The 91912-nt window shown below is 38.8% G+C and carries 93 protein-coding genes and 1 pseudogene (1 of these 94 running past the window's edge); 26 read left to right on the top strand and 68 right to left on the bottom strand.

Annotated features, from left to right (window positions below):
- From B9T28_RS11680 to ndhC, 16 genes and pseudogenes are all read right to left on the bottom strand, one after another.
- Window positions 1-552 (bottom strand): annotated as a pseudogene (locus tag B9T28_RS11680) (hypothetical protein); the annotation flags it as partial.
- 492 nt (window positions 553-1044) lie between these two features.
- Window positions 1045-1338 (bottom strand): cold shock domain-containing protein, encoded by a 294-nt coding sequence (locus tag B9T28_RS11675; RefSeq protein WP_086204165.1) that lies wholly within the window; start codon window positions 1336-1338, stop codon window positions 1045-1047.
- 86 nt (window positions 1339-1424) lie between these two features.
- The gene (gene upp / locus B9T28_RS11670; protein WP_086204164.1) at window positions 1425-2060 is read right to left on the bottom strand and encodes a uracil phosphoribosyltransferase; all 636 of its coding nucleotides are present in this window, start codon (window positions 2058-2060) and stop codon (window positions 1425-1427) included.
- A 118-nt stretch (window positions 2061-2178) separates the two neighbouring features.
- The gene (gene nuoN / locus B9T28_RS11665) at window positions 2179-3675 is read right to left on the bottom strand and encodes an NADH-quinone oxidoreductase subunit NuoN (RefSeq protein ID WP_086204163.1); all 1497 of its coding nucleotides are present in this window, start codon (window positions 3673-3675) and stop codon (window positions 2179-2181) included.
- A 2-nt stretch (window positions 3676-3677) separates the two neighbouring features.
- Window positions 3678-5282, bottom strand: coding sequence for an NADH-quinone oxidoreductase subunit M (gene nuoM, locus B9T28_RS11660; protein WP_171263516.1), 1605 nt, complete (start codon window positions 5280-5282; stop codon window positions 3678-3680).
- Window positions 5283-5289: 7 nt separating this feature from the next.
- A complete protein-coding gene (nuoL, locus tag B9T28_RS11655; RefSeq protein WP_086204161.1) occupies window positions 5290-7179 on the bottom strand; it encodes an NADH-quinone oxidoreductase subunit L in 1890 nt (629 codons plus the stop codon).
- A complete protein-coding gene (gene nuoK / locus B9T28_RS11650; RefSeq protein ID WP_086204160.1) occupies window positions 7176-7484 on the bottom strand; it encodes an NADH-quinone oxidoreductase subunit NuoK in 309 nt (102 codons plus the stop codon). Before nuoK ends, nuoL begins: the two co-directional genes overlap by 4 nt.
- Complete coding sequence (gene nuoJ / locus B9T28_RS11645) at window positions 7484-8002, bottom strand: NADH-quinone oxidoreductase subunit J (RefSeq protein ID WP_171263515.1); 519 nt, start codon at window positions 8000-8002, stop codon at window positions 7484-7486. Before nuoJ ends, nuoK begins: the two co-directional genes overlap by 1 nt.
- On the bottom strand, window positions 8002-8544 hold the full coding sequence (gene nuoI / locus B9T28_RS11640; protein ID WP_086204158.1) for an NADH-quinone oxidoreductase subunit NuoI: 543 nt from the start codon (window positions 8542-8544) through the stop codon (window positions 8002-8004). Before nuoI ends, nuoJ begins: the two co-directional genes overlap by 1 nt.
- Before the next feature lie 18 nt (window positions 8545-8562).
- On the bottom strand, window positions 8563-9579 hold the full coding sequence (gene nuoH, locus B9T28_RS11635) for an NADH-quinone oxidoreductase subunit NuoH (protein WP_086204157.1): 1017 nt from the start codon (window positions 9577-9579) through the stop codon (window positions 8563-8565).
- A 2-nt stretch (window positions 9580-9581) separates the two neighbouring features.
- Window positions 9582-12266, bottom strand: a complete 2685-nt coding sequence (nuoG, locus tag B9T28_RS11630; protein WP_086204156.1) for an NADH-quinone oxidoreductase subunit NuoG — start codon at window positions 12264-12266, stop codon at window positions 9582-9584.
- Between the two features lie 11 nt (window positions 12267-12277).
- The gene (gene nuoF, locus B9T28_RS11625; RefSeq protein ID WP_086204155.1) at window positions 12278-13609 is read right to left on the bottom strand and encodes an NADH-quinone oxidoreductase subunit NuoF; all 1332 of its coding nucleotides are present in this window, start codon (window positions 13607-13609) and stop codon (window positions 12278-12280) included.
- Window positions 13606-14115: an NADH-quinone oxidoreductase subunit NuoE gene (gene nuoE / locus B9T28_RS11620; protein ID WP_086204154.1), complete on the bottom strand. Its 510-nt coding sequence runs from the start codon at window positions 14113-14115 to the stop codon at window positions 13606-13608. The genes nuoF and nuoE overlap by 4 nt, the downstream gene beginning before the upstream one ends.
- Window positions 14116-14128: 13 nt before the next feature.
- Window positions 14129-15916 (bottom strand): NADH-quinone oxidoreductase subunit C/D, encoded by a 1788-nt coding sequence (gene nuoC, locus B9T28_RS11615; protein WP_086204153.1) that lies wholly within the window; start codon window positions 15914-15916, stop codon window positions 14129-14131.
- A gap of 88 nt (window positions 15917-16004) precedes the next feature.
- Window positions 16005-16682 (bottom strand): NuoB/complex I 20 kDa subunit family protein, encoded by a 678-nt coding sequence (locus B9T28_RS11610; protein WP_086204152.1) that lies wholly within the window; start codon window positions 16680-16682, stop codon window positions 16005-16007.
- Window positions 16683-16689: 7 nt separating this feature from the next.
- Entirely contained in the window at window positions 16690-17238 is a 549-nt protein-coding gene (ndhC, locus tag B9T28_RS11605) for an NADH-quinone oxidoreductase subunit A (protein WP_086204151.1), read from the bottom strand.
- An 822-nt stretch (window positions 17239-18060) separates the two neighbouring features.
- Here ndhC and B9T28_RS11600 point away from each other — a divergent pair.
- Window positions 18061-18417 (top strand): hypothetical protein, encoded by a 357-nt coding sequence (locus tag B9T28_RS11600; RefSeq protein ID WP_086204150.1) that lies wholly within the window; start codon window positions 18061-18063, stop codon window positions 18415-18417.
- 73 nt (window positions 18418-18490) lie between these two features.
- Here the strand turns inward: B9T28_RS11600 and bfmS are convergent, their stop codons facing one another.
- Window positions 18491-20116, bottom strand: a complete 1626-nt coding sequence (gene bfmS, locus B9T28_RS11595; RefSeq protein WP_086204149.1) for a sensor histidine kinase BfmS — start codon at window positions 20114-20116, stop codon at window positions 18491-18493.
- Window positions 20117-20162: 46 nt separating this feature from the next.
- Complete coding sequence (gene bfmR / locus B9T28_RS11590; protein ID WP_086204148.1) at window positions 20163-20879, bottom strand: response regulator transcription factor BfmR; 717 nt, start codon at window positions 20877-20879, stop codon at window positions 20163-20165.
- A gap of 595 nt (window positions 20880-21474) precedes the next feature.
- Between bfmR and B9T28_RS11585 the strand changes: the two genes are divergently transcribed.
- From B9T28_RS11585 to B9T28_RS11560, 6 genes are all read left to right on the top strand, one after another.
- Window positions 21475-24306 (top strand): ribonucleoside-diphosphate reductase subunit alpha, encoded by a 2832-nt coding sequence (locus tag B9T28_RS11585; protein WP_086204147.1) that lies wholly within the window; start codon window positions 21475-21477, stop codon window positions 24304-24306.
- A 73-nt stretch (window positions 24307-24379) separates the two neighbouring features.
- Window positions 24380-24511 (top strand): preprotein translocase subunit YajC, encoded by a 132-nt coding sequence (locus B9T28_RS11580; protein WP_086204146.1) that lies wholly within the window; start codon window positions 24380-24382, stop codon window positions 24509-24511.
- A 141-nt stretch (window positions 24512-24652) separates the two neighbouring features.
- Window positions 24653-25936 (top strand): ribonucleotide-diphosphate reductase subunit beta, encoded by a 1284-nt coding sequence (locus tag B9T28_RS11575; protein ID WP_086204145.1) that lies wholly within the window; start codon window positions 24653-24655, stop codon window positions 25934-25936.
- 180 nt (window positions 25937-26116) lie between these two features.
- The gene (locus tag B9T28_RS11570; protein ID WP_086204144.1) at window positions 26117-28096 is read left to right on the top strand and encodes a LodA/GoxA family CTQ-dependent oxidase; all 1980 of its coding nucleotides are present in this window, start codon (window positions 26117-26119) and stop codon (window positions 28094-28096) included.
- Window positions 28086-29099, top strand: a complete 1014-nt coding sequence (locus tag B9T28_RS11565; protein ID WP_086204143.1) for an FAD-dependent monooxygenase — start codon at window positions 28086-28088, stop codon at window positions 29097-29099. The genes B9T28_RS11570 and B9T28_RS11565 overlap by 11 nt, the downstream gene beginning before the upstream one ends.
- Before the next feature lie 323 nt (window positions 29100-29422).
- On the top strand, window positions 29423-30031 hold the full coding sequence (locus tag B9T28_RS11560; protein ID WP_086204142.1) for a DUF805 domain-containing protein: 609 nt from the start codon (window positions 29423-29425) through the stop codon (window positions 30029-30031).
- 62 nt (window positions 30032-30093) lie between these two features.
- On the opposite strand, the gene B9T28_RS11555 is transcribed toward B9T28_RS11560, so the two are convergent.
- From B9T28_RS11555 to B9T28_RS11525, 7 genes are all read right to left on the bottom strand, one after another.
- Entirely contained in the window at window positions 30094-30507 is a 414-nt protein-coding gene (locus tag B9T28_RS11555) for a TM2 domain-containing protein (protein ID WP_086204141.1), read from the bottom strand.
- A gap of 137 nt (window positions 30508-30644) precedes the next feature.
- Window positions 30645-31118: a peptidoglycan-binding protein LysM gene (lysM, locus tag B9T28_RS11550; RefSeq protein ID WP_086204140.1), complete on the bottom strand. Its 474-nt coding sequence runs from the start codon at window positions 31116-31118 to the stop codon at window positions 30645-30647.
- A gap of 196 nt (window positions 31119-31314) precedes the next feature.
- Entirely contained in the window at window positions 31315-31551 is a 237-nt protein-coding gene (gene acpP, locus B9T28_RS11545; RefSeq protein ID WP_086204139.1) for an acyl carrier protein, read from the bottom strand.
- A gap of 84 nt (window positions 31552-31635) precedes the next feature.
- Window positions 31636-32370, bottom strand: a complete 735-nt coding sequence (fabG, locus tag B9T28_RS11540; protein ID WP_086204138.1) for a 3-oxoacyl-ACP reductase FabG — start codon at window positions 32368-32370, stop codon at window positions 31636-31638.
- A complete protein-coding gene (fabD, locus tag B9T28_RS11535) occupies window positions 32367-33353 on the bottom strand; it encodes an ACP S-malonyltransferase (protein ID WP_086204137.1) in 987 nt (328 codons plus the stop codon). Before fabD ends, fabG begins: the two co-directional genes overlap by 4 nt.
- A gap of 158 nt (window positions 33354-33511) precedes the next feature.
- Window positions 33512-33697 carry a 50S ribosomal protein L32 gene (gene rpmF / locus B9T28_RS11530; RefSeq protein ID WP_086204136.1) on the bottom strand — a complete coding sequence of 62 codons (186 nt, stop codon included), beginning with the start codon at window positions 33695-33697 and terminating at the stop codon, window positions 33512-33514.
- A gap of 77 nt (window positions 33698-33774) precedes the next feature.
- On the bottom strand, window positions 33775-34332 hold the full coding sequence (locus B9T28_RS11525) for a YceD family protein (RefSeq protein ID WP_086204135.1): 558 nt from the start codon (window positions 34330-34332) through the stop codon (window positions 33775-33777).
- 97 nt (window positions 34333-34429) lie between these two features.
- On the opposite strand from B9T28_RS11525, the gene B9T28_RS11520 reads away from it, so the two are divergent.
- The 6 genes from B9T28_RS11520 (at window position 34430) to rluB (ending at window position 39101) form a co-directional block, all read left to right on the top strand.
- On the top strand, window positions 34430-35092 hold the full coding sequence (locus B9T28_RS11520) for an elongation factor P hydroxylase (protein ID WP_086204134.1): 663 nt from the start codon (window positions 34430-34432) through the stop codon (window positions 35090-35092).
- Window positions 35093-35175: 83 nt separating this feature from the next.
- On the top strand, window positions 35176-35793 hold the full coding sequence (locus B9T28_RS11515; protein ID WP_086204133.1) for an L-threonylcarbamoyladenylate synthase: 618 nt from the start codon (window positions 35176-35178) through the stop codon (window positions 35791-35793).
- 27 nt (window positions 35794-35820) lie between these two features.
- Complete coding sequence (locus B9T28_RS11510; protein ID WP_086204132.1) at window positions 35821-36084, top strand: hypothetical protein; 264 nt, start codon at window positions 35821-35823, stop codon at window positions 36082-36084.
- A 472-nt stretch (window positions 36085-36556) separates the two neighbouring features.
- Window positions 36557-37348: a segregation and condensation protein A gene (locus B9T28_RS11505; protein WP_086204131.1), complete on the top strand. Its 792-nt coding sequence runs from the start codon at window positions 36557-36559 to the stop codon at window positions 37346-37348.
- A complete protein-coding gene (scpB, locus tag B9T28_RS11500) occupies window positions 37345-37935 on the top strand; it encodes an SMC-Scp complex subunit ScpB (RefSeq protein WP_086204130.1) in 591 nt (196 codons plus the stop codon). Before B9T28_RS11505 ends, scpB begins: the two co-directional genes overlap by 4 nt.
- A gap of 41 nt (window positions 37936-37976) precedes the next feature.
- On the top strand, window positions 37977-39101 hold the full coding sequence (rluB, locus tag B9T28_RS11495) for a 23S rRNA pseudouridine(2605) synthase RluB (protein WP_086204129.1): 1125 nt from the start codon (window positions 37977-37979) through the stop codon (window positions 39099-39101).
- A gap of 105 nt (window positions 39102-39206) precedes the next feature.
- Here the strand turns inward: rluB and bioD are convergent, their stop codons facing one another.
- The 6 genes from bioD to B9T28_RS11465 form a co-directional block, all read right to left on the bottom strand.
- The gene (gene bioD / locus B9T28_RS11490) at window positions 39207-39851 is read right to left on the bottom strand and encodes a dethiobiotin synthase (RefSeq protein ID WP_086204128.1); all 645 of its coding nucleotides are present in this window, start codon (window positions 39849-39851) and stop codon (window positions 39207-39209) included.
- A complete protein-coding gene (bioC, locus tag B9T28_RS11485; protein WP_086204127.1) occupies window positions 39848-40627 on the bottom strand; it encodes a malonyl-ACP O-methyltransferase BioC in 780 nt (259 codons plus the stop codon). The genes bioD and bioC overlap by 4 nt, the downstream gene beginning before the upstream one ends.
- A 24-nt stretch (window positions 40628-40651) precedes the next feature.
- Window positions 40652-41821: an 8-amino-7-oxononanoate synthase gene (locus B9T28_RS11480; protein ID WP_086204126.1), complete on the bottom strand. Its 1170-nt coding sequence runs from the start codon at window positions 41819-41821 to the stop codon at window positions 40652-40654.
- Window positions 41818-43110: an adenosylmethionine--8-amino-7-oxononanoate transaminase gene (gene bioA / locus B9T28_RS11475; protein WP_086204125.1), complete on the bottom strand. Its 1293-nt coding sequence runs from the start codon at window positions 43108-43110 to the stop codon at window positions 41818-41820. The genes B9T28_RS11480 and bioA overlap by 4 nt, the downstream gene beginning before the upstream one ends.
- A gap of 95 nt (window positions 43111-43205) precedes the next feature.
- Window positions 43206-43925, bottom strand: coding sequence for an alpha/beta hydrolase family protein (locus tag B9T28_RS11470; protein ID WP_086204124.1), 720 nt, complete (start codon window positions 43923-43925; stop codon window positions 43206-43208).
- 27 nt (window positions 43926-43952) lie between these two features.
- Window positions 43953-44276 (bottom strand): DUF6176 family protein, encoded by a 324-nt coding sequence (locus B9T28_RS11465; protein ID WP_086204123.1) that lies wholly within the window; start codon window positions 44274-44276, stop codon window positions 43953-43955.
- A gap of 135 nt (window positions 44277-44411) precedes the next feature.
- Between B9T28_RS11465 and B9T28_RS11460 the strand changes: the two genes are divergently transcribed.
- Both B9T28_RS11460 and B9T28_RS11455 read left to right on the top strand, forming a co-directional pair.
- Window positions 44412-44984, top strand: a complete 573-nt coding sequence (locus tag B9T28_RS11460) for a peroxiredoxin (protein WP_086204122.1) — start codon at window positions 44412-44414, stop codon at window positions 44982-44984.
- Between the two features lie 3 nt (window positions 44985-44987).
- Window positions 44988-45497 carry a hypothetical protein gene (locus tag B9T28_RS11455; RefSeq protein ID WP_086204121.1) on the top strand — a complete coding sequence of 170 codons (510 nt, stop codon included), beginning with the start codon at window positions 44988-44990 and terminating at the stop codon, window positions 45495-45497.
- A 72-nt stretch (window positions 45498-45569) separates the two neighbouring features.
- Here B9T28_RS11455 and ftn read toward each other — a convergent pair whose 3' ends face one another.
- From ftn to B9T28_RS11425, 6 genes are all read right to left on the bottom strand, one after another.
- Entirely contained in the window at window positions 45570-46034 is a 465-nt protein-coding gene (gene ftn, locus B9T28_RS11450) for a heteropolymeric bacterioferritin subunit Ftn (protein WP_086204120.1), read from the bottom strand.
- A 248-nt stretch (window positions 46035-46282) separates the two neighbouring features.
- Window positions 46283-48325, bottom strand: coding sequence for an NAD-dependent DNA ligase LigA (ligA, locus tag B9T28_RS11445; protein ID WP_086204119.1), 2043 nt, complete (start codon window positions 48323-48325; stop codon window positions 46283-46285).
- A gap of 79 nt (window positions 48326-48404) precedes the next feature.
- Window positions 48405-49409 (bottom strand): cell division protein ZipA C-terminal FtsZ-binding domain-containing protein, encoded by a 1005-nt coding sequence (locus tag B9T28_RS11440; RefSeq protein ID WP_086204118.1) that lies wholly within the window; start codon window positions 49407-49409, stop codon window positions 48405-48407.
- 1 nt (window position 49410) lies between these two features.
- Window positions 49411-52863: a chromosome segregation protein SMC gene (smc, locus tag B9T28_RS11435; protein ID WP_086204117.1), complete on the bottom strand. Its 3453-nt coding sequence runs from the start codon at window positions 52861-52863 to the stop codon at window positions 49411-49413.
- 10 nt (window positions 52864-52873) lie between these two features.
- Window positions 52874-53569, bottom strand: coding sequence for a GntR family transcriptional regulator (locus B9T28_RS11430; protein ID WP_086204116.1), 696 nt, complete (start codon window positions 53567-53569; stop codon window positions 52874-52876).
- Window positions 53570-53721: 152 nt separating this feature from the next.
- Window positions 53722-54525, bottom strand: coding sequence for a sulfite exporter TauE/SafE family protein (locus B9T28_RS11425; protein ID WP_086204115.1), 804 nt, complete (start codon window positions 54523-54525; stop codon window positions 53722-53724).
- A 28-nt stretch (window positions 54526-54553) separates the two neighbouring features.
- On the opposite strand from B9T28_RS11425, the gene B9T28_RS11420 reads away from it, so the two are divergent.
- Together B9T28_RS11420 and B9T28_RS11415 are read left to right on the top strand one after the other, a co-directional pair.
- Window positions 54554-55306 (top strand): biotin--[acetyl-CoA-carboxylase] ligase, encoded by a 753-nt coding sequence (locus B9T28_RS11420; RefSeq protein ID WP_086204114.1) that lies wholly within the window; start codon window positions 54554-54556, stop codon window positions 55304-55306.
- A 34-nt stretch (window positions 55307-55340) separates the two neighbouring features.
- Window positions 55341-56072, top strand: coding sequence for a type III pantothenate kinase (locus B9T28_RS11415; RefSeq protein WP_086204113.1), 732 nt, complete (start codon window positions 55341-55343; stop codon window positions 56070-56072).
- A 96-nt stretch (window positions 56073-56168) separates the two neighbouring features.
- Here B9T28_RS11415 and ffh read toward each other — a convergent pair whose 3' ends face one another.
- Complete coding sequence (gene ffh / locus B9T28_RS11410; protein WP_086204112.1) at window positions 56169-57575, bottom strand: signal recognition particle protein; 1407 nt, start codon at window positions 57573-57575, stop codon at window positions 56169-56171.
- A 143-nt stretch (window positions 57576-57718) separates the two neighbouring features.
- On the opposite strand from ffh, the gene B9T28_RS11405 reads away from it, so the two are divergent.
- A complete protein-coding gene (locus tag B9T28_RS11405; RefSeq protein WP_086204111.1) occupies window positions 57719-58528 on the top strand; it encodes a cytochrome C assembly family protein in 810 nt (269 codons plus the stop codon).
- 118 nt (window positions 58529-58646) lie between these two features.
- Window positions 58647-59582, top strand: coding sequence for a tRNA dihydrouridine synthase (locus B9T28_RS11400; protein ID WP_213032974.1), 936 nt, complete (start codon window positions 58647-58649; stop codon window positions 59580-59582).
- A 166-nt stretch (window positions 59583-59748) separates the two neighbouring features.
- Here the strand turns inward: B9T28_RS11400 and B9T28_RS11395 are convergent, their stop codons facing one another.
- From B9T28_RS11395 to acnD, 21 genes are all read right to left on the bottom strand, one after another.
- Window positions 59749-60153, bottom strand: coding sequence for an NUDIX hydrolase (locus B9T28_RS11395; RefSeq protein WP_086204109.1), 405 nt, complete (start codon window positions 60151-60153; stop codon window positions 59749-59751).
- A gap of 13 nt (window positions 60154-60166) precedes the next feature.
- A complete protein-coding gene (locus B9T28_RS11390) occupies window positions 60167-61336 on the bottom strand; it encodes a low temperature requirement protein A (protein ID WP_086204108.1) in 1170 nt (389 codons plus the stop codon).
- Between the two features lie 140 nt (window positions 61337-61476).
- The gene (locus B9T28_RS11385; protein WP_086204107.1) at window positions 61477-61941 is read right to left on the bottom strand and encodes a YybH family protein; all 465 of its coding nucleotides are present in this window, start codon (window positions 61939-61941) and stop codon (window positions 61477-61479) included.
- Between the two features lie 134 nt (window positions 61942-62075).
- Window positions 62076-62684, bottom strand: a complete 609-nt coding sequence (locus B9T28_RS11380) for a DUF2939 domain-containing protein (protein WP_086204106.1) — start codon at window positions 62682-62684, stop codon at window positions 62076-62078.
- A gap of 154 nt (window positions 62685-62838) precedes the next feature.
- Window positions 62839-63180, bottom strand: a complete 342-nt coding sequence (locus B9T28_RS11375; protein WP_086204105.1) for a YegP family protein — start codon at window positions 63178-63180, stop codon at window positions 62839-62841.
- Between the two features lie 215 nt (window positions 63181-63395).
- Window positions 63396-63737: a zinc ribbon domain-containing protein YjdM gene (locus B9T28_RS11370; RefSeq protein ID WP_086204104.1), complete on the bottom strand. Its 342-nt coding sequence runs from the start codon at window positions 63735-63737 to the stop codon at window positions 63396-63398.
- A 138-nt stretch (window positions 63738-63875) separates the two neighbouring features.
- The gene (locus tag B9T28_RS11365; RefSeq protein ID WP_086204103.1) at window positions 63876-64232 is read right to left on the bottom strand and encodes a DUF488 domain-containing protein; all 357 of its coding nucleotides are present in this window, start codon (window positions 64230-64232) and stop codon (window positions 63876-63878) included.
- Between the two features lie 24 nt (window positions 64233-64256).
- Entirely contained in the window at window positions 64257-64598 is a 342-nt protein-coding gene (locus tag B9T28_RS11360) for a DUF2004 domain-containing protein (protein ID WP_086204102.1), read from the bottom strand.
- Window positions 64599-64686: 88 nt separating this feature from the next.
- On the bottom strand, window positions 64687-65133 hold the full coding sequence (locus tag B9T28_RS11355; RefSeq protein WP_086204101.1) for an SRPBCC family protein: 447 nt from the start codon (window positions 65131-65133) through the stop codon (window positions 64687-64689).
- A gap of 154 nt (window positions 65134-65287) precedes the next feature.
- Window positions 65288-65659, bottom strand: coding sequence for a ribonuclease E inhibitor RraB (locus B9T28_RS11350; RefSeq protein WP_086204100.1), 372 nt, complete (start codon window positions 65657-65659; stop codon window positions 65288-65290).
- 93 nt (window positions 65660-65752) lie between these two features.
- Window positions 65753-66043 (bottom strand): hypothetical protein, encoded by a 291-nt coding sequence (locus B9T28_RS11345; RefSeq protein ID WP_086204099.1) that lies wholly within the window; start codon window positions 66041-66043, stop codon window positions 65753-65755.
- Between the two features lie 77 nt (window positions 66044-66120).
- Window positions 66121-66786 (bottom strand): RluA family pseudouridine synthase, encoded by a 666-nt coding sequence (locus tag B9T28_RS11340; protein WP_086204098.1) that lies wholly within the window; start codon window positions 66784-66786, stop codon window positions 66121-66123.
- 109 nt (window positions 66787-66895) lie between these two features.
- Window positions 66896-67597 (bottom strand): DUF1003 domain-containing protein, encoded by a 702-nt coding sequence (locus B9T28_RS11335; RefSeq protein ID WP_086204097.1) that lies wholly within the window; start codon window positions 67595-67597, stop codon window positions 66896-66898.
- A 55-nt stretch (window positions 67598-67652) separates the two neighbouring features.
- Complete coding sequence (locus B9T28_RS15205; RefSeq protein WP_434057139.1) at window positions 67653-67745, bottom strand: DUF6868 family protein; 93 nt, start codon at window positions 67743-67745, stop codon at window positions 67653-67655.
- Window positions 67746-67758: 13 nt separating this feature from the next.
- Window positions 67759-67890 (bottom strand): hypothetical protein, encoded by a 132-nt coding sequence (locus B9T28_RS15200; RefSeq protein WP_434057138.1) that lies wholly within the window; start codon window positions 67888-67890, stop codon window positions 67759-67761.
- Window positions 67891-68403: 513 nt separating this feature from the next.
- Window positions 68404-68856: a hypothetical protein gene (locus tag B9T28_RS11325; RefSeq protein WP_086204096.1), complete on the bottom strand. Its 453-nt coding sequence runs from the start codon at window positions 68854-68856 to the stop codon at window positions 68404-68406.
- A gap of 213 nt (window positions 68857-69069) precedes the next feature.
- Window positions 69070-69780 (bottom strand): hypothetical protein, encoded by a 711-nt coding sequence (locus B9T28_RS11320; RefSeq protein ID WP_171263510.1) that lies wholly within the window; start codon window positions 69778-69780, stop codon window positions 69070-69072.
- Window positions 69781-69929: 149 nt separating this feature from the next.
- Complete coding sequence (locus B9T28_RS11315; RefSeq protein WP_086204094.1) at window positions 69930-70508, bottom strand: DUF4126 domain-containing protein; 579 nt, start codon at window positions 70506-70508, stop codon at window positions 69930-69932.
- Window positions 70509-70664: 156 nt separating this feature from the next.
- Window positions 70665-70826: a zinc ribbon-containing protein gene (locus B9T28_RS11310; protein WP_281180999.1), complete on the bottom strand. Its 162-nt coding sequence runs from the start codon at window positions 70824-70826 to the stop codon at window positions 70665-70667.
- Window positions 70827-70917: 91 nt separating this feature from the next.
- The gene (locus B9T28_RS11305; RefSeq protein WP_086204093.1) at window positions 70918-72477 is read right to left on the bottom strand and encodes a DUF4365 domain-containing protein; all 1560 of its coding nucleotides are present in this window, start codon (window positions 72475-72477) and stop codon (window positions 70918-70920) included.
- An 83-nt stretch (window positions 72478-72560) separates the two neighbouring features.
- Window positions 72561-75179 carry a Fe/S-dependent 2-methylisocitrate dehydratase AcnD gene (gene acnD, locus B9T28_RS11300; RefSeq protein WP_086204092.1) on the bottom strand — a complete coding sequence of 873 codons (2619 nt, stop codon included), beginning with the start codon at window positions 75177-75179 and terminating at the stop codon, window positions 72561-72563.
- 260 nt (window positions 75180-75439) lie between these two features.
- On the opposite strand from acnD, the gene ygfZ reads away from it, so the two are divergent.
- Entirely contained in the window at window positions 75440-76162 is a 723-nt protein-coding gene (gene ygfZ, locus B9T28_RS11295) for a CAF17-like 4Fe-4S cluster assembly/insertion protein YgfZ (RefSeq protein WP_086204091.1), read from the top strand.
- Between the two features lie 11 nt (window positions 76163-76173).
- On the opposite strand, the gene B9T28_RS11290 is transcribed toward ygfZ, so the two are convergent.
- Complete coding sequence (locus B9T28_RS11290; protein ID WP_086204090.1) at window positions 76174-77358, bottom strand: PQQ-dependent sugar dehydrogenase; 1185 nt, start codon at window positions 77356-77358, stop codon at window positions 76174-76176.
- Window positions 77359-77498: 140 nt separating this feature from the next.
- Here B9T28_RS11290 and B9T28_RS15055 point away from each other — a divergent pair, with 140 nt between their 5' ends.
- The gene (locus B9T28_RS15055; protein ID WP_086204089.1) at window positions 77499-77819 is read left to right on the top strand and encodes a low molecular weight protein tyrosine phosphatase family protein; all 321 of its coding nucleotides are present in this window, start codon (window positions 77499-77501) and stop codon (window positions 77817-77819) included.
- A 28-nt stretch (window positions 77820-77847) separates the two neighbouring features.
- On the opposite strand, the gene B9T28_RS11280 is transcribed toward B9T28_RS15055, so the two are convergent.
- Complete coding sequence (locus tag B9T28_RS11280) at window positions 77848-78093, bottom strand: hypothetical protein (protein WP_086204088.1); 246 nt, start codon at window positions 78091-78093, stop codon at window positions 77848-77850.
- A gap of 217 nt (window positions 78094-78310) precedes the next feature.
- On the opposite strand from B9T28_RS11280, the gene B9T28_RS11275 reads away from it, so the two are divergent.
- A complete protein-coding gene (locus tag B9T28_RS11275) occupies window positions 78311-79018 on the top strand; it encodes a DsbC family protein (RefSeq protein ID WP_086204087.1) in 708 nt (235 codons plus the stop codon).
- A gap of 237 nt (window positions 79019-79255) precedes the next feature.
- Window positions 79256-80047, top strand: a complete 792-nt coding sequence (locus tag B9T28_RS11270) for a tetratricopeptide repeat protein (protein WP_086204086.1) — start codon at window positions 79256-79258, stop codon at window positions 80045-80047.
- Window positions 80048-80088: 41 nt separating this feature from the next.
- Here the strand turns inward: B9T28_RS11270 and B9T28_RS11265 are convergent, their stop codons facing one another.
- From B9T28_RS11265 to B9T28_RS11250, 4 genes are all read right to left on the bottom strand, one after another.
- Entirely contained in the window at window positions 80089-81012 is a 924-nt protein-coding gene (locus B9T28_RS11265) for an AEC family transporter (protein WP_086204085.1), read from the bottom strand.
- 92 nt (window positions 81013-81104) lie between these two features.
- Window positions 81105-82217, bottom strand: coding sequence for an NADH:flavin oxidoreductase/NADH oxidase (locus B9T28_RS11260; protein ID WP_086204084.1), 1113 nt, complete (start codon window positions 82215-82217; stop codon window positions 81105-81107).
- Between the two features lie 12 nt (window positions 82218-82229).
- Window positions 82230-84377, bottom strand: coding sequence for a TonB-dependent receptor (locus tag B9T28_RS11255; RefSeq protein ID WP_086204083.1), 2148 nt, complete (start codon window positions 84375-84377; stop codon window positions 82230-82232).
- 19 nt (window positions 84378-84396) lie between these two features.
- On the bottom strand, window positions 84397-85668 hold the full coding sequence (locus tag B9T28_RS11250) for a carbohydrate porin (RefSeq protein WP_086204082.1): 1272 nt from the start codon (window positions 85666-85668) through the stop codon (window positions 84397-84399).
- A gap of 426 nt (window positions 85669-86094) precedes the next feature.
- Between B9T28_RS11250 and mutM the strand changes: the two genes are divergently transcribed.
- Both mutM and B9T28_RS11240 read left to right on the top strand, forming a co-directional pair.
- Window positions 86095-86955 carry a bifunctional DNA-formamidopyrimidine glycosylase/DNA-(apurinic or apyrimidinic site) lyase gene (mutM, locus tag B9T28_RS11245; protein WP_086204081.1) on the top strand — a complete coding sequence of 287 codons (861 nt, stop codon included), beginning with the start codon at window positions 86095-86097 and terminating at the stop codon, window positions 86953-86955.
- Window positions 86952-87236, top strand: a complete 285-nt coding sequence (locus tag B9T28_RS11240) for a peptidylprolyl isomerase (RefSeq protein ID WP_086204080.1) — start codon at window positions 86952-86954, stop codon at window positions 87234-87236. The genes mutM and B9T28_RS11240 overlap by 4 nt, the downstream gene beginning before the upstream one ends.
- Window positions 87237-87255: 19 nt before the next feature.
- Here the strand turns inward: B9T28_RS11240 and B9T28_RS11235 are convergent, their stop codons facing one another.
- The 3 genes from B9T28_RS11235 to typA all read right to left on the bottom strand — a co-directional run bounded on the left by B9T28_RS11235 (window position 87256) and on the right by typA (window position 90423).
- Window positions 87256-87873 (bottom strand): hypothetical protein, encoded by a 618-nt coding sequence (locus B9T28_RS11235; RefSeq protein WP_143222615.1) that lies wholly within the window; start codon window positions 87871-87873, stop codon window positions 87256-87258.
- A gap of 97 nt (window positions 87874-87970) precedes the next feature.
- Window positions 87971-88399, bottom strand: coding sequence for a large conductance mechanosensitive channel protein MscL (mscL, locus tag B9T28_RS11230; RefSeq protein WP_086204078.1), 429 nt, complete (start codon window positions 88397-88399; stop codon window positions 87971-87973).
- Between the two features lie 188 nt (window positions 88400-88587).
- Window positions 88588-90423: a translational GTPase TypA gene (gene typA / locus B9T28_RS11225; protein WP_086204077.1), complete on the bottom strand. Its 1836-nt coding sequence runs from the start codon at window positions 90421-90423 to the stop codon at window positions 88588-88590.
- Between the two features lie 173 nt (window positions 90424-90596).
- On the opposite strand from typA, the gene B9T28_RS11220 reads away from it, so the two are divergent.
- Window positions 90597-91912, top strand: partial view of a uracil-xanthine permease family protein gene (locus B9T28_RS11220; RefSeq protein WP_086204076.1) — the 5' portion only. Its footprint extends 55 nt past the window's final position; the window shows 1316 of its 1371 coding nt (coding positions 1-1316); it begins with the start codon at window positions 90597-90599; its stop codon lies off the right edge, out of view.

The following is a 91912-nucleotide window of genomic DNA, read 5'->3' as shown; positions in this document are numbered from 1 at the left end:
TTCCACAGATTCCACAGATTCCACAGATTCCACAGATTCCACAGATTCCACAGATTCCACAGATTCCACAGATTCCACAGATTCCACAGATTCCACAGATTCCACAGATTCCACAGATTCCACAGATTCCACAGATTCCACAGATTCCACAGATTCCACAGATTCCACAGATTCCACAGATGGTTTTATTTCATTAAGAGGGGGTGTTTCAAGCAATTCTTTTACAATATTGATCTGTTCTAAATGATTTGACTCATGATTTTGCTGAGGTGCATTTTCCGACATCAAAAGTAATCTTTGCTGAATGCTCATTCGAATATTTTTCGTTTCTTCTTTTGCATTTTTATAATCTAAACGAACAATACATTTTACTCGAACCTGACCATGATCATCGACGGTGATACATTTAATCCGCTCTCCAACTTGCGGTTCAAGCGTATTATTTGGAAAATCATCAAGTACGAAAACCAAATCACTCTTTGGTTTAGTCAGCGCAATAATCCCCGATTTATGCGCTGAGTCATAAACCTTGACCACCCCTTTTTTAAACATTTTAAATCTCATTACTTAAACATAAAAAAGAGGCTCAAAACCTCCACTAAATCATAATCAATTTTAACCTTTTTGAACACTAGTAAAGCTTTTATCACTAGGACCACTTGCTCAATATGCTTATTCGGCAGATTCTGAGTATGAGAGAACACCCCCACCACCAGCCTTTATATTCAATAAAATCAAAAATATACTTAATATAAAAGTGTCAAATTTATTGAGAACAGAACATTTTCCCCATAAAAAAAGCGCCTAGATGGCACTTTTTTTATTCGGTCTCGACAAAATTGAGCTTCACATAGAATTCCATCAGCATTTCCATCCATTTTAGTATTGGAAGAGTTTCTGATAAAGAGCTCAGCTGCTTCATAAAGCCACTTCTAATGGCAAGACTCTCAGTCATCCATGGAGCTTCAATTGCTTTTGCTATTGATCATCTTAACCCTTGAAATAAGCTTACGCCTAACAATTCAACCATAATGATCAGAGCAATCAGCGTCGAAAATTTGACAGCAATGATGTCGTAATTGATTTATTGTGCGTAGATATTTGTGTTTTCTTGGCTTTGGCAGGATTGGCTTCTAATAGTTCAATACTGGTTGCTTTAAACTTACCTTCATTTTCTTCCATCACAAATTTAACTTTTTGATTATATTTAGGCTCACCTTCAGATGCAGGGAAAGCTGAAATATGGAAAAAAACATCTTGTTCGCGTGTAGATATAAAACCATAGCCTTTTTCAGGATTATATTGCTTAATTTTTCCGATTTGAAATTCTAGTTTCATGAACTTTACCCTATTCTGTAAATGCTATAGTCGCAGTATATTAAAAAAGAGGCAATATCGCCTCTTTTATTGAGTCAGTCTAAAACTTAATCTTTTTGCACTGAACCAAAAATCTTATCACCCGCATCACCCAGACCCGGAACAATATAACCTTGTTCATTTAAGCCTTGGTCAACTGATGCAGTGAAAATCGTCACATCTGGATGTGCAATTTCAACACGTTTAATTCCTTCAGGTGCAGCCACTAACACCATAACGCGTATATCTTTACAACCGCTTGCTTTCAATACATCAATCGCAGCAACTAAAGAGCTTCCAGTCGCCAACATTGGATCAATAATCATGGCAATACGGTTTTGTACATCTGGTACTAATTTTTTATAGTAAGTTCGTGCTTCTAGGGTTTCTTCATCACGCTCTAAACCCAACACTGAAACTTTTGCACTCGGAATCAGATTCAGAAAACCTTCTAACATGCCAATTCCTGCACGTAAAATGGGTACAACAGTAATTTTTTTACCTGCAATACGTTGTGTCACTGCTTTGCCAGCCCAACCATCAACCTCATGATCGCACATCGGTAAATCTTTCGTCGCTTCATAAGTCAACAGCATCGTAACTTCTTGAGCAAGCTCGCGGAAGTTCTTAGTACTTATATCTGAACGACGCAACAAACCAAGTTTATGACGAATGAGTGGATGACGAATTTCTTGAATCGGCATGGGAGAACACCTAAAATATAAAAGTAATTTTTTAACATTATAAATGTTTTCATATAATAAGTCAGAAAAGCCCTCAATCAATGAGGGCTTTTTTGTTACATACCAGCGATTTTATCGATTAGTGCTGTTGACTCATCAACATATGCAGCGGTGATAAAATCTCAGATTTTAATGCAAGGTTAATAATCGGATCTGGATATACACCAATCAGAAGTACCAACAATGCAGCACCGAGCACCATAATACCGCCCACTTTCTGTCCCCAATGATCAACTGCATCAATACGTGGAACGTCAGGTGGTGTCATATACATCACAATCATCACGCGTAAGTAGTAATATAAACCAATACCACTTCCGACCACGATCATTGCTGCAAGGAACCAATGTTGAGTGGTTACTGCTGCTAGCACCACCATAAACTTACCGATGAAACCGGCAGTCAATGGAATACCCGCAAGAGATAACATCATCACAGTTAAAGTAGCCGTCAAGATCGGACGGCGCCAGAATAAACCGCGATAGTCAGCAAGTGACTCAGCTTCATCTACGTTGTTATAAGGACTAGACATTAACGCAACAGCACCAAAAGCACCAATGGTGGTTAATGTATATGTCACCACATAAACGCTCACGCTACCTAAACTTGCATAAGTCATACTCACCAATGCAATTAATAAATAACCAAAGTGAGCAATAGATGAATAACCTAGAATACGTTTCAAATTCACTTGACGTACGGCAAGCAGATTACCGACCAGAATCGAAAGTACCGCAATCACGGTAATAATCGTAACCACTGAAGGGATTAAGATTGCACCAGAACTGAGTACGAAACGTACCATTAAGCCAATGGTTGCCACTTTTGCAACAGTCGCGAGGAAAGTTGCAATCGGTGCAGGTGCACCTTGATAAACATCAGGTGTCCATTTATGGAATGGAGCCAATGAAAGTTTAAAACCAATCGCAAAAATGATTAGTCCTAAACCAACAATCACCATCGGTTGCTTAATTACAGCAAACAAGGCTTGGAAAGAGTCATAGAAAGATAATGAACCCGTATATGCATATAAATATGCCATACCCATCAATAGCATTGCCGATGCAGTCGCAGAAAGTACCAAGTACTTGATTCCCGCTTCCAACGATTTTGAACGCTGATGTGTATATGCCAATAGACCATATACTGGAATTGACATTAACTCTAAACTAATAAAGAACGATGCATAATGCGAGCTCGTCACCATTAACATTGCCCCTGCAACAGAGATCAACATTAAGATATACAGCTCTTCACGATTATCTTGATATTTTTCAATATAAGCGTGAGAAAGTGTACAGCAAGCCAGTGCAGCAACCAGTACGATCAATTGATAAAGCAACGTAAATGGATCAACCATAAACATGCCCATCACATTTGCTGGTGCATACGCACCACCAAACATCATGAGTAAAACATCAATTACTGCAAGGTTTAAACCAACCACTGAAGCTGTTGCAATTAAATTATGATTACGTTTAATTGCCGTTAAGATCATCACAATAACCGCAGTCAACGCTACGATCATTACAGGTGCCAAAGGCATGAGATCCGAAAATGACATGGTGAAATTCATGACTATTGGATCTCCACATTTTGTTGCGACACAACGTGTTGAGCCGCATCGACAACTTCTTGAACTGGAATAGAGCTATGCGCTAACCACTCCATACTTGAATGTGAAATATCCAGGAATGTTTGTGGATAAACACCTAACCATAGCAAAGCAAAAGCACAAATCAGTAAAATCACAGTTTCACGTACATTCAAGTCTTTTAACGGGTTGGTATAATGCTGTTTCTGTTCTTCATTTGGCGTACCAAATAAAGCTTTATGAATCAGAATCAAACCATAAATTCCAGCAAAGACTAAGCTGATTGCAGCAAGAATTGTGAATAATGGGAATTTACCAAATGAACCCATCAAAATCAGGAATTCACCAATAAAGTTACCTAAACCAGGAATACCCACCAATGCTGAAACAAAGAACATCAAGAAGAATGGTAAGTATTGAAATTGCCCACGAATACCACCCATCAAACGTAAATCACGCGTATGTAAACGCTCATACACTTGACCACACATAATGAACAATGCAGCAGATGAAATACCATGCGCCAACATCATGATCATTAAACCTTGGAACGTCAAAATATTACCTGCATATAATGCGAGTAATACAAAGCCCATGTGTGAAATTGATGTATATGCAAGTAGGCGTTTCATGTCGGTTTGCTGGAAAGCACACCAAGCGCCGTAGAAGATACCAATTAGACCCAAGATAATGGCAATATCTGCAAATTGTGCAGACGCTGCTGGGAAGAATGGAATCACAAAACGTAATAAACCATACGCAGCAGTTTTAATTAAGATACCGGCTAAGTCTACAGAACCTGCTGTAGGGGCTTGAGCATGTGCATCTGGTAACCAACCATGTAATGGGAAAACAGGAAGTTTTACCGCAAAACCAACAAACATACACAACATTAATGCATAGGCAATATGTGGTGCTTGTGCATCAAGTGTATTTGCAACTGCAAGTAGATAGTTATAATCGAAACCAACCATACCAGTGATCATGTATCCATAAACCACAAGGCCTAGAATACCAATCAGCATGATTAAACCAGCGACTTGGGTATAGATAAAGAATTTAGTAGCTGCATAAACACGAGATTTACCATCTGCGCCTTTATGACCCCAAAGTGCGATTAAGAAATAGATTGGAACCAGCATCATCTCCCAGAAGAAGAAGAACAAGAACAAATCAATGGCTAAGAACACACCGATCACACCACCTAAAGACCAAAGTAGGTTTAAGTGGAAGAAGCCAACATTCTTTTGAATCTCACCCCATGAACAGCCCACTGCAAGTACACCCAGTAATGCAGTCAAACCCACCATAAGCAGTGATAAACCATCTACAGCTAAATGAATATTAATTCCTAGCGCAGTGATCCACGGTACATTAAATTCTGCAGCCCAAGTTGGTGCTTTACCACTCAACTCATAACTAAAACCACCTTGGTTCCAAAGCATAATCGTGAGGCCCAAAGTAATGAGCATCCCGAATAAAGCGATGTAACGTGGTAAATGTTGATCAAATTTATCAACTAACCAACACGTGAAACCTGCAAGAAACGGTACAAGAATCAGCGCGGGTAGAATCCAATTGTTTGTGATTTCCATCTTATTTCCCCACGACCTGAATCACGATCAAGATCATCAGCAATACCACTACACCGAATGACATACTTGATGCATATTCACGTAATGAACCAGTTTGACGGGTACTTGTAAACTTATTACCGCCTTTCACAAGCGCAGGCAATACAAGCCATAAGCCATCAATTGGGTCACGACCCACTATCTTCGCCAATAACAAGTATGGTTGAACAAATACGATGTTATACAGTGAATCGAAACCAAAGGCATTACGACAAATATTCACTAAACCAGCACCAAATGAGGTTGCTGCAAATGATTTAACTGCATTATATGCAAAGGCAAACAACACCACAGCAACAGCCAAACCAACCAACGCAATACCCACAGCGGTATATTCAGCAGCATGCATACCATGCTCTAATGCTTGAGGAATATTAAACGCTGGAATGTGTGCCGCATTTAAAGCATTCATCACCGGTGCTTTAAGGAAATAAGCTAATCCTGTTGATAGAACAGCCAAAATACCCAACGGCGCCCAGTAAGTTGCACCTGTAATTTCATGATAAGGCGTATTTTCTTTACCGAAGAATACAACCCAAATCAGGCGGAAAGTATAAATCGACGTTAAGAAAGCACCAGCAACACCAACCCAATATAATGAGCCATATAATGCTGTGGTTTGACCTTGAACCCAAACTGCACCTAAGATCGCATCTTTAGAGAAGAAGCCGATAGTTAAGAATGGAATTGCTGCAAGTGCACCGCCACCAATAGCGAAGCAAGCAAATAAGAATTTGTTTTTATAGAATAAACCACCCATTTTAAAGATGTTTTGTTCGTGATGATAAGCAAGAATTACCGCACCAGAAGACAAGAATAATAATGCCTTAAAGAATGCATGTGCCAACATGTGGAACAAGCCAGCCTGATACGCTTCAGCACCTACTGCCATAAACATATAACCGAGCTGACTCATAGTTGAATAAGCCAAGATACGTTTAATATCGGTTTGAACCAATGCTGCAAAACCAGCAACCAGTAACGTTACCGCACCTGTAATGGAAATAAATTGCATTACTTCAGGTGTCATTTCAAGCACGCTGAACATACGGCAGCACAGATATACACCTGCTGTTACCATGGTTGCAGCATGGATCAATGCAGATACTGGCGTAGGACCAGCCATCGCATCTGCCAACCATGTTTGTAATGGAATTTGCGCAGATTTACCCGCAGCACCCAAGAACAACATCAAAGATGTCCATAATGCTAAATTATGGTCCAGTGACAATACTTGTGGGGCATTTTCTACAATAGTTCCAATGTGCAAAGTACCAAATTGCTGGAAAAGCAAGAATAATCCGATCAGTAAAAATACATCACCAATACGCGTTACTGTAAATGCTTTAATGGCAGCAATACCATTGCTTGGCGTTGAATAGTAAAAGCCAATCAACAAATAAGAACACAGACCTACGCCTTCCCAACCTAAGAATAACAACGCTAAGTTATCACCCAAGACTAGAATCAACATACTCGCAACGAATAGGTTGAAATACGAGAAGAAGCGCGCGAAGTCTTCTTCACCACGCATATACCATGTTGCGAAAACATGAATTAGGAAACCGACACCGGTCACCATGCCCATCATCAACAGTGATAAGCCATCAAGGTGTAAACTTACACCCGGTGCAAAACCAGCAACACTAAACCACGTCCACAAATGCTGAACATAAACAGTTTCACCACTGTTGGTAAATGCGATACCTGCAATCAATGCAAATAATGCAGATAAACCTACAGAACCTGCACCAATAATGGCAGCAACATTTTCAGGAAGTTTATTACGCCCTGCCGCTAATAGGATAAAACCGATCAGCGGAAATAAAATCGTTAAATATAAATAACTCATCCGCGCATCTCACTCGCAGCATCCACATCCAAATGATGGAAGCGATGATAAAACTGAAGGACGATCGCAAGACCAATACATGCCTCGGCAGCTGCAAGAGTCAAAATCAAAATAAACATGATTTGACCATCGGGTTGTACCCATGCACTACCCGCAACAACGAATGCAAGCGCTGCTGCATTCATCATTACTTCAAGGCTCATTAGCATAAACAATAGGTTGCGTCGTACCATCACACCATAGAAACCGAGTGCAAATAAAATAGATGCAACGATCAAACCATGTTCTAAAGGAATGTTGCCCATTATTCTTTATCCCCTGCTGCACTTGGTTCACGTTTGCCTAAGTGGAATGCTGCCACAAGTGCTGCAAGCAATAACATTGCAGCAACTTCAACCAACAATAGGTAATGAGTGAAGAGTGCTTGACCCACAACTTTAGGACCTACAATTTCACTGCCTAAGACATGTGTTGTGGTGGTGTAATCTGAACCAAGCATCCATACCAAGACTAAGCCAAGTAAGAAACTCATTAATGCAGGAAAAGCCCATGCATCAGATCGAAGCCATTTGCGCTCTTGATCAACTGTATGTTGACCCAGATTCAGCATCATCACGACGAATACGAACAACACCATGATCGCACCCGCATATACAATAACTTCAAGCGCTGCAGCAAATGGAGCACCAATCGTTAAGAAAATACCTGCAACTGCGAGCAAAGACACGATCAAGCTCAACAATGCATGGACGGGATTCGCGTTTGTAACCACGCGAATCGTAGAGATGATGGCCACAAGTGCCATCAAGTAAAATGGCCACATCATGGTAATAAGCTCCGTACGTCAACTGGTGCACTTTCTTTTTGTGCTTGACCTTTCTCTTTACCGTTAATCGCCATACCAGTAACACGGTAGAAATTATAATCAGGATATTTACCAGGGCCAGAAATGAGTAAGTTTTCTTTTTCGTAGACTAAGTCTTGACGAACATACTCACCCATTTCGAAATCTGGTGTTAGTTGGATTGCCGTTGTCGGACATGCTTCTTCACACATACCGCAGAAAATACAGCGTGAGAAGTTGATACGGAAAAACTCCGGATACCAACGACCATCTTCTTTCTCTGCTTTTTGTAAAGAAATACAACCCACTGGACAAGCAACCGCACACAGGTTACATGCCACACAACGCTCTTCACCATCCGGATCACGAGTTAATACAATACGACCACGGTAACGTGGAGGTACGATATCTTCAGCAGGTACTTCAGGATATAAAATGGTGTCACGTTTACGTGTCACGTGGCTAAACACCATCCACAATGACCGTACGATTGATCCAAATCCAGCTAGAATTTTATACATTTTTAACTCCCTGCTGTCCTAGCCCGCTTGATTCAAAAGAATCACAGCACCAGTTACCAAAAGGTTAACTAACGCCAGTGGCAAACAGATTTTCCAACCAAAGTTCATCACCTGATCATAACGTGGACGCATAAGTGAACCACGTGCCAATACAAACATCATTACGAAGAATGCTGTTTTAGCAATAAACCAAAATGCTGGCGGTATAAATGGAATTTCTAAATTAAATGGTGCTAACCAGCCACCGAAGAATAACGTCACAATCAATGCAGAAATCAGGATTACGTTGACATATTCAGCAACGAAGAACATCCCCCATTTCATACCACCGTATTCAACGTGATAACCTTCAGCCAATTCTTGCTCCGCTTCTGGTTGGTCAAATGGGTGACGATGCGTTACCGCAACACCCGCAACCACAAAAATAAGGAAGCCTAAGAATTGAGGAATAATGAACCACACATCACGTTGAGCTTCTACGATGTCACGCAAGTTAAAAGAACCTGCAATCGCAACAACACCCATCAATGAAATACCCAAGAATACTTCATACGAAATAGTCTGAGCAGCAGAACGTAAACCACCTAATAGTGCATATTTATTGTTTGAAGCCCAACCACCAAATAACACTGCATAAACTGCAATACCTGCCATTGCCATAAAGAACAATAGACCGATACTCATATCGGCAACACCCATAGTCGGACTAACAGGAATCACCATAAATGAAAGTACCGCAGTTGCCATCGCAACTGCAGGTGCTAGACGGAAAGTCAGCTTATCGGCAAACTTTGGTGTCCAGTCTTCTTTGAACATGATCTTGAGCATGTCGGCAACAATCTGGAACATACCGCCGGGACCAACACGGTTTGGACCGTAACGGTCTTGCCACAAAGCCAGTAAACGACGTTCCACAAAGGACATCAATGCAGCTAAAAGCACCACTACCAATAAGATGACAACGGCTTGAATGACTGAATATGCAACTGGCCAATCTTGTGCCCAAGTGGGTAGCGCGCGTAAAGATTCATTCATAATTACGCTCCTACCGCAACAGAAACAGGTTCAGCTAAAGAAACTGTTGGTGCTTGACCAATTGGATAACCGATATAACCGGTAGGTAAATAGTGAATTACTTGAACTGGAAGACTAATGGTCGTCTCGCCTGCCTTCACTGTGATTTGCTGACCATCTTGAACATTTAAACGGTTCGCATCTTGCTCACCCACTGCAAACACAGCAGTTGGAATACGTGATTCCATCGCAGGTGTTTTCACAGTGAATTCACCAGATGCAAAGATGTGATGCATCGGTACAAGTCGGAAACTATCTGGATTGGCAACAGTTGCCGCTGGTGCAACATAGCTACGTGCAGGAAGTTTCACTAAACGATCGAATAAACGAATGCCTGAATCACCACCTTTCAAATGACCACCGACGTTATCTTGGAATTTATTCCAAGATTGTGGTGAGTTCCAGCCTGGTGCCCAAGCAAATGGTACCAATGCTGCTTTTGTCTCTGAACCGACATAACCTTCCATAGAGAACGTTAATGCTGAATCAGTATCGACAGGCTGCATCGGCTCATGTACGTTCAATGGTGCACGAATAACAGTACGACCCGAGTAACGACGTGGTTCACGCGCAATTTTTAAGCCATGTACACGGTAACCCGCATCTGGAGCAACATCTTGAATCGCTTCAAGTACAGGAACATTACGCACGACTGATTCAATCACGTCATCCAGTAAAGTCCAAGAAATCGCTTTACCTTTCACGCCTGTTTCAATGGCATGTAACCAGCGCCATGATTCTTTGATGGCATATTCCGGTTTGTAATAGCTTGGATCGTAAACTTGGTAGAAACGTTGTGCACGTCCTTCCTGACTCACAACAGTACCATCACCTTCAGCGAAACTTGCTGCTGAAAGTACGATACTTGCTTTTGCTAAAGTTGCAGTTTCAGAATGATCAAGTACAATCACTTCTTCAGCTTTGGCAAGCGCAGCATCCACTTGAGCTGTTGGTAAACGACGATATAAGTCATTTTCAACAATGACAACCGCTTCATAATCTTGCGCGAATGCTTGCTCTAAGCTTAAACCACCGAACAATGCCAAGCCCATAGAGTTCACTTCAGGAACAACTAAAGACAAGCCAGCGTTTGCACCTAAATTTTGAACTAACTGTGCAGCAGCTTCCATAATCGAAGCATCTTGCAAGCTAGTACCCGCAATAATTAAAGGCTTTTTCGCCGCTTTTAAAGTGTCGGCAATAGTTTTTGCAAATGCTTTCGCATCATCATCTAAACCATTAACAGCTTCACCAATGACAGAGGCAGCTACCGCAAAACCTAAACGTGCAATATCGTTTGGAGATGCAACAACTTCACCTTCAGCAATATCTGCTAAGCGTGTTTGTGTTGCCGCTAAAATGTAAATTGGAGAGTTTTCATCTTGACCAATACGCTTAACTGGTTCAGCTAGCCATTCTTGGGTACGACGATCAGCAGCCATTTGTTTGGCTTTGTTTTTCGCAGCTTGGCGAACTGACAAGGCCATACGTGGTGCAGTTTGAGTTAGGTCTTCACCTAAAATCAACACAGCATCATAGCTTTCAATTTCACGCATACCTGGGTTATAAATACCTTCGGTTTGCATAATTGAAGACGCAAGTTCAACCAGATTTTGCTCTTTTTGAGACATACCTGTTGAATAGTTCTCTTGACCGACTAACTCACGTAACGCAAAGTTACTTTCAAGACTAGCACGTGGCGAACCAATACCCAGAACTTTTTTACTCTGGATTGTCGTAATCACTTGATCAAGCGCTTGATCGATAGACACAGTCGTTACAGTACCATTGGTACGGAACTGCGGTTGACGCGGACGATCACTGCGGTTGACATAACCCGTACCAAAACGACCTTTATCGCATAGGAAGTATTGATTTACTTCACCATTGAAACGGTTTTCTACACGACGAATTTCGCCATAACGCTCACCCGGAGAAATATTACAACCTGAGGCACAGCCTTGGCATACGCTTGGTGCATACTGCATGTCCCATTTACGGTTATAACGTGCCGAATGCGTTTTATCGGTAAATACACCTGTTGGGCATACTTCAGTTAAGTTACCTGAGAATTCAGACTCTAAAGTGCCTGATTCTGGGCGACCAAAGTAAACACGTGAAGCACTACCGTAAACCCCAAAATCTGTACCGCCCGCATAATCATTGTAATAACGAACACAACGGTAACATGCGATACAACGGTTCATTTCATGCGAAATGAATGAGCCTAGCTCTTGGTTGTAATGCGTACGTTTGGTAAAACGGTAACGACGACGGTCATGCCCAGTCATTACTGTCATATCTTGAAGATGACAATGTCCACCCTCTTCACAGACAGGACAGTCATGCGGGTGATTGGTCATCAAAAATTCAACAATAGAAGCACGGAACTCTGTTGCTTCTTTATCTTCAATCGAAATAAAGGTATTGTCAGATGCTGGTGTCATACATGACATTACCAAGCGCCCACGCGTATCATCTGCATTTGCGTACTGGGTAACGGCACATTGACGGCAAGAACCAACTGAACCTAAAGATGGATGCCAACAAAAGTACGGAATATCAATACCTAAAGACAAACATGCTTGCAGCAAGTTCTCTGAGCCATTGACTTCGTACGATTTACCATCGACATGAATTGTAGCCATAGTCGAATTCCTTACGCTGGTTCTACGTGGCTAGCTTGAGCAATCGGACTGTTTGTCACTTTTGCTTCAAATTCGCTACGGAAATATTTGAGTGCGCCCATCAATGGCTCCATCGCACCCGGTGCATGGGCACAGAAAGTCTTACCAATCCACAATTTCTTGGTGAGTTCTTGAAGATGTTGGATATCCTCCATCTTGCCTTCACCCGTTTCAATTGCTTTTAGTGCTTTCACAGCCCAAGGCAGACCATCACGACATGGTGTACAGAAACCACATGACTCACGTGCGAAGAATTCTTCTAAGTTACGTGTTGCAGCAACCATACACTGAGTTTCATCCACCACCATCAACAAGCACGTACCTAAACGTGAACCTGCTTTCATAATGCTTTCTGCATCCATCGGAAGATCAATGTGTTCCGCTGCTAAAAAGTCAGTTGAAGCACCACCCGGTAACCATGCTTTGAGGGTTAAACCATCACGCATACCACCAGCATAGTCTTCAATCACTTCACGTGCAGTTGTACCAAAAGGAAGTTCCCATAGACCTGGAAATTTCACTTTACCTGATGCACCGTAAATTTTTGTACCTGGATCTTTGGATTTACCCGCAGATAAACCAACATACCATTCAGGGCCACGTAAAATAATTGCAGGTAAGTTATTGAAAGTCTCTACGTTATTGACAATGGTAGGACGCCCCCAAGCACCTGCAACTTGTGGGAATGGTGGTTTAGTACGCGGATTAGCACGGCGACCTTCAAGCGAGTTAATCAATGCAGTTTCTTCACCACAAATATAACGACCCGCACCAGTATGCACGTGCATATCGAAGTTCCAACCTGTTCCAAGGATGTTTTCACCCAAGTAACCTTTGGCACGAATTTGCTCTAATGCTTCATTTAAGTATTGAGCAGCTTCAATATATTCACCACGAATGAAGATATAGCCTTGTGTTGCCTCAAGGGTATAACCTGCAATCAACATACCTTCGATCAATTGATGTGGAAGTTTTTCCATCAACAAACGGTCTTTAAAAGTACCCGGTTCCATTTCATCAGCATTACAAATTAAATAACGTGGACCACCATCATTCGGTGCCATCAACGACCATTTAATCCCTGCTGGAAAACCTGCACCACCACGACCTTTGACCGTCGCAGCTTTAATGACATCAAGTACTTCAGCAGGCTTTAACTCAATCGCTTTTTTAAAACCAGCATAGCCTTCTAAAGCTTCGTAATCATCTGCATTACGTACTTCATCCTGCTTACTTAAACGCCAAGTCAATGGATGAGTTTCGGGATTACCATCGCCATAAATTGGTTTTGGTTCAGTATTCATACATACTTCTCCAACAACTGTTTCACTGAACTTACTTCAACCAGTCCGTGAGTATCACCATCAATCATCAAGGTTGGACCTTTGTCACAGTTCCCTAAACAACAAATCGGCAATAAAGTAAAACGATCATCAGCTGTCGTTTGACCAAACTGGATACCCAATTCGCGTTGGAAAGCTTCTGCTAAAGTTTCAGCACCCATAAGGAAGCAAGCAATTGAGTCACATAATAAAATTACGTGACGTCCAACTGGCTGACGATAAATACGGTTATAGAACGTTGCAACACCTTCTAAATCTGCAAGGCTTATCGTTAAAAGCTGAGCAATCGCATTCATCTGTGCATCATCTACCCAACCATTACGGCGCTGTACACACTTCAAAGCATCCAGTGATGCAGCACGTGGGTACGGATAGTGACCAACGTGATGTTCTATTTCATGAATTTCGTCCGCAGTCAAAATTCCTTCAACATTCACACGTGGTTTTTTATCAGTCAAAATCATCATTTTTCGTTTACCCCTAGCGATCCACGTCAGCCATTACGACGTCGATTGTCGCTAAATAAATGATCAAATCAGATACTAAACTGCCGTTAATTACTGAAGGCATTTGCTGTAAGTGTGTGAAGGTTGGTGTACGAATACGGGTACGATAACTCATCGTTGACTTATCTGAAGTCAAGTAGTAGTTCGACGCACCTTTCACCACTTCAGCCATTACAGACGCTTCACCAGCAGGCATTACAGGGCCCCATGACACGCTTAAGAAATGCGTAATCAAAGTTTCAATATCTTGTAAAGTCTTATCTTTTGGTGGTGGAACAGCCAAAGGATGATCCGCTTTATATGGACCAGATGGCATGTTATCCAAGCACTGTTTAACAATCTTTAAGGATTGATTAATTTCATGGAAATGCACCATGACACGCGCGTAAGCATCACCTTCATATTCTAATGGCACTTCAAAGTCGTAATTTTCATAACCACTATATGGGCGATATTTACGGACATCAAAATCAATACCTGTCGCACGTAGACCAGTACCTGTTACACCCCATGCCAATGCAGATTTTGCATCGTATTGTGCAACATTTTGAGTACGACCCATGAATACCGAGTTGCGTAGCGCAGCTGTATAGTATTCATTCATACGTTTTGGCATCCATTCGAGAATATCACGAATGAGTTTTTGCCAATTGTTTGGAAGATCGTGCGCAGTACCGCCAATACGGAACCATGCTGGATGCATACGGAAACCAGTGATGGCTTCAATCGCATCATAGATTTTTTGACGATCGGCAAACATATAGAATACCGGGGTCATACCACCGGCATCTTGAATTGCCGTACCAATAAACAATAAGTGGTTATTAATACGGAATAATTCAGACATCATGACACGGATACATTGCGCACGATCAGGAACAGTAATTCCTGCCAATTGCTCCACACCCATCACATAAGGCATGTTTTGCGCACAACCACCTAAGTAGTCAACACGGTCGGTATATGGAATGAATGAATGCCAAGTTTGACGTTCAGCCATTTTTTCCACACCGCGGTGGTGATAACCGATATCAGGTACACAGTCTTTCACTTCTTCGCCATCTAACTGCAAGATGACACGGAATGCACCGTGCGCAGATGGATGGTTCGGACCCAAGTTCAAGAACATAAAGTCTTCGTCTGCGTTACCGCGCGTTAGACCCCAATCTTCTGGAACAAAACGTAAATGTTCTTGTTCGAAATCTTGCTTGGCTTGATTCTGCATATACGGCGTATATTCAGTCGCACGTGCCGAATATTCTTTACGTAATGGATGACCTTCCCAATAGGTTGGCAACAAAATACGACGGAGCATTGGATGCCCTTCGAAATTGATCCCGAACATATCGTAAGCTTCACGTTCGTACCAGTTGGCATTCGGCCAGATGTTGGTTGCCGTAGGGAGATTGACATCACTCTCTGCTAATGCGACTTTGATACGAATATCACTGTTACGCTCAAGCGATAACAAATGATAAAATACGGTGAAGTCTGATGCAGGCAAATCATGACGGTTTTGGCGTAAACGCTCATCGACCGCAGATAAGTCAAACAACATCACATATGGACGCGGCACTGTACGCAAATACATTAAAACTTCTTGTACGCGTGCGCGCTCAACCCAGACTGTTGGAAAATCTTCAAACGTCTGTTGCACGTAGAAGTTCTCACCAAATTTGGCTTTGAGATCTTCTACAATGGCAAATGCTGGGCGTGAATCAACAGGTGTTGACTCTGGCATAGCAATTTCAGTTTCAGCCATTGGCTTGGCTTCCTATTTAATACAAATTCTGTCAATTTTTTTCGATAATCATATCCATCGGATATGTCAAACATTCATCAGAAAAAAACTACTTAATTTCATCCATAGAGCGTAAGTTTTTCACAGCAATACGTTCCGCATTTTTACGATCACGTTCTGGCATCATCTTTGGCTTATATACCGGCTTAAGATCATCACCAATTACTGCTGAAAGTGGACGGCGCTCGAGTTGAATTTGGTCTTGTAACAACATTAACGCTTGAATCAGTGCTTCAGGACGTGGTGGGCAACCAGGAACGTACACATCCACTGGGATGATTTTATCGACACCCTGTACAACAGAGTAAATATCGTACATACCACCAGAATTGGCACAAGCACCCATTGAAATTACCCATTTAGGCTCCAACATTTGCTCGTACAAACGCTGAATAACAGGTGCCATTTTAACAAAACACGTTCCAGCAATGATCATCAAGTCAGCTTGACGCGGTGAAGCACGAATAACTTCGGCACCAAAGCGCGACAAGTCATGCACACCGGTTAAGGTGGTTGCATACTCTACGTAGCAACATGATGTACCAAAGTTAAAAGGCCATAATGAATTTTTACGGCCCCAGTTTACAGCTGTATGCGCCACATCCTCTAAACGAGTCATGAACACATTTTTATTCACTTCTTCTTCAAGCGGATCAGTAACAATCTGACGCTCTTGAAGTGGATATTGGTCAGCTTCTGGATTCGCACGGGTCAATGTATATTTCATTCCCGAGTTACTCCTTATTAAGTGACTTAGTCGGTGTCTTATCTTTCACACGACCAGAAGATTGAGCTGGAATTAAGCCCGTAGGGTCTACAACCAACTCTTCAATTGAATTGAAGCGTGTAATTTCTGCAAGATCCATATTTGGTGAACCTACTTTAGGTTTGATACCTGCTGCTTTACGACGATCAGACGGTGCCCAATTCAACGCACCCGTTGATAGCTCATAAACCAAGCCAACAAGCAAAACTAAAATAAATACAGCAGCAGTTACAAAACCCACCCAACCTACTTCACGCACAGAGTTCGCCCATGCGTAGAGATAAAGTGCTTCTAAGTCGAACACCACAAAGAAAATTGCAACCAAATAAAACTTAGCAGATAAGCGGATACGTGCACCACCAGCACCCACTACACCTGATTCAAATTGCTCTTGCTTCGCACGTCCCCATGATTTACCCCCAAGGAGTAAAGGAACTGTGAGCATAAAGACGCATAGAAATGTAACGCCGATCACGAAGGCAATAGTTGCCCAATCGTATGGAGTAATGGCACTCATGCGGGGATAACTCCTGGCAGGCCTATTATTAACAAAGAAAGAATGTATGCATTGGCTGAGTACTCATGCCAAACACAAAATAAATCCGATCAATTGTACCTGATTTATGATTTACCTTGCTAGCTTATAAGCCTAAGTCTTTTGGATGATTTTTTATACAAACTTCGTCATTTAGCTCGATTTAACGGAATACAACAAGCCTTAATCGTTTTATTAAATCCACTCACCTTTAATGATTATTTTTTTCGAACAACAGCTTTAATACTTATAATTTAGAAAACAAATCAGCAACTTAATTTTCATATTTTTCAATAATATTATTACTAATATACTAAAATAGAGTTTAATTTTTTTATTTCAGACTTAATTCGGTATTTAAAGCTCATGAAATATTTTGTTACATCCTTAAAAACAAGAACTCTATTTTTTTAAAAAATTATCGATCAATGATATTTTTTATCACATAAATATCAAATTAGTCACTATTTTTACATAAAATTATCAAACCCTAATGATTCCCCTCCAAATCCAAGCTTTTGCTTTACCCCTTTTAGATTAAGCCTACTTTTTACCTACCTTTGCACCACCAAACGCAGTATTCATCTATTTAAGTTTTTTATCATCACCATGGCTTATATAAAATCTTTCACGCAATCCTTTAGATCTTATCTCTTACCAAAGTAATATTAAATAGAGTCAATATTTTATCAATCTGCATTATTTTTATTAAATTTTCAATTTAATAACAAGCATTAATCAACTTTATACAATAGCGATTGGTTTCCTGTGTATGCTAATTACAATAATAAAGGAGCAAAACACATGAATCTAAATTATTCGCATAAACCCAATTATTTTTTATTTGCTCAATTACTAATTCGTCATATTGAAGGGTATATCAAAAAACATCCAGATGCATCAAATGCAATATTTGATCTCCGTGATATTTATGAAATTTTCCGCCACGATCTTGCTGCAACTACAACAAATTTGGAGGGGATCTTAAATATTGCTGATATATATTCAGTAGATACACTTAAAGGAGATCAAAAAATTATTCATGCTTATAAAATTGATGCTGAGAAAAATAGCTTATTGATTGATTTTAATCAGGATGCATTACATGCCTTACAAGATGGCAAACCCATCATTGAACCAGATGCGACGACTTACCAGTAATTTAAAAACTATAAACCGATGATATCATCAAAAAAATGCGCCTACAGGCGCATTTTTTACACACATATCTACATTATTTTTTCTTTTTAAATCTTCGCGCTGGCCATGACATGGTAAATCTCGCACCACCCAAATCAGGGCTTTGATCTACCGCGATCGTGCCACCAAACCAATATGCGATTCGACTCACAATAGATAAACCTAAACCGTACCCTCCTGATGCTCGGGTACGACTATCATCCAAACGTGCAAAGGCTTCAAAAATACGTTTACGGTCTTCCTCTGGAATTCCTGGCCCATCATCTTCAACACACACAAAAGCCATTCTCGTGATCTTATCGATACCACCACTAATGACCACTTGATTGTCACAGTATCGAATTGCATTTCCAACCAAATTCTGTACAACACGATGAAGATAACGTCTTTCTGCATCAACTCGAATATCCGAAGATAATGGATCAAGTCGAATATCTTTTTGTGTTTTTAACGCCTCAGTTTCTACAGCAACCTGCTCTAGCACATCCACCAAAACAATTTTTTCAAAATCTAAAGAAGGAGTACCCTGCTCCAACTTGGCATAGGTCATGATTTCATCAATCAAGGTATTCAATGCTTCAATATCTTTATCAATCATTTCCACTTGTTGCATGCGATATTCATATTCATCTTCATCTGCAAGCATTTCCATTGCAAAACGAATCCGAGCAACTGGTGTGCGCAATTCATGCGATACCGCGCGCATTAACTCACGTTGTGATTCAATTAAACGCTGAATATGATCCGACATATTATTATAGCTGGTCGCTAAACTGGCCATTTCATCATGCCCTTCCACAGGAACACGAATCGACATATCGCCTGTTTTCATTACATTCAAAGCATCATTGACTTGGCGTAATTTACGCTGAATCGGCACAATTAAACCATATACCCCGAGACTCAATAAAAACATACTGAGCAGCGTAATCCCCGCCGCCAATTTAAAAGGCATCCAATTAAACATGGGAACGGGCCCAATCACCAATACAGAACCAGACTGGTTCGGCATTGGGCTGATAATCGAAATCGTTGTTCCTCTTACAGTAGCACTATCTCGGTATAAAATGACACTTTGATCAGCCCTTAAGCGGCCCACTTGCTCAGAGTCAAGATTGATGTCTGCAATTTTTTGAATACCGATCTTATAGGAAAAATGTTTTTGAATTTCCTCAATATATTCTTGTTCTTGCCCAGGGTAATACACGAGATAATCTAAGATAAAGATCGGTAACGCCTTCATCTGGCGCTCACCAAGGCTATCTACTTTGATATAAAGAAAATGTTTCGGGTCGTTCTTTACCCCGATCACTAAATATGCGATTTCTTTTTCTGCATCATAGCGCACGACTGCTTGTTGATTTTCTATGCGTTTCTCTTCAGTTCGAGATAAATCTATTTTTTTCGCATCCAAATAGTAAATCGGAAGCTCCAACAAATCGGAAGCATCCGATATCCAATCTATTCTTTGCTGTTCAGTCTTTTGTCTTGCCACACCTTCACTAATGACAAAGGAAATTCCATCCGTCAACGATTCACGATATTCTTGCGCACGTTGATAATTGATAATTTGGACCAATAAAAATCCAAATATCGCCACCAAACATACAAGAATCACAAGACCTGCATAAATACGCAAGAATATACTGTGTTTTGACACGCAACTGATCCTTTAAGGAGGGATTAAAATTAATCGATAAAATCAATTATAAACCATTGGTTTCCTTAACAAATAAATAACCTTTACTACGCACTGTCTTAATACGTTTTGGATTTTCAGGATCATCCCCAATTTTTGGACGAATACGAGAAATACGCACATCGATAGATCGATCTTGACCATCGTACTCAATACCACGTAAACGTTCAAAAATATCTTCGCGCGATAAAATACGACCCGCATTTGATGCCAACAACCACAATAAATCATACTCAGCACTAGTGAAGTCAACCAACTCACCATGTAAAGTAACTGAACGACCACCATTATCGATAACTAAATCATCAAATTCGATCCGTTGAGCAACTTCATCTTCCGGTACTTTATCAGTACGACGTAATAATGCACGAATACGTGCTAGCAATACGCGTGGTTGAACTGGTTTCGCGACATAGTCATCAGCGCCCATTTCTAAACCAAGAACTTGATCCATATCTTCCGTACGTGCCGTCAACATCAAAATCGGTTGATGATAATGTGGTCGAACTTCGCGACAAACGGTTAAACCATCAGCACCAGGCAACATCACATCGAGCACAACTAAGTCCGGTTGCTCAGCAATAATACGACGAATAGCGCGATTACCATCCGGCTCAACCCCAACCTCTAGGCCATTACGAATCAAATATTCTTGAGTTAAACGAGCAAGACGTTCGTCATCTTCAACGATTAAAATTTTTGGTAACTTTTCTTCTTGGCTCATATACTTGCCCCTGTACTTAATTCGATGTCTGCGTACAAATCTCGCAGATTCAATACACTATATTTTGCAATATACACACGTTTACATTGTAAACAAGACCTCATTCACCAAACTGATACATGACAGTAGCAATTTGTTATATTTTTACTATTTATCGAATTATCATCACTTTTTTAAGCAAAGCTTCAGTTTAAGCTTTAAAGAACACTTCAAAATCTTGGGTAATTTTTAAACAAAATGTTTCATTGATCATATTCTGTCTATTCATATATCGAATTCAAAGTTATCCACATAGTTATCTATAAGCACTCTGAGCAGTCTTTGCTATGCTATACCCTTGTCTAATAAGACATATAACAAAAACAATTTTTCATGGAAAAAATGACGCGAGAAACTCTAGCGTTTAGGGAAAAAAAATTATCAAAATGTCAATATTGATCTCCCCTAAAAATTACCGTATCTTGTGTCCTAATTTCAATTAAACCACTAAGTCTTGTGTTTAACCTCAAATATCGTGACCTAACTAATGTTCAGTTTTGTCCGATTCAAACGGTCCATAAACATAATAATGATGACAATGGAGCTATAGCTGACAATGAGCGTAATTACAACCCCTGGTCAACTGCAAGTGATTAAACGCACTGGCGATGTTGCCGCTTTTGATGCAGATAAAATTTCTGTAGCAATTGGTAAAGCTTTCTTGGCTGTTGAAGGTCAACAAAGCGCGGATTCAAGCCGCATTCATGACCGTATTACACAATTAACAGAAATGGTTATGAATACGTTTAGCCGTCGTTTACCTTCTGGCGGTACCATTCATATTGAAGAAGTTCAAGACCAAGTTGAATTGGCGCTTATGCGTACAGGCGAGCAAAAAGTAGCGCGCTCTTATGTGATCTACCGCGAACAGCGCGCAGATGCACGTAAACAAACAGGTGCTCATCATCACCCAACCTTGCAAATTACAGATCTGAACGGTCAGCTTCAGCCTCTGGATTTAAGCCGCTTACAAGCAACCATTGAAAAAGCAAGTGCTGGCTTAGAAGGAATTAATGTTCAAGCCATTATCGATGAAACGGTAAAAAACTTATATAACGGCGTGAAGCAGTCTGACATCTCAACTACGATGTTAATGGCAACCCGTACCCGTATTGAACAAGAACCAAACTACACTTATGTCACTGCTCGTTTACTACGTGATGACTTAGTTGCGACAGGTTTAAAATTCTTAGGTTTAGCAACCGATACTGCTGAAGGTGAAGCTTTAGAAACCTTCTTAAAGAAAGGGATCGAGTTAGACCTTCTTTCACCAGAACTACTTAACTTTGACTTGGCTAAATTGGCAGCAGCGATCAAACCTGAACGCTCAAACCAATTTACCTATTTAGGTCTACAAACTTTATTTGATCGTTACTTCATCCATTCGAATGACGTCCGTTTTGAACTACCACAATTGTTCTTTATGCGTGTATCAATGGGTTTGAGTATTAACGAAGAAAACCGTGAAGATCGTGCAATTGAGTTTTATAACTTACTTTCTAGCTTCGATTACATGGCTTCTACGCCAACCCTATTTAACTCAGGGACGCTTCGTCCACAGTTATCAAGTTGTTATCTCACCACTATTGGCGATGACCTATATGACATTTATGGCGCAATGCGTGACAACGCGATGCTGTCTAAATGGGCAGGCGGCTTAGGCAATGACTGGACACCTGTACGTGCCTTAAACTCGTACATCAAAGGCACCAATGGTAAATCTCAAGGTGTGGTTCCCTTCCTTAAAGTTGCCAATGATACGGCTGTTGCAGTCAATCAAGGTGGTAAACGTAAAGGTGCGGTGTGTGCTTACCTTGAAACTTGGCACTTGGATATTGAAGAATTCCTAGAGCTTCGTAAAAACACTGGTGACGATCGTCGTCGTACCCATGACATGAATACTGCGAACTGGGTTCCAGATTTGTTCATGCAACGTGTGTTTGAAGATGCTGAATGGACGCTATTCACACCATCTGAAACACCTGATCTACATGATTTAACAGGCCTTGAATTCGCTGCACGTTATGCGCATTACGAAGGCATTGCTAAAGAAACAAATATGTTGCACAAAGTCATTCGTGCAAAAGATTTGTGGCGTAAAATGTTATCTATGTTATTTGAAACAGGTCACCCGTGGATCACATTCAAAGACGTTTGTAACTTACGTTCACCACAGCAACACGTTGGTGTCGTGCATTCATCAAACTTGTGTACTGAAATCACACTCAATACCAATCAAGATGAAATTGCCGTGTGTAACTTAGGTTCAATCAACATGGTAGAGCACGTGAAAGGCGGTGTATTAGACCGCGAGAAACTTGCACGCACTGTTAAAACTGCAGTTCGTATGCTCGATAACGTTATTGACATTAACTACTACGCTGTTCCTCAAGCACGCACTTCAAACATGAAACACCGCCCAGTGGGTATGGGTATCATGGGCTTCCAAGATGCACTATATGAAATGAACTTGGCTTATGGTTCTGATGCTGCAGTTGAATTTGCAGATGAGTCAATGGAAGTGATTAGTTACTATGCTATCAGCACTTCAAGTGACTTGGCTGTTGAACGCGGTACGTATGAAACATTCAAAGGTTCATTGTGGGATCAAGGTATCCTACCAATCGATTCTTTAGATTTAGTTGCAAAAACACGTCCTGAACGTATGTTTGAAGTTGATCGTACACAGCGTTTAGACTGGGATACGTTACGTAATAAAGTTCAAAAAGATGGTATGCGCAACTCTAACGTAATGGCAATTGCTCCAACAGCAACCATTTCGAACATTTGTGGCGTTTCACAATCTATTGAACCAACTTTCCAAAATCTGTATGTGAAATCTAACCTTTCTGGTGAATTCACAGTGATCAACCCGTACTTAGTACGTGCGTTAAAAGATCGCGGTCTTTGGGATTCAGTCATGGTGAATGATCTGAAACACTTCGAAGGTTCTGTGCAAAAAATTGCACGTATTCCTGAAGAGTTAAAAGCAATCTTTGCAACTGCATTTGAGGTTGAGACACGTTGGATTGTAGATGCTGCATCACGTCGTCAAAAATGGATCGATCAAGCTCAATCGCTTAACCTTTACATCTCTGGTGCAAATGGTAAGAAATTGGACATGACCTATAAAATGGCGTGGTTACGTGGTCTTAAAACAACGTATTACCTCCGTGCATTAGGCGCAACTTCTGCTGAAAAGTCGACCATTAATACTGGTGCATTGAACGCAGTTAAAAATACTTCTGCTGCTGCACCTGTGGTTGCCGCTCCAGTGGTACAAACCGCACCTGAAGCTCCAACTGCTGAAGAAGATGGCTTTGCTCAAGCTGCACCAGTGCCATTAGCATGTTCAATTGACAACCCTGATTGTGAAGCTTGTCAGTAATTTAGTACCTCAATCCTTCTTTTAAAGAAGGATTGAGAAATTAGAAAATCAAGAAGTCACAGAGGCGAAGATCATGTTCCATTTAAGTCACAATTATGAACTTGGTGTGATCGCATTGATCTTAGCCTTTCTTATTTTTTATGTTCCAATGGCTTATGCATTTATTGCCATTCGGAAACAACAAAAGAGTAAGCAAAATAAGTAGTGTATGAATCTGCTCTATCGAACAAGATCAGAGCCATGATCGGCAAAACTTAATTTTGCTTACACAGATTAAGCGTACAATAGTGGCATCTTCGACCGCGAGATGTCGACTACAGATATTTACAACGAAGAGAGAATTGATATGTCTATCCTGAGTTGGGACGATTTTGAAGATGATGAACAGAAACCAGCTGCACAAGCTCACCAGTCTGCGCCCGTCGAACCGCAGAAAACGACTCATTCGCAAGTGGTATCTAATGCACAGCAGTCAGCGCCGTCTGTGGCAACTGCACAACCCGCTAGAACCCATTCAAAACGCGCAGAATATTCAACCGATTCATTGGCAAGAGCATCTGCAGCCTTAGAAACGCTTGACGTTGCACCAGGCTTAGAAGAGCTTGAAATGGGTGCACAGCGTGTTCAAGTTGATGATAAAGCCATGATCAACTGTCGTGCGGATTTGAATCAACTTGTGCCATTCAAATACGAATGGGCTTGGCAGAAATATCTAGACGGTTGTGCAAACCACTGGATGCCACAAGAAGTGAACATGAATCACGACATCGCGCTTTGGAAGTCTGAAAATGGCTTAACTGAAGACGAACGTACTATTGTGATGCGTTCTTTAGGTTTCTTCTCGACTGCCGACTCATTGGTTGCAAACAACTTGGTTCTTGCGATTTATCGTCATATTACCAACCCTGAATGTCGTCAATACATTTTGCGTCAAGCATTTGAAGAAGCAATTCATACGCATGCTTACCAATACTGTATCGAATCTTTAGGTATGGATGAAGGCGAAGTTTTCAACATGTATCGTGAAGTACCTTCAGTTGCACGTAAAGCGGCTTGGGGCTTGAAATACACTCAATCTTTATGTGATCCAACTTTCCAAACCGGTACACCAGAAAACGATCAAATTTTACTACGCAACTTGATCGCATTCTATTGCGTACTTGAAGGGATCTTCTTCTACTGTGGTTTCAGTCAAATTCTCAGTATGGGTCGCCGCAACAAGATGAATGGTGTTGCTGAGCAGTTCCAATACATCTTGCGTGATGAATCGATGCATTTGAACTTTGGTATCGATATGATTAACCAAATCAAAATCGAAAACCCAAGCCTCTGGACAACTGAATTCCAAGAAGAAATTATTCAAATGATTCTTGAAGGCACTATGCTTGAAATCGAATATGCACGTGACACCATGCCACGCGGTGTATTGGGTATGAATGCAGCCATGATGGAAGAATACTTGAAGTTCATTGCCAACCGTCGTTTATCACAACTGGGTTTGCCTGAACAATTTTCTGGTGTAAATAACCCATTCCAGTGGATGTCTGAAATGATGGACTTGCGTAAAGAGAAGAATTTCTTTGAAACGCGCGTAACGGACTATCAAACTGGTGGTGCGTTAAGCTGGTAAGTTAAAAGACTCTAAAATCCCGTCCCTATGGCGGGATTTTTTATACTTATTTATTTGTTAATTAATTATTCAAAAACACTATAAATACAATATTTTAACAACCTATAACATTGTACTATCAAGTATTATATGCAATATTTAAAGAACAATAAACATCCAATAAAATCATTGAGTATAAAAATGAAAAAATATGTAATCTATCCAGCCATTGGCATCGCACGAGTCGGTAATGCACCAGCAGAAGAAAATGATTTTTTCTATGGTCCCTCGTTAAGCCCAGCATTAACCGATGCTACCAATAAAAATATAGATTTTAATACTTTTACATTCAAAAACAAAAAGGGACAAATCAAAAAGCAAGCTGCAAAATTCCAAATTTATGAACTTGATACAAAAACTCAATTATTTAAAAAAATAACTTTAGATGAAAAAATTATTGAAAAAATTGAATGGACCGTACATTTAGCGAATCAAAAAGCCGCCTGGTTTGATTTTTCAAATGCTCAAGATTTAAATGCTTTAGCCCTCCCTCAAACACTCAGAAATGAAGCTATAAGCCGCCAATCACTTGTTGCAGATGCTAAAGAACAAACTCTCAGCACTAAAAATAAAACTGAACGCAAACAATGTAATGCTCAAGTTTTTCAACAAAATCTTCATTTAGGCGAAATTAGATTGAATGAACAAGGTGAGTTAATTGTGCTCGGCGGAGATGGGCATGCATATTCAAATGGTTCTCCCATCACCACATTTGCCAATAATGATGGTTGGATTGATGATATTTCCGATGGCACAGTACGCGCAAGAATCTATCTCAAAAATGGTAAGGATATTGAAGCAGAACCTGCACATGTTGTTGTCACTCCACCAAATTATGGTCAAGGACTTAATGGCATAGTCACCATGTATGATGTCATTCAAGACCTTTTTGAACGAGAAAATATTATACAACCAGAACAAACTAACTTTGATCAACATATTTATCCAATTTTAAAAAACCTAGGAAATATGCAATGGATCAATCAAGGATTTCATTTAGCTTTTGGAGTAAATAGCGAATTTGATCTCAGTGATCAGCAGTTTTTATCTTCGCTTAATGATAAAAACTACGATAAAAATATCAAACAAAAAATCTTCAATCTGTTTCGTGACCCCGAGTCAACTGAAATTGAATTAGCCAAAAACCCTCAATTATATGGCGATAGTTTCGGCGATTTTGATTATTTTGCCAATCAATCACTCAGTATTACACCCACCCAATATAAACATCTAAAGAATTGGTCAAGTAATAACTACTCTCATAAAAAACAAACTAACAAATTTGATCACCTATCTGAGCCATTACAGTTAACTTGCTACAACTTAGATTCTTGCTTAGGTGGGCCATTCCACCCCGGAATTGAACTCACATGGAATCTACGTAACCTAATAATGTGGAATGTTGCAAAATCATCAACACCAAAAAATCAGCCAAAACTACCAATACAATCTGTAGATCCATATCGATTAAATACTGCACCCAAAGGCACAGCATTATTCGTTAACTACCAAACAACGATGAGCCAAGAAATACTATTACACCCACAGGGACCACTATCACGCACAGAACCAGGTGCCTTGACACGCTATTTAGGAGTTCCATGGCATACCGATGAAGCAAGTTGCTTATCTGGTTATGATATTAGCCAATATTTACCAATGCCATCCTACTGGGGACCTCGAGTACCTAATCAGGTTCTTAGCTATGAAAGTGCAAATTTTTATTTACAAGCAAAAGGACAATCCAAAGAACCAACCTTAGATACGCAAAAACTATCTCGCTTTGCAGATAAGTTTTATAACTTACGCCAAGATTTTTATCGTACTTTCAATCCAAATCACTTATCACGGCTAAATAACATGGTACAACAATGGGATAAGCTCGGTATTGTCGCACCCTTTGTTTCCAATGCGGAAACACTCTATTTTGAAAGAGAAAAAGCCAATTTAGCTTATGATGCAAGTATGCAAAATATTTTGCAGGCAAACTCAAGTTATTTAAAAGATCAAGCCATCCCAGATACCATAACCTCACCTATGCTACAAGGCTCGAAAACAGCTTATTTAGAGAAAGGCATACCGACACTCCCATCTCGTGTACTCGGTCGTGATGAAAAATAAAAAAATTGTGATTATTGGTGCTGGGCCAGCAGGTATCGCTGCTGCCCTCACTCTACATGCACTTCACTACAAACCCATTTTGATTCATACTGGATATTATAAATTAGCTCCAAAATTCGAAATACTGCCGTCAAATAGTATTGATGTCCTACAAAAATTGGGCTTAGAAAAAATACTCAACCACTCCAAGCATGAAAAAAATTTTGGCCATTTATTTCAATGGGGTAGTCAGGATTGGCAAGAACACAATAGCTTGTTTAGTTCAAGAGGTTACGGCTTTACCATTCACAAAGAAACTTTCTACAAACAATTAAATGAAATCATTCATATTTTAAATATTCCACAAGAAAAGTTTAAAATTAATACAATTCGTAAAGAGAATAACTTTTGGCAAATACAAGGGAGATACCACAACATTAAGGATATTGATTACATCATTGATTGCTCAGGTCACAATTCCATTTTAAGTAAATTTATAGCAAATGAAAAAATTATTTTTGATCGTGGATTTGGTAAGTCTATTCTCATTAAAACAAAATTACCGCATCAGCTATACAAACAAAGCTATTTAAACAAACTAAATCAATCTGATTGGCTATTTCAGCTTCCATATCAGGAAGATCTTATTTATATACAAAAATATGTGTCATCAGCAGAGAAGTTAAAATCAGAAATATCCCAACAGATCATTAACTCAGCCTTTAATACCCACCAAAAAGTATTTAATTTCGATCTTAAGCATGAGCAAAACTTCAGCTTTGAAGTCTCATGTAGAAAAATGTTTTGCTCATCAAAATTCATTTTAGCTGGTGATACTGCCCTTAGTTTTAATCCCATATCTTCTTTTGGTACAACTTTCGCTTTAGGTAGTGGATACTATGCAGCTTTAGCTACCAATGAAATTTTACAGCAACATAATCACAACGAAGCTATAGACACCTATTCTAATATCATTATGAATCAACTTGAACAACACCTTAAAACATTAGATCATTTATTTTAATTTAAAAAAAGATGTCATTAACAATAGATATAGCATTAATGATGTACTTATGGCACTCAAATAAAATAATGTTAAATAATTATTTTATTGAAAAACTTAGCTTAAAATTTTAACAAAATAGGTTACTTACAGCCTGACTTTTTCATACAACCAAATATCCCCTTAATTCTTGATTAAAATACCCCACTATTACACTTATGATTAATATAAAATATATTTATGAAAAATGTACAACCTCTAAACATTATAATATTGGTTATTTTTTGATATAATTTTATTCAAAATATAATCACTATAAATACAATCAAAGTAGAGAGAAAAATATGAAAGGTGCTATTCTAGATTTTTCAATTCAAACCAACACAGGTATTATCAGTGGCGATGACCAACATCGCTATAGCTTTACAGGTATAGAATGGAAAGCTTCAAAACCACCCACTGTAGGTGATCGAGTCGATTTTACTATTGATGATTCTGGTCATGCACTGCAAATTTATACCACATCAGGGCAAAATAACGCTCTCCACAATATATCCAAACAGCTCGATCAAATTTCAGATCCTAATAAACATGAAGAACAATTCAACCCTATTGATTGGTTCCTTAAATGTTTAAAAAATTATGCAAATTTTACTGGACGCGCTCGCCGAAAAGAGTTCTGGTTCTATGTATTAATTCAATTTGTTATTTTAATTATTGCCCAAATTATTGATTCAATTTTACACCTTAAAATGGTCATCTATTCCATTACCGCCTTAGCTTTATTTATTCCCTCCATTGCCGTTGGAGTTCGACGCCTTCATGACATAAACCGCTCAGGCTGGTGGTACTTAATTGCCTTTATTCCAATTATTGGTGCAATTTTTCTCATCATTTGGTGGGCAACAGAGACCAAGCAAGAAAATAACCAATGGGGAAATCCAGCGAAATAAATGAACCGCTATCAATTAAATAAAGGGCACAGAATGCCCTTTATTTATTTTAACAACTCGAATTAACCATATTTTCGAGCAAAGTCTTCATCTGACGTACACAGATAAATAATAAATTCTATAAAAGCGACAACTGAAGGAATAAACGTCCAACAGAAAAGCAAATAAATGATCCCCCACCCAATCTGCCCCAAATAAAATTTATGAATTCCAAATCCCCCAAAGAAAAAAGCTAAAATTGCTGCAACTATTTTATTTTTTTCACCGATTTGATTTGAAAATGCAGTCGATGTCATTAAAGTATAAATTTGACTGGCCTGTCCAGCGCCATCAATTTCAAAATCTACTTTTTGCCCACGAAATGGTGCGTTTTGTCCACGCCATTCTGTGCCTGAAAATCGATAGCGATTCTGATCATCACCACTAATCACACCTGAATTGGTTTGAACGAAATAGTCTAATATTTGACCTTTCATTTTCTACCTAATTATTTTTAATTAATTGTTCCGCTATTTTATCTACTCTTATATTATTTTTATATCAATTCTCTAGTTTTACTCTAAAACCTATACATAAAAAAGGCGCATTCTGCGCCTTTTTATCATCCTATAAGCTATGCAGGAATACGCAGGACTTGACCTGGAAAAATATCATCTGCATTTTTTAACAACGGACGATTTGCTTCAAAAATTTTATTATATTGATTGGCATCACCATAGAATTCTTTAGAAATTCTAGAAAGGTTATCCCCAGATTCAACAGTGTAAAACTTACTTTCAGGCTCAGGCGTAGCAACCGTCATCTGATCATCTACTTTAGCAACATGATCAATATTCCCCACAGCCAAAATAATTTTCTCACGATCCGCTTGGCTTTGTACTTGCCCTTTAACTGTGGCCAAATCAGAAACACTATTATAACTGACTGACAAACCCTCTACTGGTAACCCTAAAGCTTTAATATGACCCAATAATTTATTGGCAATTTCTTGTGCGGATGGCTCAGCTGGTGTTGTTGGTGCAACTTGAGGCTCAGCTGGTGCTGTATTTTTTTTACCAATGCCTTTCACAAAATCAAAAAGACCCATTCTAATTCTCCATCTCTTTATTAAAATATTATAAAAATTTTGAACTCTATTTTTATAACCAAAAAATAGTCTAAATAGAGTAGTCATTGGTGTCATAAGCGTAACGATATGTAATTAATGTTTTATTTCAGCACAAAAAAAGCCACCTAAAAGGTGGCTTTTTGCACATAGCATGAACCGCTATGTAATCAACAAATTAAGCTAGTTTCTTAGAAACATAGTCAATTGCAGATTGTACAGTTGTGATTTCGTTAGAATCTTCATCTGGAATAGTAATGTCAAAGTCATTTTCGAAAGACATAACAAGCTCAACCAAGTCAAGAGAGTCAGCGCCCAAATCATCCATGAAAGATGCTTCGTTCTTAATCTCTTCAGCTTTCATACCAAGTTGCTCAGCAACCGCTTGTTTAATGCGTAGTTCGATATCGCTCACAGGAATTCTCCTCATTGCTTGTGGCGTTTTAATTGCCACTAGTTTAATTGAATATAGAAATTTTTCAAAGTTTATACATCGCAATTAAGCCATGTATAAACCACCATTTACGTGTAACACTGTACCAGTGATGTAACTTGCCTTGTCTGAAGCCAAGAAACTTACTGCATTTGCAATATCTTGTGGTTGACCAAAACGGTTCAAAGCCACTTGACCACTCATTTTTTTACGAATTTCTTCACTTAGCTGCTCAGTCATTTCCGTTGCAATAAAGCCCGGTGCAATACAATTGACGGTAATCTGACGACTTCCCATCTCTTTGGCTAAGCTACGACTAAAAGCTTCAATACCTGCTTTTGCAGCTGAATAGTTCGCTTGTCCAGGGTTAGCAAAATGTGCCACCACAGAACTAATATTAATAATTCGTCCAAACCGCGCTTTAGTCATACCTTTAAGCACACGCTTAGACAAACGGAATACGGCTTTTAAATGGATATTGAGAATATCATCCCAATCATCTTCCGACATGCGGAGCAACAAATTATCTTTGGTAATTCCTGCATTATTAACCAGAATCATCACTGAACCATATTTTTGTTCAATATCAGAAACCAATGCATCAATGGCCGTACCATCGCGTACATCTAAAACAGCACCAACACCATTTTCAGAAAATTGAGCAGTCAGTTTTTCTGCACCATTTTCAGAGGTTGCAGTACCCACCACAAAATAACCATCTGAAATTAACTGCTGAGCAATGGCTGCTCCAATCCCTCTACTTGCACCTGTTACCAAGGCAACTTTACGTTCTTGTGTCATGCAATTTTCCCTTCCGCCACTAAAATAGCATTCAGTGCATCTTCCATACGACTTTGCGTATCAATTGGAAATGCTTTTTCTATATTTGGCAAACGTTTCGCAAGATTGACTAATACAGTACCCGGACCACATTCTGCCACATATTGAATACCTTGAGCTTGCAGGTATTGCATGGTCTTGGTCCATTGTACTGATTGATACAATTGCGCTGTTAACGCTTGGCGTAATTGAGCCACATCTGTCGCGATTGCTGCGTTGACATTTTGTAATACAGGAATACTTGGCATTTGAATGGCCGTTTGTTCCAATGCTTGTGCAAACTGTTCCGCCGCAGGTTTCATGAGTGAGCAATGTGATGGAACAGAAACAGGAAGTGCAATTGCTTTACCTGACTGCTCTTTCGCTTGCGCCATAACTTCTTGAACCAAAGCTACCGAACCTGCAATAACCACTTGACCTTGTGCATTATAATTGGCCGCATCAACCGAACCTTGACCAGATTGTGATGCAATTTTACATAGCTCAATGACTTTGGCATCATCTAAGCCCAAAATTGCAGCCATCGCACCTTCGCCTTCAGGCACAGCCGTTTGCATTAACTTACCACGCAAATTCACCAATTTCACTGCATCCGCCAAGGTCATTGAGTTTGCAGCAACCAAAGCACTGTATTCACCTAGGGAATGCCCTGCAAGGTATTTCGGTGCAACACCACCTAATTCCAACCAAACACGCCATAAAGCAATACTTGCAGTAAGTAACACCGGTTGCGTATTCTCAGTTTGGTTCAAACCTTCACCGCTTTGTGCGATGTGCCATAAGTCATAACCGATTGCTTCTGAAGCCTCAGCAAAAGTTTCCTGCACACCGCTAAACTGTTCAGCAAATTCAGCGAGCATACCCACTTTTTGTGAGCCCTGACCAGGGAACAAAAATGCAGTTTTAGTTGCCTGAGCTGCTTGCTCGAGTTGTTTAGCAGACATAAAAAGTCCCTTCTTCATTCTTAGCTCGTTTCCGATGCGGCAATTTAACACTAAATAAATTTAATTTTAATTGCCAAATACAACAAAAATGCACAACAAAAAAAGGGAGCTTTCGCTCCCATTCTTTCTACTAAGCTTCACGCTTAATACATCGTTAATTATTCTGCAGATGCTGCTTTAGCGAATAATTGACGACCACGGTAGATACCATCTTTAGTTACGTGATGACGACGATGAGTCTCACCAGTAGCTTGGTCTACAGTTAATGCATTCTCGGTTAAAGCGTCATGTGAACGGCGCATGTCACGGCGAGAGCGACTTTTACGGTTTTGCTGAACGGCCATGATGGCTCCTTACAAAGATCGAAAAAATGGATCAGAACAAATTCAGTTGTCTTATACTTTACAGTATAACACAAAAATTAGTTAAGTTTACCCTTCAAACCTGCCAAAACATCAAACGGATTATCCCGTTTTTCTTCAACAAGGTCTTCTTCGGTAGGTTGATGCTTATGCTCACAAACATCATGCTTAGGAGACAGAGGCATCAACAATAACAACTCATCTTCTATCAGAGAAAGTAAATCAGCCGTCGCAGGTGCATCAAAATCACCTTTTGTCGTTGCTTCACTTTCACCTAAGACGATGAAATCAGCATCCTCATCCAAGCGCTCTATCAGTGACTCATCGTCCACGAGTGCAACATGAAAGTCTGAAACCAAAGTAATTTCAACAGGCTCCAAACAACGTTGACATTCTGTTGATACTTTTGTTTCAGCATGACCATCTAACCACGCGATACGATGATACGCATCCATTGATAGCTTACAGTCTATAGTGACCAATTGATTATCAATTGATCCAACAGCTTCACGGGAAATACGAACAAGGCGAGACAATGGCAGGGAACCTGACCATGTAAAACCTTGTTCAGCCCATTTAAACGGCTCAATCTGTGCCGGAAAGGTATTTGCTGACATAATTTAGGCGGCAATTCTACAAATTCATGGATACTCTGTCAAAGATTAAGATACAATTTTGTACTTATTTAGACAGATCATTTGGGTAATTCAAGTCATGCATCAGTTGCAGCCGCAACCTGAAGTCACAACTTCATTACAATTAAACACTTATTCAACTTCACATTCCGCTGTGAATTTAGACCCAATGCAACTTTCACCTTGGGCGAATTTACAAACAGAAGTTCAACAAGTAGATTGGCTTATCTTACACTTTAATCTGTGGTTTTCCCACTTAAATGTGACGCTTGTACGCGGAGATTTTGAACCTGAGTATTTTCCAGCGACAAAAACCGCCCCTGCACGCATCCAATTTGCGCATGGCTTTTTAAATAGTGCATTACATGAAATTAGTCATTGGAGCATTGCGGGTGAATCGCGTCGTACTCTTCCAGACTTAGGTTATTGGTATGCACCCGATGGTCGTACGGCCGAACAACAAAGTTTATTTGAGCAAGTGGAGATCAAACCTCAAGCGATTGAATGGTTATTTTCCATAGCGTTAGGCCGTAAATTTCGCGTTTCTTTGGACAATCTCACTGGTGATGCTGGAGATAGCTCAATATTTAAAGATCATGTTTATGCCCAAGTTCAACAATTTTTTAGTGGTGAAACCAAGTTGCCACGTGATGCAAAACGTTTCATTGAATACCTGTGTATCTGCACTCGAAGTGGCAGAACATTACAAAGTGATGAGTTTCAAAGAGAAATGTTAGACTAAATAACATAAAGCAACAGTGATGCATTGAAACACTTTCTAGATTCAAGAGATAATGAATTCACTATGAATCAGGAGATAATAATATGCTGCATTTAAGAGTACATCCTGACAATCCTCAACCTCGTTTAATTAGTCAAGCTGTAGAACGTATTCGTGCGGGCGATGTCGTGGTTTATCCGACAGATGCAGCCTATGCCATTGGTTGCCAAATTGGCAATAAGAATGCCATGGAGCGTATTGCACAAATTCGTGGTCTAGGTCCTAAACACCAATATGCCATTATCTGTGCCGATTTATCCGATATTGCCACCTATGCCAAAGTAGACAATGCGATGTATCGTCTACTCAAAGCCAACACCCCGGCTATTACCACTTTTATTTTACCCGCAACCAGCGAAGTGCCTCGTCGCTTAATGCACCCTAAAAAGAAAACCATTGGCTTACGTGTTCCAAGTAATACTGTCTGTCAAATGTTACTTAAAGAATTGGGCGAACCCTTACTCACCAGCACACTGATTTTACCTAATCAAAATGAACCACTTGACGACCCTTATGATATTGAACAACAGTTAGAAAAACGGATTGATGTTTTTATCGATAGTGGCTTAGGCACATTAAGCACCACCAGTATTGTTGATCTTTCTGGCGTAAATCCTGAAATTATCCGTCGTGGTGTCGGTGATGTTAGTGCTTTTGAATAAATCCTGCTTATCTCGGGAAAGCGCAAAATGGACCTATTTCATGTACTGCTCAACATTCATGAATTTGCCAATGAGCAAAGCATCTATGTTGAACAGCCATGGACGCTTGAATCCACAGTCATGTTATGTACGAATAATACTGAGATAAAACTAAACGTTAACAATATTATTTTTGAGTATTTTCTCGAAGTTGTAACCGTCAAAGCATTATTGACTGATTTAGGAATACATCACCTCTGTATCCGAGATTGCTGCCAACAAATCATTGAATATGCTCTTTACGAAAGCTAATCAAATACATTTTCAAATCATCAAGCTATTTACAAACTGGTATTTTTGATCGCTTTATCTGTAACGTAAAATAAATACTCTCGATTAAAAAAATAATAAAACATGAATACAGTCTCATGATGCCGATATTTCACTCAACCCCACAAACATTATTATTTTTATAATTCAATGTCTTAAAAATAAAAATAGCACAACCAATATGGACAAATTATTACAACCTGCTCCCAAAATAAAAATATATTCTTCAAAATAAACAACTCTTCCCCATCATGAAAATAAATACTCTATATTTATTTCCAACTTTTTATCGTTTTTATCATTTTAGCAATTTATTCACATGGATTTTTACTTTAGAATGGTCGGACTTTCTATTTTGCAATTCGTTCATCACTTCCCTCTATCTCGATTTCGATTAGTGATCCTCGAATCGCCCTAACATGCTTTTGAAAATTCGCGTGGCTAAATAACGGTAATGACACAAGCAATCCATGACATGATGGAACTAACTCCTCAAATTCGTGTATTAGATGAGTGGCAAGATTCCATTCCTGAGGATTTATATATACCTCCTGCTGCATTCGAAATTCTACTTGAACATTTCGAAGGACCACTCGATTTTCTGATTTACCTCATTCAAAAAAATGGTTTCGATCTTTTACAGCTCGATATTGCCCCCATTGCAGCACAATACTTGTCTTATATGAACAGTATGAAATCTCTAAATATTGAGCTGACCGCTGACTATATGGTGATGGCAGCATTACTTGCCGATTTGAAATCGCGCTTATTATTGCCAAAACCTAAACTAATGGCGATTGAAAAAGATCCTAAACAAGCATTAATCGATCGTCTAGAAACCTATTTACGGATAAAACACGCCGCTGAACGACTTGGGCAAATGCCGGTTTTAGACCGAGATACATTTACACCCCATGTGACGATTGGACAGATTGCGACAGTGTATGAAGGTTACGAGGCAGAAATGCTTCGCGATGCGCTCTATTGTATTTTTAACCGCCCTGAACCAATCGTTCATAAAATTGAACAAGAACCTGTCTTGCTTGAAGAACGTATTGCCTATATTGAACAGATGCTTGATTCAGGCAAAATTTTAAATTTTGATATGTTACTTAAACCAAGCCAAGGTCGAATGGGCATGGTCGTAACATTTATGGCAATATTAGAACTGACGCGACAACAAAAGATTCATATAATCACGACAGGTGTAGAAGCACCACTTGCAATTCAGGGTACATCTGTATGACGATTGATCAACATAATGCTTTTCATGTAGATGAATTACATCATGAAGTACTGATGCAATTAGAAGCCATTATTTTTGCCAGTGATGCACCTGTGTCTATTGCACGTTTAAAAGAAGCGTTTCAAGAGCAATATTCAAAACAACATTTACGCCAATATTTACAACAACTTGCAGTACTACAACATGGTCGTTCTATTGAATTGGTAGAAACAGCACAAGGTTATCGCTTCCAAGTTCGTGCAAAATATCGAAATATCATTGCACAAGTTTGGCCAGAACGACCAACCAAATTATCTCCATCACTGTTAGAAACAGTTTCAGTGATCGCTTATCATCAGCCTGTAACCCGAGCTGATATTGAGCAAATCCGAGGAGTAACGAATAATAGCCAAATACTTCGGACATTATTCGAATGGAACTGGATTAAAGAATCGGGGTTTCGTGAACTCCCTGGAAGACCAGCGTTGTTAATTACAACGCCACAATTTTTAAATGCATTTGGCCTAGCATCTTTAGGTCAGTTGCCTCCCCTGCAGGATGCCAAGGAAGCTTTTATGGCATTGGATGCGCAAGCTCCAAAGTCATAAATAGGTGCACTGTTGATTATTATTTCTAAGGTTATGCTGTCATGAGTGAAAAATTGCAAAAGGTACTCGCACGAGTTGGTTTAGGCTCTCGCCGTTATATGGAAGAAGTCATTGCTGCTGGTCGTGTAAGTGTCAACGGTCAAGTTGCTCAAGTGGGTGAACGTATCGAACCAACCGATGAGCTTCGTATCGATGGCCGTAAAGTTCAGTTCCAAATTGAAGATGAAATTCGCCGTCGTGTGATCATTTACTACAAACCAGAAGGTGAAATCTGTTCACGTAATGACCCTGAGTCACGCCCAACAGTTTTCGAACAATTACCTTCAATTCCTGGTGATCGCTGGGTCATGGTGGGTCGTCTTGACATCAACTCAACTGGCTTATTATTGTTCACAAATGATGGTGAATTAGCCAACCGCTTAATGCATCCATCCAATGAAATTGAACGTGAATATGCTGTACGTGTGATGGGCGAAGTCACCCCTAAAATACGTCAAAATATGACCAGTGGTGTAGTTTTAGATGATGGCCCAGCGAAGTTTGAATCATTTTCTGAAATTGGTGGTGAAGGGATTAACCGCTGGTATCAAGTTGTGGTTAAAGAAGGTCGTAACCGTGAGGTTCGTCGTATTTTTGAATCACAAGGTTTAAAAGTTAGCCGTTTACTACGTACTCGTTATGGCACTGTAATCCTGCCACGTGAACTGCGTACTGGCCGCTGGATTGAACTTGATAAAAATGATATCGACAACTTAACCAAAGCTGTAGAGTTGAAGCCACGTCAAGGTACTGGCTTATACGGTATGGCAAAACGTCGTACTGAACGTATGCAAGAAAAACCTTTAGCTGCGCGTCGTGGTGGTTACTTACGCCAACAACGTCGTGATGAAGGTTCTGAAAACAACCAAGAAGGACAACGTTCAGATACTCGCCAAGTTAACTATGACAATGCGCGTAGCGACAATCGTGGTGCAAACCGTTTTAACAACCGTAATGATCGTACAGAACAACGTAGTGAAACCCATCGCAATGAGCGACCTGAACGTACTGGTAACAGCTATAATCAGGAGCGTAATGGCAACACTGTTGATAATCCAAATCGCGGTGAAAACAAATTTGGACAACGTAAACCATTTGGTATCAATAAAGGCTTTAAAAAGTTTTAATTTTTAAAGTACTGCATTAAAAAAAGCCACTACCTAATTAGTGGCTTTTTTTATTCTAAAAATTATAATTCCATCCAGCTCACTGCAACTCATCTGCTTGTTTTTCTACTTAACCACAGGAATATCAATCCATTCTGCGTGAGGAAAATGCTGAGCCAAATAATTTTTAAGATATTCAGACGTATCTTGAGAAATAATTTCATCCTGTGATTCATCATTCAAGTTGTACGCCAAAGCATACAACTCTAAACCGCGCGATTTTAAAGCTTCAAGGCTCAACAAGGTATGATTAATACTGCCTAAGCGACCTGAGCTGACTAAAATCACAGGAATTTTTTTCTCTGCAATATAATCAATCGTTAATAACTCCGTGGTTAAAGGCACCATCAAACCGCCCGCACCTTCAAGCAACACCACCTCATATTTCTCAGTCAGTTGTTGCGTTGCGTCCGCAATTTTCTGAAAATCAATCTCACGACCATCAATCTGAGTGGCTAAATGCGGCGATGCAGGATAAGTAAAAATCTCAGGCATGGTCAGTTTGCTTTGATCTTCAGGAAACCAGCCCATGCCCATAATTTCACGATGCTGTTGAATATCTTCAGAAATATCAACATTACCCGTTTGAATCAGCTTTTGGGTAATGACTGCTTTCCCCTGCTGATTCCATAATTTCGCCAAATAACCTGTAGCAAAAGTTTTACCAATGCCAGTATCAATACCACTGATAAAATAAACTGAGGCGGTCATGGCTTTCTCCGTGCGATACAATAAATCGGGTGATAACTCAATGGATAGCCTTTCTGAATTGATGAATCAGGCTCTAAAAATTGTTGATAATCTAGATAAAACTGCTGTAAAGATTGCTTTGTCCAACGATGCTTTGCTGCTGTTGCCGTCACACCTGTGGCTTTTAAATGCTGTAACACTTGTTTGGGATGTTCAAAATCTAAAGTTTCAATATTTTCAGATAAATGAATAATATCAAAGCCCTGAGCAATCAGTTTTTCCTGAATCGTTGCAAGATCAAGATAGTCCAAACCTTGTCCCGTTAACGCTTTAATCTCTTTAAGGTTTTGCTGTCCAAAGGTCGAAAAACATAAATAACCTTCATCGATTAAAGCATCTGAACATTGCTTGAAAATCGCATCCAAATCAAATATCCACTGCAACGCAGAACTGGAAACAATCACCTCTAAATCTTGCGGAAATTGCAGCTGTTCAATATCACCAATTAGCCATTGCAGTTGCTTCGATTCAGAAAAATGCTGTTGAACCTCAGGATATAAGTCATTCAAGATCAATTGATTAAACTGAAAATCTTGCATCAATAAATGACTTAGATTACCCGAACCACAACCTATTTCAAAAATACGATCAACCTTTGTTTTTGGCAAGTAGTGCTGCATCAACTGAATAAGATGCTGACAAATCTGCTTTTGCACTACGGCATGCTGCGTATAGCTTTGTCCCGCCTTTTCAAAACGCTGAGCCACTTGGGCTTTATCAATATTGAGGTTTTTCACAATACATCACTCACAGCAAAGTACTCACAACAACGCAACCAACTGATCCAAATCGGCCTGATTCAGTTGCGAAGTTAAGCAAATTCGCAAACGTGAACCATGCTGCGGCACCGTCGGTGGACGTACAGGCATAACATAAAAACCTTGCTGTTGTAAGGCTTTGGCTTTGTTCACTGTTTTTTGTGACTCACCAATAATGACAGGCACAATATGCGAAGTCGATGGACATGCAAAGCCTTTGCCTTGCACTGCTTGTTGTAAATACTGACTGATCTGTTGTAAATGCTGACGTTGCTGATTCAATGCTAAAACTTTTTGGAAAATAAAATTTGTCCACGCCATACAGATCGGCGGTTGCGCCGTACTAAAAATAAGGGGTCGCATACTATTAATCAAATAATCACGAATAATGGCATGACAAATCAAATAGCCACCGACGGAAGCTAAAGCTTTACCAAAAGTGCCAACCAAAAAATCAATCTCATCGATCACGCCATATTGTTCCGCACAACCCAAACCTTGCTCGCCACGTACACCTATCGCATGTGCTTCATCGACATAGAGCATGACTTTGCTAAATTGCTGCTTAATCCGCACCAATTCAGCTAAATCAGTTTCATCGCCATCCATACTAAAGATGGATTCAGTGACAATAATAATTCGATCAAAACTTTCATCGGCATGATATTTTTGTAAAAGTTGGCTCAAATGATTCAAGTCATTATGACGATAACGCACATATTTAGCCGACGACAAACGGATGCCATCAATCATGCTGGCATGAATCAATTTATCTGCAAGGATTAAGGTTTTTGCATCACTCAGTGCAGGTAAAATGCCAATATTCATGTGATAACCACTGTTAAATAACAGTGCCGACCGTCCATAAAATGCCTGACTTAAACTTGCTTCAAGTTGTTCATATTCAGGAAAGTTTCCTGTCAATAAACGAGATGAGGATGAACTCATAATACGTAAATCATTCGGTGTTTGATCGAAAAATTGTTCACGTAAATGAAGATCCGAAGCTAAGCCTAAATAATCATTCGAGCTAAGATTCAGCATGCTTTGACCATTAATTTGAATCATGCGACCGTGCTGAATATTTGAAGTAAATTGACGTAAATTACCTTGTTGTTTTAATTGCTCAAGTTGCGCTGAATAATGATCCAGATGTTGTTCAAGTTGACTCATGCCGAATGCTCCATCTGTTCAACCACTTCAACCAGTTGCTCTAATAAAGTTCTCAATTCATTTTCCGTGATGATGTACGGCGGCATCACATAGACCAATTTTCCGAATGGACGGATCCAAATGCCACGACGCACAAATTCTTGTTGTAAGGTTTTCATATCGACATTAAACGTCAGTTCCACCACGCCAATTGCCCCCAAAATACGCACATCCTGCACATATTCAAGTTGTAACAATGGCTGTAAATGCGTGGATAATTGTTGTTTGATGCGCTGAATATTGGCTTGCCAGTCTTGCGCCAACAAGACTTGGGTACTTTTTACTGCTACAGCACATGCCAAAGGATTCGCCATAAAAGTGGGGCCATGCATAAACACACCTGCCTCACCCTGACTAATGGTTTCCGCGATTTTTTTGCTGGTTAAGGTGGCAGAAAGCGTCATATAACCGCCCGTTAAACCCTTACCAATGCACATAATGTCGGGTTCAACTTGGGCATGTTCCCACGCAAACATTTTACCTGTGCGCCCAAAACCTGTAGCGATTTCATCAAAAATCAGCAAAATATTGTATTTTTCACAGAGTAATTTGGCTTGACGCAAATATTCAGGATGGTAAAAACGCATGCCTCCTGCACCTTGTACAATCGGCTCAAGGATCAACCCTGCAATGCTTTGATGGTGCTCAGCCAAAGTCTGTTCCAGTTCGGCAATATCGGCCTGATCCCACTCATCATAAAAACCAACTTGAGGTGCAGGCACAAAAATACGATTCGGCAAACTTGAACCAAAAATTTGATGCATACCTGTTACAGGGTCGCAGACTGACATGGCATTCCATGTATCCCCGTGGTAGCCCGAACGTGGTGTGACAAAGTTGCTTTTCTCTTTTTTCCCTTGCGAAGCCCAATATTGCACAGCCATTTTCAAAGCAACTTCTACCGCTACAGAGCCTGAATCGGCATAGAAAATCTTATCTAAACTGGGTGGGGTAATTTGTAGCAGAAGTTTGCCCAGTTCAATGGCAGGTTCATGGGTGAAACCACCAAACATGATATGCGACATCTTCTGTAATTGATCGGTTACCGCCTGATTCAATTCTGGATGGTTATAACCGTGAATGGCACACCACCAAGACGACATTCCATCAATCAATTGACGACCATCATCTAATTCAATAATTGCACCCTGAGCTTGCTTTACCTTAAAGACAGGTAAAGGCTTGGTCATGGAGGTATAGGGATGCCAGATGTGTTCAAGATCAAATTGCAGATCATTTAATTCAGTCATCCTTAACTCCACAGCGACAGCAAAAATCTATTTTGTCGATCTTAAACCTGCACAGATAAAAAATAAATTGCGATATTTGCCACTTATCAGCATGTTTAATTAATTTTCTGTAAATATTGGCAGATTTTGTCAGTTATCAGTTCAGCTTTAAAGACAGGACAGCCATGTGAACCTTTAATGAGCTCCACATCTAAAAATTTTGCGTCGAATTCTTGGAAATTTTGTATAACTTTGCAATCAACTAAAACATCCTGCTCTGCAAAAATATGATACTGCTTGCCCTGATAATTTTTTAATATGTCGACAATATTTAAATTTTCCAGCAATTCTAAACCCTGTTCAAGCAACTGCGTTTGTTGTGGCTGAATTAAACTTTGTAAAGTGATCAGGTCTTTTTTGCTACTTTCCACACCCTGACAAACCATATAGCCAAATTTTTTCAGTGTCGTAACCGCATCCTGTTCAAAGGATTGTTTAAAAACTTGAAAGGTCTGTTGTGGCATAGCCGTTTGCCATGTTTCATTGGCGACAAAACAAGGATTGGATGCCAAGGTGATTAAAATCTTTTGCTCAGCATAGTGTTGTTCAATTTCATCCACCAAAAGACTGGCAAGCTGCCCACCTAAAGACCAACCGATAATCACATCAAATTGACGCGCCCATTCAGCCTTATGTTGCAAAACATCTTGATCAAAAGCATTAAAGATATTGATCAGCTCCACTTGATGACCTTGCTGTTGCAAAGCCTGTTGTAAGGAATGAAGGAGTTTCGTTCCCCCACCCCAGCCTGTAATCAGTAAAATACGTTGTTTCATAATCAGCCCAGAATTAAAAAATATCAACTAAGTATTATTTTCCAAATCTAATAATAACTTTGCAGGAAAAACCTTTGCCCAATTATTTTTAAATTGTTTATGCATCTGATCAATCGGGAAATGGCTATTTCGACCGATTTGCTGAGCTTGTGCAATATCATCCGCCCGCATATAAGCTAACAAATAATCTTGACTTTCTAATTCCAAGTGAAACCATGATTCCACATGTACACCTTCAGCCCGAAGTGTCTCTATCGCTTCATCTTTACGCGCATTCAGTTCTTTTTTCCATGCTTCGACATGATCCAAAGCATCAGGCTTTAATTTTATTAATACCGCACCAACATCCATAGATTGCTCTTATTTTATAATTTTGATCCATCTTTATAATATACCTGCTGCATGCAAAAAACCTGAACAATTTCCAGCACTGCGCCATTCTAAACTCTGCTAAACTGAGTTCACTTCTAATAAAAAGTCAACGATATGAACTATACAAAATTCTTTAGCACTGGCTTGGTTTGTATCAGCACATCGATTGGATTTTCCACCTTAAGCCATGCGGAAAATTCTATTTTCACCAAAACTGATACTCAACAAAAGCAATGGGTTGGCAAACCTGCCCCCATGTTTAAGTTACAAGATCAAAATAAAAAATGGCATGAATTGAGCCAATATAAAGGCAAATGGATAGTGCTTTATTTTTACCCAAAAGATAATTCACCCGGCTGCACTCAAGAAGCCAATCAATTTAAAGCACTGTATCCACAGTTTTTAAAAAGTAATGCCGTTGTCCTTGGGGTCAGCTTAGATGATGTGCAATCTCATCAAAAATTTTCCGAAAAATTAGGCTTACCTTTTCCTATTTTGGCAGACAATAATTACCAATTAGCCAATCAATTCGGTATTGTCCGAAATTTAGGTATTACCAAAATAGCAAAACGAGAGAGCTTTTTAATTGATCCCAAAGGAATCATTGTTTATCACTACAACAGTGTAAATACCCAGTCCCATGCCGCTCAGGTTTTAGCAGATATTCAAAAAATAAAATGGAAGTAATTCATGCAATTACAAAACAATGAGAAAATTCTATATAAAACAAAACCAATAAATTCTATTTACCTATTTGTTCTATGTATGGTCATAGGAATATATGCTTTTTTTGCACTTCCGTTGCAGTCCAAACATTTTATAATGTTCGGTATATTCTGCTTGTTGAGTTTTTTCCGATTTTTTGACTATATCGTTATTACCAACCAACATATCATTTCACATCTGTTTTTACGCCAGCGCACAGTTCAACTTTCTACATTGCAACAACCGCCTTTTCTCACGATTGATCCTAAAAAATTCAGACAGTATGAATGGCAGCGTAAATTATTAAAACAAAATTTCCAAGATTTTTGGTTCTATAAAACAGATATTTATTTTAAACAATTAATAAGTGCAATAGATCCAAACCCTTTAGAAAGAATCCCGTTATCTCTTTTTTCAAAAAAACAGAAAGATCGAATCATTCACACATTGGCACAGTCATGGCAACTTGATCCAACAATTGAACATCGTGAATAAGCTGTAATTTGATATCAAAAGAAATTTAAAGCGTAAAAAACCCAGTAAATACTGGGTTTTTTTATTTGAATCTTACATTTGCGATTGAATATAGTTTTGTAAACCAATCAACTCAATTAAACGAATTTGTTTTTCCAACCAGTAAGTATGATCTTCTTCAGTATCATTCATTTGTTGACGTAACATTTCACGTGTCACGAAATCGCCTTTTTCTTCGCAAAGCTTAACACCTTGTGCCAATTTTTCACGAACATGATATTCAAGTTTTAAATCAGCTTTGAGGCAAGCAACAATATCCTCTCCGACTTCAATCTCATCACGATTCATATTCGGTGTACCGTCAAGGAACAAGACACGGCGAATAATCGAATCAGCATGTGCAGATTCTTCTTGCATCTCATGATCGATACGTTGGAAAATTTTGCTTAAGCCCCAATCTTCATACATACGCGAGTGAATAAGATATTGATCACGAGCAGCCAGTTCGCCACCGATCAACATGTTCAGATAATCTATAACTTCTGGATTGCCACGCATTTCACTTACTCCATACCCTTTACACTGATTATGGACATATTTGACCAAGATTGCAAAACTTTTAAATATGTAAGCTCATGATTTTTATAAAATAAAAATGAGAAACATACGCATTTACAGTCCAATTTAATAAAATTTCACATATAAAATAAGCCTTTGCAAAATTTGACTCATTTCACAAAGGCATTTTTCGAGTTAAAATAGAAATTTTAAAATTTGTAACTACTAACAATGCGTCTTATTTAAACTTATACTTCATTGAGCCCTTGGCCATATTCTGCCATCAATGCTAAAAACTCAACTTCATTCATCACTTGAATACCTAATTTTTCAGCTTTTTCAAGTTTAGAACCAGCTTTTTCACCAGCAACTACACATTTCGTTTTACTTGAAACACTACCACTCACTCGTGCGCCCAAAGCTTGTAGCATTTGGGTTGCATCATCACGCCCCATTTGGCTCAGTGTGCCAGTAATCACCCAACTTTCACCATTCAAAGGTTGACGGGTTGATGCAACAGGTGCATCCCAATGAATGCCTGCTGCTAACAAGCGCTCCACCACCTCTAGGTTATGCGGAGCTTTAAAGAAATCAATAACCCATTCCGCAGTAATCTCTCCCACATCCGGAGTTTTCTTTAATGCCTCAATATCTGCATTACGTAAAGCATCCAAGGTTTGGAACGTATTGGCAAGCATGCGTGCAGTTGTCTCGCCTACACCACGAATACCTAAAGCATAAATAAAGCTGGCAAGCGTGGTTTTTTTACTGTTCTCAATTGCATCTAAAAGGTTTTGAACTGACTTCTCGCCCATCTTTTCAATACCCAATAATTCTTCACGATGTTCATGTAGGTGGTAAATATCAGCAACATCTTTAAGTAAATTAAGATGTAGTAATGACTCGACCCAACGATCTCCTAAACCTTCAATATCCAGTGCTTTACGAGAAACGAAATGACGAATGGCTTCAATCCGTTGCGCTGCACAATACAAGCCGCCCGAACAACGTGCCAAAGCCTCACCTTCAGGCATCACCACTGGCGATGAACATACTGGACAGTTTTCAGGAAGATGAACAACAACCGTATCGACAGGACGAAATTCAGGCCAAACTTTTTCAACCTTGGGAATGACATCACCGCTACGATACACACTCACCGTATCGCCGACACGCACATCCAGACGATGAATTTCACCAATGTTGTGTAAGGTGACATTGGAAACCGTAACACCACCCACCGCAACAGGATTTAAACGGGCCACAGGCGTTAAGGTTCCTGTACGCCCCACTTGCCAATCAATATTTTCTACTGTGGTTAAAGCAGCAACTGCTGGGAACTTATAAGCTGTTGCCCAACGCGGTTCTCGACTCAAAAAACCCAATTGTTGTTGCTGTTTCAGATCATCAACCTTAACCACCATTCCATCAATTTCTACAGATAAATGAGGTCGTTCTTGATTGATTTTTTCATATTTTTCTTGAACTTCTTGAATAGAATCACAGACAAAATGACGTTCGCCCACAGCAAAGCCAAAATTATTCAGCCATTCCAAACTTTCGGACATGGATGTTAAACCATTATCAGGTTCACATTGCGCAATACCATAAGCATAAAATGCCAAAGGCCGCGAAGCCGCAACATTTGGATCAAGCTGACGCAAGCTACCCGCTGCCGCATTACGCGGATTAGCAAATATTTTTTCACCTTTGGCTTCATTGTCGGCATTGAGCTTTTCGAAACCCGCTTTAGGTATTAAAACCTCGCCACGAACCTCAAGCAGTTGAGGAACTAGAACTTGATCAGATGATAGGACTTTAGGTAAATTCCGTATGGTTTTGACATTTTGAGTAATCAGCTCGCCTGTTTCACCATCTCCACGTGTTACGCCACGAATCAAAATACCATTTTCATACCATAAAGAAATCGCTAGACCATCAAATTTCAACTCCACATCGTATTGGATTTTTTGATTGGGTAAACGTTCTTCTATACGACGTGCAAAAGCAAATAGATCTTCTTGATTAAATACATTGCCCAATGACAACATCGGTACTGTATGGGTAATATTTTCAAATTTTGATAAAGGTGCTCCACCAACTTTATCAGTGGGTGAGTCTGACTGAATCAGTTCAGGATACTGTTGTTCTAATGCCTTGAGTTGATGAAATAGTTGGTCATATTCACTGTCTGCAATCATCGGCTGATCCATCACATAATACGCATGATTATGCTGTGCCAACAGTTGAATAAGTTGACGCATTTGCGCCACTACAGCAGTGTGTTCCATATATTTTCACCATATAAAAGGGCGGAAAATTCCGCCCAAGATTATTTCAATTCATTATAAATCAATTTTGATTCAGCATTTAAACTTCTTGTCCAGAACGGAAATCAATGGCTTTATGACGCCAATGTTCTTTCAGTTGCGGTGTAAATTCCAAATTATTTTCATCATAAACCGTACCATCAATTTCACGCGCAATCAGCCCCGCAATACTGACCATGGTATCAAAACCTTTTTGCACATCTGCATGCGGTAAAGCTAAGAAAAATGCCAAACCTTGAACTTGTTCGACAGACAATGTTTCTAAATCAAAACCTGCTGGCCCCTCGTCAGTCAAACGCAAAACTGAAAACATGAGTGGACTGGCTTCTTCAATATTTTCATAACGATGGAAACATGACATTTCGCCATAGCGTAGGCCGTACTTCAGTAAAACCTTTAAAGTTTTATCACCAGATAATGCCTTGCGTGGGTTTGGATAGACATTTAATGCAATTAAACTTTCAGCATTCGCCAAAGAACATTCATCATCAAAACGTTGTTGCTCATGTAAATGCACATCTAAAATACTACTTTCTTCATCAAACTCTTTAATTTCAGCCGTCTCAATCGTTGAGTTCAGACTAAATTCTGCCTCTTTTTTCTCAAGCTTAACATCTACACTCGTTTCTGTTTGAACACTCATCTCTTCAGCAGAAACCGCTTCAACATTTTGTTGTTCTTTTTCAACACTTGAACCTGCCTGAGAATCTAAAAGTGTTGTTGATGCTGTTTCAGCCACAACAGCAGCTTGCGCGATAAATGTTTCTCTAGTTCTTTGACTGTCTTTTGAGTCTTCCACAGACTCTGCTGATGCCAACGAGTTGAAATTAGGCTCTACACGTTGTGTGGTTTTAACTGTTTCAGTGTCTGATTGTAATTGATCACGAACATGTCGCGGAATCACAGGCAGATTACTGTCTGAATTAACATGTAGTTCTGACTCTAATGAAGGTGCTGCATCATTTGACTTTCTCATGACCATTCTTAAGCCAACCAGAATAATAATGACTGCAACAACAATTCCAATAATTGTGGTGATTTCCATACTAAGACTCCGCGGTTAGACCGTACTCTCTTGCCTCTTCTAAATTCACAGTGACGAATTTTGATGTACCTGGTTCAGGCATGGTAACACCTAATAAATCTGTAGCCATCGTCATTGCAACTTTATTATGGGTAATATAAATAAATTGTACTTGTTCAGATAATTCTTTTACTAAATTGCAAAAACGTCCAACATTAGCATCATCTAAAGGGGCATCGACTTCATCCAATACACAAAATGGTGCTGGATTTAATCGAAAGATGGCAAAAACTAAAGCCAGCGCTGTTAATGCTTTTTCTCCACCTGAAAGTAACGCTAATGAACTATTGCGTTTCCCTGGTGGACGAGCCATAAGTTTTACACCCGATTGCCAGTCGTCTTCAAGACTTAAACTGGCTTCGCCACCTTCAAACACCTTCGGAAATAAATTTTGCAATTCTACATTGACCTGATCAAAAGTACTCATAAACAGTTTTTTGGTTTCCTGATCAATGCTCTTCATTGCATCCTTTAATTGCCCTACCGTATTTTCTAGGTCTTGAATCTGATGACTCAACTCTTCAAAACGTTGCGATACTTCTAAATATTCTTGTGAAGCCACCAAATTCACAGCACCTAATTTTTCAAATTGTTGTTGTGCTTGATCAATTTTTTGCTGATGACTGGCCAAGTCAATTACTAAGTCAGATTTCACATCACTATTTAATGCTTTGAGTTGGTCTGAATAATGTTGTAAGTCTGATTTAGCCGCCTGCCAAGCCAAACGTTGCTCTTCAAGTTTACTGCGTAATTGCTCATCATTCTGTTGATGCAAATGACGCATTTCCGTGAGTTGTTGTTGTTTCGCTTGAACACTGTTCAATTCGACTTGCCATTCACTCCACGTTTTTTGGAGCTTTTCAGTCTGTTGTTGTTGTTCAACATATTGCGACTTTAAACCTGGTAATTCAACTTCAACTGGATCTACAAATTTCTTCACTTGCTCCATTTGGCTCAATATTTGCTGATATTGTGCCTGCATAAAGGTTAAGTCTTTTTCCAACAACTCAACTTGTTGTTGATTATCTAGCGTTAAACGTCGAGCCGCTTCCACATCATGTTGCTTTAATATGAACTGTTGTTGTTGCTCATCAACCTGTTCATTTAACGCATCCAATTTATATTGCCAAGTTTTGTATTCGGGTAAATTCTGCTCTAGTTTCAATATTAAGGCATGCATGTCAATTTCAACATCATCCTTTTGCATCGCATCCTCTTCCAGCTGAACATTCAGCTGTTGTAGCTGATGACTAAGCTGAAGCTTTTGCATTTCAAATGCCTGAGCTGCAGTTTGCTGCTTAGCAATTTGAAGATCCAATTGCTGTAACTGTCTTTGTTGGGTTTTTAATATCGCTTGATCGGCATGTAAACTTTCTTGTACGTCAGCAAAGTTATTTTGTAGATTTGGCAGTTGAGCTTCTGCATCAATCAGCTTCGAACTTAAAGCTACAAGTGAATTTTCAATTTCCTCTAAACGAATTCGATGACTCAATGCGCCTTGCGCAGCTTGACTGGCTTCATCAAAGAATAATCCGATGACCCAATCTGGGCCGACCTGATAACCATCCAAACACAAAATAGATTGTCCGACTTGAAGCTGAGACTGTAAGGTCAGTGCTTGTGACAAACTTTCTGCAATCGCCACCTGATTCCACAAAGAAGATTGCGGCGATTCGATCCAATCTGTCAGGCAGCTTAAACCTTCAATTGGCACCTTGGTAATATTCGTGGTTATTTTTAATTGTCGAGCAAGGCTATCATCAAATTCCGCTACTTCATCAAGCACATTAGCAGCCAACCACTTAGCTAAAAATATTTCAACTAAATGGGCATGTACTTTGCCGAGTGAATTCAATTGCAACACATGCAACAATTTCACAGTATTGGCATCTGTCTTAACTGCACTTTTTGCCATGAGTTGATTTAAGTTTTTTTGTTCAGATTGCAAAATTTTAATTTCAGATTTTAATGCTGAAACCAGCATATTCTGTTGAGCAATCTGTTCCTGAGCCAATGCCAATTGGCTTTTTGAAATCTCCATTTTCTGCTCAAGCTGAGCAATTTCATGCAGTACTTTGGCTTGATCTTGTTGCAGTTGCCCAACATCATCTTGCTGAAATTGCTGTTGAATCTGTTCAGCTTGCATTTTTAAAGTTTCTTTTTGCTGTTCAATCCGAGCGATATTCTTAGTCAGCTGTTCAAGCTGAACTTGCATTTGGGCTTTTTGCTGTTGTTGCTTTTCAACTTGAATTTTAATGTGTTCAAACTGTTGCAGAGCCTGCTGTTGCTGTAATTTTATATCCGTCAGAATTTTATTTCGTTGTTGAATATCTGCTTCAGTATTTCTTAATGAATCTGTTTGCTGTTCGAGCTGACTCTGCAATGTTTCCAATTGCACATCTATTAACTGAATACGCTCTTTGGTTTGATTTTTTTGTTGTGCAAGCTGACCAAGCATTTCTGTATTTTGCTGAAATAAAGTCTGCTTTTGTTGCAAGGTCATCTGTAATTCAGACAACTTTTTCTCTGCCTGCTGCCATTCATTTTGTAAAGGTGTGGATTGTTGAATCAAACGTTGAAACAATTCACTGGTTGAGCTTAGATCATGTTCCAAGGTTGTCATATCCGAACGAACCAGTTTGAAATGTTCACCTAGCTCTGTCATCTGAATGCTATATTCTTCCTGTAAGCGACTACTTTGCTCACATTGGAAAGATAAAAATTCAATTTTAAGCGTCCGAATTTCAGTTTCTAAGGTTTTATACTGAACTGCTGTTTCAGACTGACGTTTCAAGGTCTTCAATTGAGATTTCAGTTCAGATGCAATATCTTGCAAACGTTCCAAATTTTGCGAAGTATGTTCTAAATGTTGCAGTGTTTCACGACGACGGGCTTGGTAACGTGATACACCCGCAGCCTCTTCAATAAAGACCCGCATTTCTTCTGGTTTGGCATCGACCAAACGGTTAATCATGCCTTGTTCAATAATTGCGTATGAACGCGGCCCTAAACCAGTACCTAAAAAGATATCCGTAATATCACGACGACGGCATTTAGTCCCATTGAGAAAATATTCTGACTTTCCATCGCGGGTTACTTGGCGACGTACAGCGAGCTCTGTATAGGCCTTATATGCGCCACCCAACTTGCCATAGGTATTTTCAAAGCGTAACTCGACACTAGCCATACCCACAGGTTTTCGCTTTACTGTCCCTGTGAAAATAACATCCTGCATGCTGCCACCACGCAATTGTCGCGCGCTAGACTCCCCCATGACCCAACGTATAGCATCGATGACATTCGACTTCCCACAACCGTTTGGCCCAACCACTGCGGTACGGTTTTGTTTAAATTGTAATGTTGTACTATCGGCAAATGATTTAAAGCCAGAAAGTTTTAAGCTGCTTAATCGCATAATGTCCTAATTACCGACGCGATCTACGCGCCCAAGCTAATTCAATTTGTTTCATTCGTGTTAGTGATTCCAACACGAGATTACGCAAGTGTCGACAAAAATCTTCCATAAATAAAGTAGCTTGTTGTGATTTTCGGATTAAAATTGCATCAATCACCAGTTTTATCAATTCTAGAGCTTCTTGCAGCTCACGACGTGAGGTATTTAAGGTTAAAAAATAACTACGACGAATAGAAGGCAGTAATTCTTGATAAAATTTCATCAAATATGAATTTGCCACCATATCTTGCTGTTCCGATAAAAAATGAAAAATTGCATCATAAAATTTTTCGGTATTGCCTTGTTTAACTTGTTCACTCAAAAAACTAAGTAGCTGTTGTAAGGCTTCCGCTTCATGATTGCGCCATGTTTCACTCATGCGCTGCACGATTTGCCCTAAAAACAAAGCACTCGTATCAAATAAAGCCCGAACTTGTTGTGCAGACATTTCCGAAACAATCGCACCACGCCGTGGATAGATTTCAATCAGATGGGTACGTTCTAATAATAACAGTGCTTCACGCACAGATCCTCGGCTTACATCTAGCTCTTTCGCTATTCGTAATTCTTGTATCCTCTCACCTTCGACCAACTCACCACTGATAATCTGCTCACTGATCTGTTTGGCGATTTGTTCGGATAGGCTCTCCACTTCATCCAATTGCATAGATATCCTGTCTTGTTTTTTATTGTGACCGTGATCTGATCATTATTTATGTTTTTAACTGATCAGCACACGGCTTGACTATGTCATTGTCAGACAATTTTTAAGATTTTATGTCAATTTTGCTACTTTACAAAATAGAGTACATCGATATTTTAATTGATAATTCCCTGATAAATAAAATAAAGACCAATCGTCGTTAATAAACATGCAAAACATTTTTTTAACATCGCAGCCGATAATATATGTGCCACTTTTGCACCTAGTTTCGCGGTAATAAAACTCATGACACTAATACCAATAAAAGCATAAATATGTACGTAACCAATGGCATGTTTAATTTCAACATGTTCTTGAGCACCGAAAAACATAAAGCCTATTGCACCAGCTATTGCAATAGGTAAGCCACAAGCTGCTGAAGTTGCAACAGCTTTTTGCATAACCACACCATTTTTATTCAAATAAGGAACGGTCAAACTCCCCCCGCCAATTCCAAAAATTGCTGATGCGATCCCAATCCCGCCACCCACTAGCATTTGCATAGACGCTTTTGGTAAATGCTTAGATTCATCTACTGGAACATGCGCGCCTTTAAACATTTTGAAGGCAACCCAGAGGGCAAATACGCCAATAATCAATTGTAAATTTGGACCTGAAAGGACACCCGCAATTCCCGCTCCGATAAAAGAACCAATCACTAAACCTGGTGCAAGATTTTTAAACACAGGCCATAACACGGCCCCTTTTTTATGATGTGCGGTTACAGAACTAATGGATGTCACAATAATTGTCGCGAGTGAAGTCCCCAATGCCAGATGCATAATAACCGCTGGATCATAGCCCATATGGGTAAAAACCACATATAAAATGGGAATAATAATTAATCCACCACCGACACCAAATAGCCCTGCTGCAAATCCAGCGATTGCACCAATAGCTAAATATATGATTAACTCCACAAATGTTCCCCATTTTCTCAGATTCAATATGGATTTAGAGACTCGTCATCTTCGACAATTATTGACCAATGCACAGCAACTTCCCGAAGTACTGTTGCTGAAACAAAGTACCACTTCAACCAATGATGATGTGCGAGAAATTGCACACAATGGTGTGAAGACTATTTTAGTCTGTAGTGAAATGCAGACCCAAGGAAGAGGTCAACACCAACGTACCTGGGTCTCACCCGTTGGTAATATTTATTTAAGCACATTGCTCGAAACACGAACAGCCTTAGATGGTCGTTTAGCATTAGAAATTGCGCTCAATGTACTACAAATTTCGAGCCTCAAGACACTGAATAATTTGCAAATTAAATGGCCAAATGACCTATATAGCCCACATGGAAAATGGGGAGGGATTTTGGTGGAACCAATTTCACCAACTCAAGCTATTGTTGGAATTGGTATCAATTTAATGCCTTTACAACATCATCCGATTGATCAGCAAACCACTTCCGTTATGCAATTAGGGGTGGAATATCCCAATCGTATTCAAATGATTAGTGAAATATATCTAGCGATCCAACAAGCAGGCCAATGGTTTGATCATGGCTGTTATAATTTAGCTGCACGCTTTAATCACTATGCCGCGTTTATGGATCAAAAGGTTCATTTTGAACAAATCAATGGTTCCACCGAAGGTTTGTTCAAAGGTATTGCAGATGATGGTTCTGTTAACTTACAGACCGCTCAAGGTTTAGTGAATGTCTACCAAGGACGTCTACGTTTAGCAAATTAACATGATCATCAGATAAAAGATCTAAGGTATTGAAATGAAAGAATTATGGCTGGATATTGGCAATACGCGGCTTAAATATTGGATCACTGAAAATGGCAGAGTTTTGGAACATGCTGCAGAAATGCATTTGCAATCTCCTGCTGATCTTCTGCTTGGCTTGATTCAACATTTTAAAAGTTTAAATTTACATCGTGTCGGTATTTCTTCCGTTCAAGATCAAAAAAATAATGATCGTATTGTTCAAATTTTATGTTTGCTGGCTATTCCAGTAACGTTTGCCAAAGTTCATGCCGAATATTCAGGCTTAATTTGTGGTTATGACCACGTTGAACAACTTGGTATTGATCGTTGGCTGCAAGTTTTGGCCGTTGCTAATACTGAGCAAAATTTATGTATCATTAGTTGTGGTACTGCATTAACTATCGATTTAACAGCAGGCTTACAGCACTTAGGTGGCTATATTTTGCCTAATCTTTATTTACAAAGAGATTCGCTGATTCAAAATACCAAAGGTATTAAAATCCCCGATGTGGCTTTTTCTGAACTAAATCCTGGACGAAATACTATTGACGCGGTACATCATGGAATTTTTTTAGGTTTAGTCAGTACCATACGTCAGGTCATGCAACAGTCTCCTCGCCAATTGATTCTGACTGGCGGTGATGCACCATTATTTGCCAAATTTTTGCCAGAATTTAGTCCAAATATTGAACCTGATTTGTTGCTCAAAGGTTTACAACTTTATATTAAAAATCAAAATATATAATTTTGATTAAAACTAAAATAATTTAGTCATCAAAATCATTCAGATATAAAAAAGATGCGATTAACGCATCTTTTTTTGAGTCAACAATAGAAGTGATTACTTCTTATCATTGCCACCGAACAATGGTCCCATACCGCCACCACCGCCGAATTGTTTTTGCATGCCACTGAGTGAACGCATCATTTTTGCCATACCCGATGGATTCGCAAATTTTTTCATCATTTTCGCCATTTGGCTATGTTGTTTGATGAGTTTATTTACTTCCGTCACTTCCATACCACAACCCGCTGCGATACGTTTTTTGCGACTAGGATTCATTAAATCTGGATTACGGCGCTCTTTAATGGTCATCGATTGAATAATCGCTTCCATTTTTTTCACTTGTTTTTCAGGATTCGCTTGTGCAATCGCATCTTGAATTCCTGAGTTACTCATGCCAGGCAACTTATCTAAGAAGCCCATCATGCCGCCCATATTATTCATTTGTTCAAACTGCATCAGCATGTCTTCAAAATTGAAGCTCCCGCCTTTTTGCAATTTTTTCGCCATTTTTTCAGCTTTTTCTTTGTCGATTTTACGTTCAACTTCTTCGACTAAAGAAAGTACATCACCCATGCCTAAAATACGTTGTGCTATACGCTCAGGATGGAATGGCTCTAAAGCATCGAGTTTTTCACCCATGCCTAAGAATTTAATTGGCTTACCAGTAATCGCACGCACTGAAAGTGCTGCACCACCTCGGGCATCACCATCCGTTTTAGTTAGGATGACACCCGTTAATGGCAAAGCATCATTAAATGCTTTAGCCGTATTGGCCGCATCCTGCCCGGTCATGGCATCAACCACGAACAATGTTTCAGTCGGATTAATCGCAGCATGTAATGCTTTAATTTCGTCCATCATGTCTTCATCGACATGTAAACGACCAGCGGTATCGACAATTAAGACATCAGCAAACTGAATTTTGGCTTGTTCAATGGCACGATTAACAATCGTAATCGGCTTTTCATCAGCACTCGATTCTAAGAAAATAGCACCGACTTCGCCTGACACAGTTTGTAACTGTTTAATTGCCGCAGGACGATAAACGTCGGCAGAAACCATCGCTACTTTTTTCTTTTGACGTTCTTTTAAGAAGCGTGCCAGTTTAGCTGCAGTCGTGGTTTTACCTGCACCTTGTAAACCTGCAAGCAGAATCACCACTGGTGGTTTCGCCGCTAAATCTAGACTTTCATTCGCCTCACCCATCATTTTGGTGAGTTCGTCATGGACGATTTTTACAAACGCTTGCCCAGGTGAAAGCTGAGTCATGACTTCTTGACCCAATGCCTCTTCCTTAACTTTCGCGATAAACTCACGAGTTACAGGCAAAGCAACATCGGCTTCAAGCAGTGCCATACGTACTTCACGTAGGGTATCTTTAATATTGTCTTCGGTCAGTTGCCCTGAGCCAGTAACATTTCTTAAACTCTGCGTGAGTCGTTCTGTTAAGGTATCAAACATTGCAAAATCCGCTTAAAATGGTTGTTGCAAAAAAATCTTTCTTAAAATAGAAAATTTATGCATAAGATGCTATAGGATACTTTAGTTCGCATGGAATTTATATCTCATAACATGAATATTCATCATCCTGAAAAAGGTTTGACATGATTAGCCTGCCCTTGGTTTACACGATTTTAGCATTAATTGCCTATACCACTTCTTTTTGGTATTTATTTATGCACTTAATGTCTAAGCGTCCGTCAAACCCGTGGTTTATTGCTGTCATTTCAAGTTTAGGGCTGATTTTACACGCAAGTGTATTATATATCGACATGGTTACGCCACAGGGCATTAACTATGATGTATTTAATTTAATGTCATTTACATCGGCCTTAATGCTGTTACTAAGTCTGCTATATAGTACTTATCGACCTGTCGCCTCTTTAAATCTGATTGGAATCCCTGTTGCAGCACTAGGGCTCATTTTAGGTTTTAGTTTTAGTAAAGCGAATCAATTCATAGAACAACATTCTATCGGCCTAGACATTCACATTATTCTGTCTTTATCTGCCTATGCTGTGTTACTGATGGCAACCATTCACGCTGTACTGCTCTGGTTTCAAAACCGTGAACTCAAGAAAAAACAAAAAAATCGAATCTGGTTCAACTTCTTACCTCCACTTCAAGCCATGGAGTCGCTCTTATTTGATATCTTAATTACTGGATTTGTACTGCTCACGCTGGCTTTAGGTTTCGGATTTTTTACTATTGATAATTTCTTTGCCCAGCATTTAGCCCATAAAACAGCATTTAGTATTGTTTCATGGTTTGTATATGGTGCATTGCTTATCGGTCATTGTAAATTTGGTTGGCGCGGGCAAAAAGCGATTCGCTTTACCCTGCTTGGCTTCTTTTTATTGGCCATTGGTTTTATTGGTAGCAAGTTTGTTTTAGAGATGATCTTACATCGCTAGTTTTAATCCTTTTCTTTAAATCTACCTTTTTCATGATTAAATTGAAAAGCATTTAAAAACTAGACAATATTCTACAAAATGCGTATAACGCAGTTTTTCTCTCATTCGGTACGTCACATTGAAACTCATTCTCGCACCTATGGAAGGCTTAACCGACCCAATCATGCGTGACGTACTCACACATGTCGGTAGCTTTGATTGGTGCGTCACCGAGTTTATTCGTGTCACAGATGCAGTACTTCCCGATCATGTGTACCATAACTACTGCCCTGAATTATTAAATGATGGTAAAACGACTGCTGGTATACCAGTACATTTACAGCTTTTAGGCAACAATCCTGAGATGTTGGCTGCTAATGCGGTTAGAGCAGTAGAGTTGGGTGCACCCGCAATTGACATGAACTTTGGCTGCCCTGCGAAAACTGTCAACCGCCATCGGGGTGGTTCTGTTTTATTAGATGAGCCTGAAGTGGTGCATCAACTGATCAAGGCCGTTCGTGATGCAGTACCATCTCATATTCCTGTTTCAGCAAAAATGCGTTTAGGCTATATGGATCGGAACTTTACCTTAGAAAATGCGCATGCCATTCAAGATGCTGGGGCGGCATGGGTCACCGTACATGCGCGAACCAAAGCCGAAGGTTATACCCCACCCGCTTTTTGGGATCAACTACAACCCATTCGTGAAGCACTGAACATTAATGTGATTGCCAATGGTGAGATTTGGACCAATGCCGATGCTAAACAATGTCGTTTAGAGTCTGGTTGTGACGATTTAATGATTGGTCGTGGTGCAGTAACAACCCCCGATTTAACCCAATGTATTCGTCAAAATATAGATGAGCCACTGATTACATGGGATGAACTTCTAGTCCTTCAAGTACGTTTTTTAAGTGGTCCCTATAAAAAAGAAATTAATATGGTGGGACGTTATAAACAATGGGTGGGCATGATGTCCAAGCACTATCCTGAAGCCAAAGCTTTATGGGATGAAATTAAGCGTCTGAAAAGGCTAGATGAAATTATCGAAAAACTAAAATTTCAAAGTAAATAGTTTAAGTACAAATAACGCCTTTGATTGATAACATTCAAAGGCTTTTTTATTTACAGCATTTTTAAAGATAGAGCGTATTTCATCGAATAAAATTTATTTTAAAGCAAATAACTTAAATGACTTCAAAACTTTGTCTTTCAAAAAACCCAAACTTAATTTTCAATGTCTAAAAATGACGACTGATAACATGCCCATCAAAATTTAAACAATCCTCAACCCGAATTTTCTGAATTATCGAAAGCTCCTCCACATCAAACCATTGATATGCGGAATGCTCGGTACTTAATTTTATTTGCGCATTTGCATTCAAGTGACAACGAAAAATAAAGACATGTGAAGTCACTGCCGAATGAAAATACACACCAGATAAGTAATCAATATGGATATCACAGCCTATTTCTTCTCGACACTCGCGCAACAAAGCCTCATGCATGGTTTCCCCAATATCTAGCCCACCACCAGGTAAGCCCCATGCACAATCGGTATATGTTGCTTTAAGCAACAAAATCTGCCCATGAGTATTGCGAATGACAGCATGCGAACTCAGACGATATAAATCATGGAATCCCATATAAAGCCCTAATTTAACGTGCTAAATAACATTTGGAAAAAATCAACCGTAATGCATAAACCACAGCCATAGCACAGACGCTATAACCAATATCAACTGCAAACATTGGAATACACAACACAATAATTGTTGTGAGTGGATACAACCATTTTTTTATACCACGTAAATGATGGGCTTCATGCAATATCCATAATGTAGCGGTATAAATAACCAAAGGGATTGCAACTAAGTAACCCGCAAGCTGATCCGATATTTTCGCATGCCCCACAGCAACATCGACTGAAGCGGCCAGACTGGCACCCATAGCAGCAACACTGATAAAGATAAAGAAATGTCCATATCCCCAAGTAAAAGCACGTTTTCGACTATTTAAACGTTCAGCAACTTCATGATCAAAATAAGCCCACCACATGGTAAACATGATCGCTAATCCGCCTATCATGAGGAACAATAACTCTGTACTAAACAGTTGATTTTGCAAGGCATCGGCAATAGCCGCATAACTTCCAACAATAGACTCGCCTAATACAATAATCGTAAGTAAAGCATAACGTTCCGCAATATGATGGGGATGCCATGGTGTCATCCTATGTGACTCAGCCCATATAGGAACGATTAATTCGGCAATGACCAATAAGCCAAATAAATAAGCTGAAAATTGTATTGGGGTAAAATGCATCAGCAACCAAGCCATTTGCACAACAATAATTCCGGATGCATAACGTAATGCCGTTGATCTTCGTTCAGGATCATTTTTTGCGACTCGTAACCATTGTGTCACTAATCCAAGTCGCATAATCACATAACCAATGATAATCACATCAAAATCATGCGTATGAAAAACTGCTGGAATCCCCGCTGCAATCACCAATGACCCGATAATTTGTACAAAGGTCATAATTCGATAGAACGCATCATCATTATCATAAGCCGATGCAAACCAAGTGAAATTCATCCAAGCCCACCACAGTGCAAAGAACACCATCAGATAATTACTCAGCCCCGCAGCAATGTGATTTTCAATCAGACTGTGATGTAATTGCTGTCCTGCCGTTGCAATCGCGACCACAAAAATTAAATCAAAGAGCAGTTCTAATGATGTTGCAACGCGGTGAGGTTCATGTGGGTTTCGAGGAGATAAAGGTTTGAGCCATTCTTGCTGTGCAAAAAAAGGATTGGACATGATTTTGATATTCTTTATTCTATTAATTGGATTTTTTCAAAAATCAAAAATATAAACAAGTGATTCCTATTTATTTTAAATACAGTCTTCATTTTTCTCATAAAAAAACCTTGTCATTACAAGGCTTTTTAATTCAACATTTAGACGACCAATCTAAGTTTTGGCTTCACTTTTAACATCACTGCTTTACCTGTCATCATATTAATTGGCATAGAAATATGTTGATGTACCACACGCCATTGTCCATTTTTCTTTTGTAGACATAAGGTGGTCCTACACCAAGGCATCTGTAATTTAGCTTTCAATGCCGTATTTTCAACTTTAGAATAACAATGTAAAACCGCTAATTCTTCGGAGGTATAGAGTTTAATGTCGCGTCTGCTAATATGCATATTTTCATTAAAATAAGGGCTGAGTTTATCCCATTCTGTTTTATATGCCTCAACACCTTCAAGCTGCGAGCTGACATCAAACATACTCACATCATTCGCACATTGATTCACTAAATTTTCGATATGTTTACCCACCACGGCTTGATCCCATAGTTCAATTTGGTGCAGGACTTCTTGAGCAACTTTAGTATTCTCATCAATCTGAATAGACATGATATGAACCTTCATTTATTTTTATGTGATGAATTTATCACTTTAAAACATTAATGTTAATTAAGTTATTGTATCTTTCTATTACAAAACGTTATTTTTGTAAACATACAAAAGCCATTTAGTCTTTAAAAAAATCAATACCCTAAGTCAATTTTGGTCAATTTCCACTGTAAAAAATGACGTTGGAAAATAAATCGAGTTTGTTGAACATTAGTGGTTGGCACAATCACTTCAAAGGTATTTAATGACAGATAATGAGCCTGATATTGGGGCTGATCCACTTGATTTTTTGTATTCAAAGGTTCTGTAGCTGTAGTTTCATTAGCAATCATCTTTTGCGAATGAGTTGGATTAAAAAGTAAATTATAGACTTTGTTATAGCGGTCAAATTTGGGCAGTTTAATCGACTCTTTCAGCTGTTTGCCTTGCATCAGCAATACAATACTTTGTGATGTAACAGCCACATCAACCACTTGTTCAGAAAAATGATCAGTCAATTGTGTCGCATACACTTCCAAAGGATGATCTGGATGTTCTATGCCAAGCTTTTGTCTGAGCAGCATATTCACTTGAGGTTTTAAACTCGCCCTGACACTTGGAAAATCAATATATTCCGATATTTCACCCGCTTGGTTTTGTTCTATGGCTTGGTTAATTTGATAAAGCATCCAATAAGGTGAAGCAAAGAATAGCGCTATACAGACTAAAATACAGAGACTAAATCCTATTTTAACTTTATTCATTTACCCTCCACTATCCTTCAAATAATTATCGCTTTCATCTTTTAATATAATTCATCCAATTTTATTTGATGAACCTTCTATTTGCTGCTCTAGAAAAGTGTATTCCAGAACATAAAAAAGCATGTTTACACATGCTTTTAAGTACCTCTTTAAATTAGGCTTCTATGCTTAAATCTTTAATTTTATCTGTAGACCCATTGCTCTTCACCGATTCAATGCCATGATCCCGTGCCGCCTCACTTGAATAGAGTTGGCTCGTGCCAATAATTTGATGATTGGCAGCTTTCAAATTAAAATATGGCTTGCCATTTTTTGCTTCTAAACGCTCATAGTGTACATCGTCTAGACTATTTTTCTGAACTGACTCAATTCCATTGTGGGCAGAGGCTTTGGCTTTATACAATTCACTGGTCAGAATGATTTCACCATTTCCTGCTTTTAAAACGAAACGATATTGCCCATCTTTTGCTTTACTAATTTCATAGCTGCCTGACATATTCAAACCTCTCTTTATTTTCCATTCTTGTTGATATATAGCGTTGTTATGAATAAAATTTACGCTTCAGTTATAAAATATAAATGACTTTAAACGGTTTCAAAAGCCTATTTTTTTAAGTCTTTTGTATATGTTATTACTAAAAATAAATAAATCGCAAAAAGTTGCCCTCAATCCAAGTCTTAGATTCAGGACAACGAATAAAATTTTAAAAACTAAGCTTTTTTTACAAATTCAGATTTAAGCTTCATGGCGCCAAAACCATCTACTTTACAATCAATATCGTGACCATCACTCGCGTCTGGCAATAAGCGAATATTTTTTGCTTTGGTACCCACTTTCACTACAGATGAAGAACCTTTAATTTTCAAATCTTTAATAACCGTCACCGTATCACCATCGCTGAGGATATTGCCATTTGAGTCTTTAATAATTGTGACTTCTTCAGCATTGCTTTCACTTTCTTTCCACTCATGCGAACATTCTGGACAAATCAGTAAATCACCATCGGCATAAGTATATTCAGAGTGGCATTTAGGGCAATTGGGTAAAGACATAAAAACCTCAAAAATAAGTAAAACTAAACATTCACTATAGCATTTTTATATTTTTTTCATGACGTTAAAAGCCATATTTTTTATAAGACTTTTATTTTTCACATTTAAGTCCATTTGCTTAGGGCATGAATCAGAACTTTAAATCTCATCCGCTTCCAATACCTGTTTAAGTACAATCACATGATTATGTGCTTCATTCTTGGCCGCAGTAATTAAGGTAATATCTTGCAACTTTGCAAGCGTTCGAAGCTCTTCAACTTTGCTCGTATGTATCGCCAATTCCATTTTATAACGTTGTTGAAACTCATCCCAACGTGACTCCATATCTTCATGGTACCACTTGCGCAACGCATTCGACGGGGTAATCTCCTTGGCCCATAGATCTATTTTGGCATCTTCTTTTTTAATACCACGTGGCCACAGGCGATCAACTAAAATACGCTTACCATCCTTTTCAGCGGCTGCGGTATAAATACGTTTCATATAAATATTCATATTTTTATCTATTCTTAATATCGATTAACTTTCCATTGAAATCCCAATCACGCTCTCATCATGATCCAACTCTACACACAAAACATATTGTGTCACTTCATCTGGCAGTGTGAAATCAATCCGATAAATTTCATCCGCTTCTAGCGTCCAATCCAGATTTGGACTCAGTTCTAGCATGTTTAAAACCTGTAAAGGCTGAGGCGTTGTAGTACCCAAGTTCTTAACCCAATAATCGGATTCAATTTCTTCTAAATGATGAGTCGCATATAAACGAACTGCATTTTCCTCAGTATCATTCTGATATGTAGATAGCATTGCCGCTCGAGCTTTCCGCTCCAATCTTAGAATTTGTGCTGCATTTTTCATTCGTTATCACCCTCTTTATTATAAATTTAACGCTTAAATATCAATTAAATAGATATAAATAAATGAAATTTTATAAAAATATCACATTTTATTGATCTGGAATTGTCGGATTAACCAATAATGCCAATAACTGTAAAGATTCCTGCCAACCTAAGTAACAAGCTTCAACGGGAATTACATCGGGCAAACCCGATTGGGTAATATTGACTTCCGTTCCCACCAAAACCGCTTTAAGCTCAATGGTCATTTCAATTTGACCCGCGAAATTTGGATCATCAAATTGGTCCGTATAACGAATCCGTTGATTGGGAATCAGTTCAAGATAAGTACCACCAAAAGTATGAGTTGAACCCGTTGAAAAATTACTGAATGACATTTTGTAAGTGCCACCTTCTTGAGCATTTAAGTGATGGACTTTAGCAGTAAAACCATGGGGTGCCATCCATTTAACTAAAGCATCTGGGTCTAAAAAAGCCCGATATACTCGTTCAGGTGGCGCACTGAATATACGATGCAGCGTTATGGTATTGCTCATGTCTTTTCCATCAAATTTATTATTTTTCGAAGGTTATAGTGTACTTCCGTCTTTATTTTTTTATGTATTTGTTTGTATATTCAAACTTAAAATTTCGAGCAATAAAAAAGCATGCCGTTTGACATGCTTTCGAATTCCATTGAATAAAAATTAATTATTCTTCTTCAATGTCTTCATCATCATAGACATATGCCATACAACCCCAACCGTCGTATTCACCGCCATGTTGTTCTGCAATTTTCGTGAACCATTCTTCTAGATCTACGATGTCTGAATATTCAGGCTCCATGTAGATATAAATGGTAATGATCCATTCATTGATATCTGATTCTTCATCTTCAAACAAGCTGATTTTTTGTTCTTCTTTTAAGAGATAAAGTGCACATTTTTCAGCAAGCTCTTCACTTTGGAATGCAAGTGAAAACTCAATTTCATGTGCTTCAGCAAGGTCATCACCATCTTCAGCCATTTGCCAAAGTACGTTCCCGTTGTCATCATCTGGGAATTGTTCAAAATTACGTGTCATGGGAAATTCCTTATGATCTTTCTTGCTTTATACCATAGAAGGCAGCTTAGCTGAGTTTTGTTTCAGTTTGGAGATCAATTTCGTATAGTTTAATTATATTAAAGTATATTCGACTTTAACTTTATTCAACTCACATAAAGCACGTTGCCCATCTGAACTGGTTAAATTAAGGAAATATCCGTCTTGACTTAACAAAGCGTACGCTTCATCTAAACTATCAACAAATACTTTCTTTACAGCTTTATCCGTTGGATTTTCTAAATCGGCTGCTTGTTTTACATTCAATACAAATTTTTCCAACGAGTTTCTTTTCGCTTCAAAAATTTTATCTTTTGCTTTCCCTTTAGTACCAATACTATATAAACGTTTAATCTGTAAGCTCATTTCATTATTCCGCAGCAATACATGCTATTTTCAATCAATATCGTGAGTATATTAACCTAGCCAACGCGGTTAAGTGATTAAAAAGGTAGATTTCCTTGAATCTCCACATCTAAACCACTCAATGGTTGTTTAAAAGCCAAATAACTCGCATGTAAGGCCATCCGCTTTAATGGCGTTTTTTGATACTCAGGATGATAGAACTGATCGCCCGTAATCGGATGACCAATATATTGCATATGTACCCGTAGCTGATGCGAACGCCCCGTAATAGGAGTCAATAAAACCCGGGTAATATCTTCAAACTCGTTATATGAAAGTGCCTCATATAAAGTTTTAGCTGGCTTACCCAATTCAAAATGTACCATTTGCCGAGGACGATTTTCCCAATCTGTGATCAACGGCACATCCACACTGCCCTCTGCTTGTAATTTGCCTTGCACCAGTGCAATATAATTTTTCCTTACGATGCGTGCTTGGAACATTTTACTGACTGCCACTTCTGCATCACGATGCTTCGCAAACATCAAAATACCAGAAGTCGCCATATCCAAACGATGGGTAATTTTAGCATTTGGATATTGTGCTAAAACTCGATAATAAGCACTATCATGATGTTCAGGCAATCGCCCAGGCACAGACAATAGACCAGCAGGTTTATCGATCACCACCAAGTCATCATCTTCATAAACGATAGACAGTGGTTCTTGTGGTGGCCTATAAATAAAGTTGTCACGAGTAGACATAATTTTTGAAAGTAGTGCTAGAGTTTAGGCACAAAATAATAATGCAACACTGCTGTGTCAACAACATCAAATCAACCATCCTGTTTAGCAATCATCCATTTATTGAGGTTTAATGCTTTTTAGTCATTTCAGATAATAAATCAATTTGGATTTCCTGTATTTGCGCAAGCCGATCCCACTGATTTGATAAAAGGTGATCTAATTTTTCATGTAAATGCCGAATCTCAAGTTCCGCTTTTAAATTAATTTGATAGTCATTCTGAGAGCGTAAGCGATCTTTGGCTTCTTGTCTATTTTGACTCATCATAATGACGGGGGCTTGGATGGCAGCGATGCAAGACAAAATTAAATTTAAAAGAATAAAAGGATAAGGATCAGCAGGATGAGTCACCATGACCACAGTATTGACGACAATCCAGATCACCAAAAAAATAGCAAAACAAATTAAAAATGACCAACTACCGCCAAATGATGCAATTCTATCAGCCAAGCGCTCGCCAAAAGACCACTTTTGCGCGACTTCAATATCGATATCTTTGGTGATCAGGTCGTGGTGTCGTAAGCTCTCCAAAACTTCACAATCTAAGTCGGTCAGCTCACCCTTTTCAGACTTTAATAATGAATGCACATATTGAATTCGGTATTTACTCAGGTCTGTTTGGCAAATATAGCTCGTCGATGACCATTCTGGGAAATCCTGTAAAATTTCTTGGGCAATCACTTCACGAATCGTGCCGCCCACAATAAGTTTTTTTCTCGGGAATTTCTTCTTACATACTATACAAATATGACTTTCGTATTTGCCATCCATAAGTACTCTCTTTACGCGAATTATGATATCAACTTTTTTATTCAGTAATTCGTATTTAAGTTTTTTGAATCAATACAATCGCAATAAATGGCACTAAATTCAACAGTAAAATAGCAATTTTATACATCGCCATCCCTGCATAATGGATGGCATCAAAAGTTTCATCGGATAGATTGAACCACTTGCGATGCAGTTTCCTGAGAAAATCTCAGGGCATAGATAAAAGCAAAAAACCATATAAATAAAATCATATAGTTAATGATTAGTGAGTAAAGTAAAAACTGGCTGAGCATTGAGTAATTCATATTTTTGTCTTTTTTTAAATTTTATTTATTTTAGTCTTAGTTTTATTCCGTTGAAAATTTTTTAGGGTGTGAGGGAAAACATATGTGGTTTACTTCAACAACCATGACTTTGTAAGTCATAACCTTATGCCTATAAACTTGTGATCTATAGCGTCCTAAGCCGAATCGAGACCTTTTGGGTGAGTACACACTAACGTTATACGTTTCGGTGCATGCTACTCTTTTCGATCCCTTTCACACCCTTGAGATATACTTTACCCAAAGCTGCTCGGGATTATTTCCCTAAGAAAAGCTATTTTTTATATTTTTTAGGAAAATTTTTCGTTAAATATTTCAATTAGAGAATTTTTTACTATTTAAGCTGAAATATTGATTTTTAATTGCATAAAAAAGCTATTTATTGGAAATTTTATCTGTATCTCCCATACTTTTAGCTACACTCTTTTTTAAAGTTAAATGAGGCAAAATCTTTGCCCCTTTCATTACCATCATTTTATTGAATTAAGACACTGACTTAAAAGATTTTTTTGAAATGTTTTTATAATTTTTTTCTAAAACCTCAATTCGCCCCTCTAAGAAATCAAGCAGATCCATTCTCACTGTGGTTAAACTCAACTGCTTAAAAGCAATATAATCTTTAGTTTTACGCGTGATTAATCCAAACAAATCTTTCTGGTGATGAATCACTTGTATATCACTCTCAATTTTAAATTCGAGCTGATTGGTTTTTGAATATCCATTCAGCGTCAAACGTAAGGATTGTTTACTGGTTTGATCCGTCACGGTAAAACTGGCATTGGCACCATCTGTTTGTAATTGGCGTATTTGTTGCTGCCGCCACTTAATCCCATCAAATTTAATTAAGACATCAATACCATCCATTTGCCCAAATTGTTCTGCATCATGCTCACTTAAATGATGTGGATAACGTATTTCTAGATTGAATTTTTTCATTATTTTTCTAGCTCATTCCCATATAACCTTTATTCTATTTTATCAGTTACTTTCTTACTTTTCATTTTGTTTTTTCATATAGAAACAACCATTTATCATTTAAAATCAGATGCTTTCATGATTTAAATCACGTTTAAATCTACAAAGTTGAATTCCAACCTGATCTAGCATTTTACAAATAATCATCAAAATTTTCCCAAAGCTTATCCGCTATTAAAATCCAAACAAATCCAATTCATCAAAATCTTTAATTTTAGATAAATATATGGGAGCTAAATTGACTTTACGCCATGTTTCTTTAAATTTTGGATCACCATCAGGATCTTCATTTAAATTTTTTCGAATGACTTTCTTATTCGTTAAAAAATTAATGCTGGTTTCACTGTCGACATATGGCCCATGATTGCTTGAGCTGTCATACCCAATTAAACGTAAGTCCTGATTCTGCAATCTAAAGCTATAATTCCAATAGCCATAACGCCCATGACCATAGTGAACATTGAGTAAACCTTTTTCGACAGAGACCCATAACTCAGGTGCAAAATACACACCTCCTTCTTCATTTTCTGAAGAAAATGCCGACAGATTTTGTGTTAATTTTTTATATGCACCTTTTTCCTTTAATAACACAATCATGCCACGGCGGTTACGGTCAATTTTTCCTCGATATTCATGATTGACCCATTGCGTTGGGTCTGTGCCTTTTACAATGAGAACAAGATCTTTTTGACCGTCTTGATTTAAGTCGCCTTGAATCGCTTCAAATAATACATATTTTGCAGGAATATAGGCTTTGTATTTAATCTTATCTTTTTGCAGTTGAATTTCTTCGGCTGTTGGTTTTGCTGTTTCTGCAAAAGCAACTTGTGAACCAAGCAATGCGACAGAAAGGCTAATGATGACTGTAGTTAATTTAAGTTTCATGGTGTTTAGTAAAATTATCCCAAGTGTTTAAATACAAGGTTAAAGCAAAGAATAAGGCTTTATGATTGATCGTATGTCCAACCGTTTTATTCCGTTCATTTGGAAAAAATCCTGTCATCGCGCTACAACGTAAAGACCTATTTTTCGCTTTAGACGATAGAACTGTTCATGCTTTCTTGTTTCTTACGTCGAACCCAACGCACGCCCCAGACCACCATAATTAAAACCACAATGACCACCAGCACAGGGACAAGCAACGACAAAATAGACAGTAATAATGCGCTGATCCATTCCCCTGTAGAAACAACAGGGTTGGCAATACCCCCTGTGGTTGCGGTTGAAAACCCACGTACGGCAACGGTACTCATTTGTACTGCGCCTGCTGTACCACCACCGATAATGATCGCGGCTGCCCAACTGGCAAACTGTGACATTTCTCCACTACTGACTGCCATGGTGGTCAATGTTCCTGCAATCATGGCGGCAGGTGTCGAGATTGTATCTAAAGCGTTGTCTACCCAAGGAATGTAGTAAGCGGTAATTTCACAGACGGTTGCAACTGCCAGTGCAATACAAACCGATGGCATGGCCAGCCATTCAAAGCCTTTCATGGGTTCAAACCAGCCCATAAGCGATGTAACACTCATGACCAGTAGTGGAACAAAGACACGAAAACCGCAAGCAGCACTTAAGCCAATGCCAATACATAACCCTAATATTGTTTCCATTTGCGTCCTCTTTGGCTGATCTATTCTTTTATTGTTATATGACATGATGATTTATTTTTATTACAACATGCTTAGCACCCAATAAAAAGCCCCATCTGGTGACGGGGCTGTGTCTAAAACAGGATTGACTGTTTTATTAGTTTTGCTTTGGCAAATTTATTTTTTAAATTCAGTGCCATGGCATTTGGTACACGGGGGTAAACGGTCTGTACCAATTTCTAAGTATGTGCGTTTGCCGCACTGAACACAAAAATAGAAGCCTGTTCCGGGTATTGAGCCAGCAGTAACCATTTTTGTTCTCCATGTGTTTTTAGAAATGGTAGAACCAGTATAACTTTTTTATGATGGATGTCTATTGATCATTTCGACAGGTGATGATGGCGTTTGGGCGAAAAATGTATTTTTTACATTACCCCCAATTATAAAAAACATCATATTTATCGATATATTTTGAGCTAATACTCTCAATTGATTTCAAAATATCATTATTCTTGATCAAAGTGTCTAAAGTATAACTAAATGTTTTTTCTATTTTTAAATCAGCTTTATCTATGCTAAATTTATTCTTCGAAATTTCCTCGGGCTTTCCAAATACAGTAACTATTGCTCCTATAATATGACTACCGACCTGACAACAAAGAACAGAAATAGATACTGCTTGCTCAAATTCAAATATATGATTACTACTTAACTCTAAATCAACTCTAAAATCACACTCAACTGTTTTAGTTATTATTGTATGGAATTGTTCAATTTGCTGCTTTTTTACATACAGCTCATTCAAAGAAACATATATATCCTCATAAATTTCAAATTTTTGGCATATTTTTAACACGTTGTTTATTATATCATCAAATATTTCTATATTTCTTTTTACAAATTTAGATTTAAAATTAAAAACTAAAGGTTCTAAATTTTCTATATTTAATTCAACTATTGCAGGTTGATTATTCCTACTAATCAAACTAATCAAACTAATCAAAGCAAGCGCATCTTCCAGCTTTCTAAACTCAAGTCGCTTATCTCCACCTAATGTAAAATTATAATTACTTTTACCTGCATAAGGCTCGAAAGTGATATCAAAAAAATCGCCTATAATTCTGAACTTTGTATATTTTCGATAATCGTAAAAGCTAAATGGAGAATTATAAAAATTTATATCAAAAGTTAAAGATCTTGATAACGTATCTTCTTTAAAACTTATTTTTCCTTTCTTTGGGGGCTGTAATTCTATTTTTAACTTAGCTTCATTCAATTCAAAATTTGGATTTTTCGAAGGAATTCCAAATCTCTCATCAATGTTCACTAAATTTTGCACATCGACTTCATCTGTTAATCCCAAGGATAGGTCTATTAATTGATGGAGTCCTGCATTTTCGCCAGCTATTGAAAATTTCATCTTTCCATAACCATCTTCAAAACCACATTCTTTTAAATATTTATTTTTATCAGTTACGTAATCAGAATAACTTTCTCCAATATGATGAAAAAGAGTATTTTGTAAGCTTTTTCCATCTAAAATGTTAAGTTCATTTTCTTCACCATAATGTAGCGTCATTGTTCTTTTACTTAAGTTTTTATTTTTATCTCCCTGTTCAATTTCTCTAATTTTTTTTAAAATTTTATAAACTAAATCATTATTCATATGAACAAGAAAAACTCTTTGCACTTCATTTTTTCCATCAAACTCTAGGAAGATATAAAAAGAAGGCATTGGTGCTGTTGCCATTCGTCTAAGATTAGAAACAGTAATTGCAAGCTTTCTATCTTTCTTATCAGTTGCTTTCACTTGCACTTTACATTCAAATGCTGGTTTATGTAGTTCCTTTATTGAAATATCTTGAGAAATCGGAAACTCTACATAAAAATCCCAACCTGTTTTATCAATCATTGAGCCATTTGCAATTAATCCAACTTGCGCACACCATGATGCAAAAGCATATTCACTTAATTTTCCTAGATCACGCATATATTTTCAAAAACTAAAATTAAAAAACCCCACTTAACAGTAGGGCCTTTTCACAACAATATCAATTACCTTAGCTTCAAGTCTTAAGCCACATTCCCTTCTAAAAAGTCCTGTGCAAAGCGTTGCAATACACCACCCGCTTCATACACATGCACTTCCTCTTCCGTATCTAGACGACAGGTCACGGCAACTTCAATAATTTCATTTTTACCATCTTCAGTCGCACGCTCAACTACCAAAGTTAAGTCAGAACGTGGCGCAATATTACCAATCACGCTATACAGCTCCGTACCATCCAACTTTAAAGTTTTACGGTCAACGCCTGCTTTAAACTCAAGTGGTAACACGCCCATACCAACCAAGTTGGTACGGTGAATACGCTCAAAACCTTCGGCAACAATCGCTTCTACACCTGCAAGACGCACACCTTTGGCAGCCCAGTCACGACTAGAACCCTGTCCGTAGTCTTTCCCCGCAATAATAATCAACGGTTGCTTACGGTTCATGTAAGTTTCAATCGCTTCCCACATACGCATTACTTCGCCTTCAGGCTCTACACGTGCTTTTGAACCCTGTTTAACTGTACCGTCAGCGCGAACCACCATTTCATTAAACAGTTTCGGGTTAGCAAAAGTTGCACGTTGCGTGGTCAAATGGTCGCCACGGTGCGTTGCATACGAGTTAAAGTCTTCTTCAGGCACACCCATTTTTTTCAGGTATTCACCTGAAGCACTGTCTAAAACAATCGCATTCGAAGGTGATAAATGGTCTGTGGTGATATTGTCACCCAAGATTGCAAGCGGACGCATATTGGCTAAAGTACGCGGTGCAGCCAAAGCCCCTTCCCAATACGGCGGACGACGAATATACGTACTTTGCGGACGCCAGTTATACAATGGGCTTTCAGATTTCGCATTCACGCCCAAATCAAACATTGGAATATAAATCTTTTTAAATTGTTCAGGCTTAACTGCAACTTTCACCAAAGCATCAATTTCTTCATCCGATGGCCAAATGTCTTTGAGGTAAATTGGATTGCCATCTTTATCGTTACCCAATGCATCCGTTTCAATATCAAAACGAATAGTTCCTGCAATCGCATAGGCAACCACTAAAGGAGGCGAAGCTAAGAATGCTTGTTTTGCATAAGGATGGATACGACCATCAAAGTTACGGTTACCTGAAAGTACCGCAGTCGCGTACAAATCACGTTCGATAATTTCTTCTTGGATTTTTGGATCTAACGCGCCAGACATACCATTACAGGTGGTACATGCATACCCGACGATACCAAAGCCCAATTTTTCTAAATCATGCAATACGCCTGCTTCTTCTAAGTACAACGCGGCTGCTTTAGAACCCGGTGCAAAGGATGATTTCACCCAAGGTTTACGCACTAGACCCAACTCATTGGCTTTACGTGCCAATAAACCTGCAGCTACGGTATTACGCGGGTTAGATGTATTGGTACAAGAGGTAATAGCTGCAATAATTACCGCACCATCAGGGATTAAACCTTCTGCTTCTTGCGCACGTGCTGCTTCTAAATTGCCTGCAATACCTTTGGCTTTTAAGTCAGCAGTCGATACACGTGCATGTGGGTTTGATGGCCCTGCAATGTTACGAGTAACCGTTGAAAGATCAAAACGGAGCACACGAGGATATTGCGCTTGCTTCATATCCGATGCCCAAAGACCAATTTCTTTGGCATAAGTTTCAACCAATTTGACTTGATCTGCTTCGCGACCTGTTAGGGTTAAATAATCAATGGTGTTTTGGTCGATATAGAACATGGCAGCCGTTGCGCCATATTCAGGGGTCATGTTGGAAATCGTGGCACGGTCGCCCACCGACATACTGTCTGCACCTTCACCGAAGAATTCGAGGTATGCACCAACCACACGTTCTTTACGCAAAAATTCAGTTAATGCTAAAACGATGTCCGTTGCTGTAATACCTGCTTGACGTTGACCAATAAACTCAACACCAATGATGTCTGGTAGACGCATCCACGATGCACGACCGAGCATGACATTTTCAGCTTCTAAACCACCGACACCAATGGAAATCACACCCAAAGCATCGGTATGTGGGGTATGTGAATCTGTGCCTACACAAGTATCTGGATATGCCACACCACCACGGTTTTGAATCACTGGCGACATTTTTTCTAAGTTAATTTGATGCATGATGCCGTTGCCCGCAGGAATCACATCAACATTTTCAAATGCAGTTTTAGTCCATTCAATAAAATGGAAACGGTCTTCGTTACGGCGGTCTTCAATGGCACGGTTTTTTTCAAAGGCATCTGGGTCGAAACCGCCAAACTCTACAGCCAATGAATGGTCAACAATCAACTGCGTTGGCACTACTGGATTGACTTTCGATGGATCGCCACCCTGCTCTGCAATGGCATCACGCAGACCGGCAAGGTCAACCAATGCAGTTTGACCAAGAATGTCATGGCAGACCACACGTGCAGGATACCAAGGAAAATCATGATCTTGTTTTGAGAAAATTAGTTCTTTCAGTGACTGCTCCAAAATGGCAGGATCACAACGGCGCACTAACTGTTCAGCCAATACTTTTGACGTGTATGGTAGTTTTGCATAAGCGCCTGGCTGAATCTGTTCAACGGCTTCTCGCACATCAAAGTATTCTAGCTGGGTGCCTTGTAGTGGTTTGCGGTGATTATTGTTCATAGCGTTCCTGCCTTTAGTCTTTCATTTTTCTTCATTGTCTTTGCTAGACAATTCATCTTTATCTGATAGGCATACTACACTGTCGAAAACCCATTTCCCAAATCTTTTACATTTCATAAACTTAGATACAAAAACAGGGGTTTTTGAAATATTTAGTAACAAAAAATTTAAATTATTTACACTAATCATGATTTTTTTTGAAAAATAGTGGAGAATCAGGATAATTCTTTAGTATTAGATTTAAAATAAGTGAGTATCTTATGAGCGATTTAGCTTTCTCCTCATTCACTTTAATTGGTGTGGATGCACAAAAATTTCTGCAAGGACAAGTGACATTAAATGCTGAGGCTTTGCCTGAGAATGTTACTCGCTATACCGCCATTTGTAGTTTAAAAGGTCGGATTCAGTTTGGTTTATGGTTAAAAAAACTCAACCCTGAAAGTTTTGAAATTGTCACAACGCAAGATCAAGCTGAAGAATTTTCTAAGCACATTAAAAAGTTTGGTGCATTTTCCAAAATGAAGTTGGAACAGGCTGCACAAGTCTTCCCCACTTTAAATGGTGAAACCACAGATTTTGCGACAGCTGAAACGGATATCAATGCATGGCAAATACAAGCGATTGAAGCCGGTCAGGCATGGATTTCAGCAACGACTGCGGAACTGTTCCAACCACAAGAATTACGTTTGCATCAGCGTGAAGGTGTGCATTACGACAAGGGTTGTTATATCGGTCAGGAAATTATTGCGCGTCTTTGGTTTAAGGCTAAACCAAAAGCATGGTTACATTTGGTGCTTGGCGGTGGTGATGTTCCTGCCCCTGCAACGCAACTAAGCAATAGTGTACAAGTCGTGAATAGTATTGCGTTAGATGATACCTATAAAGCGTTGGTTGTAGCTAAACCTGACGCACTTGCAGAACTCAGTTTAACAGTTTTAGCATTGCCTGAAAGTTTAAATGGCGATGTGGCTCGTCCGCAGTAAGGCTATAAATGTTAGGAAGAATCTTTCTTCCTAACATAATAAATTACACCTTCCCGATCATCTGAAAAATAAAAAGAATTTGCATCAATACGGTAAATATCTGCAGGTCGCCCGTACACCATTTTACCCACTAAAAACCCATCCATAAATGTCTGTAGTTTTTGGCCTTTACGCATAATGGCAATTTTATAACCATGACCAATCTTTTCATCAGTTGAACCATGCAAAGCCACTAAAAAAGAATTTTTAATCGTGTCATCTGTACTGCTTTGATCAAAATAGTCGAAACCTAACGCAGACGAATGCGAGGGGAAATAAGCATAAGGAGATGGTACATTTTTACAACCTGAGGGACGTTTGAATTTTGGATCTACCAAAACTTTACCCTTCGATGAATAGCACGATGGCCAACCATAATTTGCATCTCGTTTAAGCGCATAAAAAGTTTCATCCGGTTGATTATGACCCAAATGGTCTACACCTTGATTGGTTGCAAATAAAAAAGTACCTACCCATTTCAAACCGACTGCATTGCGCAAGCCTGTTGCGTAAATCTTTTGTCCCGAGCCATCAGGATTCATCTCTAAGACTGTCGCTCGAACTTTTTCTTTCTCGATGCAAGCATTGCAACTTGAACCGATGGACACATAAATTTTCCCGTTTCCACCAACGGCAATCGTCCGCGTTAAATGCCAACCACCATATTTATAACTTAAACCGTAATCAGGAAATGTCGCTAAAACCTCGGCCTTACTCGTTGGTTTAATTTCGCCTTGGGTAAATTTTCGTCGGGTGAGTTGATTCGTTTCAGCAATATATAACCAATCTTGTCCTTGAGGGTCCGTATAAAATTGCACTGAATTGGGATTATTCAAACCCGTCAGATAAGGGATTATTTTGCCGAATTGACCCGTTTCAGCACTCCATTTATCCAAAATATAAATGATGCCTTTTTCATTATCAGATAAATCGTGCATATCCGTGACGAACATTCTGCCATCGGGCGCTTTAGCGAAAAAACGAACTCGTTTCAGGCCTTCAGCCGCAGGAATGATGTCGTACTTGGATGGAAGATTTAATGAAAAATGCTTTCCATTTTTCAAATTAATTGGATGCGGAACAAGATGTGGCTGCCCTGCTAAACTTGCCATAGCACAGACTAAACTTATAAATAAGATCGACAGTATTTTTATCATTTTTAGATCCGTTCCGACTCTTCTTACGAAAACAGCTTTTTTTATGATATATAACTTAAATGAAAAGTACATCGTCAAATACTTTGGGTTAACTATATTTAAAGATAGCAATCAGCAATAATCACTTTAAGGAATCCCCCATTAATTATCTATTTATCTGTAGTCGTAACCAATGGCGCAGTCCAACGGCAGAACGCATTTTTGCTGTTGGCTTTGGCATACACACACGTTCAGCTGGAACCAGCAAACAGGCGAAACATCAAGTTTCAGCCAAAGATATTCTTTGGGCAGATCTCATTGTAGTGATGGAGTACAAGCATAAACAAACTTTGCAGGAAAAGTTTTCCAAGCAACTAAAACATAAGCGCATTATTGTGCTAGATATTCCTGACGATTATCATTATATGGATGAAGAACTCATTGAAATTCTGAAACTTTCAATGAGCACACATTTAGCTTAATACTTTTAAAAACAGTAAATTATGTCTATTAAAAATCGTGAAATAATTTATTCATGTCTTTTACGACATATGGCTTAAAGCTGTAGTCGCGCGCATGTTTCGCATCCATTTTTGCTGTATGACCATCTTTTTCAAAAATATAGACACGATCATCTTTACTCACCAAAAACTCACCACCTAATTTCATCAGTAAGGCATCTATCTTATCTTCATCAGCAATATTTTCATCAAGATTAATCTTGTCATACGCTCTTTTAATACCTTTGATGAACATGGCTCTACTCACTCATTTATACAAAAGTGATTTAAACAAATATTACGAAGAAAACAAAGGCTATTTCACTAAAACATCCAACTATAACCTTACTGCATATTCAATTGAACAATCTTACGAGATAGAAAGAAAAAATTTAAAACTTCGTTACTCGATAAATATATATTTTTAAGTCAACTCGCTACAAAATAACACTCATGATTCTTCGAGTTTGAATATGAAAACTTACTTCACCGCCCTTTGCCTAAGTTTATTGGCTTTTACCACAGCGCATGCAGATATAAAAACCGTCGAGCAAAACCTAAAAAATAATTTTCCTGAAATTCCTGTAAAATCGGTTACGCAATCTCCAGTAAAAGATATTTATGAAGTCTATATGGGCGGACGAATTGTTTATACCAATGATGATGCCAAGTATTTTTTTGTTGGAAACTTGATTGATCTAAAAGCTCAAAAAAACATTACCGAAGAGCGCGAACAAGTATTAACCCGTATTGATGTCAAAAAATTACCACTCAACCAAGCGATTAAACAAGTGAAAGGTAATGGCAAACGCACTATTTATTTGTTCAGTGATCCAGACTGTCCTTATTGTCAAAAATTAGAACACGAGCTACTCAAAGTTGAAAATGTCACCATTTATCTATTTTTATACCCAATTAGCAGCTTACATCCAAATGCAGGTCAAATTGCTGAACAAATTTGGTGTTCAAAAGATCAATATCAAGCTTGGCAAGATTATCTGTTAAATAAAAAGCTGCCTCAAAAAACGGCGACCTGTACAACACCCATAGATAAAAATATTCAACTTGCCAAAACCTTGGGCGTTGATGGTACGCCTACATTTTTCTTGAAAGATGGAAGTCGAATTTCAGGTGCGCGCCCTTCTAATGAAATTGAATTATTACTCAAAGCGATTCAATAATTTTAGTTAAAGATGAATTTCGCATAACCATTTATCCGTAGTATTTGAATCATGATGTAATTAAAAATGTCTTAATTTATACGCTTTACCCATAAAAATAGACATAATTACATCATCTTATACAATTCAGATATTTACATTCAAGAAATTCAAATTATGATAAATCTCATCATAAGAACATATTCTCATTCTACATAAATGGAATTATGTTGAAGTTTAATAAGGTAATCACACACTATGAAAAAGATTCTAGCCGCAACTCTTCTTGCTCTTTCTTGTTCCACAGTTTTTGCAGCAGATGTTCCAAAACCATCTATTGACCCAGCTTTTACCAAAGTTCAAGAACTGATTAAAGCTAAAAATTATACTGAAGCCTATCAAGAACTCGATAAAATAGGCAAGACAGGCAATGCACAAGCTTTATATAATTTAGGCTTTTTAACCCAAATGGGTCAAGGCACACCTAAAGATGATAAAAAGGCACTGAAGTATTATCAAGAATCGGCGAGTAAAGGTTATTCTGTCGCAAATTATATTTTAGCTCAAAGCTATGCCACAGGTTCATTGGGCTTAGCAAAAGATGATAAAAAAGCCCGTGAATATCTAGAAAAAGCCTCGGCTCAAGGTTTTGAAGATGCCTCAGTCGAACTTGCCGTTTTATTATTTTCAGAAAACAAACCCGAGTCAGATAAAAAAGGCTTACAAAAACTGGAGCCTTTAATCAAAAAAGGAAATTTCCAAGCCATTCATGCTAAAGCTTTATATGATATTACCGCGGGTTATAAAACCAAAAATGAAGCTTCAATTAAACAAGGTTTAAATGCAATTCAAGAATTAGCGAAGAAAGGCTACATTCCTGCATTAATGGCTGTTGCCAATATGATGACCAACGGTAATATTGTGGAACAAAACTTAACTGAAGCGAAAAACATCTATACAGCTTTAGCCAAAGACAATGTTCCTCGTGCCAAAGAATCTTTAGAGCTTGTGAATAAATTGATTGCTGAAAAAGCAAAAGCACCCACTTAAAATAGATTCATCTCATGTTTAAATACTCTCTTCGGAGAGTATTACCACCACATGGTAATTAATATACTAATAACAATAAAACCCACCATCGTGCTTAATAATAATGGTGTAAGTGCTTTTTCATTTAAGCCATAGACTTGCCCAAAAATCCCGAAGATAGATGGCATAGGTAAAGCGGCAATGATTGTCCCTGCATATAACATTTCTTGGCTCACATGAGTAAATGTCGATAAACCCAAAAAAACACAGATCGGCATTAAGATATTTTTAGACAAGACTAAATATAACGTTTGCAGATTAATATATTGAATACTCAAGCCAACAATCCCACCACCAATTGCAAATAATGCCAAAGGCGATGCAGTTTTCCCCAATAACGCCAAGACTTGAGTTAATTGCTCGGGTAAATGAATTTGAAAAATGGCACAGTTTATTCCAAATACTACAGCCAAAAACAACGGATTTTTAAGCAGTGTTCTCATGGTATTTTTTAGTATTTCAGCGACATTTAAATTCCTTTGTAAGCCCAATTCAGCCAAGACTAAAACGGCAGGAACAACCAAAACACTTTCAACAATCAAAACCAATGAAATATAAATTGTGGCCTGATTTCCCATTAATAACGTTAATACTGCAGTTCCAATCAACCCCGTATTGGACATTGATGCGCCCATGGATAAAACCGAAGCTTGCGTGAATGTATTTTTAAATAATTTTAATGCGAGAATAAATGCCAACGTAAATAACGCAATGGTTATGCCTGCATAAACCAAGAAATATGCGGGATACCAAATTTCATGTAAATCCTTGGAAGCTAAAGCGTAAAAAATTAAAGCAGGCAACGCAATTTTAATAATAAAAGCACTTAAAGCATGAATTTGTTCTTTGCTGATTAAATCAATTTTGACACTGAAATACCCTAAAAATAACAACATAAAAATGGGTAAAATGACCGCAAATACCATGCTTAATATCCTTTCATTTTGGCAAAATGAATTTATAGAAATACATCCTAAAGAGTATTTCTATAAAACTTAAATACTTTAAATGAATAGTATTATGTATAGGCTTTAAAAAGTGCTTTTAAGCCATGTGGTTGACAACGTAGATATTGTGGAGCTATAGCAATGGTTTCACCGAGTTGAGCTGCAGCATGCCATGGCCAACGTGGGTCATATAATATCGCTCGGGCTAGACCAATTGCATCCGCTTCACCCTCTTGAAGAATATTTTCCGCTTGTTCTGCCTCGGTAATTAAACCCACAGTTATCACTGGAATTTTCACATTTTCTTTAATCACTTTAGCAAATGGAACTTGATAATTAGCACCAATTTTAATGTCTTGTTGAACATGTAAGCCACCTGATGAGACATGAACATAAGCTGCGCCCAATTGTTCTAAAGCTTTTGCTAACCCTACACTCGATTCAAGATTCCATCCCTCAGCGTGATCCATCCAATCTGTTGCAGAAATTCGAATCCCAATAGGATAGTTTTCAGGGACAGCGTGTTGAATGGCCTGAAAAACCTCTAATGTTAAACGAATCCGATTTTCAAAATTACCCCCATATTCATCCTTACGCCGATTAGACAAAGGCGACATAAATTGATGAAGTAAATAACCATGCGCCGCATGTAACTCAATCAAGTCAAATCCTGCTGCAACAGCGCGTATAGCGGCCTGAGCAAAATCTTGAATAATGACTTTAATTTCATCACCACTTAATGCATGTGGAGGATGATCTGTGGAATTAAAACCAATGTCACTGGCAGAAACAGTCTGCCAACCTTGAGGACTCTCTGGTGGAAGTTGACCACGTCCATCCCATGGTTTATCGGTTGATGCTTTCCGCCCTGCATGTGCCAACTGAATAGCAAATGGCATTGGAGAAAGTGTTTTTACTTTTTTAAGTAATGCCGTGATCTGATCACGCTGCGTATTATTCCAAAGACCTAAATCGGCGTAGCTAATTCGGCCCTCAGCTTGAACCGCGGTAGCTTCTACAATACATAGGCCAGCCCCTGACAAAGCATAATTGGCCCATTGTTGCTCATGCCAATATGTAATTTCACCTTGCTCAGTTGCAGAATACTGGCACATCGGTGCAATAATAATTTTATTGTCGAGCGTTAAATGCCCCAACTGAATCGGTTTAAACAATAAAGACACATCAATTCCCTCTTAAAAAGCTTTCATAACGCTTAAACCCGCATTCCAATTCATGCCATCAGCAGGTTCAAAAAAGCGACCATTACCATCATTAACAATGACAGAACCCACATATTTTTTATCAAACAAATTATCGACACGGGCAAAGGTACGTATTTTCCAGTCCGTATTTTTCCATACATAACCCATATTGGCACTGGTCACGCTATAACTCGGTGCTGTATCTGAGTTAACATCATCGACATAAATTTTGTCCGTATAACGCACATCGACCCCTGCATTGAAGCCGATTTCTGGCCGCCATCCCAAAGCAAAATATGCCTGATTTCTGGCGACTCCAGGAATGTAATTTCCATCTGCCACCCGAGCTGCGATGACTTTACCGTGACTATCAGTAATTTCAGGAACCTCCGCATCAAATTTTGCATCTAAATAGCTATAACTCGCCTGTGCATTTAGATCTCGCCATATATTCTTATTCCAAGAAAGCTCTACGCCTTGACGCAATGTTTTATCGGCATTCCGAAACGTTGCACGACCATCGAGGGTTCCAGCTGAAACAATATCATTTTGAGTTTTTGACTGGAAAACTGCTGCGGTAAAATCACCCAATTGATTTTGTGATTTCAGTCCAATTTCATAGTTATCACTGCTTGCTGGCTTTAAACTAAAATTCATCCCGTCATTCTTCGAATATGCCATTTCCGTAAAAGTTGGCGTTTCAAAACCTTGTGCATAGCTGATATAGGAGGTGAGTTCAGGCGTAATTTCCCAAGTTAAAGCAGCAGAAGGTAAAAGCTTGCTATAGTCCGTTTTACCACTATCATCCCCATTATTCCTCACTACATAATGATCTTTTGATTGGTAATGGACATTGCTATAACGCAAACCAGTGTCTATATGCCAAGTCGGTAAAAATTGCCAAGAGGCTTGCAAATAAGGATCTAAATTCCATAAGGTATTCGTCTCATCACGGCGTAATTTACCTTTCACACCATAATGTGGCTTATTATTCTCTAAAATAAAATTTTCATAACCTTGACGATCCTCATCCATCGCATCAAAGGCTAACCCAATACTAAAACGTGTATTCGGCAATAAGTCTTTGCCTGTCCAACGTAAATCAGTCCCATAATAATCACGAGAAAAATCAATTACACCACCCGCATGACGAGGATTCGCTTGTGCAGTACTTGGAATCGATTGATATTGTGTCACGGCTCGCTGCCCTGCATATGCCATGGCATATAATTCATTCTTATCATCAATCGGTTTCGTCCATGTCAGACCTGTCTGCGTCTGTTGAATTTCTTTGCGGACATCATAAATATTTTTTGCATCATTTACTTGCTTGGGATTGGCTTGCCATTGGTCTCGGGTTAAGCCTTGTGGATCATCAGCATTAATATCCACATGATTAACCACCCAATTTACTTTGGAACCATCCTCCAAGTTCCATGTCAATTTGGCATTACTTAAGACTTTTCGCGCTGCACTATGCTCACGATAACCATCAGTATCGAAGTAAGATGAGCTAATCACATAACTCGGCTCATTGGACTTTTCTGCACCACCTTGCAGGAGAATATTGGCACGACCTTTATGATGACTGCCACCAGCATAACCTAACTCGACCGAGTCACGCCCTTGCCCTTCTTTGGTTGTGGTTAAAATAGTTCCGCCAGAAGAATTGCCATACAGCGAAGAAAATGGTCCACCTAATACTTCAATATGATCCAAACTACTTAAATCAATATTCGAAGTTTGTCCCTGCCCATCGGGCATTGTGGCAGGAATACCATCGACATATAAACGAATACCACGCACACCAAAGGTTGATCGTGCGCCAAAGCCACGCATTGAAATTTGCAAATCTTGTGCATAATTTTCGCGATTATTCAGTTGCAAACCCGGCACGCCAATGAGGGTTTCAGAGAGATTAACCCCCATATTATTTTGATGGTTGTCTTGTTCAACTCGATAGACCGAGGCCGGCGTTTTAAGCCAATCACTATCCGTTCGTGTCGCGGCAATGATAATCGTTGGAAGTTGCTGAACAGCGGTTGTCATCTCTGTATCAGCATACATATTTTGATTAATACACGCTGTTAAGCAAAGTAATGATGGTTTAAATAACTTAAAACGTCTGGTACTTTGCATAAGCATGTTCCTATTTTTTTTAAAAGATAACTTTAGACCCAAAACCAATGACCAATGCATTGTCCACTTTATCTGTCGCACCAGGATGCACCACATACTGTACTAAAGGACGAAGCATCAACCATTTAGCAGGATAATATGAATAATTTAATTCAATATTATACTCAGCACTTTTATTCAAGATGGCTTTTGTATCGCGGTAACGATCATTCAGATGCACACGGTTGACGGCTAAACCTAAAATATCATTGGGCTGTGAATCAAATACCCCAATATATTTCAAACCCAATTGCTGTGACTGATCCACGGCTGTGGTGGTACGATCATGAAAAGTAAAATTACCAAAACTATGTAAACCACGACGACCTGTCCCTACTGACGTTAATTGTTGTTCAAAAGCGATCCAGCCACCATAGGTACGATCTTCAGCAACAGTCCCTGCTTTATAGGCAATATCATATTGATTCTTTGCCTCATCTGCGGTGTTATATAACACACCAAAACGATAGCTGCCGGGTAATGCATTTACGGCTTGTTTTGGCGACCACACCACTTCTGCTGGAATATTGACACCATCAGCATGACGAGTATCTAAATTCCAACCATGACGCTCTAATACATTTTCAGGGTTGTATTCATAGATGCCCACTTGTGCAAAAAGTTCAGGATTCATTTGATATTTGACACGCCCTCCCCATTGCGAAACAGGTGTGTTGTACCAAATTTTGCCTTGCCATTTCCCCATCTGTGCAGCACAAAATGCATTACTCTGGAAATCACATGCCATCGTATCAAAGTCAGTACCCAGTCCTAAACGACCCACTTTGACATTCACACCTTGCTCTGCAAAATTTTTCTCAATCGATAACTCACTTAAACGGCTACCCGAATTACCACGGCCCCAATTTGCTTGGGAATTGGCCCATTGTGGTGCTGTAGGATTTTGAATGCCATTTACGGTCGTACTTTGACCTTGACGTGCAGTAATTACGGCACGAATCGTTGTCCCTTGCCATCCAGCAAGTTTATTCATATCAAGCGTTGTTCCTAACCAGAATTGACTCGCAAAGGTTGCAGCTTGATGAGCATCATAACCACCATCGACTAAATAAGAACTATCCAGCGCAATATTGGCATCGAATTTCATTCCCTGCTCAGCCAGCATAGTGCGCGTGCCATTCCAATCCCCTGTCATGGTTGTCCCATTAGAATCAAATGCATTTTGAGCATGTGTTTGTGACATTAATGCTGTGATTAATATGGCCAATACCGAAAGCACATTTTTTTTCATAAGAAACCTTATATTCTGGGAAAATTTTCAAATCAATCGCCATTTAAGAACATCAAAATATTTGCTTTATAGTTGAAATATCTTTCTTTTAAATAACAATAAGCATTGTATTTATTCAGTTTGTAACCGTTTAAATACAACAAATTAATGAGAAAATTACATATTTTTTTAATTTTCACTATCAGCTTATTTTTATGAATACACAAACCAAAAGTTATACATTAACTTTATTATTAATAACAATTATTTATATAAAAACAGAATGAAATTTTCCGCAAATTTGCAGCGACTCTAAAGACTAAGTTTTTACTGACAAAATCTAGCCACACTTTGCTGAATGCCAAATGTTGATCCTACAACTTTATAGACGAGTCGATCTTGATTACAATAAGCTATATCGCTTGAAGCATGCCTGTTGAGAACTCAATGCCTGAATTACCCGAAGTAGAAACCACCAAAACCAGTCTATTACCTTTAATTGGTCAAAAGGTGGTTTCAGTTCAAGTACGTGAATCTAGACTGCGCTGGGCAATTCCTGAAGATATGACTAGATTGGAAGGACAAAAATTAATTCAACTCACACGACGTTCTAAATATATTCTGGCAGAATTTGAACACGATACGATGCTTTGGCATTTAGGCATGTCGGGTAGTTTTAGATTATGTGAATCAGATACCGAACTACGTAAACATGATCATGTAATGATTCAATTTGAAGATATACAACTCCGTTATCATGATCCACGTCGCTTTGGCTGTATTTTATGGTTAGATCAACACAGTCAAAGTAAACTGATTGATACGCTAGGACCTGAGCCGTTGAGTGACTCGTTTAATGCTGCATATTTAGCTGATAAACTCAAATCGAAAAATGTCGGCATCAAAGTTGCGATCATGGATAATCACGTGATGGTGGGTGTTGGCAATATTTATGCGACAGAAAGTTTGTTTCATTTGGGCATTCATCCTGCTCAACCCGCTTCTAGTTTGAGCATGCATCAAATTGAAAAATTAGTATCCGAAATTAAACGTATTCTAAAACAAGCCATTGATCTAGGTGGTTCAACCCTACGTGACTATAGTAATGCGATGGGTGAGAATGGCTATTTTCAACAAACCTTACTCGCCTATGGCCGTACAGGTGAAATGTGTGTCAATTGCGAAACGACGTTAGAAAATCTAAAACTCGGTCAACGCGCTAGTGTTTTCTGTCCACAATGCCAACCCCTAAAACCCAGTCAAATCACAGTAAAAGCTTCAAAATCTGTTCAAGGTAAAAACCAATGAAAACGGCTATCGTGCGTCATATTCTCGTTAAAGATAAAGATTTAGCAGAACAACTGAAAAAGAAAATCCTGTCCGGTGCAGATTTTGCAAAAATTGCCAAACAACATTCAACCTGCCCATCTTCAAAAAAAGGCGGTGAACTAGGTGAAATCAAAAAAGGGCAACTGGTTACACCTATTGATAAAGCCGTCTTTACTTTAAAAGAAAATGAATTACATGGTCCAATCAAAAGCCAATTTGGTTGGCATTTATTAGAAATTAAATTTCGAATGGACTTCTAATTCAGTTCTCACTCATTATTTAATACTGCGCCTCCGTAGCGGGTTGATTTTTTAAATTTTGAACAATAGCTGCATAGCGATAAATATAGTCGCGGAAGTTTTCTGACCGTGTCGTAAAGTAGAAAATCATATTCCCACTCATCACGACTGTTGCTGGTACTTTACCATTACAAAATCCACCGCCAGAATGTACTGCATCATCTAATATTTTAAATTTTGCAGTCGTTTCTGCAATGCTTGGAAACTCAAATGTGAGTAACAAAAAATCTGGGAAGTCATTACCCTTTTCACCAACACCGATCTTACTTTTGGCCGTGTATGTACTCACGCCCTCACCTTTAACATCAATAATCATATTATTTTGACAATCATGTATCGACCATGAATTTCCACTGTCCCTTTCATTAAATTCAAACTGGTCTTTGATTAATTGTGTCTGTAAGGCAACCAAAGCTGCATCATTTCCTGCCAAAGCTTGTGTTGTAATGGTTTCGTATTTTGTTTGCTCATTGGGCATCTCTCCAAACGTTAACTGTTTTTTTTCTAATGGTGCATTTTTATTTTCAGTTTTCTGCGGCTCAGAACATGCCAACACGCCCATCACCATGCAAAGTACAATCATGTTTCTGTGCATCATAGTTGCCTCTTTATATTTTTATACCATTTAAGCATCATCCTACACATAAAAAACGGCACTCAAAAGTACCGTTTTAAAATAGAACAGATCGATCTTATTATTGTGGGCGACGTTTCAATTCATCACGAATTTCACGAAGTAATGCAACATCTTCAGGCGTTGCAGCGGCAGCCGCTTCTTGAGGTTTACGTAAACGATTAATTCCTTTGACCATCAAGAACACAACCCATGCCAAAATAAGGAAGTTCAGGAAAACTGTCAAAAAGTTACCATAGGTCAGTACATTAACCCCTGCTTTTTGTAATGCATCTAAGGACTGTAAGTTATTCGGATTACTCCCTAGTACAATAAATTTTTGCGTAAAATCTACACCACCGCCCGTGATAATAGAAATCAAAGGCATAATAATATCTTTAACCAACGAATCGATAATTTTACTAAAAGCACCACCGATGATGACACCAATCGCTAAATCCATCATATTGCCTTTAATGGCAAATTCTTTAAATTCTTGAACAATACTCATATCAACCTCCAGAATTTTTGCTTATCTATTTTTTATAACAACCTATACATTAGTTATGCATATGTATTTCCACCTAATTTACTCGGTTTTTCAAACTTTCCAATAGATTGTAGTCATTTTTATACAAAAAAGCCGCAACCCTGATCAACAGCGTTGCGGCTTTTTAAATAAACGTGGCGAATTACAAATTATTTACCACGGTTACGTTTACGTTCGTTTTCAGTCAACCAACGTTTACGGATACGAATAGATTTAGGTGTTACTTCAACTAATTCATCATCTTCAACAAACTCAAGTGCTTGTTCAAGCGTGAAACGAATTGCAGGCGTTAACGTCAACGCTTCATCTGTACCAGATGCACGCATGTTGGTTAACTGTTTCGCTTTAGTTGGGTTAACAGTCATGTCGTCAGAACGTGAGTTCATACCAACAATCATACCTTCATAAACTTCTAACTGTGGTTCAGCAAATAGACGACCACGGTCTTGCAATGTGAACAATGCAAACGCTAAGCAAGTACCGTTCACCATTGAAACAAGTACACCGTTTTGACGCTTCGCTACAGTACCCGCTTTCGCTTTACCATAATGAGAGAAGCTTGAAGTCATAATACCAGTACCAGAAGTAATGGTTAAGAATTCAGAACGGAAACCGATTAAGCCACGTGAAGGAACAGTTGCTTCAATACGGATACGGCCTTTGCCGTCAAGTTCCATATTGGTCATTTCGCCTTTACGGAAGCCCATTTGCTCCATGATTGAACCTTGATGTTGTTCTTCAACGTCAAAAGTTACATTTTCAAATGGTTCTTGAATTTCGCCATCAATTTCTTTCATGATTACTTCTGGACGAGATACACCCATTTCGAAGCCTTCACGACGCATGTTCTCAATAAGAACAGACAAATGAAGCTCACCACGACCAGATACTTTGAAACGGTCTGGAGAATCAGTATCTTCAACACGTAATGCTACGTTATGAATTAATTCGCGGTCTAGACGTTCACGAATATTACGTGAAGTTACGAATTTACCTTCGCGACCAGCAAACGGCGAGTTGTTGACTTGGAATGTCATCGAAACTGTAGGTTCATCTACAGACAATGGTGGCATTGCTTCAACATTTTTCGGATCACAAATCGTGTCAGAAATATGAAGTGCATCAAGACCAGTAATACATACGATATCACCAGCAGAAGCATCTTCAACATCTACACGGTCAAGACCATGGTAACCCATGATTTTTAAGATACGGCCGTTACGTGTTTTGCCGTCTTTATCAATTACAGTTACTTGTGTATTTGTTTTCACAGAACCGCGTTGAATACGGCCAATACCGATTACACCTACGAAACTATTATAGTCAAGAGATGAAATTTGCATTTGGAATGGACCATCAACGTCAACCTGAGGTGGTTCAACGATGTCAACGATGGTTTCAAACAATGGCGTCATATCTGGAGCAAGTTCGTCAACAGCACGACCAGCAATACCGTTTAAGCCTGAAGCATAAACCACTGGGAAGTCTAACTGTTCATCAGTTGCACCAAGGTTGTCGAACAAATCAAATACTTGATCCATTACCCAATCCGGACGTGCGCCTGGACGGTCAACTTTATTTAATACAACAATTGGTTTCAAACCACGAGCAAACGCTTTAGACGTTACGAAGCGAGTTTGCGGCATTGGACCGTCTTGTGAGTCAACAAGAAGAAGTACACAGTCAACCATAGACATTACACGTTCAACTTCACCACCGAAGTCAGCATGTCCTGGGGTGTCGACGATATTAATGCGGTATTCAGTATTAGTACGTTTATCTAACCACTTGATTGCAGTGTTTTTTGCAAGGATGGTAATACCACGCTCAGACTCTAGCGCATTAGAATCCATGACACGCTCGATCTCACCCGCGCGATCACCGAGAGCACCTGACTGTTGCAAAAGTTTGTCGACCAAAGTCGTTTTACCATGATCGACGTGCGCAATAATGGCAATGTTACGGAGAGTTTTAATATCTGACATGTAAATTCGATACGCTTTAAATTTGAGGGCAAATTATACAGAAAAATACTCACTTTTAGTAGTGACAGTTTATGGACAGTTACAAGTTTTTTTAATGAATTGTGTCTTTTTATTTTGTAAAGGTGTGTAACTCGACTAGAATAGCGCCAAATTCCTGCTGCACCAACACTCTCATGTCTGATTTAAATAGCTCTCCCGACCAACAAGGTCAGATAGATCTTGTCTATGGTTTGAACGATCGCCCTAAACCGCTTATCGCTTTTTTTGCTGCATTACAGCATTTACTTGCCATTATTGTCCCAATTGTTACTCCAGGTTTACTGATCTGTTTGGCATTAGGTGTATCAAAACAAGATACCAATATGATTTTGTCGATGTCATTAGTGATCTCAGGTGTGGCAACTTTCTTACAATGTAAAAAAGTTGGACCTTTTGGCGCAGGCTTACTGATCGTTCAGGGCACAAGTTTTAACTTTATCGGCCCCATGATTGGTATTGGTTCAGCCATGGTTGCTTCAGGTGTCCCCGTTAATGATGTCATGGCTGCAATTTTTGGTGTGGTGATTGCTGGTTCATTTATTGAAATGGGCGTATCACGTATTTTACCATTGGTTAAAAAACTGATTACCCCTTTAGTGACTGGTATTGTGGTGCTATTGATTGGCTTAACCTTAATTAAGGAAGGCTTAATCAGTATGGGTGGTGGTTATCAAGCCATGTCTAATCAGACTTTTGCAAGCACAGATAATTTAATTATGTCTTGCACAGTATTAGCAATCATCATTTTATTAAATCGTGTTCGTATTGTTTGGGTAAAAAGTTCAGCCATTCTTATTGCACTGGTGATTGGTTATATTGTTGCTGGATTCATGGGTTATTTAGATTTTTCAGGCCTTAAAGAAGCACCATTAATTCAACTTCCAACTCCAATGCATTTTGGTCTTAGCTTCGATTGGGGCTTATTTATCCCTATGGCATTTATTTATCTCGTCACTTCTTTGGAAGCGATTGGTGATGTCACTGCAACCTCAAAAATATCGAATCAGCCTGTAGATGGACCAGTATGGATGGAACGTATTAAAGGTGGCGTCTTGGTCAATGGTGCCAACTCATTCCTTGCTGGTATTTTCAACACTTTCCCAAGTTCAGTTTTTGCACAAAATAATGGCGTCATTCAACTGACTGGCGTAGCAAGCCGTTATGTCGGCATTTGGATTGCCATATTACTGGTGATCCTTGGACTCTTCCCTGCCGTAGCAGGTATTATTCAAGCCGTACCACAAGCCGTATTGGGCGGTGCTGTGATGGTAATGTTTGGTGCTGTTGCAGCTTCAGGCATCAATATCCTTTCAGGTGTTCAGCTTGATCGTCGTGCATTACTCATTATTGCTATTTCCCTAGGTCTAGGCCTAGGTGTTGCACAAGTACCGCAAATTTTAGAACATCTACCTGAATTAGTTAGAAATATTTTCAGCTCAGGTGTGGCTAC

Origin of the sequence: Acinetobacter silvestris (assembly GCF_002135235.1) — a bacterium.
In the GTDB taxonomy this organism is placed as follows: Bacteria; Pseudomonadota; Gammaproteobacteria; order Pseudomonadales; family Moraxellaceae; genus Acinetobacter; species Acinetobacter silvestris.
The sequence above is the reverse complement of the archived record's forward strand: the minus strand, read 5'-3'. Positions and strand labels throughout refer to the sequence as shown.

Excerpts from the sequence above, each read along its gene's own strand:
- B9T28_RS11675 (WP_086204165.1), bottom strand. The coding sequence starts at position 1,338 with ATGAAACTAGAATTTCAAATCGGAAAAATTAAGCAATATAATCCTGAA.
- upp (WP_086204164.1), bottom strand. The coding sequence starts at position 2,060 with ATGCCGATTCAAGAAATTCGTCATCCACTCATTCGTCATAAACTTGGT.
- nuoN (WP_086204163.1), bottom strand. The coding sequence starts at position 3,675 with ATGAATTTCACCATGTCATTTTCGGATCTCATGCCTTTGGCACCTGTA.
- nuoL (WP_086204161.1), bottom strand. The coding sequence starts at position 7,179 with ATGAGTTATTTATATTTAACGATTTTATTTCCGCTGATCGGTTTTATC.
- nuoK (WP_086204160.1), bottom strand. The coding sequence starts at position 7,484 with ATGGGCAACATTCCTTTAGAACATGGTTTGATCGTTGCATCTATTTTA.
- nuoJ (WP_171263515.1), bottom strand. The coding sequence starts at position 8,002 with ATGTGGCCATTTTACTTGATGGCACTTGTGGCCATCATCTCTACGATT.
- nuoI (WP_086204158.1), bottom strand. The coding sequence starts at position 8,544 with ATGTATAAAATTCTAGCTGGATTTGGATCAATCGTACGGTCATTGTGG.
- nuoH (WP_086204157.1), bottom strand. The coding sequence starts at position 9,579 with ATGAATGAATCTTTACGCGCGCTACCCACTTGGGCACAAGATTGGCCA.
- nuoG (WP_086204156.1), bottom strand. The coding sequence starts at position 12,266 with ATGGCTACAATTCATGTCGATGGTAAATCGTACGAAGTCAATGGCTCA.
- nuoF (WP_086204155.1), bottom strand. The coding sequence starts at position 13,609 with ATGAATACTGAACCAAAACCAATTTATGGCGATGGTAATCCCGAAACT.
- nuoE (WP_086204154.1), bottom strand. The coding sequence starts at position 14,115 with ATGATGATTTTGACTGATAAAAAACCACGTGTGAATGTTGAAGGAATT.
- nuoC (WP_086204153.1), bottom strand. The coding sequence starts at position 15,916 with ATGGCTGAAACTGAAATTGCTATGCCAGAGTCAACACCTGTTGATTCA.
- B9T28_RS11610 (WP_086204152.1), bottom strand. The coding sequence starts at position 16,682 with ATGAAATATACATTGACCCGTGCGAATCCAGAAGCTGACCAATATCCA.
- ndhC (WP_086204151.1), bottom strand. The coding sequence starts at position 17,238 with ATGAGTGCCATTACTCCATACGATTGGGCAACTATTGCCTTCGTGATC.
- B9T28_RS11600 (WP_086204150.1), top strand. The coding sequence starts at position 18,061 with ATGAATCTAAATTATTCGCATAAACCCAATTATTTTTTATTTGCTCAA.
- bfmR (WP_086204148.1), bottom strand. The coding sequence starts at position 20,879 with ATGAGCCAAGAAGAAAAGTTACCAAAAATTTTAATCGTTGAAGATGAC.
- B9T28_RS11585 (WP_086204147.1), top strand. The coding sequence starts at position 21,475 with ATGAGCGTAATTACAACCCCTGGTCAACTGCAAGTGATTAAACGCACT.
- B9T28_RS11580 (WP_086204146.1), top strand. The coding sequence starts at position 24,380 with ATGTTCCATTTAAGTCACAATTATGAACTTGGTGTGATCGCATTGATC.
- B9T28_RS11575 (WP_086204145.1), top strand. The coding sequence starts at position 24,653 with ATGTCTATCCTGAGTTGGGACGATTTTGAAGATGATGAACAGAAACCA.
- B9T28_RS11570 (WP_086204144.1), top strand. The coding sequence starts at position 26,117 with ATGAAAAAATATGTAATCTATCCAGCCATTGGCATCGCACGAGTCGGT.
- B9T28_RS11565 (WP_086204143.1), top strand. The coding sequence starts at position 28,086 with ATGAAAAATAAAAAAATTGTGATTATTGGTGCTGGGCCAGCAGGTATC.
- B9T28_RS11560 (WP_086204142.1), top strand. The coding sequence starts at position 29,423 with ATGAAAGGTGCTATTCTAGATTTTTCAATTCAAACCAACACAGGTATT.
- B9T28_RS11555 (WP_086204141.1), bottom strand. The coding sequence starts at position 30,507 with ATGAAAGGTCAAATATTAGACTATTTCGTTCAAACCAATTCAGGTGTG.
- lysM (WP_086204140.1), bottom strand. The coding sequence starts at position 31,118 with ATGGGTCTTTTTGATTTTGTGAAAGGCATTGGTAAAAAAAATACAGCA.
- fabG (WP_086204138.1), bottom strand. The coding sequence starts at position 32,370 with ATGACACAAGAACGTAAAGTTGCCTTGGTAACAGGTGCAAGTAGAGGG.
- fabD (WP_086204137.1), bottom strand. The coding sequence starts at position 33,353 with ATGTCTGCTAAACAACTCGAGCAAGCAGCTCAGGCAACTAAAACTGCA.
- rpmF (WP_086204136.1), bottom strand. The coding sequence starts at position 33,697 with ATGGCCGTTCAGCAAAACCGTAAAAGTCGCTCTCGCCGTGACATGCGC.
- B9T28_RS11525 (WP_086204135.1), bottom strand. The coding sequence starts at position 34,332 with ATGTCAGCAAATACCTTTCCGGCACAGATTGAGCCGTTTAAATGGGCT.
- B9T28_RS11520 (WP_086204134.1), top strand. The coding sequence starts at position 34,430 with ATGCATCAGTTGCAGCCGCAACCTGAAGTCACAACTTCATTACAATTA.
- B9T28_RS11515 (WP_086204133.1), top strand. The coding sequence starts at position 35,176 with ATGCTGCATTTAAGAGTACATCCTGACAATCCTCAACCTCGTTTAATT.
- B9T28_RS11510 (WP_086204132.1), top strand. The coding sequence starts at position 35,821 with ATGGACCTATTTCATGTACTGCTCAACATTCATGAATTTGCCAATGAG.
- B9T28_RS11505 (WP_086204131.1), top strand. The coding sequence starts at position 36,557 with ATGACACAAGCAATCCATGACATGATGGAACTAACTCCTCAAATTCGT.
- scpB (WP_086204130.1), top strand. The coding sequence starts at position 37,345 with ATGACGATTGATCAACATAATGCTTTTCATGTAGATGAATTACATCAT.
- rluB (WP_086204129.1), top strand. The coding sequence starts at position 37,977 with ATGAGTGAAAAATTGCAAAAGGTACTCGCACGAGTTGGTTTAGGCTCT.
- bioD (WP_086204128.1), bottom strand. The coding sequence starts at position 39,851 with ATGACCGCCTCAGTTTATTTTATCAGTGGTATTGATACTGGCATTGGT.
- B9T28_RS11480 (WP_086204126.1), bottom strand. The coding sequence starts at position 41,821 with ATGAGTCAACTTGAACAACATCTGGATCATTATTCAGCGCAACTTGAG.
- bioA (WP_086204125.1), bottom strand. The coding sequence starts at position 43,110 with ATGACTGAATTAAATGATCTGCAATTTGATCTTGAACACATCTGGCAT.
- B9T28_RS11470 (WP_086204124.1), bottom strand. The coding sequence starts at position 43,925 with ATGAAACAACGTATTTTACTGATTACAGGCTGGGGTGGGGGAACGAAA.
- B9T28_RS11465 (WP_086204123.1), bottom strand. The coding sequence starts at position 44,276 with ATGGATGTTGGTGCGGTATTAATAAAATTAAAGCCTGATGCTTTGGAT.
- B9T28_RS11460 (WP_086204122.1), top strand. The coding sequence starts at position 44,412 with ATGAACTATACAAAATTCTTTAGCACTGGCTTGGTTTGTATCAGCACA.
- B9T28_RS11455 (WP_086204121.1), top strand. The coding sequence starts at position 44,988 with ATGCAATTACAAAACAATGAGAAAATTCTATATAAAACAAAACCAATA.
- ftn (WP_086204120.1), bottom strand. The coding sequence starts at position 46,034 with ATGCGTGGCAATCCAGAAGTTATAGATTATCTGAACATGTTGATCGGT.
- ligA (WP_086204119.1), bottom strand. The coding sequence starts at position 48,325 with ATGGAACACACTGCTGTAGTGGCGCAAATGCGTCAACTTATTCAACTG.
- B9T28_RS11440 (WP_086204118.1), bottom strand. The coding sequence starts at position 49,409 with ATGGAAATCACCACAATTATTGGAATTGTTGTTGCAGTCATTATTATT.
- smc (WP_086204117.1), bottom strand. The coding sequence starts at position 52,863 with ATGCGATTAAGCAGCTTAAAACTTTCTGGCTTTAAATCATTTGCCGAT.
- B9T28_RS11430 (WP_086204116.1), bottom strand. The coding sequence starts at position 53,569 with ATGCAATTGGATGAAGTGGAGAGCCTATCCGAACAAATCGCCAAACAG.
- B9T28_RS11420 (WP_086204114.1), top strand. The coding sequence starts at position 54,554 with ATGGATTTAGAGACTCGTCATCTTCGACAATTATTGACCAATGCACAG.
- B9T28_RS11415 (WP_086204113.1), top strand. The coding sequence starts at position 55,341 with ATGAAAGAATTATGGCTGGATATTGGCAATACGCGGCTTAAATATTGG.
- ffh (WP_086204112.1), bottom strand. The coding sequence starts at position 57,575 with ATGTTTGATACCTTAACAGAACGACTCACGCAGAGTTTAAGAAATGTT.
- B9T28_RS11405 (WP_086204111.1), top strand. The coding sequence starts at position 57,719 with ATGATTAGCCTGCCCTTGGTTTACACGATTTTAGCATTAATTGCCTAT.
- B9T28_RS11395 (WP_086204109.1), bottom strand. The coding sequence starts at position 60,153 with ATGGGATTCCATGATTTATATCGTCTGAGTTCGCATGCTGTCATTCGC.
- B9T28_RS11390 (WP_086204108.1), bottom strand. The coding sequence starts at position 61,336 with ATGTCCAATCCTTTTTTTGCACAGCAAGAATGGCTCAAACCTTTATCT.
- B9T28_RS11385 (WP_086204107.1), bottom strand. The coding sequence starts at position 61,941 with ATGTCTATTCAGATTGATGAGAATACTAAAGTTGCTCAAGAAGTCCTG.
- B9T28_RS11380 (WP_086204106.1), bottom strand. The coding sequence starts at position 62,684 with ATGAATAAAGTTAAAATAGGATTTAGTCTCTGTATTTTAGTCTGTATA.
- B9T28_RS11375 (WP_086204105.1), bottom strand. The coding sequence starts at position 63,180 with ATGTCAGGCAGCTATGAAATTAGTAAAGCAAAAGATGGGCAATATCGT.
- B9T28_RS11370 (WP_086204104.1), bottom strand. The coding sequence starts at position 63,737 with ATGTCTTTACCCAATTGCCCTAAATGCCACTCTGAATATACTTATGCC.
- B9T28_RS11365 (WP_086204103.1), bottom strand. The coding sequence starts at position 64,232 with ATGAATATTTATATGAAACGTATTTATACCGCAGCCGCTGAAAAGGAT.
- B9T28_RS11360 (WP_086204102.1), bottom strand. The coding sequence starts at position 64,598 with ATGAAAAATGCAGCACAAATTCTAAGATTGGAGCGGAAAGCTCGAGCG.
- B9T28_RS11355 (WP_086204101.1), bottom strand. The coding sequence starts at position 65,133 with ATGAGCAATACCATAACGCTGCATCGTATATTCAGTGCGCCACCTGAA.
- B9T28_RS11350 (WP_086204100.1), bottom strand. The coding sequence starts at position 65,659 with ATGACACGTAATTTTGAACAATTCCCAGATGATGACAACGGGAACGTA.
- B9T28_RS11345 (WP_086204099.1), bottom strand. The coding sequence starts at position 66,043 with ATGAGCTTACAGATTAAACGTTTATATAGTATTGGTACTAAAGGGAAA.
- B9T28_RS11340 (WP_086204098.1), bottom strand. The coding sequence starts at position 66,786 with ATGTCTACTCGTGACAACTTTATTTATAGGCCACCACAAGAACCACTG.
- B9T28_RS11335 (WP_086204097.1), bottom strand. The coding sequence starts at position 67,597 with ATGGATGGCAAATACGAAAGTCATATTTGTATAGTATGTAAGAAGAAA.
- B9T28_RS15200 (WP_434057138.1), bottom strand. The coding sequence starts at position 67,890 with ATGCTCAGCCAGTTTTTACTTTACTCACTAATCATTAACTATATGATT.
- B9T28_RS11325 (WP_086204096.1), bottom strand. The coding sequence starts at position 68,856 with ATGAAAAAATTCAATCTAGAAATACGTTATCCACATCATTTAAGTGAG.
- B9T28_RS11320 (WP_171263510.1), bottom strand. The coding sequence starts at position 69,780 with ATGAAACTTAAATTAACTACAGTCATCATTAGCCTTTCTGTCGCATTG.
- B9T28_RS11315 (WP_086204094.1), bottom strand. The coding sequence starts at position 70,508 with ATGGAAACAATATTAGGGTTATGTATTGGCATTGGCTTAAGTGCTGCT.
- B9T28_RS11305 (WP_086204093.1), bottom strand. The coding sequence starts at position 72,477 with ATGCGTGATCTAGGAAAATTAAGTGAATATGCTTTTGCATCATGGTGT.
- acnD (WP_086204092.1), bottom strand. The coding sequence starts at position 75,179 with ATGAACAATAATCACCGCAAACCACTACAAGGCACCCAGCTAGAATAC.
- ygfZ (WP_086204091.1), top strand. The coding sequence starts at position 75,440 with ATGAGCGATTTAGCTTTCTCCTCATTCACTTTAATTGGTGTGGATGCA.
- B9T28_RS11290 (WP_086204090.1), bottom strand. The coding sequence starts at position 77,358 with ATGATAAAAATACTGTCGATCTTATTTATAAGTTTAGTCTGTGCTATG.
- B9T28_RS11280 (WP_086204088.1), bottom strand. The coding sequence starts at position 78,093 with ATGTTCATCAAAGGTATTAAAAGAGCGTATGACAAGATTAATCTTGAT.
- B9T28_RS11275 (WP_086204087.1), top strand. The coding sequence starts at position 78,311 with ATGAAAACTTACTTCACCGCCCTTTGCCTAAGTTTATTGGCTTTTACC.
- B9T28_RS11270 (WP_086204086.1), top strand. The coding sequence starts at position 79,256 with ATGAAAAAGATTCTAGCCGCAACTCTTCTTGCTCTTTCTTGTTCCACA.
- B9T28_RS11265 (WP_086204085.1), bottom strand. The coding sequence starts at position 81,012 with ATGGTATTTGCGGTCATTTTACCCATTTTTATGTTGTTATTTTTAGGG.
- B9T28_RS11255 (WP_086204083.1), bottom strand. The coding sequence starts at position 84,377 with ATGCAAAGTACCAGACGTTTTAAGTTATTTAAACCATCATTACTTTGC.
- B9T28_RS11250 (WP_086204082.1), bottom strand. The coding sequence starts at position 85,668 with ATGAAAAAAAATGTGCTTTCGGTATTGGCCATATTAATCACAGCATTA.
- mutM (WP_086204081.1), top strand. The coding sequence starts at position 86,095 with ATGCCTGAATTACCCGAAGTAGAAACCACCAAAACCAGTCTATTACCT.
- B9T28_RS11240 (WP_086204080.1), top strand. The coding sequence starts at position 86,952 with ATGAAAACGGCTATCGTGCGTCATATTCTCGTTAAAGATAAAGATTTA.
- B9T28_RS11235 (WP_143222615.1), bottom strand. The coding sequence starts at position 87,873 with ATGATGCACAGAAACATGATTGTACTTTGCATGGTGATGGGCGTGTTG.
- mscL (WP_086204078.1), bottom strand. The coding sequence starts at position 88,399 with ATGAGTATTGTTCAAGAATTTAAAGAATTTGCCATTAAAGGCAATATG.
- typA (WP_086204077.1), bottom strand. The coding sequence starts at position 90,423 with ATGTCAGATATTAAAACTCTCCGTAACATTGCCATTATTGCGCACGTC.